This is a genomic window from Streptomyces meridianus, assembly GCF_023703325.1.
Taxonomy (GTDB): domain Bacteria; phylum Actinomycetota; class Actinomycetes; order Streptomycetales; family Streptomycetaceae; genus Streptomyces; species Streptomyces meridianus.
On the sequence record NZ_JAMQGM010000002.1, the window covers coordinates 56,556 to 169,894 of the forward strand.

The window sequence follows — 113,339 nt, forward strand, 5'->3', positions numbered from 1 at the left end:
CGTCGAGAACATCCCGTCGATCCGCGAGAAGGCGCAGTTCTGCTTCCGCTGGATGGACTCGGTGGAGCGGATCGAACGACTGGAGACCAAGGCCGACCGCCGCCGGTTCCTGCTCAACCTGATCTGCTTCGCGGCCTGCATCGAGGGCCTGTTCTTCTACGGGGCGTTCGCCTACGTGTACTGGTTCCGCTCACGGGGCCTGCTGCACGGTCTGGCGACGGGCACCAACTGGGTGTTCCGCGACGAGTCGATGCACATGGACTTCGCATTCCAGGTAGTCGACACGGTGCGCCAGGAAGAGCCCGACCTCTTCGACGAGGAGATGGGCCGGCAGGTCACGGCGATGCTGGAGGAGGCGGTCGAGGCCGAGCTGCAGTTCGCGCGCGACCTGTGCGGGGACGGCCTGCCGGGTATGAACACCGACTCGATGCGCGAGTACCTGCAGTGCGTCGCCGACCAGCGGCTCGCGCGTCTCGGGCTGCCGGCGCGCTACGGCTCGTCGAACCCGTTCTCGTTCATGGAGCTCCAGAACGTCCAGGAGCTGACGAACTTCTTCGAGCGCCGGGCGTCCGCCTACCAGGTGGCCGTCGAGGGCTCGGTGGCGTTCGACGACGATTTCTGACGAACCGCAGGCCGGCCGGGGGCGGGACGAGGCCCCCGGCCGGCCGGGCTTGCGACTCAAGGGGGAGGTGATGGCAGCCCCGCAGGGCGGCCACCGGTACGTCAGCCGCTGATCGTGACGGTGCAGACGGTCGTGGCGGCGCCACCCTCGCCACCGGTGGACGACGCTTCCCCGATCGTGTAGTCGCCGACCGCGGCGTCACCGGAGGCGCCGCCTTCGCCACCGGTGGCGGAGCACTCCTGCGTGACGACCACGGTCACCGGGTCCTGGGTGGGGGCGGCCTGGGCCGTGCCGACGCCGAGGGCGCCCATGCCGCCGAGCATGGCAACGACGACAGCAGCCTTCTGAAGCTTGCGCATCACATCTCCAACTCTGCGAGGTCTACACGATCAGTCACTGATCATGCTCGTACAGTGACGAAGTTAGTCGGATTCTCCGGCTCCGCCACTTGGAGAGTGGAATCCGCGGTGATCGGGTTACCGCCCGCATCATGCGGCCGCACCGGCATCGCTTCGGGGCCACACGGGGCCCCGGACCGGGAGGTGACAAACGATGACGAGAGCCGCCTGCGCCGCCCAGGACCGCCGAGCACCGCATCGCCCGACGGCACACCACGTCATATGGCAGCCGGACACACGAGGGCCCCTCGCCGTGAAGCGAAGGGCCATCGGAAGCCTGGAACGCAGTTCGCGGGCGGGCTCTACGAGCGGAAGCTGCGGCCGTTCTGCACGCACACACTGCCCGTGGCGACCGACCCCGTGGTCCTTCCGTTCGCGTCCTGGACCGGCGTCTCGATGCGGCTCGGCGTGCCCTGGCAGCTGAGCGTCTGCTCGCTGACGACGGTCACCGAACGGCCGTCATCGGTCGTGTAGCTGTACTGGTCGCTGTAGGAGCAGCGGGTGACGTTCCCGCTCGTCGTGCACTGCTCACCGTTGCCGTCGTCCGCCTGGGCGGCGACTGCACCGAGAGCCATCAGGACAATGCCCCCCAGGACTCCCGCGACGACGGCCGGTTTCGTTGCTCTACGCATGTCTCTGTTCCTTTGATCGGTTACGGAGCTGTTCTCGAAGCACCCACAGGACCTGCAGCGCCGGCATCGCCCGGGCAGAACGCCGGGGGACCGGACGAGCGGGCCCCGGAGAGGAACCCGCTCGTCGTTCGGCCTTCGCGGGTCAGTCGTCGAAGGACGGGCCCGTCTGCGGGCAGATGTTGCCGATGTTCTGCTTCGCCGTCGAGTCACCGAACACGGTGATGGCGACATTGACGGGCATGAACACGTTGTTGTTCTCGTAGTCGCAGTCAAGGCGCTGCGGGTTGTGCACGGGAACCGTGGGCTCCCCCGCGGCCCCGTTGGCCGTTCCGTTCTCCGCGGCGGCGCGGTCCTCCGTGGCCGTCTCGTCCTGCGCGGCCACGCTCTCCTGACTCTTCGCGCTCTCCTGCGCGGCCGGCTCCTTCTCGGCCTGCTTGGCCTTCTTCGCGTCGTGCGACTTGGCCGCGTGCGACGTCACCTTGCGGCCGTCCGTGCCCTTGCCCACATGGGCAGCGGCCGTACCCGCACCGAGCATGCCGACGCTGCCGACCATGAGCGCCACCACGGCGGCCTCGCGAAGCTTGCGCATCACATCTCCAGTTCAATGGACTTGACACGTTCAGTGATCAGTCGTGCCCCTGAGTCAGGGCAACTCTATACGCCTATGTCGGGTTTTAAAGCTCTTGCCCGGCGGGTCGCCTCATTGGCTGCCGCCCTCGTGCGCTACGCAACGTCAACTCCGCGGCGGCCACCCCGCCGGCGCGAGGTGGCGAGGAGATGCCGCAGGGCGGGTCCCGGACGAACTCCCGGAACCCGCCCTGCGATGAAGCGAAATCAGTCCTCGCCGTCCCCGAAGACCGGGCCGGTCTGCGCACAGACGTTGCCCAGGTTCATCGTCTGCGTGGAAGCGCCGCCGACGGCCGCCACAGTGGCCTGGCTCAGGAGGCTGGCCGAGTTCTCCGTGTAGCTGCAGTCCATGTACTGCGGGTTGTTGACGATGAAGTCGGGCGCCTCGAGCGCCTCTTCCTTCTTCGACTTGTGGTGACCCTTGTCACCCTTGTCCCAGCCCTTGTCGGAGTCGTGGTGACCCTTCTCCGACTCGTGGTGGCCGTAGCCCTTCTCCGAGCCGTACATGTCGTTGGCGAAGGCCGAGCCGGCGCCGAACATGCCGACGCTACCGACCATGACGACCACCACAGCGGCCTTGCGAAGCTTGCGCATCACATCTCCAGTTCCACGGGGTTGACGCAGCACACGAGGGCCACGTCCACAACAATTGGCAACTATAGGCAGCAATGGACCTTATGCAGTACTTTAGGATGGAATCGCCAGTTTTTCGACCGAGCGGAGTCTCTCGGCGGGACCATTCGGCACAATGCGCCGACAAACGCCACGCAGCCGGTGCGGGAAGCCCTGCACCATTCGGGGTCGGGCTCCGGAGCCCACGCTCCGGAGCCCGACCCCGACAGGCAGTCAGCCCCGATCAGCTCTCGAAGGCCGGGCCGGTCTGCGCACAGACGTTGCCCAGGTTCATCGTCTGGGTGGCGTCACCCAGAGCCTCACCGCCGGTGATCTGGCTCAGGACGGACGCGCTGTTGCCGCTGTACGCGCAGTTCAGGAACTGCGGGTTGTTCACGACGAAGTCGCCCGGAGCCTTGCCGCCGCCTCCGTTGGAACCGTGGGCAGAAGCCGCCCCGGCACCGAACATGCCGACGCTACCGACCATGACGGCCACCACAGCGGCCTTGCGAAGCGTGCGCATCACATCTCCATTCCCATGAGAATCGACAAGATCGGCGATCGATCATGCCTCTACAGGACACGAACTCTATGCACGAATGAGAACTTCGATCGCTCTTGACACGGTCAGCAAATGTTGCCACTCATTTGCATCGGTTCCTTCGCCCCGGAGGCGCACACCGGTGGCGAACAGTGCCGCATCGCTGGGCACTTGATGAAGCGTCATAGCATCAGGAACGACATGGCGCCGCGGCGGCCCGAGGCGGCCCACCCCTCGGGCCTGCCGGCTGCAGGCGCTCGCCGGCCGTCCCCGGCAAACACGGGAGAGCGGGCCCCGAACCGGAGTCCGGGACCCGCTCGATCCGATCGACGACAGGTCAGCCCTCGAAGACCGGGCCGGTCTGCGCGCAGACGTTGCCCAGGTTCATCGTCTGGGTGGTGTCACCGTCGACAGCGGCACCCGTGACCTGAGTGAGGCCGGTCGCGGTGTTGCCGCTGTACTCGCAGTTCATGAACTGCGGGTTGTTGACGATGAAGTCGCCGAGGCCCGTGCCGCCGTCACCGTGACCACCGGCAGCCGCAACGCCGGCGCCGAACATGCCCATGCTGCCGACCATGACGGCCACAACCGCAGCCTTGCGAAGCTTGCGCATCACATCTCCATTCCCATGAGAATCGACAAGATCGGCGATCGATCATGCCGCTACCGGACAGACACTCTATGCATCGATGGGAGTTTCACTGCATTTTGGCACGATTTGTGAATGCAATGACTCGAATGGCCCGCCTCCCACGCACGGACGGCTGCGATCCGCGCCGTACACCCGCAGCCTGACGGAGCCTTGCGACCGGAGCCCCGCACCACGCACGCAAGGGCCGGACCGCGCAGCTCCCACATCCGGCGGACAGCAGACGGACGAGTGCGGGCCCCGGACCGGAGTCCAGGGCCCGCCTCATTCGAGCAACAGCAGCGCTCAGCCGCCGAAGACGGGGCCGGTCTGCGCACAGACGTTGCCCAGGTTCATCGTCTGGGTCGCGTCACCCGTGACAGCGCCGGTGGCCTGCGTGAGGGCGGTCGCGCTGTTCTCGCTGTACGCGCAGTTCAGGAACTGCGGGTTGTTGACGAGGAAGTTGCCGCCACTGCCACCGCCGTCGTGACCACCGGCAGCCGCGACACCGGCGCCGAACATGCCCATGCTGCCGGCCATGACGGCCACAACCGCGGCCTTGCGAAGCTTGCGCATCACATCTCCATTCCCACGAGAGTCGACAAGATCGGCGATCGATCATGCCCCTACAAGACGGAAACTCTATGCATAGATGAGATTTTCGGACGGTTTTGACGCGCTTCATCTTGACAATGACTCATTCGCACCAGAACGCACCCTGCGAGGCGGATGAACGGCGGGAGGGGCCACACGAGACGGCGTCCTCATGACCGGCCGACAGCCGAGCCGCCGACACACGAGGGCGGAACCCCGGACCGGAGTCCGGGGTTCCGCCCTTACCCGATCGTCGACGACGCTCAGAAGTCGAAGCGCGGACCGACCTGCGGGCAGACGTTGCCGAGGTTCATCGTCTGGACAAGGTCGCCCGTAACGGCCGCAGGGACCTGAGTCAGACCGCTCGCGGTGTTGTTGGTGTAGGCACAGTTCAGGAACTGCGGATTCTCGACGGTGAAGTCACCACCGCCACCTCCACCGTGGCCACCGGCCGCAGCCACACCGGCACCGAGCATCCCCATGCCGCCCACCATGACGGCCACCACAGCAGCCTTACGAAGCTTGCGCATCACGTCTCCACTTCCACGAGATCCGGACACGGTACGTCGCCGTCCGTGCTGTTTCCGTAATGGAGCTTATATGCTTTTTGTCGTCTTTGTTCGTTGTGGAGTTCTTCAGGGTGACGGTGTTTCACCTGGTGGGACCAGCCGCAGGCACGAAGCCCCCGAAGGGCGTGAACCCTTCGGGGGCTTCGCGGTACGCGGTACGACGATGCATTGCGAGCGTCAGCGGATGTCCGCGACGCCGAGCTGACGGCAGGTCATGCTCTGCAGGCGCATGGGCTTGTTGCTGTCGGTGGGGTAGACGTTGACCTCGTGCAGCGTCCGCTCGTTGCACATCTCCGGACGCAGGGCGTCGAGCTCCGCGTCCAGCCGGTTGACCGTGGGAGCCGCCTGGGTGTTGACCTGCTCCGTGACCGTCTGCTGACGCGGGGCCTGCCGCCGCTCGCGGTCCTGCCGCGGAGCCTGGTTCTGCTGCTGCGTGGCCTGCTGGTTCTGCGACTGCTGCTGCGGGGCCTGCTGCTGCGGCACCTGTCGCTGAAGCTGCTGGTTCTGCTGCGGGGCCTGGTTCTGCTGCTGAGCCTGGGGCACCTGGTTCTGCGACTGCTGCTGCGGAACCTGGTTCTGCTGCGGGGCCTGGGGAGCCTGGACCTGCGACTGCTGCTGCGGAACCTGCTGGTTCTGCTGCGGGGCCTGGTTCTGCTGCGGAACCTGGTTCTGCTGCTGAGCCTGGGGCACCTGGTTCTGCGACTGCTGCTGCGGAGCCTGCTGCTGAACCTGCTGGTTCTGCTGCTGAGCCTGGGGGGCCTGCTGCTGAGCCTGCGACTGCTGCTGCGGAGCCTGCTGCTGAAGCTGCGGCTGAGCCTGAGCCTGCCGCTGGGCCTGCTGCTGCCGGACCTGCTGCGCCAGATCGGACATGCGGTAGTGCGGAGCCTGCTGAGCGTGCTGTTGCGTGGCGGGCTGCTGCACACCCAGGTCCTGTGTCCCCACGGACACCCCCTGCTGCTGCGACTGGTCCTGTCGCTGCGGAGCCTGCGCCTGCTGCTGACCCTGGTTCTGCTGCTGCGATGCCTGCTGCTGGGACTGGTCCTGCTGCTGCGGAGCCTGGTAGCGCGCCCAACCGGAGGTCTGCTCCCGCATCGCGGACTGCCGCATCTGCTGCTCGGGACTCTGCTGCCGGGCCTGCTGCTGCGGCGCCTGCTGCTGGGACTGCTGCTGCGGCGCCTGCTGCTGTGCACCCTGGTCCTGCTGCTGCGGAGCGGCCTGCTGACCGCCGGCGGGGGGCGCGTCAGCGGCGGCACTGCCCGCACCGATGGTGGCCAGGCCACCGACCGCAGCGACGACGATCGCGACCTGCTGAAGCTTGCGCATGTTTCCCTTTGCCCTTCGTACGTCTGCACCGCGCTTTGGTTACCCAGTGCAAGTGCGGGGAGACTAACAGTAGGCAAACGTGGGCATGCCTCCTCCCAGGGCCCCGTGTCAGGCGGTGCCGACGAGGGCGCCACTGCCCTCAGCAGGCCGTTTACCGGGTACTCCCGGGAGCGCTCCGGTCCGCTGCCACCCCTGCGGGGGCCGCTGGATGGCGCATCATCTCAAGCCGATCGTGCTGCCCTGGCGTCAAGGCATTGACGAGTGAGTCATGCTCGCGACAAGCCTGGTCTTCCGCGGAGAACGGGGAACGCGAGAGGCCGGCCCCGGCGGGCCGGCCTCGTCACCGGTCGTCGTTGCGGGGCGGATGCCCCGACGTCGCGCTAGTCGTTCGGAACCGTCTCGTAGCGCGGCGTGCCCTCGGCCATCTGCCGCAGGGCGTCCTTGCGGTCGCGCTTGGACAGCCGGTCGATGTACAGGTAGCCGTCGAGGTGGTCCGTCTCGTGCTGGAGGCAGCGCGCGAAGTAGCCGGTGCCCTCGACGGCGATCGGGTTGCCCTGGAGGTCCTGGCCACGGCAGATCGCATAGTCGGGCCGCGGCAGTGAGGCGTACGCGGTCGGAACCGACAGACAGCCCTCGTTGGAGTCGTCGAGCACCCGGCGCTCCGCCGGCAGTTCGTCGATCACCGGGTTGCAGATCGCCCCCACGTGCCGGACACCGTCGTCGTCCGGGCAGTCGTACACGAACACCCGGAGATCCACGCCGATCTGGTTGGCCGCCAGGCCGACGCCCTCGGCCGCCCGCTGGCTGGCGAACATGTCGTCGACCAGCCGCTCGAGCCCGTCACCGAACTCGGTCACGTCCTGACAGCGCTTGTGCAGCACCGGGTTGCCCACCACAGTGACCGGCCTAGCGGTGCCGCGCTCGCGGTGCGCCTTCTCACGGGCATCGGCGTCGACCGTGTCGTCCAGGAACTGCGGGCCGGGCCCGGTCTCCCCCTGCTGGTTCTCGTCCTCGAACACCGACTGCTGCGCCATCTCCGCCGTACGCCTTCCTCAGTTCCCCGTCACGCGATCCCGTACAGACTACGGGGGCCCTCAGCAGACCTCTTCCAGATCCCGCCACTCACGGGTGTCCGGGCTGTCCGCGACCCAGCCGTCGAGCATCCCCCGGACCAGTGCGGAGGGGGCGGCTATCCCGCACTCCCGCTCCGGTACCCACAGATCGCCTGCTGTCCGGTGGCCCAGCGGCCCGGGGTGGCCGGGTTCGCTGTGATCGTGCGGATCGAGGTGCTCGCCGTCCCCCTCGTCGCTCGGCATCCGGCTCTCGGAGCACATCCGGCACAGCAACCGCACCGACGAAGACCAGTCCTCCGCGGCGTACCCGGCGTCCGCCGCCAGTTGCTCCAGCGCGTCTCGGTCCGCCTCGGTCGCCGCCTCCAGCAGCACCACCCACGTGGGCACCGGCGACGGCGCCCACAGCTCGATCTCGTCGAAGACCGGGAACGACGGGCCGGAGGAGATGGTCCGCTCACCGTGCGGAACGCCGTCGTGCAGCACCACTTCGCCCCAGCGCCGTCCCGACGACGGCAGCGGAATGCTCAGCACCTCGATACGGGCCGGGTCCAGCCGCCGGCCCCAGACCACCTCGGCCTCGCCCTCCGGCGACAGCCGCACGGCCGCACTGCCGAGTTCCATGCCCAGTGGCTCGCCCGACGAGGTCTCCTCGCCGGGAACCTTCAGCCCGTACGCCTGCCACGCCCGGCGGGCCAGCGCCCAGTCCTGCAGCGCGGTGGCCGCGATGCCCACATTCCACCAGTCCGGGGCACCCGTCTCCCGGTCGAGCAGGGCGACGGCGCGCAGGCCCGCGGAGCGCGCCTGCTCCCAGTCGTGCCGGAACTTGTGCAGCAGCGCGAGATTGAACCAGGACTCCGCAAGCCACGGCTCGAGATCCGCCGCGCGGGTCAGCAGAGCGCCCGCGTCCTCGTAACGGCCGTCACCGATGAGCGTGAACGCGCGGTCCGTCGCCTGCCGCCACGAGGCGGAGGGCCGGTGCCGTACCTTTCCGAAGATTCTCACGATTCCCGCCTGCCGGTTGCCCCTTGTTGCCAGTGCCGCGCCGCCGGCCTCGTGTCGCCGGCTGTGCCGCCCCTCCCGCACTGCGTCCCCGCCGTCCTGTCGACTGCGGCGGCGCTCCCCGGTGCCCAACCTGCCACAGATCGGCCACCGTCTCAGCCCGGCCCCTTTCCTGTTCCGGAGGCGACGTCCACACCTGGCTCCTTGCCGCCCCGACGCCCGCCGAACCATCTGTTTCGCATCCAACCATGCCCATCCGGGGGGCCGCTCATTACTCATGGGTTCGCAGCAGGTCCCCGCCCCGGGCCACCACCTGCGCCAGCGCCTCGACCACCCGGGGTTCGTAGTCCCGGGCCGTGGACAGCCTGAGGTGCTCGAGAACACTCAGCGGTCCCTCCGGCCGTCGCTCCCGCCCGGTCAGGTCCTCGTAGGCGTTCACCGCACGGATGATGCGGGCCGCAGGCGGCTGCTCACGGTAGGGGTCCGCCTGCCGCTCCACGACGACGGCCACTTCCGCGGGGACTCCCGTTTGCCGGACGACGGCACTCCCCAGCAGCGCGATTCGGCGCTGCTCCTCCTGCGGCAGCGACTCCGTCGCACCGTCGGGAACCGGGTCGACGAGGGAGAGCTGGCCGATGTCGTGCATCAGGGCCGCGTACTCGAGCACGGTCAGCTCCGACTCGGACAGTCCGAGTTCCCGGCCCACCGCCCTGCTGAGCGCCGCGACCCGGCGGGCGTGCCCGGTCGGGGTGTAGCCCGCGATCTCCGTGGCCCTGGCGAGCGAGGCGATGGTCTGCCGGTAGGTGGCACGGATGGAGGCGTAGCGGCGGAACGAGTACTGGGTCAGCAGCAGGGGCACGCAGAACACGGGCAGCGCCCACAGACCGACGGCCGCGACGGCGAGCGCGATCACCGCTCCGGTCGCGCAGACCGCCGAACCGATGCCGAGCAGGCCCCGCAGATGGTCGCGCAGCAGCGGCCCGTACGGCCAGCCGGTACGAGCGCGGGCCAGTGTGGCGCACAGCACCGCGTCGGACACGACCGACAGGGCGAGCAGCAGCAGGACGCAGGCCGGATAGTACGGCCCGCCGTCCGCCCAGGTCCCGAACCACCCCGAGTTGTACAGCGGTTGGAAGCAGACCGCGGCGAACGCCGTGGTGATCACGCGCCGGGCCAGCCGGTCGAGGCCCGGACTGCGCCCCGCAGCGACGTGGGGGGTGATTCCGACGAGCACCGCCGCGGCAACGACGGTCACGATCTGCGCCACACCGTGCGTGGTCGGATGGCCGTCGTTGTGGCCGAGCAGGGCGTAGGCGAACGCCCCGGCCGCTCCCAAGGGGGCCACCTCCCGGTCGTCCGACCGGGAGGAGCCCATGGCCCCCGGCCCCCAACGGGTGAGTTCCCCCACGGCCACCAGCAGCCCGAACGCCAGTGCCGCGGCCTGCTCGTGCAGGCCGTGCCAGAGCGTCCAGGCGAAGGCGGCGACGGCCAGGACGCCCGCCGCGGCGTGCACCACGCGGACGGTGCGAGGAGTTCTCCGCGAGCCGGGGCGCAGTCCTGTGCGGGACCCGGCCGGCCCGGCGTCGGCTGCCGTCGCCGCCCGCTGCCCCGGCACGGCCGGTTCCGGCCCGGAGCGTCCGTCGCGGGCCGTCACGCGGAGCCGCCCTGCCGCCGCCGCACGCTGTGCAGCGGCCGCGCCGGTCGGTGTCCGGCATCGCGTTCAGATAACGGCCCCGGATCGCCCGACGACCTCGGTGGCGGTACGTTTCCGCGCAGGCCGGACGCGTCATGGGTGTCCGCGGTGACAGCCGGGTGCCAGCCGTGCCGGTCGAGGGCCCGGGCGAGAGCACCGACCATCCGGGCGTCGAACTGCGACCCGGCACAGCGCTTCAGCTCGTCGACTGCCGCCCGCACCGGGCGGGCACGCCGGTACGAGCGGGTGGACGTCATGGCGTCGAAGGCATCGGCGACGGCCACCACCCGGGCGAACTCGGGAATCTGCGAACCGGCGAGCCCGTACGGGTAGCCGCGGCCGTCCAGACGTTCGTGGTGGTGCAGGATCGCGGCGCGGGCCTCCCGCAGGAACCCGATGCCGCGCACCATCTCGTGCCCGTACTCGGGATGCAGCTCGATGACGCGGCGTTCCTCGGGCGTCAGTGGTCCCTCCTTGCGCAGCAGCCGGGTGGGCACGCCGAGCTTGCCGACGTCGTGCAGGATGCCGGCGAAGCGCAGAACCTCCAGCCGGTCGTCCGCCATCCCCAGTTCACGTGCGATGAGCACAGAGGCCCGGCCCACGCGTTCACTGTGCCCCCGGGTGTAGCGGTCCTTGATGTCCACCGCCTGGACGAGCGCGCGGATGGTTGCCTGGTGCGCCGCACGTTCCCGGTGGTACTGGGCGAAGACCCAGCACGAGATGTACATGGGCAGCAGCACCAGCAGCGACGTGACCGGCCCGTAGGGGCTGCGCCACAGCACCGCCATCATCAGCCCGACCAGGCCGTGCACCAGGTACGGGGGGAGCTCCCCGGGTTGCAGGCCGTGCCAGGCCACGCGGGCCGGACAGCGCTCGGCGGTGACGAGCACCCCGCCGTCGAGCGCCGCGAGCACCGCGCTGAAGGCGATCGCCGCGCACCCCGCGGGCACCAGGGCGAACGGGAAATCGGCGGCCGCCACGGCGTGCGGGCCGCTGAGGCCGGGCAGCTCGCGGAACACCCACCCGGCTGCGCAGGTGGAGACTGCGAACGCCGCCGCGCGCCAGACCCGGCGCAGCCCGGCCGGCGGCTGGTCGACCCGCCCGGCGAGAGCGCCGGGGATCGCCACCAGCGCCGCAGCGGCCGGCGGCAGCAGGAAGGCGGCCGCGAGGAGCACCGGGACGAAGGCCCCCATGCCCGTGGGTGCACGGTCGCCCAGGAAGGAGCAGCGGGTCAGCTGCTCGCAGACCGCGTAGAGCGCGGCGAGCAGGAGCACAGCGCTCCAGGACGTGCCCGCTCCGCTCCGGAACGCGGGGGCCGCACAGGCGCCGGCGGCGAGGACGGCGCACAGGATGTACACGCGTGCGGCCGGCGGGACAGCTCGCATGGCGCTCCCTCCCCGAGATCCCGCATGTCAGGATCGGGAGAATAAGCCCGCGCGGCAGTCCTGAGGGGCACAACGGGACATGAGACCGTGGCGGACCGGGAGCCATTAGCACTTTCGGGTGATGGCGCGTCCACAGATCGGCGTGCCCGCCCCGGGGGATGTGTCCCGGCCGTTCCGCCATTCGGCGTAGCCGGAGTGCACCGGGTCCGGAACGGGGTCACCGGGCGCGGGTTCCGGCCGCGTGCACGGGCACCGGGCCCGCATCGCATCCTCGGCTCGACGCCCCGGGCCCGGACCGTGCCGGGGCGCAGCCACGGCCGGCTGGGCGCCGGCGCCACCGGGGTTCAGGCCCCGGTGTCCTCCCGGGACTCGCCGGTGGTGCGACCGGCGGCCTCGGCCACGTCGTCGGCGACCGCCTGCTCCATGACGCTCAGCTCCGGCACGGCCTCCCCGGCCCTGACCAGTTCGATCCGGCCCATGACCTTCGACCGGAGGTCGGTCGGAACGTCGTCATGGCCGCAGCAGCGCTTGACGAGCTTCTTCACGGCCTGTTCCAGCCCGTATTTCTCCAAGCAGGGCGAGCACTCGTCGAAGTGCACCTCGAACTTGGCGAAATCGCCGTCCGGCATCTCCCGGTCGAGGAACTCGTAGAGGTGGTCCAGGACTTCGGAGCAGTCCGTCTCATGCGGCTTGCCGCAGCTCATGAGCCCGTACCCTTCCGGTCGTGCGACTCGCCCGACGCGGCGCCCGCGGGGGCCAGACCGCGCTCACGGGCGTAGTCCTCCAGCAGTTCGCGCAGTTGGCGACGGCCACGGTGCAGCCGCGACATCACCGTGCCGATGGGTGTGGCCATGATGTCGGCGATCTCCTTGTACGCAAACCCCTCGACGTCCGCGAGGTACACCGCGATGCGGAACTCCTCGGGGATCGCCTGCAGCGCTTCCTTCACGTCGGAGTCGGGCAGGCGGTCCAGCGCCTGCGACTCGGCGGACCGCAGCCCCGTCGACATGTGGGACTCCGCGCGGGCGAGCTGCCAGTCCTCGATCTCCTCGGCGGCGCTGCGCTGCGGCTCACGCTGCTTCTTGCGGTACGAGTTGATGAAGGTGTTGGTGAGGATGCGGTACAGCCAGGCCTTGAGGTTGGTGCCCTCACGGAACTGGTGGAACGAGCCGTAAGCCTTGGCGTACGTCTCCTGCACCAGGTCCTCGGCGTCCGCGGGATTGCGCGTCATCCGCAGAGCAGCGGAGTACATCTGGTCGAGGAACACCAACGCGTCCCGCTCGAAACGGGCGTTGCGTTCGGCAGTGGTCTCGGTTTCCTCCTCCGCCCGACCGTCGTCGGCCCCCGCGTCGGTCCCAGTGACCGGACCCACCTCCTCCAGTGCTGCGGCGGGGCCGGATGCGGACCCGCTCGAATCGGAGGATAGACGACGATCCGGTGCCACCGCCGCTCCGAGGCGGGCAGGCTGCGCCACCGTCACCCGGGGCCAGCCCTGCTCAGCAGCCTGGGGGCGGGGCGGGCATTGGATCGAACCCATCGGCGGACTCCTTCTCCTTGCGCCGTCACCGTGCGTCGTGTCCGTCGAGGACACCTGGCACAACACACCTCCGGGGCTGCGCATTCCCGGCCGGGTGGCGGGCAACCGGAGGCTCAGCCGGTCGTCCGGTCCAGCCACCCGGACACGGCATCGGTGATCAGGTCGAGCGTCTGCTGCGGCTCCGCGCCGGACTTCCGGGGAACGGCGAAACCGTGGTCCGCGTACGGGATCTCGACGACCTCCCGGGAGTGCGGGAACTCCTCCGGCCTGCCGAAGGGGTCGCGCCCGCCCTGGACGACGAGCACCGGGACGTCCGGCGCCAGCAGTTCGTCCGCCCGCGACTTCTCCGGCCGGCCCGGTGGGTGCAGTGGGAAGGAGAGCGCCAGGACGGCGTGGGCGCCGAGGCCGTCCGCCGTGCGGCACGCGACCCGGGCTCCGGCGCTCCGGCCGCCGGCGACCACGGGCAGCCCGGCATCCGCGAGCGCCGGCCACAGCTGCGTCCATGCGGCGTCGAGGGTCTTCGGCGCCGGTGCCACCTTCCTGCCCGCGACCCGCCAGGGCTGTTCGACCAGCGCCACCGTGACGCCCCGGCCGGGCAGAGTGCGGGCGAGCGCCTGCAGGTCCCGCGCCTCGATCCCGCCACCGGCGCCGTGGCCGAGGGCCAGCACGGTGTGCGGGCGCACCGCCCGGAACCAGCAGATGCGAGCGTCGCCCGGCGCTGTGGGAATCGTCACGGTCTCGGTCACGTCCACATCCTGCCAGGACGTGCTGCGGAGCGATCCCGGCGCGCCCGGAGGGGCCGCGCGGCGGCCGGCGAGCCGAGATCAGAAAAGGGTGCTCTCCGCCGGTGCCTCCACCTCGGTGATCAATTCGGGTCCGTTGTTCCGGACGTCGCTGACCGCGGTGGACACGGGGTAGGCGCGGACCGTGCCGGCCGGCGGCGGCGCCAGCAGCGGGCGCAGCGCGTCGGGGTCCGTGCGTGACGGGTCCAGCCAGGCGTCCCAGCGGTCCGCCGGCAGCACGAGGGGCATCCGCGGGTGGATGCCGGCGAGGCTGCCCGGCCCGCCTGCGGAGGCGTCGGGCAGCGGTGTGGTCTCGGCCTCCGTAGTGATCACCGTGCAGGTCGCCCACCAGGCCCGCGGGTGCTCGGCGGGGAGGGAGCCGTCGCGCCAGAACTCGTACAGCCCGGCCATGGCCATCACTCCGCCGTCGACCGGGGTGACGAAGTACGGCTGCTTCCGGGGACGCTTGCGGCGGCCGGCCTCCTCGAGCTTGCGCTCCTCGCTCCCCGTCAACCATTCGTAATAACCGTCGGCAGGCAGGATGCAGCGCCTCGCGAGGAAGGGCCGCCGGTAGGAGGCCTTCTCGTGGACGGTCTCCGCCCGGGCGTTGATCATCTTCACCCCGACATCCGGGGACTTGGCCCAGGACGGCACCAGCCCCCAGCGCAGTGCGCGCAGTTGACGGACGGGCTCGTCGAATTCCGACTCCTTGTCCGGCCGCTCCAGCACCGCGTGAACGTCCTTGGTCGGCGCGACGTTCCAGTCCGGGGCCAGCGCCTCGGAGGGCTCCCACTTGGTCACGCCGAAGGCCCCGACCAGGTCCTCGGAGCTCCGGCTCGCAGAATAACGACCGCACATGAGTGCAACACTGCCACGACGTCCGTACCCGGCCACAAGGGAGCCGCGCCCGATGGAACACACAGCCGTAGGCGATCTGTGGGATCGCGTCATCGGTGCCCAGCCCGATCCGCCCGTGTGGCTGGTGGTCGCGATGGCCGCCGTCGCCCTCGGCGCCGTCCTGCCGCACGGAGCCTGGCGGTTCACGCGGAACGCGGTGACCATCGCACACGAGGGCGGGCACGGGCTCGTCGCCCTGCTCAGCGGACGGCGCCTCGAGGGCATCCGGCTGCACTCCGACACCTCGGGCCTCACGGTCTCCCGCGGCAAGCCGACCGGCCTCGGCATGATCCTCACCGCGGCGGCCGGCTACACGGCTCCCTCGCTGATAGGCCTGGCCGGCGCCGCGTTGCTGGCGGCCGGCCACATCACCGCACTGCTGTGGGGCGCCGTGCTCCTGCTGGTGTCCGTGCTGATCATGGTGCGCAACGCCTACGGAGTCCTCACGGTGGTGCTGACCGGGGGCCTGTTCCTCCTGGTCTCCTGGCTGGCCGAACCGGAGGTGCAGGCCGCGTTCGCCTACGCCGTCACCTGGTTCCTCCTCCTCGGCGGGGTCCGTCCGGTGTTCGAGCTCCAGGGCAAGCGGCGGCGGGGAGGAGCCCCGGACTCCGACGCCGACCAGCTGGCGCGGCTGACGCACACGCCCCCCGCGGTGTGGCTGCTGCTCTTCCACGTCGTCGCGCTGGCGTCGCTGGTGGGCGGTGGGCAGCGGCTGCTCGGCCTCTGACCGGCCCGGCGAGCACGGCGGTGCCGCGGCGCCGTACGTCGGCCGGAACGGGTTCCGGCCGGGATCCCGCGTTTCGTGAACGACTAAAGTGAAGGCCATGACCGACACAGACCCCGCCCCGGCTGCGCAGGCCGATCCATGGCCCGCCCCGCTCGCGTCCGGCCCCGTGGACGCGAGTGTCACCGTGCCGGGATCGAAGTCGGTCACCAACCGAGCGCTCGTCCTGGCCGCCCTGGCATCCGAGCCGGGCCGGCTCCGCCGCCCCTTGCGCTCCCGCGACACCCTGCTGATGGCCGATGCGCTGCGGGCCATGGGCGTGGGCATCGACGTCGTACCCGACGGCAGCACCGGCGCCGACGCCACCGGTGAGGTGTGGCGGGTGGTTCCCGCCGGTCTGCGGGGTCCCGCGACGGTCGACGTCGGCAACGCCGGCACGGTGATGCGCTTCCTTCCCCCGGTGGCATGCCTGGCGGACGGCCCGGTGCGCTTCGACGGAGATCCGCGGTCGCACCAGCGCCCCCTGCACGGCGTCATCGACGCGTTGCGCGCCCTCGGTGCGCGGATCGACGACGCGGGGCGCGGGGCGCTGCCCCTCACCGTGAACGGCGTCGGGGCGCTCGACGGCGGCCCCGTGGAGGTCGACGCCTCCTCGTCCTCGCAGTTCGTCAGCGCCCTGCTGCTGTCCGCCCCGCGGTTCGACCAGGGCGTCGAGGTGCGGCACACCGGGGCGGTCCTCCCCTCTCTTCCGCACATCCGGATGACCGTCGAGATGCTCCGGCTGGCCGGGGCGTCGGTGGACACCCCGCAGGCGGGGGAGCCCGACGTCTGGCGGGTGGCACCGGGAGCCCTGCTCGGCCGCGATCTGACGATCGAGCCCGATCTGTCGAACGCCCAGCCCTTCCTCGCCGCTGCACTGGTGACCGGCGGCCGGGTGACCATTCCGGACTGGCCCGAGCACACCACCCAGCCCGGGGCCGCGCTGCGCGAGATCTTCACGGAGATGGGCGGCTCCTGCGAACTCACCGAGCAGGGGCTGACGTTCACGGGCAGCGGCCGGGTGCACGGCATCGACGTCGACCTGGGCGACGTCGGCGAACTGACGCCGGGCATCGCCGCCGTGGCCGCCCTGGCGGACTCGGAATCGGTCCTGCGCGGGGTCGCCCATCTGCGGCTGCACGAAACCGACCGGCTCGCCGCGCTCACCAAGGAGATCAACGGGCTGGGCGGGGACGTCACCGAGACCGAGGACGGCCTGCGCATCCGGCCGCGGCCACTGCACAGCGGCGTCTTCCACACCTACGACGACCACCGTCTGGCGACAGCCGCCGCCGTGATCGGGCTCGTCGTCGACGGTGTCCGGGTGGAGAACGTCGCGACCACCGCGAAGACGCTGCCCGGGTTCCCCGCGCTGTGGACGGATATGCTCGCGGGCGGGCGCACCGCCGCGGTCCCGGCCGTTCCCGCCTCGTCCGGCAGCGCCTGAGAGCCTGCCGAGATGCGCCGATACGGCAAGCACACCGACGAGGACGACGTGCGGGTCCGTCCCGGCCGCAAGGGCAGCCGGCCACGGACCAGCATCCGGCCCAAGCACGAGGACGCGACGGACGGTCTGGTGCTCACCGTGGACCGGGGGCGCATCACCTGTCTGGTCGACGAGCGCACGATCATCGCCATGAAGGCCCGTGAACTGGGCCGCAAGGGTGTGGTGGTCGGGGACCGGGTGGGCATCGTCGGAGACCTCTCGGGGGCCAAGGACACCCTGGCCCGGATCGTCCGCGTCGAGCCGCGCACCTCGGTGCTGCGTCGTACTGCGGACGACGACGACCCGTACGAGCGGGTGGTCGTCGCCAACGCCGACCAGCTCGCGATCGTCACGGCCCTGGCCGATCCCGAGCCGCGCCCGCGGCTCATCGACCGCTGTCTGGTGGCGGCTTTCGATGCCGGGCTGGACCCGCTGCTCGTCCTCACCAAGTCCGATCTGGCGTCGGCGGACGCCCTGCTGGAGACCTACGCGCCGCTGGGCGTCCCGTACGTCGTCACCAGCAGGGACGAACTCGCCGAGGACGACACCGCGGAACGGGTGCGGGAGCGGCTGGCCGGACGCATCACCGCCTTCGTCGGGCATTCCGGCGTCGGGAAGACCACGCTGGTGAACACGCTCGTGCCGCAGGACAGACACCGGGCCACCGGTGTCGTCAACGCGGTGACCGGACGGGGCCGGCACACCACCACCTCCGCTCTGGCCCTGCCGCTGCCGGGCCGGGAGGGATGGGTGATCGACACCCCCGGTGTGCGGTCGTTCGGACTCCACCACGTCGATCCGTCCCGGGTCATCCACGCGTTCCCGGAGCTGGTCCCGGGCACCGAGCGCTGCCCCCGGGCCTGCAGCCACGACGAGAAGGACTGCGCGCTCGACCAGTGGGTCGACGAGGGCCACGCGGATCCCGCCCGGCTGTATTCGCTCCGGCGGCTGCTCGCCACGCGGGAACGGCGCGAGGGCGACTGACCCGTGCGGTGACCCTCCAGTCACGACCGGTGAATGCATAATCGCCCTCAGGCAGGATGGATCACCGACGCGGGAGGCGCTCGCATGGCGTGGCTGCTCGTCATCGTCGCCGGGCTCCTCGAGACGGGCTTCGCCGTGTGCCTCAAGTTGTCCCACGGATTCACGCGGCTGTGGCCGACCATCGCGTTCGCGGCCTTCGCGCTGGGCAGCTTCGGGCTGCTCACGCTCGCCCTGCGCAAGCTGGACGTCGGCCCGGCGTACGCCATCTGGACCGGCATCGGGGCCGCGGGCACCGCGATCTACGGCATGGTCTTCCTCGGCGACATCGTGTCGACGCTCAAAATCGTGTCGATCAGCCTCGTCGTCGTCGGCGTCATCGGGCTGCAGCTCTCCGGCTCGGCTCAGTGACCCGCCGCCCCGCCGGGGAGCGCGCCCCGCACCTGGCGCGCCGCATCCCGGGCCCGTGACCTCCACGGCATCGGTGGGCACAGAATTGACGCGCCTCGTTCGCTGTCCGGGGCCGCCACGGGCCCGCCCGTCCGCCGGAAACGCACGGGCGGCACTGCAGGGACGGTGACGGGACCCGCCGGATAGTGTTCTTGCATGGCCGACTTCCACGATGATCTGCGTCTTGCCCACGTGCTGGCCGACGCCGCCGACGCCACGACCATGGAGCGGTTCAAGGCCCTCGATCTGAAGGTCGAGACGAAACCCGACATGACCCCGGTCAGCGAGGCGGACAAGTCGGCCGAGGAACTCATCCGGAGTTCCCTGAAGCGTGCGAGGCCGCGCGACACCGTGGTGGGCGAGGAATTCGGCACCGAAGGCGCCGGGCCGCGTCGCTGGATCATCGACCCCATCGACGGCACGAAGAACTATGTTCGCGGGGTGCCGGTCTGGGCCACGCTCATCTCGCTCATGGTCCCGGCCGAGGGCGGGTACCAGCCGGTCGTCGGCGTGGTCTCCGCCCCGGCGCTGGGGCGGCGCTGGTGGGCCGCGCAGGGCGGCGGGGCCTACACCGGCCGCAGCCTCACCTCGGCCACCCGGCTGCACGTCTCCTCGGTGGGGCGGGTCGCGGACGCGTCGTTCGCCTATTCGTCGCTCAGCGGCTGGGAGGACCAGGGCCGGCTGGACGGGTTCCTCGACCTCACCCGTGACTGCTGGCGGACCCGTGGGTACGGCGACTTCTGGCCGTACATGATGGTCGCCGAGGGGTCGGTGGACATGTGTGCGGAGCCGGAACTCTCACTGTGGGACATGGCTGCGAACGCGATCATCGTCCAGGAAGCGGGCGGTGAGTTCACCGATCTCGACGGGGTCCGCGGACCGGGCGGCAGCAACGCGGTGGCCTCCAACGGGCTGCTCCATCAGGATCTGCTGGGCTATCTGAACCAGCGCTACTGACGCACGGGACGGGCATTCACCGCAGGCCGGGCTCGGTTTCCGGCACAGTTTCCGTGCCGAGGCCCTCCTGCCGGAGGCGCGATCAACCGCGACAGGGCCGTCGGCGCCCCCTTGCCGCCTTCCGGGAGCTCATGTGAACATGAGAATTCACCCGCTTGTGAAATTGTGAATCTTTTCTCGAACCGGCCCGGTCCGCAGAAGAGATGACCAGGGAGGTGGCTCCACTCCATGCTCGTCCGTGACGCCATGAGCAAGACCGTCCTCACCATCGGTCCCACACACACGCTCCGCCAGGCAGCGACCCTGATGGCCGCCCGCCGGGTCGGCGCCGCGGTGGTCCTCGACCCCGACACCTGCGGCATCGGCATTCTCACCGAGCGCGACATCCTCAACTCCGTGGGGGCCGGCCAGGACCCCGACCTCGAGCCGTCATCCGCCCACACCACCACCGACGTGGTCTTCGCCGCCCCCGAGTGGACCCTGGCCGAGGCCGCCGCGGCCATGACCCACGGCGGCTTCCGCCACCTGATCGTCCTCGACGACCAGGAGCCGGTGGGAGTCGTCTCGGTCCGGGACATCATCGGCTGCTGGACGCAGATCCCCGCGCAGCCTGCCGCGGTGACCGGCTGACCGGGCCGGCCGGGACGCCCCGGCTGCCGACCGGCCCGGAATTTGGCTTCCGGCGCGAGCAGTCCTATGTTGGATTTGATCCAACTCGAGATGTGGGCGAAGGCCGTACCCGTTCGGGGGTCGGGACCCCGCTGTTGAGCCGGCCCTCCTGAACTGTTAGGTGAAATGGCATGAGTGACCTGCTGGAACGACTTCGAGGACGTGGCTGGCGGCTGACCGCCCAGCGGCGCGTCGTAGCAGAAGTCCTCGACGGGGAACACGTCCACCTCACAGCCGACGAGGTACACGCCCGGGCAGCCGCGAAGCTTCCCGAGATCTCCCGCGCCACCGTCTACAACACCCTCGGCGAGCTCGTCTCGCTCGGTGAAGTGATCGAGGTCAGCACGGACCGCCGTGCAATGCGGTACGACCCGAACGCCCATCGGAGCCACCAGCACCTGGTCTGCGCGCGCTGCGGGACGATCCGTGACGTCCATCCCTCCGGGGACCCCCTGCGCGACCTTCCGGACGCCGAGCGCTTCGGCTTCAGCGTCTCCGACGTGGAGATCACGTACCGTGGCGTCTGCCCGTCCTGCGCATCCGGCTGAGGCACCGGACGCCCCGCCGGCCGGCACCGCTCTGCGCGGGCCGGCGTCGGCCGCACGGCACATGACGAAAGCCCGGATCCTGGAGGATCCGGGCCTTCGTTCTCGTAGCGGGGACAGGATTTGAACCTGCGACCTCTGGGTTATGAGCCCAGCGAGCTACCGAGCTGCTCCACCCCGCGTCGGTGTGCCTTTACTCTAGCCTCGCGGCGACGACCAGCGCAAATTCCCGGGTTCCCGGCCCGGCGGCGGCCCGCCGGGCCCGGAGTGCGTGTCCGGCAGCCCCTCGGGAGCCGCCGGGCACGCGCCCCGGTCGCTACGCGGACAGCTCCTGCTGGAGCGCGTCGCGCAGCCGCGCCGCGCGCTCGGCGACCTCCGTCGGCCCCAGCCCGACAGCGCGCGTGCACCACTGCTGGGCCTCCGCGAGTTCGCCCTTGCGCGCAGCCAGCAGCGCCAGCCGCAGAGCCGCCCGCCCGTGGCCGGCCTCCGCCGCACGCTTCCACCAGAGCGCAGCCTCGGGCTCACTGCCCTCGCGCGCCAGCAGCAGCCCGAGGTTGAACGCCCCGTTGCGGCTGCCGGCCTCTGCCGCCGAGCGGTACCACCGGGCCGCCTCGACCACGTCACCGCGCGCTGCCGCGAGCATGCCGCAGCGCACCTGGGCCCGCCGGTGCCCCTGCTCGGCCGCCCGGGCGTACCACTCGTCGCACTCCGCCGTCACCCCGGCCTCCTCGGCGACCGCCCGGGTCTCCGGGCGGTCGAGCAGCGTGGCGAGCCGGAACGCCGCTTCCGGGCTGCCTCCGCCGGCCGCACAGCGCAGATGCCGCTCGGCCGTCCGCTCGTCGCCGTCCCGCAGCAGGGCGATACCGACCTGCAGTGCGGCCTCGGTGTGCCCTGCCGCCGCCGCCTGCCCGTACCACTGCAGGGCGGCGGGGTCCTCGCCCCGCCCGGCATGGAGGATCCCGAGGTTGAAGGCGGCGTCCACGCTGCCCGCCTCGGCGGCCTTGGAGAACCAGGGCTCGGCCCCGGCCGCGTCCTCGCGCTGCAGCAGCAGGACTGCGAGCGCGTTCGCCGCCTCGCGGTGCCCCGTGTAGGCGGCTCGGCGGTACCACTGCTCCGCGTGTTCGGTGCGGTCCTGGGCAGCGCACAACAGCCCCAGGTTGTACGCCCCGTTGATGTCTCCCGCGTCCAGTGCGGCGCGGTACCAGCGCTCGGCGGTCTGGTGCTCGCCCCGTTCCGCGTGGAGCGCGCCGAGCGCGTTGGCCGCGTTCCCGTCGCGGGCCTGCGCGGCCCGACGCCACCAGATCGCGGCGCTGTCGGTGTCACCGGCGTCGCGCAGCAGGAATCCGAGGGCGCACGCGGCGCGCGCGTCCCCTCCCTTGGCGGCACTGAAGTACCAGCGGCCGGCTTCCTTGACCTCGCCGCGCTCCTCCAGCAGCGCGCCGAGGTGCAGGGCCGCGCGACGGTGTCCGCGCGCGGCTGCCTGGCGGTACCACTGCTCCGTCTCGGGTCCCCGAGCGTGTCCGGCCGTTGCCTCCGCGCCCTCCGACCAGCGCCGGTCGAGGAGACGGGCCAGCCGGTACGCGGCCTCGCGGTGTCCCTGCTCGGCGGCAGCGCGGAACCAGCGTTCCGCACCGGGGTCGCCACGGTGCTCCAGAAGATCGGCCAGCGCGAAGGCGCCGAGGGCATGACCCCACTCGGCGGACTGACGGAGCCAGTACTCGGCAGCGGGCTCGTCCCCGCGCTCGCGGTGATGACGGCCGAGGGCGTGCGCAGCGGCTGCCGAACCCGCGACTGCGGCGATCCGCCACCAGCCCGCAGCCTCGTCGGCATACCCCCGCTGGTGCAGCAGCACACCCAGGTTGTTGGCAGCGGCCCGGTCCCCCTGGCCGGTCGCCGCACGCAGATGGGGCTCGGCACCGTCGAGGTCACCGCGTCGCAGCAGCATGGCACCGAGCGCACTCATCGACGCAACGTCACCGGCTTCCGCCGCCAGGCGGTGCCGGGCCTCGTCCTCCGCCTCCGCGGCGGCGACGCGCGGGCCGGGCACGGGCGCAGCGGAATCGGCCGTTCCAGAAGTGCGGGCAGCAGTCTCGGCCGGCCCGCTCGTATCCCGCTCCGCTTTCCCGTCGCCCACCACCATGCCGTTCACGGTGGAGCTCAGAAGTTCCGTCCTGTCCCCCATGAGAGCCATCGTCGCACCACCCGTAACCCGGGTACACCTCGTATACCGCAGTCAGTGAAGTCACTTCGGCGTTTTGTCGACTTCCCGACATCAACTTCCCGAGCCAACGCCCCCTCAAACGCGGCACTTCGGATGTCCCCCGAACAAGCGAAGGACCCGGAGTCGATTGACTCCGGGTCCTTCTTCAGTAGCGGGGACAGGATTTGAACCTGCGACCTCTGGGTTATGAGCCCAGCGAGCTACCGAGCTGCTCCACCCCGCGCCGTTGTGTGACAAACAGTATCACGACGCGGGACGGGCGTTCTCACCTCTTCTGCTTACCGCCCTTGTCAGAGGCCTTCGCCTCGGCATCGGCGGCCCGCTGCAGGGCGTCCTTCAGGTCCTTCTGTGCCTTGCCGTAGGCGCCGAAGTCCTTCTCCTCCAAGGCCTTTTCGCCTGCCTCGAACGCCTTCTGGGCATCCTGCAGCGCCGCACGGACCGTCGGATTCTCCGACGGCTGCTCGCCGGTGGACGGCGGCGGTGTGGTCTCGCCGCCGCCCTGGGAGCCGAACACCTTGTCCAGCGCTTCCCCGAGAGTGTTCTCGAAGGCGGTCTGGTCGCCGTAGGAGACCAGGACCTTCTTCAGAAGCGGGTAGTTGGTGCCCGCACCACGTACGTACACCGGCTCCACGTACAGCAGTCCGCCGTCGAGCGGCACCGTCAGCAGGTTCCCGTACTCGATCTCGGAGTCGCCGCGCTTCAGAATGTTGATCTTGTCGGCGATCTCGGTGTCCGAATTGAACTTGCTCTGCACCTGCTGCGGGCCCGAAACGGTCGTGTTCGAGGGCAGTTTGAGGATTCTGATCTTCCCGTAGTCCGTACTGCCCGCATCGGCGTCGACCGCCATGAAGGCCCCGAGGTTCTCACGGCTCTTCGGGGTGAAGGTCGTCGTGAGCGAGAACTTCTGCGCATTCTGATCGGGCATCTTCATGCTGAGGTAGTACGGCGGCACCGCGTTGCCCGACTTGTTGGTCGGGTCGTCGGGCACCTCCCACGCCTCGCTGCCGCTGTAGAACTGCGCCGGGTTGGTCACGTGGTAGCGCGCGAGCAGTTCACGCTGGACCTTGAACAGGTCCTGCGGGTACCGCAGATGCTCCATCAACGCCGGGCTGATGGACTTCTTCGCCTCCACCGTCCCCGGGAACGCCTTCATCCAGGTCTTGAGGACCGGGTCCTTGGAGTCCCACTCGTACAACTTCACCGAGCCGTCGTACGCGTCGACGGTCGCCTTAACCGAGTTGCGGATGTAGTTGACCTGGTTCTGCTGGGCGACGACGGCACGCTGGCCGTCGGTCAGCGAGTCCGCGGTGGTGTCCCCGAGCGTCGTGCGCGAGGCGTACGGATAGCCGTTGGACGTGGTGTAGGCGTCGACGATCCACTTGATCCGGTTGCCCACGACGGCCGGGTAGGCGTCACCGTCGATGGTCAGCCACGGAGCGACGGCCTCCACCCGGTCCTTCGGGGTGCGGTTGTACAGGATCCGCGAACCGTCGCCGATGGCCCCCGAGTAGAGGATCTGGGGCTCGTTGAACGCGGCGGCGTACGCGGCACGGTTGATCGGGCCGGCCAGGTTCACACCGCTCTTGCCCTGGTAGCTGTACAGCTTCTCACCACTGCCGTCGGAGTAGTCGAGCTCCTTCTGCGGCCCGCCGACGATCGAGTACTGCGTGGTCTTCTCGCCGTAGTAGATCCGCGGCTGGTACTCACCCAGGTCGCCCTTGGGCGGCAGGTCGTACTCCGTGAAGTCCGGGGCGCCGGTCTTCTGGGTGGTGGTGCCCTTGGCCGCGACCATGCCGTAGCCGTGGGTGTACTTGAAGTGGTCGTTGATCCAGTTGCGTTCGGGGATGCCCTCGATGTCCAGCTCGCGCAGACCGACGACGGTGTCCTGTTCCTTGCCGCCGTCCGTCTTGTAGCGGTCGACGTCGAGCGTGGCGGGGAAGCCGTAGTAGCCACGCACCTGCTGGAGCTGCTGGTACGTCGGCGAGACCACGTTCGGGTCGAGCAGCCGGAGACTCGCGGTGGTGTTCGCGGTGGACCGCAGCTGCTCGTTTGAGGCCTCGCTGCGGCCCTTGTAGTTCGTGACCTGCGAGCCCTCGATGCCGTACGCCTTGCGCGTGGCATCGATGTTCTTCTGGATGAACGGCGCTTCCTTGGCCTGCTCGTTCGGGTCGACCTGGAACTTCTGGACGATCGCCGGGTAGAGGCCGCCGATGAGCACCGCCGACAGCACCATCAGACCGAAGCCCACGACCGGCAGCTGCCAGGTGCGGCGCCACAGCGTGGCGAAGAACAGCACGGCGCAGATCACGGCGATGCAGAACAGGATCGTCTTCGCCGGCAGATACGCGTGCGCGTCCACATACCGCAGACCGGTCCAGCCGCCCGTCGACTTGAAGTCGCTCGACTTCACCGCGAGGCCGTAGCGGTCGAGCCAGTAGGCGACCGCCTTGAGGGAGACGAAGATGCCGAGCAGCACCGAGAGGTGACCCGTCGCGGCCGAGGTCGCCCGCGGTCCGGGGTTCGTGATGCGCAGGCCGCCGTAGAGGTAGTGCACCAGGGCGGCGGCGATGATCGAGAGCACCACGGCCGCGAAGCCGAAACTCAACAGGAACCGGTACCAGGGCAGGTCGAACGAGTAGAAGGAGACATCCTTGCCGAACTGCGGGTCCTTGCGGCCGAAGGCGACACCGTTCACCCACAGCAGCCAGGTACGCCACTGCGCCGCGGCCGAGGCGCCGGCGATCAGGCCGAGCACCGCCGAGATCCCGAGCAGCACCCACTTCTTGAAGGGCGCGAGGCTCATCCGGTAGCGGTCGAGATTCTGCTGCTCCAGCGACATCGCGCTGAGCGGCGGGCGCAGCCGGTGCGCCAGCCAGAGGTTGACCCCGACGGCCAGCGCCATCAGCAGACCGAAGACCACGAAGAGGCCGACCTTGGTCCAGAGGGTCGTGGTGAAGACCGATGTGTAATCGACCGAGCGGTACCAGAGCCAGTCCGTCCAGAACCCGGCGAACATCACGAACGCCATGCCCAGCGCGGCCAGCACACCCGCTGTCGCCAGCAGGGGCCGGGAACGCCGGGACGGCCGGCCGACTCTCATCCGCGGGCCCGTCGGGCCTCCGCCGCGGTCCGGCATCTGGAAAGCCAAGGTGCGCACCTCGAAAAATCGCTGGGAATGAACGGGTCCCGTGATGGTAGGACCCACCCGGTGCAACTTACTCAGGCTTTACCCAGTTCCCGGTTCCGGTTACGAACAGGGCAAGATATTGAGCATGTCCAACATGCCCAGCGGCAACGTGCCCATGGCCGCCAACCCGCTCACCCGCGCCGTACTCGAGATCGACGAGTACGCCTCCGGCCTCGGCTGGGACCAGCCGGCCAGGTTGTTCGCCCTGGTCGACAGCGCTCAACTGCGCCGCCAGGAGCCGGGGCTGGCCGATCAGCTCGGGATCGTCGACGACGGTGAGGGCGCCGCCCTGACACCGGTCGAGCAGGACGAACTGCCCGCGGGCACCCCCCTCGACGAGTTCCTGGGAACCATCGCCTGGCCCGACGCCGTGGCGGGATGTGCCATGACCGTGGAACGGCTGATGCTGCCGCCCTCTGCCGAGGGCTCCGTGCCCGAGGGGCTCGACGGCGCGGAGCTCACGGAGTGGGTGGCCCGCCACCCCGACCGGCAGGAAGTCCGGATGACGGTGGCCGTGCTGCGCGACGGCTCGCGGGAGTCCGCGCTGCGGCTGCGGGAGAAGGACACACCGACCGAGGTGCTCACCGGCGCCGATCTGGTGCCGGGGCTCGCCGAAGCGCTCGGCGCGACCTTCTCCGACTAGGGCCCGTGCGAAGGCCCCGTCCGGCCGGGGGAGCCTGACACCCGGGCCGCCGGCCTTCGGCCGGGTACGAGGCCGGGGCACGAGAGCCCCGGCGATCGGAGGCTCAGGTTCCGGCGCACCGCGGAAGGCCCGCGGTGTCCCCGGAGCGGATCTTCGCCAGCGCTCCGAGGGCGTCCTTGATCGTGCCGACCTTCACCAGTGTCAGCCCGTCGGGCACGTTGCGGGCGGCCGTTGAGCAGTTCGCCTTCGGCGTGAGGAAGAACTCGGCGCCCTTGTCCCTGGCGCCGACCGTCTTCATGCCGATCCCGCCGATCGGCCCGACCTTGCCGTTGTCCTCGATCGTTCCGGTGCCGGCCACGAAACGGCCCCCGGTCAGGTCCTGCGGCGTCAGCTTGTCGACGATCCCCAGCGCGAACATCAGCCCGGCGCTCGGTCCCCCGACGTCCGCCAGCTTGATGTCGATCTCGAACGGGTACGTGTGGTCCGTCCCCGCCTGGATGCCGACGATCGCCCGGCTGTCCTCCGGGGCCTTCGTCGTGGTGAGGACGACCTGCTTGCCACCGCGCGGCTCCCGGCCCGCCTTCTCGGCAGCCGCCGCTGCCTTCACCGGAACGATCTCGAAGACCACACGGTCCCCGGGATCGTGCCGGGTGACGAACGCGGCGACGTCGGCCGGCTTGCGCACCCGGTGGCCGTCCACAGACCTGATCACGTCCCCGGCGTGCAGCCGTCCCTGCGAGGGACTGTCCTTGACGACGGATGCGACGACCACGCGGGACGTCACCGGAATCCCCAGTTCCCGGAGCGCGGCGGTCTTGGCGCTCTCCTGGGAGTTGCTGAACTCCTCCGCGTTCTCCTGATCCGCCTGCTCGGCGGTCTGTCCCGCCGGGTAGAGGGTGTCGTGCGGGACGACCGCGTCGTCACCGGAGAGCCAGCCGTTCACCGCCTCGACCAGGTTCATGCGGTAGTCGGCGCCGGTGACCCGGACCGTTGTCATGTTCAGATTGCCGCTCGTGGGATAGGTCTTCCGCCCGGACACGTTCAGCACGGGCTCGCCGCTGTGCTCGCCGAGGGTGTTGACCGTGGGCCCCGGGGACATCTCGGAGTACGGCACGGGAATGAGCACTCCGGCACACAGCAGTGCGATCAACATCAGTGTCGAGGCGAGCATCGTCGCTGTGCGGCGTGGCATGGAACGACAGTACGGGACGTCACCGGAGGAGGGCTTGCGGGGCCGGGTCACCAAGGGCCGGCGGGGAGTTCGCGTGGCGTACTCGCGTCAGGCGGCGTCGGAGCGGGAGTGCGCACGCTCCATCGCCTCGCGGAACCGGGCGTAGCCTGCCAGTTCGGCGACGTCACCCACCTTGCGGGCCCGGGCCGCATAACGAGCCCAGACAGTAGTGACCACCGCCGCGATGAGCGGAATCAGCAACCACATGAGCGCCGCCATACCGGCCTCCATACCCCGTAACGCAACGAAACTGACTGATCAGCAGATTAACCACCTGCCGACTCAACGTTCGTCACGGGTAGCAGGTTACGCAAGCCAGGACAGCCGGACGGGTGAGAGCAGGGGCAGCGCGAACTGTGCTGTCCGTCTACCCCGGGCGGCGGCAGTTACGCCCGGCCACCAACCCCCGAAGGTAGCCCGTCCACCACCCCCGGAAGGACGGCGCTACGCGCCGACCCTCCCACCCGTCACCCGTCCACCACCCCTGGAAGGACGGCGCTACGCGCCGACCCATTCCTCGGTGCCGTCGGTGAAGGACTGGTGCTTCCAGATGGGGACCTCGCGCTTGAGATCGTCGATCAAGCGCCGGCAGGCGGCGAACGCCTCGGCCCGGTGAGGGCACGAGACCGCCACCGCCACGGCCAGGTCGCCGATCACCAAGTCGCCCACCCGGTGAACGGCCGCCAGGGCGCGCACCGGGAAGTCCGCGGCGACCTTCTCGGCGACGCGGCGCAACTCCGCTTCGGCGCTGGGATGACAGCTGTAGCCCAGCGCGGCCACATCCTGCCCGCCGTCGTGATCGCGCACCGTTCCGACGAAGAGCGCAGTGCCGCCCGCGGAGGGATCGCCGACTGCCTGGAACACCTCCTCCACGGACAGCGGGGTGTCACGGACTGCGAGCAGCCGAATGGGGTCCGCCGCCGCGGTGTCCCCGGGATGATCGTGCGTGGGTGCCATGCCGCCCATCGTGCCGCACCCACTGCGGTCAGGAAACCGAACCGGTCTGCCGCAGAGCCACGGCCGGCCGGCGGCCGGTCCGGCGCAGGTGCGCCGGACCGGGCTCACATCCGGCGCCGCGCCTTGCGGGCGCGCCGCACCAGGGCCGCGGTGCCGACCAGCGCGACGGTGGCGCCTGCCGCGCCCAGCGTCGTGGCGTCCTTGCGACCGAGCCGCCGGCCCGCCACCGTGTGGCGCCCGGCGGCCTCCTCCAGCAGGGCGGCCAGCACTTCCTCGTTGGTCCACTCCGGCCGCCAGCCCGCTTCGTGCAACCGGCTGCCGCTGACCACCCACGGATACATCGTGTAAGCAAGGTCCCCGGCCGGCGACGGGGTCAGGCCCAGACGGTGCAGACGGGACGCAGCGCCCAGCGCGACGGCCGACGGAAGTTCCATCCGCCGGATGCCGGAGAGTTCTTCGACGTCCTCCTGCTCCAGCCAGCCGTCGCAGCCGACCGCGATCTCTCCCTCCACGCGTTCCAGCGCCGCGTACTCCAGTGCCGAGGCCAGATCCTCCACGTGGCAGAACTGCCAGGCGGGACGGGAACCGGCGACCACGAGCAGCCGCGGTGACTCGAAATAGCGGGTCAGCGCGGTGTCCGTGCCGCCCACCAGTACGGTCGGCCGCACCACCGTGACGTTCAGACCGGGGTGCGCGCGGGGAGCGCGGCGGGCGAGGTGCTCGATCTCCAGCAGATCGCCCACCCCCGTGGCCTCGGCAGTGGCCCTCAGTTCGGCGTCCTCGGCGAGCGGGACGTCGTTGTCGGGCAGTGCTCCGTAGACCATGGCCGACGTGCAGAGCACGACCCGGCGGACCCCGACGGCAGCCGCCGCCGTGAGCACTGTCTGGGTGCCGCGCACGTTGTAGGCGGTCCGGGCCCCCGGATCGGTCTCCAAGTCGAGGTCGACGGCGAGGTGCACCACGACGTCGGCGCCGCGGAGCTTCTCCGCGATGGCCGGATCGCGGACGTCGAGGATGTGCCAATGTGCCTCGGCCGCGTCGCCGCGCCGCTCGTCGACGGCCACGACCTGCTTGACCTCCTCGGAGGCCGTGAGCCGTCGCGTCAACAGGGCGCCGACCCCCGAAGCGGCGCCCGTGACGGCGATCACGGGCCGGTGCGCGGCCGGGGGCGGGTCGGTTCGCGGTGCGCGAACTTCTGGGTCTGGGGAACTCACCGGGCGTCTCCAGCGGTTGTCTGCAGTACGTACGAGCACTTGCGCATACGCATCAGGTGTGGTCCATCCTGCCGCAGGTACCGGGACAGCGAAGCACCAAGCCCGCAGCCGGGCCGGAGTGTCTACGCTGGATGTGTTGTCGGGCAGTCGCCGTCGGCCCCGGGCCGGCGGCCCGAGGAGCCGAGGAAACCCGTGAGTGACAACCCATTCGGATTCGGCCTTCCCCCTGAGGAGCCGGAAGACGGCGACGAGGGGCGCAGGAAGGGCGGTCAGGGCGGTGACAAGGGCCCCGCGAATCCGTTCGGGTTCGGCGGGGGCAGTGGCGGAGCGGACAATCCGCTCGCCGCGATGTTCGGATCGCTGAACCCCAACGACCTGGGGTCGGCGTTCCAGCAGCTCGGCCAGATGCTCTCCTACGAGGGCGGCCCGGTGAACTGGGACATGGCCAAGGACATCGCCCGGCAGACCGTCGCGCAGGGAACGGCGGACGGCACCAAGGACGCCAGCGTCAGCCCCGGCGAGAAGTCCGCGGTCGAGGAAGCCGTCCGGCTGGCCGACCTGTGGCTGGACGGCGTCACGTCGTTGCCGTCCGGGTCGGGCACGGCCGTGGCCTGGAGCCGCGCCGAGTGGGTCGAGGCGACGCTGCCCGTCTGGAAGGACCTCGTCGACCCGGTGGCCGAGCGCGTGGGGACGGCGATGGGCGACGTGCTCCCCGAGGAGATGCAGGCCATGGCGGGCCCGCTGCTCGGCATGATGCGTTCCATGGGCGGCGCAATGTTCGGCACCCAGATCGGGCAGGCCCTCGGGGTGCTCGCCGGCGAGGTCGTCGGTTCCACGGACATCGGGCTGCCGCTGGGCCCGGCGGGCAAGGCGGCGCTGCTGCCCGTCAACATCGCGTCGTTCGGCAGCGGCCTCGGCGTGCCGCAGGACGAGGTGCGCCTCTACCTTGCCTTGCGCGAGGCCGCCCACCAGCGGCTGTTCGCGCACGTCCCGTGGCTTCGTTCGCATCTGTTCGGAGCCGTGGAGGGCTACGCCCGGGGCATCAAGGTGGACACCTCCAAGCTGGAGGACGCCGTCGGCCAGATCGACCCGACCCACCCCGAACAACTGCAGGATGCTCTGCAGCAGGGCATGTTCCAGCCCGAGGACACCCCGGAGCAGAAAGCGGCGCTGGCCCGGCTGGAGACCGCTTTGGCGCTCGTCGAGGGATGGGTCGACGCGGTCGTGCACGCGGCAGCGGCCCCGCACCTTCCGTCCGCCGGTGCGCTGCGCGAGACCCTGCGCCGCCGCCGGGCCAGCGGCGGGCCCGCCGAGCAGACGTTCGCGACACTGATCGGCCTGGAACTCCGTCCGCGGCGGCTACGGGACGCCGCACGCCTGTGGGCCTCGCTGGCGGACGCCCGCGGGCCCGAGGGCCGGGACGGTCTGTGGGAGCACCCGGACATGCTGCCCACCGCTCACGACCTGGACGACCCCGACGGTTTCGTGCACAGGGAGCAGCCCGACTTCTCCGAGCTGGACAGGATCCTCGGCGAAGCGGCGGGCGGCGGAGCGAAGCGCGGACCGGACCGAAGCGGAAGCACGGGCCCGGCCGAGGGCGCCGGTGCCACGGGAGACGACCGTGACCGGCCCGGCGACGCCGCCGGTGGCGAGCAGGAGCGCGAGGACCGGCACGACGACGGCGGCGAGGGCCGCGCATGAGCCTGCACGCGGATGCGGCGGGCGTGCTGGATGCATGGCGCGCGCCTGATGCCGGCCAGGAGGGGCTGCGCGTTCTCTACCGCGACCATTTGACGTCCTATCCGGACGGGATGTGGAAATCCTGCCGGGACGGGCACATCACGGCGAGCAGCATCGTCGTCGACCCGTCGGGCGGGCGCGTGCTGCTCACGCTGCACCGCAAGCTGCAGATGTGGTTGCAGACCGGCGGTCACTGCGAACCGCAGGACCGGACACTCGCCGAGGCTGCCCTGCGCGAGGCGAGGGAGGAGTCCGGCATCGCGGACCTTGAACTCGTCCCCGGCGGGCCCGCCCGACTGGACCGGCACGCCACGCCCTGCGCCTGGCATCTGGACGTGCAGTACGCCGCGCTGGCCCCCTCCGACGCGGTGGCCGCGATCAGCGAGGAGTCGCTCGACCTGCGCTGGTTCGCCTGGGACGAGGTGCCGCAGGTGGCCGACGTGTCGGTGCAGCGGCTCGTGGACCGGAGCAGGGACCTGCTGCGGACGGCGTGACGGCGGCTTTCCGGCTGCGGGGGCGGGGTGTTCTCGAGCGTTCCTCAGCCCCCGGCCGCGGGTGCGTCGCCGGCGGTGTCGGAGTCCTCGGCGCCGCCGTCGGCTCCCCCCGGCTGCGGCAGACGCGCGGCGGCGACCACGCCTTCCAGGTACCCCCGCGCCCGTTCGGTGCGCGGGTACGCCCTGAGCAGTTCCCAGAAACCGGGCCCGTGTCCGGGCACGAGCAGATGCGCCAGCTCGTGGAGCAGTACGTAGTCGACGACGTACTCGGGCATCCCCTGGAGCCGGTGCGACAACCGGATGCTGCCCTCGGCGGGGGTGCAGGAGCCCCATCGGGTGTTCTGGTTGGTGACCCAGCGGACGACGGACGGACGGGCCTCACCGCCGAGGTACTGCTCGGACAGCCGCTCGGCGCGAGCCGCCAACTCGCCGTCGCCCATACGGCGACGGCGCTCCTGGGCGGCGAGCTTCTCGAGCATGACGGAGACCCAGCGCCGCTCCTCCGCTTCGGACATCCGGGCCGGGATGAGCACCACGGTGCGGTCGCCCTCACGGTACGCGGACACGGTCCTGCGCCGCCGGGCGCTGCGGCGCACCTCGACGTCGGCGGCGGCAGGGCCGGCCGGCTGCGCCGAGGAGGCGCGGCGCTGCGGTTTCGCGGTGCGGTGAAGCGGATCGGCGGGCACGCCACGACGTTACCCGCCGGGGCCGACGGAAGTCCCGACGTCGATTGCGGACCGTCCTCCCGCGCCGCAGCCGAGGCGTGAGCACCGGGGCCGAAGCGCATTAGTACGACGTTATCCACTGCCTGTGGACAACTTTCGGCGCCGTTCCCCCGGAAGTCTCATGCTGGGTCGGGATTCGAAGACCGGGACAGGGGGCGGAAACGTGCATCCGATGCTCAAGCCTGCGCTGCGGCGTTGCTGGCGCGACCGGAACACCATGCAGTTCGGGGTTTCGCCCGCCCATGCGGTGGTGCTCGGACCGGTCGACCCCGCGACCGGAAGTTTCCTGGGCCTCCTGGACGGAACCCGGGGGCTGCCGCTGCTGCGGCGGGAGGCCGCCGCCCTGGGTCTCCCGGACTCCGCCGTGGAGGCGCTCGTCGAACGGCTGGCGGCCGCCGGGCTGCTCGACGATCCGACGGCGATCCCCGGCCCCACCGTCCCGCCGGGCCCGGAGTGGGAACGGCTTCGGCCGGATCTCGCCGCGTTGTCCCTGCGGCATCCTGCCCCGGGGGACGCATGGCGCCGGATGGCGGCCCGCCGGGAGACCCGCGTGCAGGTGCGCGGCGCGGGCCGGGTCGGCGCCGCCGTCGCCGCGGGCCTGTCGGCCGCGGGGATTGGCCGGGTGCACGTGGTGGACGGCGGGTGCGTCGAGCCCTGGGACGTGTCGCCCTCCGGGATGCGGGTCGAGTCGGTGGGGCAGCGGCGGGACGCTGCCGGACGGCGGCTGGTGCGTGCGTCCTCCCCCTCCCGGACGGGGGAACGGGAGGACCCGGGAGACTGCGCGGCCCGGACCGCGCTGGTGGTGCACGCTCCCCGCGACGGGCTTTCCGCCCTGGCGCCCGACCCGGTCCCGTCGGAGGATCTACTGGCCTCGGGGACACCTCACCTGTACACGGGGGTGATCGAGAACACCGGAATCGTGGGTCCCCTCGTCCTGCCCGGGGAGGCTCCCTGTTCGGGCTGCCTGGCTCTGGAGCGGGAGGCTCACGAGCCGGGCTGGTCCCGGATGGTCGCGCAGTGGCGGTCGGGCCGCGCCACCGCAGTGCATGCCTGTGACTCCGCACTGGCGTCCGTCGTGGCGGGCGTCGCCGTGGTCCACGCCCTGGCGTTCCTGGACGGCACGCTGCCGTCGAGTGTGGGGGCACGTCTGGAACTGGTCCCACCGGATCTGGCCGGAGACCCGCAGAGGATCAGCGCGCACCCCTCGTGCCCGTGCGGTGCCTGGCGCACCGAGCCGGCTTCCGGTCAACGGGCGGGCGATCGGCGAGCCCAGGGGAGCACGGTGCCGATCGCACCACGGGTGCCGGAGGCAGCGGTCTGAACCGCGGTGCGAGGGCCGGGGCGGCCGGCGCTCAAGCCGGTCGCGAAATCCCGGCGGAAAGCGGTGGGCATGTCACCACCAGGAGGTGTCGAGACGCCCCTCGATGGCCCGGATGTTGGCGCGAGCGCAGTCCTGGCAGCAGTACGTACGCACGCCGTTCTCGAGGGAGCAGATCCAGGAGAGGGGCGGTGGCGAAGCCGGCGACGCGACACGGCACAGCGCGCAGACGATGGTCTGCTCCCGGCCGGCCGGGCCGGCAGGAGGCGGGGTCTTCTCGCTCACGAGCCGAAGATATCCCCGGGTCGGCGCGGACGCACGGAACTCACCGAAGGGGCCGGTCCCCGACCGGCCCCTTCCGCCCCCCGTTCCCCCGTTCTCCCTCCCCGGTTCCCCCGTGACGGCTCCGGTCGGGCCGTCAGTTCATGACGGCCATGGCCAGCGCGCGGCGAGCCCGCATCGAGGCCCGCTCAGCACGGCGCTGCAAGCGCCGGGCACTGAGGATGCCGTGGGCCCTGCGTTGGGATTCGGCCTCGTTGACCCTGTCGTGCATATGGGCACGGGCCAGGGCTTCTGGGATGAGTTGCATGTCACGGTTCCTGTTCTGGCGGCTTCCCGGCGCGTTCTGCGCGGTGCGGGAGAAGGGAGTGCTGACGGACGATTCGTTGGCGGACGGCTTCATCGTCGGGACCTGCTTCGTGGGTTCGTGCGTGCGCGGGCGGTCGATCGTTCCGGTGGTGTTCATGCCGCGACCGGGTTCTTCCGCGGACGGCCACGCGGCCGCTTCCGGGGCACGACCACGCCCTGGACGAACAGTTCGCCGCCCCAGACACCCCAGGGCTCACGCCGGGCCTTGGCACCCGCCAGGCAGGCGTCCTTGAGGGGGCAGGACTGGCAGAGGGTCTTGGCGTACTCGACGTCCTCAGGGGACTCCGCGAAGAAGACCTCGGGGTCGTACGAACGGCAGGGAACGAGTTCACCCAACCGCTCGATCTCATCGTCGAGCGCGGTGAGCAGGGTCGATTGGGTCAAGGGAACCTCCGAAGGGCCGGGCGGGGGGAACGCGGGTTGGTGCGCTACGGACGGGGCGTGTGCGGGGCTGGGCACTGGTGGTGTCTTCCTCGTCTGTTCGGTCCGATGGCCTTGTGGGCCGTTTGCTTCGGTCGTACCGGGTGCTTCCTCTTCAGCCGACGAGGAGCGGCGTCCCGCTCCAGGCAACGAAAAGGACCGCGGATCCCGGTTCGGGTTCCGCGGCCCTGGAAGGTGCCGACCTGATCTGGTGATCAGGCTGGATCTCTCCAGGGTTCGAGCCCGCGGAAGGCCCGCATCGTGTGGTGCTCGGCCGCAGACGCCGCGCCGAGGGCGAATCCGCCACCGGTCCACGTCTGCTGAAGGTCGGCACCCTTGGCCGCGACGGCATAGGCCGAGACCTCTGCCGCTGCTACTGCCGCCGGTGCCTTGGTCGGTCGGTCATTGACCGCAATGACGCCACGCTCGATGAGACGTGCCTCGAGGGAACCGGCGATGCCGGTACCACGGAGCACAGAGGCGCCGGGCAGGCAGGAGACGACGACCTGACGACCGCGCAGTTTGGTGAAGCTGGTCATGGGAATCGCCTCCTCTCGGCGTCTCGGGGACCGGTGACACCGGTCCGTCTCAGTTCAGTACAGCATGAATTCTGTGGCCCAAGAAGGCCCTGCGTCCTCCGTGTCGGAGGACATCGACCCTCCCCCGGAGGGGTTTTCACCAGGCCTCAACGGCCCGGACAAAGAGCGGATCCTGCCCGTGGAAGAGAACCTATGGGGAATCCCACGGCCCGCGCAAACCATTTTCTCGACAAGTTCGTATCAGTGCTCGTCCGGTTCCGCGGCCTCCTCCACCGCGAGTTCCTGACCTGCACACATGGCCAGAACGGCGGCCCCGAAACGGTCGAGCTTCCGCTTGCCGACGCCGGAGATCGCCCCCAGTTCCGCCTCGGTTCCCGGTACCGCCTCGGCGATGGCCATCAGCGTCTTGTCGGTGAAGACGCAGTAGGCGGGCTGGCCCAGCTCCTTGGCCTCCTGCATGCGCCAGTCGCGCAGCCGCTCGTACAGGGCCTCGTCCAGGTCGGACGGACAGCCCTCGCACCGCATCAGCTTCATCTCACCGGCATCCGTGAGGGTGCGCCCGCAGACCCGGCAGAGGACGGGGCCGCGCTTGCGGCGCCGGGACCCTCCGCCCCGTTCCACACCGCCCTGACCGCCGGGGCCACCGCGGTGGGAGGCGCCCGACCCCGGGCGCAGACCGTCCAGGAACCGGCTGGGCCGGCGCCCGGCCCGCCCGCCGGGGGCACGCGACAGTGCCCACGAAAGGGTGAGGTGCTTCCGGGCGCGGGTGACTCCGACATAGAGGAGCCGGCGCTCCTCCTCGATCTGCTCGTCCGTCTTGGCGTGGGTGAGGGGCATCATGCCCTCGGTCAGGCCGACGAGGAACACGGCGTCCCACTCGAGGCCCTTGGCCGAGTGGAGGGAGGCGAGCGTGACGCCGTCGACCGCGGGCGCGTGCTGGACATTGGCGCGCTCCCCGAGCTCCGTCACGAGATCGGCCAGGGTCGCCTCCGGCCTGCCCCGGGCGAAGTCCTCGGCGAGCCGCACCAGCGCAGCCAGGGACTCCCACCGCTCCCGGACGGCCCCCGATCCGGCGGGCGGCTCGGCGGTCCAGCCGGTGGTGCCGAGCACCGCCCGCACCTGGGAGGGAAGGTCTTCGACGTCATCCAGCAGCGGGTCGTTGCCGCCCGCCCGGGCCGCACCCTTCAGCGCAACGCCCGCCTCCCGGACCTCCGGGCGGTCGAAGAATCGCTCCGCGCCGCGCAGCTGGTACGGCACCCCTTGGTCGGCGAGTGCCTGCTCGTAGACCTCCGACTGGGCGTTGATGCGGTAGAGGATTGCGATCTCCCCGGGACTGACCCCGGCGTCGATCAGCTCGCGGATCCTGCGGGCTGTGCCCTCCGCCTCGGCCGGTTCGTCCGGGAACTCGGTGAAGTGCGGCTCGGGCCCCGGATCCCGCTGTGAGACGAGTTCCAGCCGGTGTTCCGCCGCCCGGCCCCGGGCCTGGGCCAGCAGACCGTTGGCGAGATTCACCACCTGCGGCGTCGACCGGTAGTCGCGGACGAGCTTGACGACGGTGGCGTTCGGGTGTGCGGTCCGGAAGCCGAGCAGGTGGTCCGGGCTGGCACCGGTGAAGGAGTAGATGGTCTGGCTCGCGTCGCCGACCACGCACAGGCTGTCCCGGTCGCCCAGCCACAGTTCGAGCAGCCGCTGCTGAAGGGGGCTGACGTCCTGGTACTCGTCCACCACGAAGTGCTGGTACTGCCCGCGGATCCGCTCCGCGATATCGGGGCGGTCCTGGAGGATTCCCACGGTGAGCAGCAGGACGTCCTCGAAGTCGATCACTCCGCGGTCACGCTTGAGCTGTTCGTAGGCGGCGTAGATCCGGCTGATCTCCGCCGGATCGCGCGGGGCGTCCCGGCCGGCCTTGGCGACGCACGCCGGATAGTCCTCCGGAACGGTCTGGGTGACCTTGGCCCACTCGATCTCGCCGGTCACGTCGCGCAGTTCGGTGCGGTCCAGCCGGATCCGGCACCGGGCACCGGCCTCGGCGACCAGTTGCACCTTGCGCTCCACCAGCCGCGGCAGCTCCCCGCCGACCGCCCGGGGCCAGAAGTACTGGAGCTGGCGCAGCGCCGCGGAGTGGAAGGTGCGGGCCTGGACGCCGTCCGCCCCGAGCTGCCGCAGCCGCCCGCGCATCTCGCCCGCGGCCCGGCTGGTGAAAGTGACGGCCAGCACACTGGCCGGTTGCAGGATCCCGGCGCGCACTCCGTAGGCGATCCGGTGGGTGATGGCACGCGTCTTGCCGGTTCCCGCACCCGCCAGCACGCAGACGGGCCCGTGCAGCGCCGTCGCCACCTCCCGCTGCTCGGGGTCGAGCCCGTCCAGCACCGCGTCAGCGGAGGACGGGGACGAGCGGAAGAGCGCGGAGAGGGCCGGGTCGGTCGCTGGTGTCGGTGTCACACGGCCATGCTGCCAGTTCCCCGGGAGGGCTCGGAACAGTTGTCCACAGCGGGGGTCCGGTGGTCATACGATCCGGGCGGTACGGGGCGCAGCCACCGCACTCCGAGGCCTTCCGGCAGGCCCGGGAATGGGCGGGCGGGCTCGGGCGTTCCCTCCTCGGGATTCCCGAGCACAACCCACGAGACGGACGAGAGCGAGGACCGATGCAGGGGACCGTGACGATGTACAGCACCACCTGGTGCGGCTACTGCCGTCGGCTGAAGAGCCAGATGGAGCGAGAGGGCATCGCCTACACCGAGATCAACATCGAGCAGGACCCCGAGTCGGCAGCGTTCGTCGAGAAGGTGAACGGCGGCAACCAGCTGGTGCCGACGGTGCTCTTCCCGGACGGCTCCGCCCTCCCCAACCCGTCGCTGGCCCAGGTCAAGGCTGCCCTGGCCGGCTGAGAGCCGGCATGCTGCGCGAAGGGCCGGCCCCCATTTGCACCCGGGGACCGGCCCCTTCGTCGTGCTCCCGGTCATGGGCGTCCCCGGGCTGCTCCCCGTGACGACGGGCGGAGCTGCGCAGAGCAGGCCTGATGCGGAGGCCCCCTGCGAGGGCGAAAATGGACACCGGATCGAACGACGTCAAGTCCATCCTCAGGCAGAGTGAGAGGCCTCCGCTATGGATGAGCGCGATCAGCAATGGGGGCCACGACCACCGGAACCTCCCGCATCCCGTGGCCAGCCACGCGAACGCCGTTGGTACAAGTCGTGGTTCCTGTGGTTCTTCCTCGCCGTTCAGTTGGTCTTCATCATCTGGCTGGCCGTGGGATTGGGCGACGCGACCGGCACTCTCCAGGACTGCTCCGGCCTCAGCAAAGAAATTCCCCCGGGCGAAGTCCTGTCCCCGTACGACAAGTGTCAGACCGAAAATGCGGGGACGGAAACGGGCACCACCATCGGCGCAGGCCTCGTGATCGGCCTGTGGGTTGCCGTCGACTTCATCCTTGCTGTCAGCTACGGCATCTACCGGCTCGCCAAGAGGTAATAACCAAACCGGTCCGGAGCCACCGTCAGCGCGGAACGCCCGGGGGCAGGGGTTTGCCGTACCAGAGCTCGACCAGGCGCGCCGCGATCGAGATTCCGGACGGCGGGAGCACCTCGCCCGAGGCGAACGCGGCCTCGAGCTCGTCCCGCGAGAACCAGCGGGCCTCGTGGATCTCCTCGCCGTCCACCAGGATCTCCGACGACGTCGCCCGGGCCATGAACCCCAGCATCAGGCTCGACGGGAACGGCCACGGCTGGCTCGCGACGTACTCGACCGATCCGACGGTGACGCCCGCCTCCTCGGCCACCTCCCGGACGACGGCGTGCTCGATCGACTCCCCCGGTTCGACGAAGCCGGCCAGCGTCGAGAACCGCCCCTCCGGCCAGTGCATCTGGCGGCCGAGCAGCGCCCGGTCCTCCTGGTCCGTCACCAGCATGATCACGGCCGGATCGGTGCGCGGGTAGTGCTCGGCTCCGCAGGCCGGGCAGCGTCGGACGTGACCGGCGGCCGCGATCACGGTCCGCTCGCCGCACCGGGAACAGAACCGGTGCAGCCGCTGCCAGTTCTCCAGAGCCACCGCGTGGGCGAGCAGCGCCGCATCGCGTTCCGACAGCAGCGCACCGACCTCGCGCAGACCGGCGGGCCGCGCCGCCTGGTCCATCCGCCCCGGGAGCGTGTCCTGCTGCAGCGCGAAGTAGCGGACGCCCTCCTCGTCGGTGCCCAGGAAGTACCGGTGCGTCTCGCTGATCGGCGCCTCGAACGCGGGCAGCAGGACGAGTTCGGTGCGCCCGTCGGGGAGGTCCTCGACCAGCGCCTGGCCGCCGGACACCACCAGGACGCGCGTCTTCGGATGGCTCCAGGCCGCGGCGAGCCACGCCTCGTCCAGGCGGTGGTGGGCCGCCCGGTCGATGCCGCTGCGACCGGTGAGCGTGATCGGCCGGATGGAGGTCTGTTCGGTCCTGGTGGTCACGTCTGCTTCCAACTCCCCCTCGGGCGGGTGATCTGCGTGATCGGGGTCGTGCGCCGGCCGTCCGGCGCCGGTTACGTCACCCCGGTGGCGCCCCCTGGACGGCCCGGCCGTGCTCCGCCAGGTCGCTCCAGAGATAGGCGGCCGTTTCGGCGCCCTTCATGAGCAGGTCCAGGCCGACCTTCTCGTTCGGCGCGTGCCATCCGTCGGAGGGGACGGAGATGCCGAGGAACAGCACGGGCGCCCCGAGCACGTCCTGCAGATCGGCCGCGGGACCCGAACCTCCCTCCCGGGTGAAGCGGATCTTCCGGCCGAAGGCCCGGCCCATCGCCCGGACGAGTGACTGCAGCGCCGGATGGTCGAGCGGTGTGAGGCAGGGGCGGGTGGCGCCCCAGAACGTGATCGCGTGCCGGACTCCCGCGGGCAGCTGATCCGCCACCCAGGCGCGTACGGCCTGCTGCACCTTCTCGGCGTCCATGCCGGCCACCAGCCGGAAGGACAGTTTCAGCTGGGCCCGGGACGGAACGATCGTCTTGCCACCGGGGCCCTGGTAGCCGCCGCTGATGCCGTTGACCTCGGCCGTCGGCCGGGCCCAGATCCGTTCGAGGGTGGTGTGACCGCTCTCGCCGAGCGTGGCGTGCGAGTGCGCCGTGCGCAGCCATGCCGTCTCGTCGAAGGGCAGTTCGGCCAGGAGCGCCCGCTCCTCGGCGGTCAGTTCCACCACGCCGTCGTAGAAGCCGGGAACCGCCACCCGGCGGTCGTCGTCGTGCAGAGCTGCGGCCAGCCGCGCGGCCTCCGTGGCCGGATTGGGGACGGCGCCGCCGAACGAACCCGAGTGAATGTCCTGGTCCGGCCCGTACAGGTCGATCTGGCAGTCGGTGAGGCCGCGCATGCCGGTACAGACGGTGGGAGTGTCCTCGGACCACATGCCGGTGTCCGAAACGATCACGCTGTCGCAGGCCAGCCGGCCGGCACGGGAGCGGACGAGTTCCGGGAAATGGGGGGATCCGGACTCCTCCTCGCCCTCGATCAGCAGCTTGAGGTTGACGGCCGGGGCCGTCCGTCCGGTCGCGGCGAGGTGGGCGCGCACGCCGAGGACGTGGAGGAGGACCTGGCCCTTGTCGTCAGCCGCGCCGCGGGCGTACATCTTCCCGTCGCGGACGGCCGGCTCGAACGGTTCGGTGTGCCAGCCGTCCTCCCGGGCCGCCGGCTGAACGTCGTGGTGACCGTAGACGAGCACCGTGGGGGCGCCCGGGTCGCCGGAGGGCCACTCGGCGAAGACCGCCGGGGCGCCCGGCGTCTCCCAGACCTCGACCACGGGGAACCCGGTCTCGCGCAGCCCGGCGGCGAGCCACTCGGCACTTCGGTGTACGTCGACCGCCCTGCCGGGGTCGGCCGATACGGAAGGGATCCGCAGCCAGTCGGCGAGGTCGTCGAGGAAACGGCTGCGATGCTCGGCGATGTACGCGCGGACGGCGCTGTCCGGGGTGCTGCTCATGACTGCGAGCCTATCCGGCCGGGTGGGTGCTCCTGATCCGGCGGGGGCCGGGGGCCGAACGCAGCCCCGCGGGCCGGCCGCATCAGCCGGGCGCGTCAGTCATCGGATTCGCCGAAACCGCCGGAACCGCCGGAGCCGGAGCCGGGCCCGGGAGTGCCCGGATCGCCGGGGTTGTCTCCCGGAGCGCCGGTGCCGCCGAGCAGGATCCGTTCGAGGCCGGTGCGGTCGGGCAGGCCGTCGGGCCGCACCACCTCGCCGCTGCGCACGTACAGGAACGAGGCCGTCACGTCGGACAGCGGAAGGCCGTGCGCCTCGGCCCAGGCCAGGCGGTAGACGGCCAGTTGCAGCGGGTCCGCGTCGTGGGCACGGTTCGTCTTCCAGTCGACGATCTCCCAGCCCGCCGGGCCCCCGGGCCCGTGGTCCGCCGCGGCATCATCGGCGTCACGGCCACGGTAGACGGCATCGACCCGGCCGCGGATCACCCGGCCCGCGAGGGTGAGCGAGAACGGCCACTCCACGCGGTGCGGGTTCCGGCGGGCGTACGGAGTGCGCTCGAACGCCCGTTTGAGCTCTTCGAGGTCCCGCTCGTCCGTGATCTGCGCCCCGGGCTCGTCGGGGAAGAGGTCCGGCAGTTCTTCGGGCCCGAGCAGCGGCACCTCCTCGAACCGCGACTCCACCCAGGCGTGGAACCGCGTGCCCCGGCGGGCGGCGGGCTGGGGCGGGCGGGGCATGGGACGGGCCAGCTCGCGGGCGAAGCCCTCCGGGTCCGACGCCAGCCGCATCAGCTGGGAAGCGCTGAGTGCGGCCGGCACCGGCACGTCCCGGACGGTGGCACGGGCGCGCCGGAGTTCCCCGGCGAGGGCGTCCAGGTCCCGGTCCCAGGACGCCACCGCACGGGCCTCCTCGGGCGTCAGGGTGGTGTCCTCCCCCGGTGGCCGCCCCGGACCGCGCGGGGCGGGCAGCCGGGGGGCACGGGAAGGAGCTGCCCCGGCGGGCGGTGCGTCCGATGGGTGCGGAACGGCGAAGCCGGGTGCGAGGTCCCGGTTCGACGCGCCGCTGCCCGCCCGGCCCGGGTCGCTGCCGCCTACCGCGTCGCCGCTGCCGGTGGGGTGAGGGCCGTGTGTCCCGTGCGCGATGTCGGCGTCCCGCGGCCCTGCAGGGGCCCGGTCCAGACGGTCCAGCACCGCCCGCGCCGCCCGGCGCCGCAGGCTCAAGGCCTCCGGATCCAGCGGCAGCGGCCAGATCCCCTCTTCGGTGCTCTTGGCGAAGGCCGGGTTCTCCTCGCCCGGCGGCGGCGCGTCCGCCCACGCCTCGACCTCGCCGTGCCCGGCCTCGCAGTGCTCGCGGAGCGCGTCGAGGAACACGGAGGGGCCGCGCGGTTTCTTCTGTTCCGGGCCCCACCAGTGACCGGATCCGAGCAGCAGCGACCGCGGGCGGGTGAACGTCACGTATCCCAGGCGCAGTTCCTCGGTCCCCTGATGCTCCTTCATCGCGGTCTTGAACGCGGACATCCCCCTGCTCGTCCAGTCCTCGGTATCCGGCAGAGTGGCGGCGTCCCCGCGCAGCGCGTGCGGGAGGACCTTGGCGTTGGCCGTCCACGACTCGCGCGCCCGCTCGCTCGGGAACTGTCCGGCCACCAGCCCGGGGACGGCGACCACGTCCCACTCCAGTCCCTTCGACTTGTGCGCGGTGAGGACCTTGACGGTGTCGCCGGTGCCGGGCAGCGCATGGTCGAGGCCCTTCTCGTACTGCGCGGCGGTGCGGAGGAAGCCGAGAAAGGCCAGCAGGGTGGCCTCGCCGTCCAGGGAGGCGAACGATGCGGCGATGTCGAGGAAGCCTCCCAGGGTCTCGCGCCGCCGAGCGGCAAGCGCGTGCGGGGACGCCGAGAGTTCGACCTCGAGCCCGGTGACGGCCAGCACCCGGTGGAGGACGTCCATCAACGGGTCGCCGAGCGAGCGCCGCAGGTCCCGCAGTTCGGCGGCGAGGCGGGCGAAGCGGACCCGGGCCGCGGCGGAGAACGGCAGCGCGTCGGCCTCCTCGTCCCCGTCGGGTGCGAGGAACGTGTCGAGGGCGTCCGCGAGCGAGACGACCTCGGCCGGGTCGACACCCTCGACGGCCTCGGCGAGCCGCCGGTCCACGTCGTCGTCGGGCTGCGGACCCGCAGTGCGCGGCGCCACGAGTGCGCGGGCCCGGCGGCCGAGCAGGGCAAGGTCGCGCGGCCCGATGCGCCACCGGGGACCGCTCAGCAACCGGACCAGGGACGCGTTGGCGGTCGGGTCCTGAAGCACCTCGCACACGGCGACCAGGTCGGCGATCTCGGGCAGGTGAAGCAGGCCGGACAGCCCGACGACCTCGACCGGAACGTCCCGTTCGACCAGGGCTCCCTGGATCCTGGCGAAGTCCCCGGCGGTGCGGCACAGCACGGCGATCTCCCCCGGCGGGGTGCCGGTGCGGACCAAGTGGGCGACCGAGTCGGCGAGCCAGGCCAGTTCCTCGGCATGGGTGGTCAGCAAGGCGCAGCGGACGATGCCGTCCCGCTCCGCGCCGGGGGCAGGGCGCAGCGCCTCGACACCGGCGTGCCGGGCCCGCAGCGGTGCGGCCAGGCGGTTGGCGAGGTCGAGGAGCCGGCCGCCGCTGCGGCGGTTCTCACTGAGGGCGAAGCGCCGGGCGGGGCTGCCGTCGGCGAAGGGGAAGTGCTCGGGAAAGTCGTCGAGGTTGGCCACGGACGCACCGCGCCAGCCGTAGATCGCCTGGCAGGGATCGCCGACCGCGGTGACGGCGTGCCCCGTGCCGTCACCGAACAGGGATGCCAGGAGCAGACGTTGGGCCACGGAGGTGTCCTGGTACTCGTCGAGCAGGACGACGGCGAATTCCTCGCGCAGCTGGCGGCCGACCTCGGGGTGCGCGCGGGCGAGTGCGGCCGAGAGGGCGATCTGGTCGCCGAAGTCGATCAGGTCGTGGCGGCGCTTCTGCTCGCGGTAGGCGGCGGTGAGGCCGAGCAGTTCGAGACGGGCGCGGGCGGCCTCGGGGACCTTGCGCAGGTCGGCGTTGCCGAGCTTGACGGTTTCCAGCGCGCGCAGCAGTGCGGTGTCGTGGGCGCGCAGCCGCTCCGGGGGGACGAGGTGTTCGGCGAGTTCGCCGTCGAGGGCGAGCAGGTCCTCGACCAGTCCGGGGAGGGATTTCGTGAGGGCGGGATACGGTCCGGTGGCTTCTCGGAGCACCTTCGCCGCCAGCTGGAAGCGGGTCGCGTCGGCGAGCAGCCGGGTGGTGGGTTCCAGGCCGATGCGCAGGCCGTGGTCCTTGAGCAGCCGGCCGGCGAAGGCGTGGTAGGTGGAGATCTCGGGTTCGCCGGGGATGTCGTCGGAGTTGCCGGGGGACGCCGGATCGGGGTCCGTGACCCCTGCCGCGACGAGTGCGCGGCGGACGCGTTCGGCCAGCTCGCCGGCAGCCTTGTTGGTGAAGGTCAGACCCAGGACCTGTTCGGGGGCGACCTGCCCGGTGCCGACGAGCCAGACGACGCGCGCGGCCATCACCGTGGTCTTGCCGGAACCGGCTCCGGCGACGATCACCTGCGGGGCGGGCGGAGCGGTGATGCAGGCCGTCTGTTCCGGGGTGAACGGGATCCCGAGGAGCTCCTTGAGCTGCTCGGGATCGGTGAGGTGCGCGGTCACCCCCCGAGGCTAGCGGCGGCCACCGACAGCCTCGGCCGGGGGCGGGGCGCCTGCGGACCCGGACGGGTGCGGGGGCGGGGGCGGGGGGCCTGCGGCGCTGCGGGTCACTCGACGACGTGCCGGCCCTCGGGCAGGGCGGAGCACGAGCTGCGGAAGGAGCAGGTGCGGCACTGCGGACCGGTGCTGGGGGCGAACCGTTCGTCGAGGACCCGTCCGGCGGCGGTGGCCAGCAGCTCGCCGACCCAGGTGTCGCCCCGGTGCCGGTCGGCGTCCCCGCCGCCGTCGACGGCATCGGCCACACCGGCCGACGGCGGCTGGGTCTGGACGGCGGGCAGCGCGTCGCCGCCCTCCTTCTTCGGGGCCCCCAGCCGCAGATGCACCAGTTCGGCGCCGCCGGGGCCGGGGGTGCGGCCGCCGAAGACCGGGTCGACGGCTCCCTCGCGCACCGCCAACTGGTAGACGGCGAGCTGCGGATGGCGCTCGACCTCCGGGCCGGACGGCTTCTGCCGGCCGGTCTTGAAGTCGACGACGTAGGCGCGGCCGGCGGCGTCCGTCTCGACCCGGTCCATGCTGCCGCGGATCCGGACCGCGTGGTCCCCGGCCTCCAGGGTGACGTCGAAAGCGTGCTCGGTGGCGACGGGTGTGCGTCCGGCCCGGTCCATCACGTGCCAGCGCAGGAAGCGTTCGACGGCCGCCCGCGCGTTCTCCTTCTCCTGCTGCGACTTCCAGGGCGCGTCGAAGGCCAGCCCGTCCCAGACCGAGTCCAGCCGTTCCATGAGGACGGACAGATCGGCGGGCGTGCGGCCCGAGGCCACCTCGTCGGCCAGCACGTGGACGACGTTGCCGAACCCCTGGGCGGCCGTGGCAGGTGCGTCCGCCTTCACCTCCCGCCCCAGGAACCACTGCAGCGAGCAGCCGTTCGCCAGCTGGTCCAGGGCGCTGCCCGACAGGGCGACGGGACTGTCCCGGTCGCGCAGCGGCACCTCGTTGCTGGTGGCGTCCAGCAGGCCCCACCAGCGGTACGGGTGGGCCGCGGGGACCAGCGGCCGGCCGTCCCCGGCCCCGTCGTCGTCCGTCAGCGCGGCCAGCCGGGCGAGCCGCGACACCGCGGCCTCGCGCAGGGCCGGAGAGGCCCCCGGGTCCACCGTGGTGGCACGCAACTCGGCGACCAGGGCCGCCACAAAGAGCGGGCGGCGCGGGCGCTGCGCGACGTCGGTCGGCTCCGCCCCCAGCTCGCGCAGGAAACGGGAGGGCTGGTCGCCGTCCTCCGCCGGGGCCTTCACCGCCGTGACGACGAGCCGCTCGCGGGCACGGGTGGCCGCGACGTAGAACAGCCGCCGCTCCTCGGCGAGCAGCGCGCCCGGCGGGAGGGGCTCGGCGAGGCCGTCGGGGCCGATGCGGTCCGCCTCCAGCAGGGAGCCGCGGCGGCGCAGGTCGGGCCAGAGCCCTTCCTGGACACCGGCTACGACGACGAGCCGCCACTCCAGGCCCTTGGACCGGTGCGCCGTCATCAGCCGGACCGCGTCGGGGCGGACGGTGCGGCGGGCCAGGGTGTCGGCGGCAATGTCCTGGGCGTCCAGTTCCTCGAGGAAGTTGAGGGCACCCCGGCCCCCGGTCCGCTCCTCGGCCCGGGCGGCGGTCTCGAACAGCGCGCAGACGGCGTCGAGATCGCGGTCCGCGTTCCGCCCGGCCGCGCCGCCCCACCGGGCCGCCCGCTCGAGCCGCTGGGGCCATGTGGTCCCGTCCCACAGCGTCCACAGCGCCTCCTCCGCCGTGCCTCCGGCGGCGAGCAGGTCACGGGTGCGGCGCAGCAGCAGACCGAGCCGCTGGGCGCCGCGGGCATGCGCGGGGTCGTGGGCGACCAGCCGTTCCGGTTCGGCGAGGGCCTCGGCGATGAGCGCGTCGGAGGGCCTGGGGAGGGGACGGCCCGCCGCGCGCTCCTCGTCCCGCAGCGCACGGCCGAGCCGCCGCAGGTCGGAACTGTCCATGGCCCCCAGCGGGGAGGTGAGCAGGGTCGTCGCGGTCTCGACGTCGATCACCGGGGTGTCGGCCGCCTCACCGGAATCCGGCGGGACAGACCGCTTCGGGCCGCCGGGCAGTGCGGCGTCGGCGGCCACCCGCAGCGCGGTGAGCAGCGGGGCGACGGCCGGCTCATGGCGCAGCGGCAGGTCGTCGCCGTCCGTCTCCACGGGTACGCCGGCGGAGGCGAGGACCCGGCGCACGGACGGAATGGACCGCCCGCCGGCCCGGACCAGTACGGCCATCTCGTTCCACGGGACGCCGTCCTCGAGATGGGCCCGCCGCAGGATGTCGGCGACGTTGTCGAGTTCGGCTCCGGCGGTCGGGTACGTGAACACCTCGACCCGCCCCGGAGCGCCCTCCGCCTCCGCGTCGTCGGTGCTCGCGGGCACCAGGTCGCGGTGGGCGCGTACGGCTTCCGCCGGCAGCCTGGGCAGCGGCATGCGGCGGGTGAGGAGGCGGCTGGCGGCCAGCAGCGCCGGACGGGAGCGGCGGGAGGTGCCGAGCACCTCGACCGGCGCGGGGGTCCCGTCGGGCTGCGGGAAGGCCCGGGGGAAGTCGAGGATGCCGTTGATGTCCGCGCCCCGGAAGGCGTAGATCGACTGGTCGGGGTCGCCGAACGCGACGAGGGTCCGGCGGTGGCCGGTGCCGGGCGTGTGCTCCCCCGCGTGCGCCGGCGCCGCGCCGCGGGGTGCACCGGGCCGCCGGACGACACCCGGGTCGCCCGCGAGCGCGCGGAGCAGCCGCACCTGTGAAGCGTCGGTGTCCTGGTACTCGTCGACGAACACGGCGTCGTAGCGGGCGGCGAGTCGTGGACCGACGTCAGGCTGCTCGGCGAGCAGGACCGCGCGGTGCACGAGCTCCGCATAGTCGAGCACTCCCTGCGCGTCCAGGACATCGAGGTACTCGGCAAGGAAGGACGCCGCCGCGTCCCAGTCGGGACGCCCGGTCCGGCGGGCGAACGCGGCCAGCGCGTCCGGGCCGAGGCCCAGTTCCCGGCTGCGCGCCAGCACCGCGCGCACCTCGTCGGCGAACCCACGGGTGGTGAGACAGGCCCGCAGCTCAGCGGGCCACTGGACGCCGCCGCGGCCGTCCCGCTCCAGTTCCGGCTGCCCGGCGAGCAACTCGCGTACCACGACGTCCTGCTCCGGTCCGGACAGCAGCCGCAGGGGATCGGCGAACAGTTCGGCGTCCTGGTGGGCGCGCACCAGCGCGTAGCAGTAGGAGTGGAAGGTGGTGGCGAGGGGACCGGTCCGGCCGCTCAGCCGGGCCGCCATCCTGTCCCGGAGTTCGACGGCCGCCTTGCGGCCGAAGGTGAGGACGAGGATGCGCTCCGGATCGCAGCCGCTGCGCACGCGCCGGGTGACCGCCTCGACGAGGGTCGTGGTCTTGCCGGTGCCGGGGCCGGCGAGCACGAGCAGCGGTCCGCCGGTGTGCTCGACGACCGCGCGCTGCCGCGGGTCGAGGACCGGAGGGGCCGGAGGCTCGGGCGGGGTGCGCACCAGACGGTATGCGCCGGGGTCCGGCCGCCGGGCCTGCCCCGGGAGCGGCCGGAGGGACGGGGTGGAGGTGCTCACATGGATCGCCGGTCCTGGGTTCGTGCCGGGGAGTCGTGCCGGTCGTGCTGGTTGCCGTGCTGTCGCCGGGCCCTGCGGCGGGCGTGTAAGGGGCCCGGCGAGACTACGCCGGACGGAAGCGCGGTCGCCGCATCGGGCCCGGGATGGCGGGAAGCTGTCAGATGTGAGCACCCTCCGTCCGGCCGCCGTCCGCCGAACCGTCCCACCGGGCCAGAGCCATGTCGATCCGCGGTATGTGTCCGGCCGCCGCCGCAGACGCGCCGCGCAGTGGCGTGCCCTCCCGCCGGTAGTGGGCGAGGGCGCGCTGCTCGTGTCCCGGGAGCAGGACGCCGTCGGCCCGCACGACGCGCCACCAGGGGGCGGATCCGCCGTACAGCGCCATGACCCGGCCGACCTGGCGCGGCCCGCCCTCGCCGAGCCATTCGGCGACGTCCCCGTAGGTCATCACCCGGCCGGGCGGGATCGTGTCGGTGACATCGAGCACGCGTTCCGCGTAAGCGGGCAGTTCCGGGTCGTTCATCCGCCCCATCCTGCCGCATGCCACCGACAGCGGGAGCTGTCCTTCACGGACGGCGACCCGTTCCGTCGGCATGGGCACTCCGTGCACGGCCCGTCGCGGAAATACACCCTCATGCCCACCTGCGGGGTCCTCTCGTGCCACCATCATCCGGGCGGTGACTGGTGATACGAGAACGAAGAGAATCGACCGGACAGAGCGGGCAGCCGTGCGAGGCGGGCGGCCCCGGCACTCCGGCATGCCCGGACCCTGCCGGTTCGGACCGTCCCGGCGGTTGCGCGACACCGCCCGGGCGGGGGGCTGACGTCCCCCGGGGCGGCGGGACGCAGCGCCCGGGCTCCGGTGCGGCCCCGTCGTGCCGGGACACCGGGAACGGCACCGGGGGCGCGGGCGACGACACCGGGGCCGGCGGGAAGCACGACGATGTACGGCCCCCCGACGCCGGCGCGGAGGACGACGCCGGCGGGCCGCGCTGCGATCCGGCCGAATGCGACGGGACGGCTCACATCGACCGGGTCCCCGGCGACGAGCCGCTGCTGCCGGCCCGGGTGCACCGACCCTCGGACCTGGTGCGGCTGCTCGTCGGCATCCTGAGCATCGCCGTGGTACTGGGAATCGCCGCCGTGGCCCACGGCACGACGGCCGGCCTGGAGAAGGACATCGGCAAGGGTGCGGGCCAGACCCCGGCCCTGCTCATCGGCTTTGCGGGCTTCGCCTCCAGCGTCGCCGTCCTGATCGTGCCGGTCGCCTTCGCCGTCGAACGGTTGATCAAGCGCGACGGTCTGCGGATCGCCGACGGCGTGCTCGCGGCCGTCCTCGCCCACGGCGTGTCCCTCACCACGGACCTCTGGGTCGCCGAGGCGGCGCCGGACTCCATCCGGGACGCGCTCACCCAGCAGGCGCCCAGCGGCGACGTCACCGACCCCGTGCACGGCTACCTCGCGCCCGTCATCGCCTACATGACGGCGGTCGGCATGGCGCGGCGGCCGCGCTGGCGGGTGGTGTTGTGGGCCGTGCTGATCCTGGACGCGTTCGCTGTCCTCGTCGGCGGCTACACCACGCCGTTCTCGATCATCGTCACCGTACTGATCGGATGGACGGTCGCCTACGGGACGCTCTACACGGTCGGCTCGCCCAACGTCCGCCCCACCGGCCAGACCCTGCTCGCCGGGCTGCGCAGGGTCGGCTTCCGTCCGGTGAGCGCCCTGCGTGCCGAGGAACCGCCGGATGCCGAGCGCATGGACCGCGGCCGCCGCTACATCGTCACGCTGGAGGAGGGGCCGCCGCTCGACGTCACCGTCGTCGACCGCGAACAGCAGGCCCAGGGCTTCTTCTACCGCGTGTGGCGGCAGCTCGCGCTGCGCGGTATCACCCAGCGCCGGAGCCTGCAGTCCCTGCGTCAGGCGCTGGAGCAGGAGGCGCTGCTCGCCTATGCGGCGATCGCGGCCGGGGCCAACGCACCCAAGCTGATCGCGACGTCCGAACTCGGACCGGACGCCGTGATGCTCGTGTACGAGCACACCGGCGGGCAGACCCTGGACTCGCTTCCGGACGGGGCGATCACCGACGATCTGCTGCACAGCGCCTGGCGCCAGGTGCAGGCCCTGCAGTCTCGGCGCATCGCCCACCGGCGGCTCGTCGGCGACTCGGTGCTGGTGGACCGTGACGGAAACGTCGTGCTGACCGACCTGCGCGGCGGGGAGATCGCCGCCGGCGACCTGGTGCTGCGGATGGACGTGGCGCAGCTGCTCACGACGCTCGGCCTGCGGGTCGGGGCGGAGCGGTCGGTGGCGGCGGCGGTCGAGGTGCTCGGACCGGACGCGGTCGCCGACAGCCTTCCCCTGCTCCAGCCCATCGCCATGAGCCGGGGCACCCGCTCGACCCTGCGTCGACAGGCCAAGGAACGGGCCCAGCGGGAGCGCGAGGCCGTGCTGGAGGCTTCGCGCGAGGCGCGGGAGCAGCAGGAGGGCGAGGAGCCCGCGGTACCGGCCGACCGCAGGATCCTGCTGGCCGGTAAGAGCTCCGAGAAGAAGGCCGAGCGCAAGGCCGAGAAGAAGGCCATCGACGAGGCCCTGGAGGAGGCGCGTGAGGAGGATCTGCTCGCCCGGATCCGACGGCAGGTGCTGACGATCCGTCCCCAGGCTCCGGTCGAGCCGGCCCGGCTGGAGCGGATCCGCCCGCGGACCCTCGTCACCTGGGTCGCGGGCGCCTTCGCCGCCTACTTCCTGTTGTCGCAGATCACCCACGTCCGGCTGGGCGCGGTGATCAGCGAGGCCAATTGGGCGTGGGTTGCGGCCGCGTTCGTGTTCTCGGCGCTGAGTTATGTGGCCGCGGCGATGAGCCTGCTCGGTTTCGTTCCGGAGAAGGTGTCGTTTTTCCGCACGGTCCTGGCGCAGGTGGCCGGCTCGTTCGTGAAGCTGGTCGCTCCGGCTGCCGTCGGCGGCGTGGCACTCAACGCCCGGTTCCTGCAGCGGGCCGGAGTGCGTCCCGGCCTGGCGGTGGCCAGCGTCGGCGCGTCCCAGCTGTTCGGGCTGGGCAGCCACATCCTGCTGCTCCTGACGTTCGGCTACGTGACCGGGACGGAACACGCCTCGTCGTCGCTGTCACCGTCCCGCACCGTGATCGCGGGTCTGCTCACGGCCGCTGTCCTGGCTCTCGTGGTGACCGCGATTCCGGTGCTGCGCAAGTTCGTCGTCACCCGGGTACGGGCGCTGTTCGCCGGTGTCGTACCGCGCATGCTGGACGTTCTGCAGCGGCCGCAGAAGCTCCTCACCGGAATCGGCGGGATGCTGCTGCTGACAGCGATGTTCGTGATGTGCCTGGACGCGTCGATCCGGGCGTTCGGCGGGGAGCTGAGCTACGCCACGATCGCGGTGGTGTTCCTCACCGGAAACGCTCTGGGGTCGGCGGCGCCGACGCCCGGCGGCGTGGGCGCGGTGGAGGCGGCGCTGATCGCGGCGCTCACCCTGGCCGGGCTGCCCTACGAGATCGCGGCGCCCGCGGTGCTGCTGTTCCGGTTGATGACGTTCTGGCTGCCGGTGCTCCCGGGCTGGCTCTCGTTCAGCCATCTGACCCGGAAGGGCGAGATCTGAACGACGCCCTGCGGGGCTCGGGGCCCGGGCCCGGCACGCCGGGGCCCTCTCCACGGCCTGCTGCGCGCACCCGGCTCGGCGCGCAGGGGCCTGCGCGACCGCCGCTCCCGCCACCGGTGAGGAACTCACCCTTCCGTCCGCGAAACGGGCAGGCGCCGGGCGGCGCGCCGGACCGCCCGGATCTACAGTTCGACGGACAGGAGAGAGCAAACCGGGAGAATGCGTCATGCCCCCAGGCTCCAGGCCCGCCCGGGCCGTGGCACTGACGGCGGCGACTGCGCTGGCCGCCGCCGTCATCGGTGGCTGCACCGGGGGCGGCGACGAGCCGACGGGGTCCGCGAGCCGGCCGGAGGCGTCCGCGGCGACCGGACCGGTCCCGGCCCTGCCCGGCTCGCTCACCGGCCAGCGTCTCCGCTGGAAGCCGTGCGGCCCGCCCACCGTCCTCCAGGGGGACACCGGAACCGGCGCGCCGCAGCCCCTGCAGGGCACACGCTGGGAGTGCACGTCGATGAGGGCGCCGCTCGACTACGCCCGTCCCGACGGCAGGACGATCGACCTGGCGCTCATCCGGGTGAAGGCCGATCCGAAGGACGGGGAGAAGCGGATCGGCTCGCTCATCTTCAACTTCGGCGGCCCGGGCAGTTCCGGGGTGGCCACCCTCCCGGCGTTCGCCGAGGAGGACTACCGGCAGCTGCACACCCGCTACGACCTGGTGAGCTTCGACCCCCGCGGCATCGGGGCGAGCGCGCCGGTCCGATGCCTCGACGACAAGCAGCTCGACGCCTGGAACGCGTCCGACGGCACCCCGGACGACAGGGCCGAGGAGAAGGCGTACGTGCGCGACGTCGCACGAGCAGCGGCGGCCTGCGCGAAGAACTCGGGCACGCATCTCCCGTACCTGGGCACGGTCAACGCCGCGCGCGATCTCGATCTGATGCGCCAGGTCCTCGGCGACGACGAACTCCACTACTTCGGCATCTCGTACGGCACCGAACTCGGCGGCGTCTACGCCCACTTGTATCCGAAACGGGTCGGCCGTGCAGTCCTGGACGCCGTGGTCGACCCCACACAGGCCCCCGAGGAGGGTTCGCTCGCCCAGGCGAAAGGGTTCCAGCAGGCGCTGGACGCCTTCCTCGAGGACTGCGCCGGGCAGGGCTCCTCGTGCCCGGTCGGGAAGGACCCCGAGGAGGGAGAGCAGAAGATCACGCAGCTTCTGGACCGGCTGGACGAGGAACCGCTGCCCACCAATTCCGGGCGCGACCTGACCCAGACCCTGGCGATGAACGGCATTCTCCAGGCGCTGTACTCGAAGGACCTCTGGCCGGTTCTGCGGCAGGCCCTGCAGGAGGCGAGGCAGTACGACTCGGGAAGTCTGTTGCTCGTCCTCTCCGATGCGCTGACCGGCCGTGACGAGGAGGGCCGCTACAACAACTCCCAGGCCGCGCACTCCGCCGTGGTGTGCGCGGACACCGAACGGCGCTACACCGCCAAGGACGTGGAGGACGCGCTTCCGGAGTTCCGCAAGGCCTCCCCCGTCTTCGGCGAGCTCCTTGCCTGGGGACTGCTCCAGTGCACGGACTGGCCGGTGGCCGGGCAGCAGGGCTCGACCGAGGTCGGGGCGGAGGGCTCGGCTCCGATTCTCGTCGTCGGCAACACCGGGGATCCGGCCACCCCCTTCGGCGGCACCGGGAAGATGCTCGAGGAACTGGGGCCCGGCGTGGGTGTCGAGCTCATCTGGAAGGGCCAGGGGCACGGCGCCTACGGCAGCAGCCGCTGCGTCGAGGACAAGGTCAACGGCTACCTGCTCGACGGCCGGGTGCCCGCGAACGGCACGGTCTGCCCGTGAACGCCACGCGGCCCGTGGCACGCAGCGGACCGGGTCCGTCCGCCTCGGCGGACGGACCCGGTCCGGCACCGGGCACCTGGCAGGTCCCCGGAACAGGCGTCAGTAGACGGGCTTCGAGGGCTCGATCTGGTTGACCCAGCCGATCACACCGCCGCCCACGTGGACCGCGTCCGAGAAACCGGCACTCTTCAGTGCGGCAAGGACTTCCGCAGACCGGACACCCGTCTTGCAGTGCAGGACGATCCGGCGGTCCTGCGGGAGGTCCTGGAGCGCGGCACCCATCAGGAAGTCGTTCTTCGGGATCAGCCGCGCGCCCGGGATCGAGACGATCTCGTACTCGTTGGGCTCGCGCACATCGATGATGTCGATGTTCTCGCCGCTGTCGATCCACTCCTTGAGCTGCTTCGGCGTGATGGTCGAGTCCATCGCCGCCGCCTGCGCCTCGTCGGAGACGACGCCGCAGAACGCCTCGTAGTCGATGAGTTCGGTGACCGTGGGGTTCTCGCCGCAGACCGCGCAGTCGGGGTCCTTGCGCACCTTCACCTGGCGGTAGGTCATCTCGAGGGCGTCGTAGATCATCAGCCGGCCCACCAGCGGGTCGCCGATGCCGGCCAGCAGCTTGATGGCCTCGTTGACCTGGATCGACCCGATCGACGCGCACAGCACGCCGAGCACGCCGCCCTCGGCGCAGGACGGAACCATCCCCGGCGGCGGGGGCTCGGGGTACAGGCACCGGTAGCACGGACCGTGCTCGGCCCAGAAGACGGATGCCTGGCCGTCGAAGCGGTAGATCGAGCCCCAGACGTAGGGCTTGCCCAGCAGCACGCACGCGTCGTTGACCAGGTAACGGGTCGCGAAGTTGTCCGTGCCGTCGACGATGAGGTCGTAGTCGGCGAAGATCTCCTTGACGTTCTCCGCCTCGAGCCGCTCCTCGTGGAGCACGACGTTCACGTGGGGGTTGATGCCGAGCACCGAGTCCCGGGCGGACTCGGCCTTGGAACGGCCGATGTCCGACTGGCTGTGGATGATCTGACGCTGCAGGTTCGACTCGTCGACCTCGTCGAATTCCACGATGCCGAGGGTGCCGACACCCGCCGCCGCGAGATACATCAGGGTGGGCGATCCCAGACCGCCGGCGCCGACGCACAGCACCTTGGCGTTCTTGAGCCGCTTCTGCCCCTCCATCCCGACATCGGGAATGATCAGGTGGCGGGAGTACCTGCGGACCTCATCGACGGTGAGCTCGGCAGCCGGCTCGACCAGGGGTGGCAGCGACACGGGGGCTCCGTTGGTGGGTGGGAAGTACGGTTTGCTCTTCCCGTAACACTGCCACGGGCCTCCTCATTCCGAGACACCCGGTCCGATCCGCGAGACGATCTCGTCCCAGTAACCGGGCAGCGTCTCCCAGGCCTCCGCGTGCCCCTGGTGGTCCGACCGGTCCGTGAAGAAGACGGTCCCCGCGCCCTGCCACCGGGCCACGCGCATCGCCTCTTCGAGATGGGCCCGGGGGACGCCGTGCACGAGGTGGCAGAAGCGCTCCGGAGGGTGGGCGGCCGTCCACTCCGTGACCTGCGACCAGCGGTACCGGGCCCACGGGCCCGCGAACGTCACCAGCTGGTCGGCGAGCTGCAGGTACTCCTGGCAGGGATGGACGCCGTGTCCGGCGACGACGAACGCACCCTCCAGGACGGCCCGCAGCGTCGCGGTGAGCCGGCCGACCTCGGACAGACCGGACCGGTCACCCGGACAGCGCGCCAGGTAGAAGCCGTCGACCTTGTACCACTCGAGGAAGCGGTGGGCGTCGGAGACGAGTTCCCCGAACGGCCGTGTCCCGAACCGGAGATCCAGGTGACCGAGGACACGGCCGGACGCCACCGGTCCCGCCTGGCCGCCGAAGTTCTCCCGTGCGACCGCGGCCCGGTTGGTCAGCCGGCCGGCCGCCTCCAGGCAGTGCCCGTCGGGCCGGACGCCCGGGCCCCGGTCGATGTTGAGCACGGCCCAGTCCAGGGAGCCGTCGAGGCGGGTCAGCTCGGCCCACTCGGTGGGCGCGACGAGGGGATGCGCGTATCCCGGGACACCGAGCGAGAGCCCGTTGCGGACGCCGGTCGCCCCGCGCCGCCGCCCGGCGGAGATCAGATGCGACACGCCGCCTCCATCCAGATGTCCGCCAGAGACTCCTCGAGCCCGATGCGCGGTCGCCAGCCCAGGCGGTCGCGTGCCGTCCGCACGTCGGCCTGCTGCCAGCCACCGCATCCGTCCGGGTAGGGCTGGAGAGCGGCTCCGCCCAGGTGTTCCAGCGAGGACGCCGGAGAGGGGAGCCCCGGCCCGCGGTGCCCGAGGTTATCGAGTTCGTGGATCGAGCCGGTGAAGCCCGCCACGCGGCCCAGCACGGTCGCCGCCTCCCGCAGCCGGACGGCGCGCCCCGACGCGATGTTGATCACGCCTTGGGCCGCGGAGAGGGAGGCGGCATGCACGGCGCGTGCCACGTCCCTTACATCGACGAAGTCCCGCTGCACGCCGAGTCCGGTCAGCTTGAGCTCGTTGTCGCCGGACTGCATCGCACGTCGCAGCGCCTCCGCGAGGCGACCGAGCGGCGACCCCGCCGGGGTACCCGGACCGGCGGGCGAGAACACCCGGAGCACCACGGCGTCCAGGTCGGAACCGAGCACGAGCTCGGTGGCGGCGAGCTTGCTCACCCCGTACGGGCCGCCCGGGCGGGGCTGCGCGTCCTCCGCCGTGGACGAACCGGTCTGCGACGGCCCGTACTCGGAGGCGCAGCCGAGCTGCACCAGCCGGGCCCCGCAGCGGCTGCGGCGCAGCGACTCGCAGACGGTTGCGACGGCGACCGTGTTGTGGCGGGTCAGCTCGCGGGCTCCGCCCCGGGTCGCCCCGGCGCAGTTGACGACGACGCCCGGGTGAACGGCGTCCAGGAAGCGGGTGAGCGCTCCCGGGCTGCCGGAGGCGAGGTCGAAGCGCACATCGGCATCGTCGCCGCGGCCGAGGGCGGTGAGCTGGACCGCGGGGTCGGCCAGCAGCCGGTCGGCGACGTGCCGTCCGAGGTACCCGTTGGCGCCGAGCAGGAGGACTCTCATCGCGCGTCCTCCTCGCACCGCTCGCCGGGGCGCGCACGGCGCACGGCTGCGCACCCGGCTCCGGGGGTCTGCGGAGCCGTTGCTCCGAGGTCGTGTGCGGTCATCTCTCTTCGTCTCCTAGGAGGTGGTGCGTCATCGGGGAGTCTCGTGAGGGTTCGGCCCGGGCGGCGGGCCGGGACGTGCTCTGCCCCCAGGCCGCCGGACGGCCGGAGTGGGCGGAGGCGCGGGCCAGCAGGACGGTGGCCAGGACCAGCAGCAGGAGTGCGGCCGGGGCGCAGGCGCCCAGCGGCACCACCGCGGGGCCGTACGCCGCCACGGCTGCCCGGACCGGTGCGGCGAGGGCCTCGCAGCCGGGCAGCCGCGAGACGAGCGCGACGGCCAGGGCCGAGGCCTCGACGGCGACGGCGGCGCCGACGCCGACGAGCACGGCGCGCGGGCGGCCGTGGACTGCGAGCAGCCTGGCGACGAAGAGCAGGATCCCCAGCGCTGCGACCGCCGCAGGGGCGACGGCGTGCCGTCCGTACTCCCCGGGGTCGTCGGGCAGGGCGAGGACCCGCAGCGTCTCGGCGGACAGGAGCAGGATTCCCAGTGCCAGCGCGAACAGGGTGACGGCCGCCGGTACGAGCGGACGGCTGCCGGACGCGAACTCGTCCAGATGCCGGCTGGCGGCCAGGCCCCGGTGGGCGCGGACCGCGAACCAGCGGGCGCACCAGGCGGCGGGAGCGACGGCGAAGACGAGGGCCGCGGTGAGCACGGCGGACGATGCGCTCACCGATGCCTCCGCGGTTCCGAGTCCTCGGGCCAGCAGGCCGTCCCCGAGCAGGGCGTAACCCAGCAGCCAGCAGACGGCGGGGGCGGCGGACCGTGCTCCCCGGCGTACCCGGAGGGGGCCTCGCCGCAGGCAGGGGCGCAGGGCCAGGGCGACCAGGACGAGTCCGGCAGCGGCCGCCGCGAAGCGGACCGCCGGGTCGGCCTCGTCCAGCAGGAGAAGAGCGGCGGCGGGCGTCGTCGCGAGCACACCCGGCAGCAGGTACACAGCGGCGCGGAGCAGGCCGCGGGCGCCGGGGCGGTCACGCTCCGCGCGGGCCGCTGCCGGTACGGATGGCGCCACCGGGGCCTGGGCGGCGCGCGGGACGCGCGCGTAGAGCTCTTCCGCGAGGGAGAACACGTCACGGTGGCGGAAGCGGGCGGCTGTCCGGTCGGTGACGCCGTGCGCCTCCAGTCCGGCGGCGATCTCCAGTGGGTCGACGGCACGTTCGCACAGTGCCCGGTGACGCTGCATCAGGGCGCGCACCGGGTCGACGGAGCCACGCCGCACCGGGCCGGAGCGGGCCGGGGTCGCGCCTCCCTCGGCGCATTCGCCGGGGGGTGTCGGATGGGTGCTCATGCCCGGCCCTCCCCGCCCCGAAGGACCCGGGCGGCCTTCGGACCGACGGGGTCCGGGGCTGTTCCGGCCCGGTGCGGGACCCCGCCGCGGACCGGGGAGGCCGCGATGGGAACCGTCCGGGTGCGTGCCGCGGGTACGGCGACAGGCGCTGCCGCGGCCGCCCAGCTGCCCGGCACCGAACTCTCCGCGGTCCGCCCGAAGAGCAGCGGCCCGCCGTCCGGTCCGGCCTCTTCGCGTTCGACCGGGCAGTGCGAGACCAGCTCGAGGTAGAGGCCGCGGTAGGAGGAGACGTTCTGTTCCACCGTGAAGAGTTCGAGGGCCCTGGCCCGCGCCGCCGCGCCCAGCCGGGCCCGGCGTCCGGAGTCGCGCAGCAGCGCCAGGCATGCGTCGGCGAGAGCTCGTGGATTGCGCGGGGGCACCACGAGGCCGGTGCCGCCGATGACTTCGCACACCGCGCCCACATCCGTCGACACCGTGGCCCGGGCGGCGAACATGGACTCGACCAGGCCGATCGGGAAGCCTTCGACGACGCTGGAGAGCACGGCGACGCCCCCAGCGGTGTACGCATCGGCGAGCCGCGGAATCTCGAGTCCGCCGACCGGCTCGAAGGCCACCGGATTGTCGCCGACCGCGAGGGCGCTGGCGGCCTCGTCCGGGAAGAGCTGGGCGGCCAAGGCGCGGCAGTGTGCCGTGTAGACGGTGGATTCGGGGTGCCCGGCGGACGCGCCGCCGCGAGGTCCGGTCTCGGCGATCAGCAGCCGCGCCCCGGGCATCTCCCGGCGCACCCGGGCGAAGGCGTGCAGCAGGGCCACAAGGTCCTTCGAGGGTTCCACGTGTCCGACCCAGACCAGGGTCCGGCCGCTGTCCGACGTGTCCGCGGCGTCGTCGGCCTCCGGTTCCGCGACGGCGGTGAGCCCGTGGTCCTCCCAGCCGGGGTAGACGGTCTGCATCCGGGCCGGATCGGCTCCGCAGCGCTGCTGCCAGCGGCGCACGTGGGTGTTGCCCGCGGTCACCACGGCGGCCCGGTCGTAGACCTCGGCGGCCGTCCGGCCCCGGAACGAGGCCAGCAGCGCCCGGGCCGGTGCGCCGAGCGGCGCCCTGGACCGGTCCAGGTAGTGCTCGCGCAGCCCCGAACCGTGCTCGGTGACGAGCAGCGGCACGCCGTGGAAGCGCTTGGCCAGCAGGCCGGGCAGGGCCGCGGCGCCACTGGACGTCGCGTGGCACAGGTCCAGGCTGCCCAGTCCCTTCTCGTCGTCGGCGTGCCAGTCCAGGGAGAGCGGCCGCAGCCGGCGCTCGAGCTCTTCAGCGACGGCGAGCAGGTCGGCCGGCTGGGCGGCGTTGACGGCCGGCAGCGCGCGCGGGGTGCGGCATGCGCGCTCGAGGATCCGTGCCGCCGCCTCCGAGCGGAGCGCTCCGGGCAGCCCTGGGTGCTCCCGGGCCAACTCGGCGAGCCCGTACAGCGCCTCGGCGAAGCCGGGATCGGCGGCCGGCCCGGGCCCGCTCGGCCCGGACCCGGCCGGTTGCCGCTGCCCGGGGGCGCAGACGGCGCTCACCAACTGCCCGAAGTGCTCGGCGAAACGGCGCCGCCACCGCCTCCCGGCGCTGCCGCCGAGCGGAGCCGCCAGGGCAGCCGGGCCCAGCAGCGGTGCGGTGCGCACCCGGCGCACCTGCCGGGGGACCGGAGGATCGCCGACCGGTGCCGGGCGGCCACGGGTCAGCGCGAAGATGTCGAAGTCGTGTTCGGGGAGCCCGCGCACGAGCCGGTCGCACCACCGCCCGGATTCACCTGTCGCGTACGGATAACCACTCTCCGTAAGAAGTCCGATGCGCACGAGTGCACCCCCGATCTTCGCGTGAAAAGAGCCCTGACGGCCGACGGGACGACGCTATGCGCCGGAGGACGGCGGGGCGGACGGTTGTCCGTCACGCCACCGGAAGGGGTGAACGACCGTGACTTTCCGGGCCCGGCGGCGTTCTGCGCCCCGGAGAGCCCGGCCCGCGGCTCACCGTGCGGCGTGCCGGACCGGGCCGAGCAGACCGTCAGTTCCCGGGATACGGCCAGGCGTTGGGCTTGCAGGTGACGCCGTTGGTCGTGAGGTATTTCGTCTGCTGCATCATCACCGGGGCGAGTGCACCCTCTCGGGGGCACGCACGGTGATTGAGCCCCAGCCGGTGCCCGACCTCGTGATTGATCAGCATCTGCCGGTAAGCGGTCATCATCGCGCCGAAGGTTCTGGCCCCCCGGGCCCACCGGTACGCGTTGATCATGACGCGCTCGGTCGACGCCGAGTCGCAGGAGACGTTGTCCACCGTGGTGTCCAGCCCCGATCTGGAACACCACTTCGCGGTGGTGCCCGGGCTGGCCAGAGTGATCACGAAGTCCGCATCGCCGGACGAGACCCGCTCGAAGGTGCGGACGCCGCCGTGACCCCAGCTCCGGTCGTCGTTGAGGGTTTTGTGCACCGCCTCGGCGAACAGATCGCCGTCCAGCTGCATGCCGTCCTCGATGTCGACCCGGTACCGGACCACGGACCCCTTGCCCGGGGCCGGGTCGCGCCCGCCGATCGCCCGGAACGTTCCCGGCCCGTTGAAGTCGGGGTCGAACGGGTACTTCGCGTCCATCTTCTCGTCGTACGTCACGGGACCGGGCGACGCCTCACGGCCGGCCGGCCGGTCGTCCGAACGCGAGGTCGTGCGGCCGTTCTTGCCCATGACCTCGCTCGCCGACGGCAGATCGCGGTTGGCGCTGCGCGGGTCGGCGACCTGGCCCGCCACCACCACCGCGAGCACCGTGGTCACGGCGGCAGCGGCGACCCCGGTGAAGCCGCGGCCGATCCCCGCCCGGCGCCGGTCACCCGACTCGGGCTCTCCGTCCCCGGTTCCGTCCTCGTCCGCGCCCGCCGCATCCGGGCCGGGGTCGTACGCGTCGCGGTCGTACGCATCGGCGTTCCCGTCGGGCCGTCCGACCTCCGCGGCCTCGCGGACGGCGATGGGCATCGTCCCGTAGACGTCGTCGTCGAAGGCGTCGACGAACTCCTGACGCGGTTCCGATATGCGCCGGCGCCCTCCCGGCGCCCGCGGCGCCGGTGGCGGGACACCGGGGCCGGGTGCCCCCCAGCCCCCGCCGGGCTCGAGCTGCTCCGGGTGGCCGCCGCGGACGGACGAGGACGGCTCGACGCCGCCGGGGCCGCGGTGCATCCCCGCACGGGGTTCGGCGCCGCCCTCGGCACGCCGGGGCGCCGGCTCCGCCGGCGCCTGCCCTGCGTACTCCTCCATGCCGCCGGGCCCGGCCGGCAGGCCGCCCGTTTCCTCGGGTCGGCTTCGACGGCTATGACGTCCCACGCCTCGAGTCAGCTCCCGCCCGCATCGGTACTCGTCTCGTCCAACAGCTCGCGGAAGGCCCGCGCCACCATCTCCGGGTATTCCATCATCGCCACGTGCCCTGCCCGGGGCAGGGTCAGCAGGCGCGAGTCCCCGAAGGCGGCGGCCGCCCGCCGGGCCATCCGGAAGGACACCAGCCGGTCCCGGCCTCCGTAGACCAGGAGGGTCGGGGCCTTGACCCGCGACGCCTGCCGCCACAGGGAATGACGGCCCCCCAAGGTATAGGCATCCACCACGCCGCGCGTCGAGCGCGTCATCACGTCCCAGAAATACGGCAGGGTCAGCCGCCGCTCGTACTCCTCCACCGCGGCCGCGAAGCCGTCGGGATTCACCCGTGCGGGGTCGCCGTAACAGAGCGCGAGTACCTCGCGCGTGCGACGCTCCGCCGTCCATTCGCGGGTGAGCCGGGCGAACGTCGCGGCAGCTCCGGGCACGGCGAGCAGCGCGGTGGGCAACGCGCTCAGCTGCGGCGGGATCTCCGGGAGGGCGGGCGAGACGAGCGTGAGGGTGCGTACGAGGTCCGGCCGCACGGCCGCGACCCGGGTGGCCACCGCGCCGCCCAGCGAGTTGCCGAGCAGGTGCACCGGGCCGCGCCCGGAGGAGTCGAGGTAGCGGACGACCGCCCGCGCGTGCCCGGACAGCGAGTAGTCGGAGTCGTCGGGCGGCGACGAGTGGCCGAACCCCGGAAGATCGAGCGCGTGCCCTTCCACACGGTCCGTCAACTCACGCATCAGCGCGGACCAGTTGAGCGAGGAGCCACCGAGCCCGTGCACGTAGAGCGCCGGCGGAAGGCCCGGGGACGCCTCGGTGCGGGAGCGCACGGCAAGCGTCAGCCCGGGAAGGGACACCGTGTGGAGGCCCTCGCCGACGGGCAGACCGACCCCCTCGACCGGTTGGGCCCCTGCGACGGAACGGGTTTCCGGCGGCTCGGTCGAAGACATGCCGCAATGTTACGAGAGGATCACACCCGTCCCGGCTGTGTGCACGGTCACATCGACCGGGTGTCCTTTCCCGCGGCGCGTCCGTGACTGCCGCCGCTCGTACGGGCAGGTGGGGACGTCCGCGGGCTCCGGGCGACGCCGGCACCCGGGGGAGATCTGCCGGAGACGTCCGGATTCCGGTCACGGACGGCGCCGTCAGCCGTGCGGCGACCCGGCGGGACGTGGCGGACAGGGCCTACGCTCGGGTGCAGGGCGCCCGCCCCGGAAAGGGGAGTCACATGCCTGTCGATCCCACGGACCCGGCCACTTTCGCGGACGACGTTCCGCAGGAGGTCGGCGTCGACCTGGAAGCACCCGAAGCCGACGCGGCCGAACAGATGACCGACCTGCTGCCGCAGGAGGACCAGCCGCTGTCGGACCGGGACCTCGAGGATGCGAACCCGGCGGATGCCATCGAGCAGGCCCGGGTGGTCGGCGAGGACGAGGACGATTACCGGTGATCCGGGCCGTTTGTCGCACCCGAACAGTGTTCGGTCGGTGATTTTCTCCGTCCACACCGCGCACACCACGGTTACCGAAAAGTACGATGGCGGAGCGGCGCCGGGCCCCGCCCGGCCTCCGATCGCACACCGAACAACCAGGGAGGCGGCGTGACAGCCATCGAGCAGACCGAGGCTCGCCCGCGGGGCACGCGCCTGCCGCGTCATGCCCGACGGAACCAACTGCTGGGCGCCGCCCAGGAGGTCTTCGTCGCGCAGGGTTACCACGCAGCGGCGATGGACGACATCGCGGAGCGTGCCGGAGTCAGCAAACCGGTGCTCTACCAGCACTTCCCCGGCAAGCTCGAGCTCTATCTGGCCCTGCTCGACCAGCACTGCGAGTCCCTGCTCCAGGCGGTGCGCTCGGCACTGGCCTCGACGACGGACAACAAGCTGCGCGTGGCGGCGACGATGGAGGCGTACTTCACCTACGTCGAGGACGAGGGCGGCGCGTTCCGTCTGGTCTTCGAGTCCGACCTCACCAACGAGCCCGCCGTCCGCGAGCGGGTCGACCGGGTCGGGCTGGACTGCGCGAAGGCGGTCAGCGAGGTGATCGCCGAGGACGCCGACCTGCCCGCCGACGAGGCCATGCTGCTCGCAGTCGGCCTCTGCGGCATGGCCCAGATCACCGCCCGCTACTGGCTGGGCTCCGGCCAGAAACTGCCGCGGGAGTCGGCGGCGAAGCTGGTCTCGTCGCTGTCGTGGCGGGGCATCGCCGGCTTCCCCATGCACCCGTCGGCCGGCAAGGGCTGAGGGTCGCTGTTCGCTGCGGGCATGCGTCCGCAGCCGCCTGCGGATCCCGCGCCGGGCTAGTGTGTCCTGTCGTACTGCGCGGGGACCGCGCATCTCCCCGGGGCTTCGCCGCGGGGACCCGAACATGGAAAGGGACGAAGTCGTGGAGGTCAAGATCGGCGTGCAGCACACGCCCCGCGAGATCACCCTGGAGAGCGGGCAGTCCGCGGACGAGGTCGAGCGCGCGGTGACCGCCGCACTCGACGGCAAGGCCCGGATCCTCAGCCTGGAGGACGAGCACGGCCGCAAGGTCATCGTCCCGGCCGACCGGCTGGCCTACGTCGAGATCGGCGAACCGACCGCCCGCAAGGTGGGCTTCGGCGCATAGGGGCACACGGCACGCACGCGGGCAGCGGCGGCCCGGAAGTCACGGCTTCCGGGCCGCCGCTGCCGTTCTCCGCTTCCCCGGCCGAGGGCGCCGCGGTCCGCTCCGGCAGGACGTGACCGGTGGCGGGACGTGCCGGATCCGCAGAGGATTGTGCCGGGCGCCACAGGGGTAGTACCGGACGGACCGATGTGCACCGACCTGTCGCCTTCGGCCGCGGGCAACACGAGAGGGAGCAGCGTGGTGATCTGGCAAACGCTCGGCTCGGCACTGATCGGGATCGCCCTCTCGTACGCCGGGCTCCGGTGGGCGCCCGAGCGGCTGCCGTCGCGGCTCCTCGTGCTCGGCACCGGTCTCGTCGCCGCCCTGTCCGGGGGCTTGCTCACCCACGGGATGATGGGCCCGGGGCACGGTCCGGCCGCTCTCGCCGGGTCACTTGCCCTGGGCGTCGCCCTGCTGTCCCTGCTGATCCGCCCGGCCGCGCGCACCCGCTCCGCCACGATCTGACTCCGGTCCGGGCGGACCGCACTCCCCGCCACGGCAAAGGGCGCGACCCGGAGCGACCGGGACACCGTTCCTCCCGACCTCCGGTCCGCAATCGTGCCCGCCGGCGCCCGTGCCGCAGACGGGCGCCACGCATCGGCGCCGCCGGCCGGCGCCCTGCTCAGGCGGCGAGCCCGAGCGCCGCCATCCGCTTGGTGTGGGCCTCGGTGATCCGCGAGAACATCCGGCCGACCTCGGCCAGGTCGAAGCCGTCGGCCACGCCGCCGACGAGCATCGTGGAGAGGGCATCGCGCTCGGCGACCACCCGCTGCGCCTGGCTGAGCGCCTCCCCCATCAGGCGGCGTGCCCACAGCGCCAGCCGGCCGCCCACCCGCGGGTCGGCCTCGATGGCCGCACGGACCTTCTCGACCGCGAACTCGGCGTGGCCGGTGTCGTCCAGCACCCGCAGCACCAGGCTCCGGGTGTCCGAGTCGAGCCGGACCGCCACCTCCCGGTAGAAGTCGCTGGCGATCGAGTCGCCGACGTACGCCTTGACCAGGCCCTCCAGCCAGTCCGACGGGGCGGTCTGGCGGTGGAACTCGTCGAGCGCGGACGCGAACGGTTCCATCGCCTCGGTCGGCGGGACGTCGATGGCGGAAAGCCGGTCGCGCAGCTGCTCGAAGTGGTGGAACTCGGCGGAAGCCATCTTCGCCAGCTCGGCCTTGTCCTCGAGCGCGGGCGCCAGCTTTGCGTCCTCGGCCAGCCGCTCGAAGGCCGCGAGCTCGCCGTAGGCGAGCGCCCCGATCAGATCCACGACGGCAGCCCGGTAGTCCGGGTCGGCGGACGCCGTGTGCCAGTCCTGGGCGGCGAATCCGGTGTGCTCTTCGGCGGCGGCGGGGGTCTCGTCAGGCTTCTCCATGCAGCGCACAATAGCCCGCCCCGGGCAGGCGGTTCCGCTCCCCCGTGCTCGGGGATCCGTGCCGCTCGGCCGGCCGCCCGGCCCGGACCGGGAAGATCACCTCGACACATATGCGCAATTCCGGGGTACAGTGATATGGCTGCCCGCTGGACAACGGCGGGTGATCGCATGCTGGTCCCGGACTCCTCGGCGTCGATGCGGACGCCACTGCACGTCCGTGGCACCAGCGGATGCCCGGTCGGTGGCCCGATCGGCTCCAACCCGACCGCCCTCCGCGCGGAGCGTACGAAATGTACGGAACGCCACAGGAGGGGACGCTCGCGGCGCGAGCGGACGAGCGAGAGCTAGTGGTCCTGCGCCTCCCGGCCGAACATGGCCGGTCGCAAGCCGGCGCGGTACGACCCTCACTCGCTCGGTCGCCTTCGAGAGGAGGGGTTCAGGCCCTCACGCGCCGCGTCTCACAGAAGAGGCAAGCATCCTGACTACGTTCAGAGATCTCGGGATCCTCCCCGAGACAGCCGAGGCTCTCGAGGCCGTCGGCATCACGTCCCCGTTCCCCATCCAGGAGATGACGCTCCCGGTCGCACTGTCCGGCAGTGACGTCATCGGCCAGGCCAAGACCGGCACCGGCAAGACCCTCGGATTCGGTCTGCCGCTCCTCGAGCGTGTCGTCGTCCCCGCGGACGTCGAGGCAGGCCGGGCCCGTCCCGAGCAGCTGACCGACGCCCCCCAGGCACTGGTCGTGGTCCCTACCCGCGAGCTGTGCCAGCAGGTCACCAACGACCTGCTGACCGCCGGCAAGGTGCGCAACGTCCGGGTGACCGCGATCTACGGCGGCCGCGCGTACGAGCCCCAGGTCGAGGCGCTGAAGAAGGGCGTCGACGTCATCGTCGGCACCCCGGGCCGGCTGCTCGACCTGGCGGGTCAGAAGAAGCTGAGCCTGTCCTCGGTCAGGGCCCTGGTCCTGGACGAGGCCGACGAGATGCTCGACCTCGGCTTCCTGCCCGACGTCGAGAAGATCATCCAGCTGCTGCCGGCCAAGCGTCAGACCATGCTCTTCTCGGCGACCATGCCCGGCGCGGTCATCTCGCTCGCGCGGCGCTACATGTCGCAGCCCACGCACATCCGCGCCACCGCGCCGGACGACGAGGGCCAGACCGTCGCCAACACCACCCAGCACGTCTTCCGCGCGCACTCCATGGACAAGCCGGAGCTCGTCTCCCGCATCCTCCAGGCCAAGGGCCGCGGGCTCGCGATGATCTTCTGCCGTACCAAGCGGACCGCCGCGGACATCGCCGATCAGCTCGCGCGTCGTGGCTTCGCCTCCGGCGCGGTGCACGGCGACCTCGGCCAGGGCGCCCGCGAGCAGGCGCTGCGCGCCTTCCGCAACGGCAAGGTGGACGTCCTCGTGTGCACAGACGTCGCCGCTCGCGGCATCGACGTCGACGGCGTGACCCACGTGGTCAACTACCAGTCCCCCGAGGACGAGAAGACCTACCTGCACCGCATCGGCCGCACCGGCCGCGCGGGCCGGTCGGGCACGGCCGTCACGCTGGTCGACTGGGACGACATCCCGCGCTGGAAGCTCATCAACAAGGCGCTGGACCTGCCGTTCGACGAGCCGGAGGAGACGTACTCCACGTCGGCGCACCTGTACGCGCTGCTCGAGATCCCCGAGGGCACGAAGGGCATACTGCCGCGCGCCGAACGGACCCGTGCCGGTCTCGGCGCGGAGGAGATCGAGGACCTCGGCGAGACCGGGGGCCGGGGACGCCGCACCGGCCGCAGTGCAGCCGCTACGGCAGAGGCCCCCGCCCGGACACGCACGCCGCGCCAGCGGCGCCGCACCCGCCGGGGAGCCCCGGTGGAGGGCGAAGCCCAGCAGCAGGAGCCGGCGCACACCGATACCCCGGCCGGGAATGACGAGAGCGCTGCCCGTACGCCGCGCCGGCGCCGCCGCACCCGCGGCGGAGTCAAGCCCGCGGCGGAGCAGGGCGGCAATGCGCCGGTCCAGCCGGCAACCGCGGCCGAGGCGACCGAGCAGAAGCCGGCCCGCCGGCGCCGCCGCACCCGCAGTTCGGCGACGGCGGAGACCGGCTCCGCCGAGAGCTGAGGCGTTTTCCGTCCGCGGCAAGGGTCCCGGACACCGGCGGTCGCCGGCGTCCGGGACCCTTGCCGCGCCACGACACAGACGGAGGCGGCCGCGGCGGACGGGAAACGGGGCGCTAGCCTCGCCTCATGAGCAGGCCGCCGATCCTCACCCTCCCGGGCTGTGCCCGGGCGTACCGCCTCGAGACCACCCGCGGCACCTTCGCCGTGCACGAGTCGGTTCCGTCCGCCGGGTCGCCCCGGCGTGGAACGGCCCTGCTCGTGCCGGGCTTCACCGGCAGCAAGGAGGACTTCATCGCACTCCTGCAGCCGTTGACCGGTGCCGGGTACCGGGTGGTCGCGGTGGACGGCCGGGGGCAGCACGAGACGCCGGGGCCGTGGGACGAGTCCGCGTACGCGCAGTCCGAACTGGCGCTGGACGTCCATGCGCAGGTTGCGGCGCTCGACGACGGGCCGGTCCACCTGCTGGGCCACTCGCTCGGCGGACTGATCTCACGGGCAGCCGTCCTGCTCGACGCGGCGCCCTTCCGGTCGTTCACCGTCATGAGTTCGGGCCCTGCGGCCATCAGCGAGTCGGAGCAGGGCCGCCTCGCGCTGCTGATCGAGGCCCTGTCCGGCATCCCCGCGAGCGAGGGCCGGGAGTCGGGCATGGAGGCCGTCTGGCAGGCAATGCAGGCGATCGACCCGCCGGAGGACCTCGCCGAGGAGCGCGATGCGCAGGCAGCCGAGGAGACCCGCGTGGTGACGGAGTTCCTGCACCGCCGGTGGCTGGGCAACGTCCCGGAACAGCTGATCGCGACCGGGCGGCAACTGATGAGCGAGCCGGACCGGGTGGCGGAGCTGGCCGGTACGGGGATGCCGGTGCACGTGATCTCGGGCGAGCGGGACTACGCCTGGCCGGTACCGCTGCTGGACGCCATGGCCGCCGGGCTGGGGGCGCGGCGGACCCGGATCAAGCGGGCGGAGCACTCACCCAACGCCGAGCAGCCGGAGGCCACGGCCCGGGCCCTCCTGGAGTTCTGGAACACGGTCTGACCGGACACGGCCCGCGCTCGGGCCGCCCCCACGGAACGAACTGACGGCACCACGCACCCACCCAATGCTTAGCTAATGAAAAAATTTCGTTAGCGTAGGGAATGTTTGCGGTGGGCCCTGCGTTGGACAGAAGTAACCGTGTTGCGGCAGCAAGTCCCGCAATCCACTCTTAACGGACGGGCAACCGTCGTGAACCACCGCGGGACGAGTATCGAAACCCCCGCATCAGAAGTTCTCCTCAGGAGGATCACCGACGAAGGGAGAAGCCGTGCGCTTCGAGATCATGCGCCTGGACGACATCGACGGCACCGCCGTGGACAGCACCGTCGTGGACGCCGCCTCCGTCAACCGGATCGTGCAGCAGGCCGCCGCGATCGGCCAGCGCATCTACATCCGCCCGGCAGAAACCGCAGCCCGCTGACCGACGCACGCGAAGGGCGCCCCCGCTGTTGCGGGGGCGCCCTTCGCGTTTCCCGGAGTCCCGGCCCGCGATCACGCCCCCTGGATGAACCGCGTGACACCGTTGGCGATCTGCTGCACGGCGATGGCGGAGAGCATCATCCCGGCGAGCCGGGTCACGAGCACCACCCCGCCGTCCTTGATCACACGGATGATCAGCAGCGAGTAGCGCATGGCCAGCCACAGCACCGCATGCAGAGCGACGATAGCCGCCCACACCGAGAGCTGACCGCCCCAGCCGTCGGCGCCCTGGACCGCAAGAATCACCGACACGATCGCACCCGGCCCCGCGAGCAGCGGCATGCCCAGCGGCACCAGGGCGACGTTGACGTCCTTGGTCTGGGTCGGCTCGTCGCTCTTGCCCGTGAGCAGGTCGAGCGCGATGAGAAGCAGCAGAAGCCCGCCCGCGACCATCAGGGCCGGGACGGAGACGTGCAGGTAGTCCAGGATCTGCTGCCCGCAGAGACCGAAGACCGCGATGACCGCGAACGCGACGGCGGTCGCCTGCCAGGCCATCCGGCGCTGGGTCTTGACCGGACGGCCCGAGGTCAGTGCCAGGAAGATGGGAGTGATCCCGGGCGGGTCCATGATCACGAAAAGAGTGACAAAGACGGATCCGAACAGAGCGAAGTCGAACACGATGATGGCCTTGCGCGAGGTGTGGGAGGAAAAGGGGACAGGAAAGGGGCGGCACGGGACTGCAGCCCGGCGACGACGCCAGGGCCTTGCGGGGGTTCCGAGCGCTGTCCGGATCAGCCGCCGGTACCGGGGACGGGGAACGCCCCGGTGGCCCGCCGGACGATCTCGCCGTAGACCTCGGGGTCGGTCGTCGAGTCACCGAGCCGGCAGGACTTCCGGCTGCCGTGGTAGTCGCTGGAGCCGGTGGTGAGCAGCCCCAGTTCCGTGGCCATCCCACGCAGCCGCGCCCGGGTCGCCCGGTCGTGGTCCATGTGATCGACCTCGACGCCGTCGAGCCCGGCGTCGGCCAGATCGCCGATGGCGCCGTCCGGGATGCACGCACCGCGCACGGCGGCCAGCGGATGGGCGAGGACGCTGACCCCACCCGCCGCCTTGACCAGACAGACCGCCGCGAAGGGATCGAGTTCGTGCTTGGGGACGTCGGCACGGCCGCCGGTGCCGATCCACTCGCCGGTGAAGGCATCGGACACGGTGGCGACGACGCCGACCTCGACGAGGGCGGCGGCAATGTGCGGTCGCCCGACCGAGCGGCCGCCTCCGGTGGAGCCCGCCGCCTCACCGGCGGCCGGCTCCGGGGCCAGACCGGCGATCCGGGCCACCTGCTCCCAGGTGACCGGCGCCCCGAGGTCCTGCAGCTTTGCCACCATGGCCTGGGCACGGGGGATGCGGCCGTCGCGCAGGAGTTCGCGCTCGTACGCGAGCGCGGGCTCATCGGGGTCGAAGAGGTAGGCCAGCATGTGCAGACTGACACCGCCGAGGCGGCACGAGAGCTCGGCGCCCGGGACGAGGGTGAGCCCCGCCGGGAGCGCCGCCCGCGCCTCGTCGAGCCCGGCCACGGTGTCGTGGTCCGTCAGCGCGACCACGTCCAGACCGGCGGCCGCGGCGCCGGCCACCAGCTCGGCCGGGGTGTCGGTGCCGTCCGAGGCCGTGGAGTGGGTGTGCAGGTCGATGCGCACGACACGACTCCAAGGGCGGACAGCAGACGGGGGACGGCTCAGTCTATCGGGGAGCCGTCACGCGCAGTGCGGCGGGTGACGGCCCCGCCCGTGCCGCCGTCGCGCCTCAGTCGTCGGGACCGGACAGAATGCGCGGCGACAGCGCTCCGCAGGGCAGGAGGTCGAGCTCGGCTCCGGCCTCACGCAGATCTGTCAGGACCAGCTCGTCGTACAGCAGCATCCCCGACTGTTCGGGCCAGACGACGGCCCACAACCACAGGCCGCGGGCCTCTCCGGCGAAAACGGCCCGATCGGACGGGGTGCCCTCGACGAGCCACAGCGGCGTGGGACGGCCGGCGGCGAGCACCTTGGTGTGCGGTGGCTTGCCGACGTTCATCCGGGACCCCGGGTCGGGCCCCGGGATTCCCGCGTACCGGGCTCCCAGGCCCACGCCGAGCTCCTCGGCGACGAGGACCAACTCGCCCATCCCGCCGAGCGGGCCGGGACCGGAACAGGCGACGGCGGTGGCACGTCCGCCGTTGCGGTCGTCCCCCGCGGAGGCGATCCCGGTGAACAGCCAGCCGACCGGAAGTGGCCAGGGCATCCAGACCGGCACCTTGGCGCGCTTGGCGACGACCCCGACGGCTTCCACACTCGGCGGTACGACCGGCTGGAGAGGGTGCACGGGTCCGTGTACCGAGCACTGCCAGAAATCGGAGAAGAGGCCGGGCGCCCTGACGCGGCCACCGCACTTCGGGCAACTGGGTTCGCCCCTCATAGGCCCCAACGGTCCTCCCCGCCGGTCGCCGCGTCAAGGACGATCACCCGTCCGGGTCCCCTTCGCGCCCTTACCCATCGGTCAGCAGCGGCTTCCGGCCACGAGTTGCCGTTGCCCGTACGACTCATGGCGTGCCGCGCGGCATATCCGTCCGGTGCGCCCCCCCCACGGGCTCTCCTGCGCACTGCGGCCGGTCCGGCCCGGATCAGTCCTGGAGTTCCACGGATCCCCGCAGCGGATCGCGCAAGTCCGTCCCGTGCCTCAGCCAGCGCGACTCGAGCTCGGCCGCGCCGTGCACTCGCTTCCAGGCCGCCTCGTTCGCCGTCATCGGCAGGAGCGGCAGGAACCGCACGGGGTCCATCGGCTCATCCAGTTCGAGATCCTCGACGAGGCCGCCGGCCTGCCCCACCAGCACGGACGAGAACGCCGCCCCCGGCCACAGCGGCTCACCGACGTCCAGCGAGGCCCCGGGAGCCACGACGACTCCCTCCACCTGCGGGGACGCGGCCAGCACGGCGAGCGGACGGAGGACCTTGTCGGTCTCCGCGACACCGGCCCGGACGGACAGCACCAGTTCGCTGCGCGGGCCGCTCACCGGATCGGCCAGCGCGGCGGTCGGATCGGTCATCGGCTGGGCGGACATGCCGAGCGTGACATAGCGCACCGTGCCGCCGTCGTGGAAGCGCAGCACCTCGATGCGGTCCGTGCCCAGGAAGGTCACGGCGGCGCGCGCGTCGGGCGTGCCGAGCGCGGTGAGCAGCCGGGTTTCCACCAGCTGGAGAACGTCTGACATGTCGTGAGCATAGAACGCGCACGCATTGGGTATGACGTTCGGTCGGCCTCCGCCGGCTGCTAGTCTTGGGCGCTGGCCCTTCGGTGTTCTGCACCGGCAACGGGCCGATCGGTCTCGCGGTGGACACCGCGACCGCGTACTCCCCCAACGGGGACCGGCCGGAGGAGGTGGGGCTGCGATGGATCCCAGTCGACCGTGCAGTACTGACAGCTCTTCCGCGCCGGACCCGTCCTTCGCCCTCGCGTCGTCCGCGATCTGAAGCCCGTACGTCCACCGCTCCGGTGGAACCACGGAGACGACCGGCTGCCCGGACATCCGGGAACGCGCCGCCGCCGATACGGCCCCGCGGCACTGTGCGGAAGAGCGACCTCGACTTCGTTCCGTTCCGTGTTCAGCGATCGCCGTCACCTCGGCCCCGCCGCATCGCGCGCTGTGCGGACGTGCCCGCCGCACGTCCCCATTCCAGGCGGTGCGGCGACCGGACCCCCGTACCTCCGGGGCTCCGCGCCACCGACGGCCCACCCGCGAAGGAGCCCGTCATGTCGATGATCCGCGATCTGCGTGCCGCCGTACGTCCCGTCCGCCGCCGCGGCGCCGGCTACCCCACCGGCCCCGTCACCCAGCCCAGCACCTCGAGCGCCGTGGTGGACTGCGCCGTCTACCGCGGCGGCCGCCGCGTGCGCGACCGGCTCGCCCCGCGCGAAGCCATGGCCCGGGTACGGGAGGAGGGCGGCTTCGCCTGGATCGGCCTGCACGAGCCGAGCGAGGCCGAATTCGCCGGTATCGCCCAGGAATTCGGGCTGCACCCACTGGCCGTCGAGGACGCCGTCCACGCCCACCAGCGGCCGAAGCTCGAGCGCTACGACGAAACGCTCTTCACCGTCTTCAAGACCATTCACTACGTGGAGCACGCCGCGCTGACCGCGACCAGCGAAGTGGTGGAGACCGGCGAGGTGATGTGCTTCACCGGCCGGGACTTCGTCATCACGGTCCGGCACGGCGGGCACGGATCGCTGCGGGCACTGCGGCACCGGCTGGAGGGCGACCCCGAACTGCTCGAGAAGGGGCCGTCCGCCGTCCTGCACGCCATCGCCGACCAGGTCGTCGACGGCTACATCGCGGTCGCCGACGCCGTGCAGGACGACATCGACGACGTCGAGATCGAGGTCTTCTCCCCCACCGGCGGCGGGAGTTCGCGCGGCGGCGACGCGAGCCGCATCTACCAGCTCAAGCGCGAGGTGATGGAGTTCAAGCGGGCCGTCTCACCGCTGCTGCGACCGATGCAGCTGCTCAGCGAGCGGCCGATGCGGGTCGTCGACCCGGACATCCAGAAGTACTTCCGGGACGTCGCCGACCACCTCGTGCGCGTCAACGAGCAGGTCCTGTCCTTCGACGAACTCCTCAACTCCATCCTCCAGGCGAACCTCGCGCAGGCCGCCGTCGCCCAGAACGAGGACATGCGCAAGATCACCGCGTGGGCCGCGATCATCGCGGTACCGACGATGGTCTGCGGTGTCTACGGCATGAACTTCACGTACATGCCGGAGCTGCACTGGCGGTTCGGCTACCCGACGGTGATGGCCGTCATGGTCGGCATCTGCTTCAACATGTACCGCGGGTTCAAGCGGCACGGGTGGCTCTGAGCGCCCTGCCCCTCAACCCGTCCGGCGCCGGTCGCCGGTGATGACCAGGGCCAGGCCGGCCAGAATGACGGCCAGGGCGGGGTAGGCGGCGGCCGGCGGCGTCTGCCCCAGCCAGAGGGCGGCGATCAGCGCCGCCCCCGGCGTCTCCAACAGGATCGCCGTCGAGGTGACCGACGGCCCCAGATTGCGCACGACCCGGTTGATCAGCGAGTGGCCGAGGAGCTGCGCGGCTCCCGTGAGCAGGAGCAGCTTCAGCCACGTCCCGCCGCTGTACCCGGCCAGCGCCGAGCCCGAGAGCAGGCAGACGAGCAGCAGGAGCAGCGAGGTGGTGGCGTAGCAGACGTACGTGTAGGCCGTGGTGCTGACGGTCCGTCGCACTTCCGCGCCGATGAGGACGTACCCGGCCGCCGCCACGCCGCCCCCGAGGGCGAGCGCGTCGCCGAACAGCGCCCGGGGCGACAGCGACAGGTCGACACCGGTCAGCAGGACGACACCGAGGAACGCCACGACGACGCCGGCCTTGACCAGAGCGGGCGGGCGGTGCCCGCGCAGCCGCAGCAGGATCGCCGTCCAGATCGGGGTGGTCGTGACGAGCGCGGTCGACGAGGCCACGGATGTCATGTGCAGGCTGGGCAGCCAGAGGGCGAAGTGCAGGGCCAGCAACGTCCCGGCCGCCGCGGAGAGCAGTATTCTCCGCAGCCCCAGGCCGGCGAGTTCGGCGCGGTGGCGCAGGAGGGCGAACGGCGTCAGCGCCCCGACGGCCATCGCGTTGCGCCAGAAGGCGATGGCCAGAGCGGGTGCGGCGGTCGCGGCGATGAGCGGAGCAGAGAGCGAGATGCCCGACACCGCGACCGCCAGGAGGAACAGGTCCAGGGGCTGGTGCGGCGCCCTGACGGTCTGCTGCGGGACGCCGGTCGGGGCGCGGAGGTCGCCGGCGGAGCCGGGACGGGCACTGGACGGCACGGATGTCCTCGAAGCGGTATGGACGGGGCTGACGGCGCAGCGGGCAGCCACCAGGGTACGGCGCGGGACGGCATGACTGCGCACGAGGAGGCGTCCGTGCCCGGGGAGGATCCCGGGCACGGTGCCGCCACCGGCGGCGGGCCGCCCGGCGTTCCGGCTCCGCCGAGGAGGCATAGGGTGAACGGCATGACGCAGACGCAGGCGCTGGTGGACCGCGCACTCATCGAGGAGGCCACGAAGAAGTCGGGGCTGATCTGGGTGCAGGGCGGCACGGGCGGGTCCCGGGCGCTGTGGCACGTGTGGCACGACGGTGCGGCATGCCTGGTCGGCGACGGCACGGGCGAGCAGCCGTTCGAAGGGCTGGGGCTGGCCGACGGCGGGCCTGCGATCGTCACCGTGCGCAGCAAGGACAAGGGCGGCCGGCTCGTCTCCTGGACGGCGCGCGTCGAGGAGGCCGCGCCGCGGAGCGAGGTCTGGGAGTCCGCCGTGGGCGAGTTGAAGGGCAAGCGGTTGAACGCGCCCGACGCGGGCACCGTGACCGAGCGGTGGGCCCGCGAGTGCCGGGTGCTGCGGCTGGTGCCGTCGGGCGGGACCGAGCCGCTCCCGGACGGCGACCTGGCCGCGGCTCCGCCGCCCTGTCCCGCCGTCACGCGCCGGCCGGTCCCTGCGGGGCTCCCGCGGCTGCTGTTCCGGAGGGGGCGGGGCCGCCGCCGGTGAGGGATGTCAGCCGGCGGTGATCTGACGGCCGTAGTCGACGACCTGGTCCTCGTCCGGGGCCTGCAGATCGAACGTCTTGTTCCACGCGGTGAGCCGGAGGGTTCCGGCGCCACCCGCCCGCTGCAGGCGCAGGGGGTAGGGCGTGCCCTCCAGGGAGACGTCGAGTGAGCCGCCGGCTCCGTCGTCCCCGGTGATCCGGACGGTCCGGGTGCCTCCCACCTGACCGCGATCGCCCTTGGCGAGCTTGCCGTGCAGCCCGAGCAGTCCGTCCATCAGCACCTTCATGTCGGTGAAGCCGCTGAGCTGCTTGTAGGCGGGGTCCCCCTCGGGCACCTTGACGTACTTGTCGTCGAGTTTCCGGGCCACCGAGGTGCCCTCGGCCTGCTGTCCCTTCTGGCCCGCCCAGAAGTCGGCGTCCGCCTTGAGGTAGAGGTCCTCGTCGATCCGCAGGAGCCGGAAAGTGCTGCCCTTGGTGACGAGATGGCCGAAGCCGCCGTCCTCGCGGAGCCGCATGTTGAGCTTGTACGTACGCCCCTTGCTGACCACGACGGTCCCGGACAGACGTACGGCCACCGCCTTCCCGGCGGCGTCGCGGGCCTTGCGCTCGATCTTCGAGGCGGACAGCTTCGCCACGCCGTTCGTGCCGGCGTCGGGATGCTCCTCGCTCCCGCATCCGGCGAGCGCCAGGGCGAGTCCCGCGCACACCGCTCCCACGACCACCGCGTTCCGCGCAGTCACCTCTGCCTGCCTCCTCCATGCGGACCACCCCGACAGCAGTCGGCAGCGTACCGGCCGGGGTGACGGCTGCTCCACGGCAGCCTTCCGGACCGTGCACCGGGGCGGGCGTGAGCGGGGCACGCTAGCCTGAACCCGTTATCAGATCATTTGTCCGACCATGAGGAGGCGAATGCGATGGCAAGCGGCAGCCCTCGCGTATTCGTCTCGCACCTCGCGGGCGTAGCGGTGTTCGATCCCAACGGCGACCAGGTGGGCCGGGTCCGCGACCTGGTGGCCATGCTGCGCATCGGCGGCAAGCCGCCCCGTGTACTGGGCATGGTGGTCGAGGTGATCAGCAGGCACCGGATCTTCCTGCCGATGACCCGCGTGACGGGCGTCGAATCAGGCCAGGTCATCACCACGGGCGTGGTGAACATGCGCCGGTTCGAGCAGCGGGCCACCGAGACCCTGGTGCTCGGCGAACTCCTCGATCGCCGGGTGCGTCTGGTGGAGACCGGCGAGGAGGTCACGGTGCTGGACGTGTCCATCACCCAGCTGCCCGCCCGCCGGGACTGGGAGATCGACAAGGTCTTCGTGCAGCGCGGCCGCAAGGGAGGCCCGTTGCGTCGCGGTGGCGAGGCGCTGACCGTCGAGTGGTCGGCCGTCACCGGTTTCTCGCTCGAGGAGAAGGGACAGGGCGCCGCCAACCTGCTCGCCACCTTCGAGCAGCTGCGCCCGGCCGACCTGGCCAACGTGCTGCACCACCTCTCGGCCAAGCGCCGCCTCGAGGTCGCCGCCGCACTGGACGACGACCGGCTGGCCGACGTCCTGGAGGAGCTGCCGGAGGACGACCAGATGGAGATCTTCGGCAAGCTCAAGGAGGAGCGGGCCGCGGACATCCTGGAGGCGATGGACCCCGACGACGCCGCCGACCTCCTCTCCGAGCTGCCCGAGGCCGACAAGGAACGGCTGCTGACCCTGATGCAGCCTCAGGACGCGGCGCCACTGCGGCGGTTGCTGGAGTACGAGGAGAGCACCGCGGGCGGCATGATGACCACCGAGCCCATCGTGCTCCGCCCGGACGCCACGGTCGCCGACGCCCTGGCCCGCGTCCGCATCCACGACATCTCCCCCGCCCTGGCCGCCCAGGTGTACGTCTGCCGGCCCCCCGACGAGACCCCCACCGGCCAGTACCTCGGGGTCGTCCACTTCCAGCGACTGCTGCGCGACCCGCCGTTCACCCTGGTCGGGGCGATCGTCGACAGCGACCTGCGGCCGCTGCCGCCCGACACCCCGCTGTACGAGACGACCAGCTACCTGGCTACGTACAACATGGTCTCCGCACCCGTCGTCGATGAGGGAGGCCATCTGCTCGGCGCGGTGACCGTGGACGACGTGCTCGACCATCTGCTGCCCGACGACTGGCGCGAGGCCGCGGCGCACGGCGTGGACGAGGCGTGGGGGGTGACGGATGCGCGCTGACCGCGGCGACCGCACCGGCGACGACCGGGCCGAGCGCCGGGAACGGGCCCGCGCGGAGCGCCGGGAGCGCGCCCGCGCCCGGATCGACGTGCCGCAGGTACGCCGCCGCAGCCTGTTCCCGGAGTACGACCCGGACGCCTTCGGCCGGCTGTCGGAGCGGATCGCGCGCTTCCTCGGCACCGGGCGGTTCATCGTCTGGATGACGTTCGTGGTGGCCGTGTGGGTGCTCTGGAACATCGCGGCGCCGGCGGGACTGCGCTTCGACGAGTACCCGTTCATCTTCCTGACGCTGGCCCTGTCCCTCCAGGCGTCGTACGCCGCGCCGCTCATCCTGCTCGCCCAGAACCGGCAGGCCGACCGCGACCGGGTCAACCTCGAACAGGACCGCAAGCAGAACGAGCGCAGCATCGCCGACACGGAGTTCCTGACCCGCGAGATCGCGGCCCTGCGGATGGGCCTGGGCGAGGTCGCCACCCGCGACTGGATCCGGTCGGAACTCCAGGACTTGATCCGTGAGCTCGAACCTCCCGTGGCCGCGGAGGGTGACGAACGCGACCGCTGAGCTGCCTCTCGGGCGGCGGGCGGCGCGCCGTACCATCGGGGCATGGCTACTGACACGTCCACCGCCGGCAACGCGGCCCCCGCAGAAGACGCGGTGCGCGCCGCCCTCGCGACGGTCAACGACCCGGAGATCCACCGGCCCATCACCGACCTCGGCATGGTCAAGTCCGTCGAGATCGCTGCGGACGGTGCGGTCGCGGTCGGCATCTACCTCACCGTCTCCGGATGTCCGCTCCGCGAGACCATCACGCGTGAGGTGACCGAGGCGGTCGCGGCGGTCGACGGCGTCACCGGGGTGAGCGTCGAACTGGACGTGATGAGCGACGAGCAGCGCAAGGAGCTCGCGAACGCGCTGCGCGGCGGCCAGACCGAGCGGGAGGTCCCGTTCGCCAAGCCGGGCTCCCTGACCCGCGTCTACGCGGTGGCCTCCGGCAAGGGCGGCGTGGGCAAGTCCTCGGTGACGGTGAACCTGGCCGCGGCGATGGCGGCCGACGGGATGAAGGTCGGCGTCGTCGACGCGGACATCTACGGTCACTCGGTGCCGCGCATGCTCGGTGCCGAAGGCCGGCCCACCCAGGTCGAGAACATGATCATGCCGCCGTCGGCGAACGGCGTGAAGGTGATCTCCATCGGCATGTTCACCCCGGGCAACGCCCCGGTGGTGTGGCGCGGTCCGATGCTGCACCGGGCCCTCCAGCAGTTCCTCGCGGACGTCTTCTGGGGCGACCTGGACGTGCTCCTGCTCGACCTGCCGCCCGGCACCGGTGACATCGCGATCTCGGTCGCCCAGCTGGTGCCGAACGCCGAGATCCTCGTGGTGACCACGCCGCAGCAGGCCGCGGCGGAGGTCGCGGAGCGGGCCGGGTCGATCGCGGTGCAGACCCACCAGAAGATCGTCGGCGTCGTCGAGAACATGTCCGGGCTGCCCTGCCCGCACTGCGACGAGATGGTCGACGTCTTCGGCACCGGCGGTGGACAGAAGGTTGCGGACGGCCTCACCCGCACCACCGGTGCGACGGTTCCGGTGCTCGGTTCCATCCCCATCGACGTGCGACTGCGGGAGGGCGGCGACGACGGCAGGCCGGTCGTGCTCACCGACCCCGAGTCGCCGGCGGGAAGCGCGTTGCGGGCCGTCGCCGGCAAGCTGGGCGGGCGGCAGCGCGGGCTGTCCGGCATGTCACTGGGGATCACGCCGCGGAACAAGTTCTGAGCCGTTCGCCGGGCGCTGCGAGGGCCCGGCCCGAGAGGTCCCGTGGTCCGGGAGCCCCCTGGGGCCCGACCGCGGGGCCTCTCGGCGCACAGGGACGTACCGGCCGGGTTCCGTCACCGTGCGGTCGCGCCGGGGGACGCGGTCAGGCGTCGTACTCGGTGATGTCCTTGATCACCGAGAAGCCCACGCCGTAGGCGCTCATGCCGCGCCCGTACGCGCCGATGTGGACGCTCTCCCGGGCCGAGCCGGCGAGCACCCAGCCGTACTCGGTCCGGCGGTGGCGGAACGGTGTCGGGACCCCGTCCACGGGGAGGGTCAGCATCGACCAGCTCGGGCCCTCCAGGTCGTCCGCGAGCTCCCAGGCGGCCGCCGTCTGCTGCTCGAGCCAGTCGTCGCGCAGCGCACGTTCCATCCGGGCGGGCCAGGTGCTGGTGAGGAGCCCGGACCCGGCCAGCCAGGCCGCCGAGGACACCGAGGTCGCCTCGAGGACACCCGCGCCGTCGGGGCTGGCCCGCAGCGGCCGGTTGGGCACCGTGACGACGACGGCGAAGCGCTGCTTGTCGTGGTCCGCTCCCACCTTGAGGGTGGGCGGTTCGCCGTGACCGGTGGATCCGTGCTCGACCGTGCCGTCCGAGCCGGTGCCGACCTCCATGAGCCAGCGGGGCCCGCTGAAGGCCTCGTCGAGGCCGTACCACGGGAAGGAGGCCATCAGGTAGCCGTCGACCTCCACCCGTCTGGTGCCGAAACCGTCCCTGGCCCCGGTGGCCTCCCCGGCACCGGCGGCGCCGGGATCGTCAGGGCCCTTCTCCTCCACCCGACTCGTCGTGTCCATTGTCGTGGTGCCTCCTCGTTGCCCCGTTGTCTCGGGGCGATCAGCCCCTCGGGCGGCCTCACCCGGACAAAAGGAGGATAGCCATCCCGGCCGGCCGGGTCGGGCACAAATGACAGTCAGGTGGCGTCGGCGTCGAACGGCGGACGCTCGTCCGCGGCCGGCCGCTCCCGCTTCCGCAGCAGGTCGGGGCCGTCCGCGGAGCCGTTTGCGGACTTCGTCAGGTTCGGTTCGGGCGATGCGCCGTTGGGAGCGTCCGCGAAGTCGTGGGTACCGCGGTCGTCCTGCCGGCCGTGCACGGAGTCGTTGACTTCGGCCAGTTCCTTCCGGAAGTCGAACCCGTTCCGGATCTCCTCGAGATCCTCGTTGGCCGCGAGCTGCTTGCGGACGAACGTGCGCGGGTTGAGATCCTCGAACTCGAAGTCCTTGAACTCGGGGCCGAGCTCCGAGCGGATGTCCGCCTTGGCGTTCTCCGAGAAGTCACGGATCCTGCGGATGAAGCGCGAGAAGTCGTGAATGAGCTTCGGCAGCTTGTCAGGGCCGAAGATGAGCACGGCGAGGATAACGAGCGCGACGAGCTCGAGTGCGCCTATGTCGTTGAACACCTTGCAGCTCCTTGAATGTCCGGCCGGACCCTTGCACACGGTACCCGGCGGCTCCGGGTGCGGGACACCTGACCGGGCGCAGTGCGGCCCGCGCCCGGGTGGCCCTCACCCCCCGCGGGCGCTGCCGAGCATCACAGCGGTGGTCCGTCCGCGCTCGCCGCGCCGGAACGTCAGCGTGAGGCGCTCGCCGGGGCGATGGCTGCGGATCCTGACGATCAGTTCCTCCCCGGTGCGGACGCGCACCCCGTCGACGCGGGTGATCACATCGCGGGGCCGGATCCCGGCGCGGTCGGCCGGGCCCCCCGGGGTGACGGCGGGCGGTCCACCGGGACGCGGCGTGGCGATCCGAGCGCCGTCGCCCGCATGGTCCAGGTCCAGGGTCACGCCCAGGACGGGGTGGGTCGCCTCTCCGGTGGCGATCAGCTCCTCGGCCACTCGCTTGCCCTGGTTCACCGGGACGGCGAAGCCGAGCCCGACGCTGCCGCCCTGCCCGGCATTCGCGCCGGTGGCGCTGCCGGCCGCCCGCATGGCGCTGTTGATGCCGATCACCCGGGCCCGGGCGTCCATCAGCGGACCGCCGGAGTTCCCCGGGTTGACCGGGGCGTCGGTCCGGATCGCGTCGACGTAGCCGACGTCCGAGCCGTCGTCGGGGCCGCCGCCCGCCACCACCGGGCGTTCCCGGGCGCTGACGATGCCCGAGGTGACGGTGTTCGCGAGGTCGAACGGCGCCCCGATGGCGACCACCGGGTCGCCCACCCGCACCGCGTCGGAGTCGCCGAGGGCCAGTGGCTCCAGGCCGGAGACCCCCGAGACTTCGATCACTGCGAGGTCGTAGCCGCTGTCCCGGCCGACGATGCCGGCGGGGACCACCTCGCCCCCGCTGAACGTCACGGAGATGCCGCCGTCCTCGGCGCGGGCGGGAGCGAGCACATGACTGCTGGTAAGGATGTGGCCCCGTTCGTCGAGCACGAACCCGGTTCCGGTGGTCTGCCTCCGGCCGCCACTGACGTGCAGGGTGACGACCCCGGGCAGGGCCCTCTCCGCGACGTCCCCGACGCTCCCCGGGGCGGTGACGGCGACCCCGGCGTCAACGGGCGCCCGGTGCAGCCGGACGCGGTGGAGTCCGTGGCGCTCCGCGTAGGCAGCGGCCCCACCGCCGAGGGCTCCGGAGGCCAGCGCGATTATCAGTGCGCCGGCGAGCAGCCGCCCGTGCCGGGGCCCGGCCCGCCGACCCGCCGTGGCGGTCGCCGGTTCGGGCGGCGCCTGGGGAGCGAGCGACGGTGAGCCGCCGTTCTTGGGCGCCGGCTCGGGCCGCGGGCCCAGGGGTGCGGGGACCCGTGGACCGGGCTCGGCGTACGGCGGGATGCCATGCGTGTCGGGCGCGTACAACGACTTGACCGCCGTCGGCTCCTGCGCCATGTCGCCGGTCTCCCCCATTTCGCCTCACCTCGGTCCCGCGAGGCCGCCACGGCTCTCCGGCACTCCGGACGGCGCCCTGTGCTCCCGTCCGACCGGGAGATTCAACCAGAGCGGACGGCCGCGGTGCTCCTGGTCAGCGCCCGGTGAACGGCGCGGGGGACGACGAGGCACGGGTGCCGGCGAACGGAGCAGGACTGCTGTCGCCCCCGGCCCCGCCGTCGGTGGACATCGCGACGTGCTCGCCGGGCGCTTCGAGCCCCTGGCCCCTCTTCCCGGGCGGCACCGAGCCGGCGAACGGGAACGGCGGTCGGACGCTTCCGGTGCTCGCTGGGGGCACCGGCGAGGGACCGGGCAGGCCCGCGCCGGGCACGGCCGGGGCACCGGTCCAGGACGTGGCTTCGATCTCGCTGCTCACGAATCCGGGGGCGGCCGCCGAAGCGGGACCGCGGGGCCGGACCGCACCGGCCGAGGGCGAGGTGACCGCTCCCGCGCCGGTCCGGCCCTGAGCGGGGGCGGTACGCGGCGGGGACGATGCGGCGCCGGCTCCGCCCGGGCCGGGCCCGCCGACCGCCACGTCCAGCGGGGCGCCGCTGAGCGCGAACGCGGCCGCGGACACCGCCCCGGCCGCGGCGAAGGCGAAGCGCCGGCGGCCTCGCGAGGCCGGGCGGTCCACCTCGTGGATGCGGAACCCGCCCCGGCCCGGCCCGGCGGCGGGGTGCGCGGTGGCGGGCAGGTAGCCGAAGCTGCCGCCGCCCATGCCGAAGACCCCGTTGCCGAACGCACCGGAGCCGCTGCCGGACGGGCCGCCCGGCCCGTCCTCACCCCCCGGGAGCATCTGCAGCCGGGCCAGGAAGTTCTCCGAGGGAGGTGGGGGCGCGGTCTCGGCGAAGACGCTCTTCAACCTGCGCTGCTCGTCCGCCTCCGCCTTGCACCGGGCGCACGTGGCCAGGTGGGCGAGCACCCGCTCCCGGCTGTCGTGTCCGAGCTCGCCGTCCACCAGCGCCGCCAGGCGGTCGCCCAGGTGTTGCTCGGCGGGGCTGACGCTCCCGGACCCGCTCACGCCGTCCCGACCTCTCCGGCGAAGCCGGGCGTCATCACGGCGAGGGCACGCTGCTGCTCGGCCCGGGCGGCGGGCGACCGGTGCTCCAGGGCCTTGCGCAGGTGGGAGCGCCCCCGGTGGATCCTGCTGCGGACCGTGCCGAGCTTGACGTCGAGGGTCGCGGCGATCTCCTCGTAGGACAGGCCCTCGATGTCACAGAGGACCACGGCCGCGCGGAACTCGGGCGCCAGGGTGTCGAGCGCCTGCTGCACGTCGGCGTCGAAGTGGCTGTCGTGGAAGTGCTGCTGCGGGGACGGCTCGCGGCTCGGCAGCCGCTCGGCCGCGTCGTCCCCGAGTGCGTCGAACCGGATCCGCTGCCGGCGGCGCACCATGTCGAGGAAGAGGTTCGTGGTGATGCGGTGCAGCCAGCCCTCGAAGGTGCCCGGGGTGTAGGTGGACAGCGAGCGGAACACGCGGACGAAGACCTCTTGCGTGAGGTCCTCGGCGTCGTGCTGGTTGCCGGTCAGCCGGTAGGCGAGACGGTAGACCCGTGCGCTGTGCGTGCTGACGATCTCCTCCCAGGTGGGCGGAGTCCACGCCGGGGAGTCGCCCTCGCCACCGAATGACGCGGTACCGGTGAAGGCCGCGGTGGACGGAGGCTCGGCAGGGCGGGTGCTGTCAGCTGTGTCGGTCACGGATTTCGGCCGGCCGAGCGACCTGCGAAAGCGCCTGAGCACTCTCCGGTCACCGGCAGTGGCCGCACCTCCCCTGTCGGATGTGGTGGTAGCAGTGGCGTCACTGATCGCCGATGGTCCCCCTACCATATCCACCTCGCCCGTTAGCTCCGGATAAGGATCCTTGACCGTCTCTTTGTCCACGGTCCCCCCGTTCCCGCCGTCTCCCGGTCGCGTTCCGCTCTCGTTCCCCGTCGGCCTCGCACTCCTCATAACGCCCGGTCCCATCTGCTGGTTCCCGGGGGCAGCGGATACAGTCACCGTTGCGACGTACACGGGGACAGGAGAGGGCCATTACCGTCAACCGGCAGACGAGCTTGGCGTTCGCCGATGCGTTCGTCGCCGAGGACGAGTCGATCGCATGGGCCCGGGACCGGTCCCACGAGGCCGGCCTGCCGGCGGTGTCGCCCGGCACCGGCGCCGCCCTGCGCCTGCTCGCCGCCTCCGTGGACGCCAAGGCCGTCGCCGAGATCGGAACCGGTACCGGGGTCTCGGGCATCCACCTGCTGTACGGCATGCGCCCCGACGGGGTCCTGACGACCGTCGACACCGAACCCGAACGGCAGCAGTTCGCCCGGCACGCCTTCCGCGAGGCCGGTTTCGCCGGGAACCGCGCCCGGTTCATCCCCGGCCGCGCGCTGGACGTCCTGCCCCGCCTGGCCGACGGCGGTTACGACCTGGTGTTCTGCGACGGGGACCGAACCGAGTATCCGGACTACCTCGGCGAATCGTTGCGCCTGCTGCGCCCCGGCGGACTCGTCTGCTTCGAAGGCGTCTTCGCCGACGGGCGGACCGTCGACTCGGCGGCTCAGCCGGCCGAGGTGCTGCGGCTGCGGGAACTGCTGCGCGAGGTCCGGGAGAGCACGCTGCTGCAGCCCACGCTGCTGCCGGTGGGCGACGGCCTGCTGTGCGCCGTCAAGCGCCGCTGACCGCACGGACTCACGGAGCGGCCCCCGTCGACCGTCCCGGCTCTTGGCGCTTTCCGGCCGGAGGAACAGCTGCCCCGGCAACCGATGCGTACGGATACGCGGTTGCCGGGGCAGTCCGGTGCGTGTGAGGCCCGAGGCTCAGGCGACGACCTTCTTCAAGGCGTCGCCGAGCGCGTCGGCCTCATCAGGAGTCAGCTCGACGACGAGCCGACCGCCGCCTTCGAGCGGAACGCGCATGACGATGCCCCGCCCCTCCTTGGTCACCTCGAGCGGGCCGTCGCCCGTCCGCGGCTTCATGGCCGCCATGCTCGTTCCCCTTCCTGAAACCAGCTCATCGCAGCCGGCGGCCCCGTGGCAGGCGCTGTGTCACCGGCATCGAACACATTGCTTCCCGGCCATTATCCCGCATGGCAGGACCCGATGACCAACATCGGTTCGCAACCCTTGTGCAACGCGCTCGCGCAAAACCGCTCATTTCGGAGTTCCTGCTGCGATACTTCGCCCGCGTCGCGGCCGCCGGCGCCTCCGGGACCCGGTTTCCGGCCCTGCCTGCGCCGGTTTCCGCGCCCAGCCGCCCTGCCCGCGCCGGTTCTCCGTCATGCTGTCCGTCGGACTGCCCGAGCACTGCCCCGCCCGCGGCGGGGCGATCACCGGAGGGGAACCATCCATGGCCGACACCGTGCTGCACGAGGTGACCGACGGACTCGCGACGATCACCCTGAATCGTCCGGACGCCATGAACGCACTCGACGTCGAGACCAAGGAGGCGTTGCGGGACGCCCTCCTGCAGGCGGCCGCCGACCCCGCCGTGCGCGCGGTGCTGCTCACCGGGAACGGCAAGGCGTTCTGCGTCGGCCAGGACCTCAAGGAGCACATCGGCCTGCTCGAAGCCGACCGTGAGGCGGGTACCGGCGGCACCATGAACACGGTCCGGGAGCACTACAACCCGATCACGACCGCGATCGCCACCATGCCCAAGCCCGTGGTCGCCGCGGTGAACGGGGTGGCGGCGGGTGCGGGGGCCGGGTTCGCGTTCGCCGCCGACTACCGCATCGTGGCCGACACCGCTTCCTTCAACACGGCGTTCGCGGGGGTCGCGCTCACCGCCGACTCGGGGGTGTCGTGGACCCTTGCACGGCTGATCGGCCACGGCCGGGCCGCGGATCTGCTGCTCTTTCCGCGCAGCGTCCGGGCCGAGGAGGCGCTGGACCTGGGCATCGCGGGACGGGTCGTACCCGCGGCCGAACTGGTGGACGAAGCCGAGGCCCTGGCGCGGCGGCTCGCCGAGGGGCCTACCGCCGCATACGCCGCGATCAAGGAGTCGCTGGCCTACGGTGCCGGGCATTCGCTGGTGGAAACCCTGGACAAAGAGGACGAGCTCCAAGTCCGGGCCGGCGCCTCGGAGGACCACTGGATCGCCGTCCAGGCGTTCGTGAAGAAGGAGAAGCCCCGCTTCCAGGGGCGATGACCGGGGCGCGGTCCGAGCAGGTGGCCACTGTCTGAGTGAGATCATCACGAAATCTCTCAAGAACACTGCCTGAGGCGTCGATGCAGCGAGGGTGCCGGAGATCCGTCCGGCACCTCGAGGCACTTCGTCAAGGAGCAAGATGGCTCACGAGACCAATGCCAAACCATCCTCGTCCCCGCTGAGGCGCGTCTGGGCGGTCGGCAGCGTGGTCGTCCCGCTGTCGTTCTCGCTGATGGGGCTGACAGGGCCCGCGTACGCGGCGGGCTTCGGCGCCACGGGTGCGACCGACCTCAGCATCCCTGCCGTGCCGACTGTCCCGTCCGCCGTGCAGAGCGTCATCGCTGCGGACGAGCAGGCCGAGGACTCCGGTTCGGGCGAGCACGGCAAGTACGCCGACCAGGAGCAGGGCAAGGAGAAGCACGGCAAGTACGCCGAGCGGGAGCACGGCAAGAAGGAACACGGCAAGGAGGGACACGGCAAGCACGAGAAGCAGGGCCCGGCCGGGCCGCCCGGGCCCCCTGGACCTCCCGGGCCGCCCGGGCCCCGTGGAGAGAAGGGCAAGGACGGCAGGCCCGGCCCGCAGGGACCCCAGGGCGAGACCGGCGCGTCGGGGCCCATGGGAGCCCAGGGCCCGCAGGGCGAAAAGGGCGACACCGGAGCCCAGGGCGAGACGGGACCCCAGGGCGAAAAGGGCGACACCGGAACCCAGGGCCCGCAGGGCGAGACGGGACCCCAGGGACCGCAGGGCCCCCAGGGACCGCAGGGGCCTCCCGGAAAGTCCGGGCACAAGTCCGGGCACAAGGGTGATCACGACGGTCACAAGTCCGGGGAGCACCAGGAGCACGGCGACTGGTGACGGTCCGGAGGCGGTTCGCCCGTGCCTGGCGGCCGTGTCGGCACATCGGGGATCAGTGCTGCGGGCCGTCAGGTGCACGGCCGCCTCCACGTCGCCGTGTCACCTCGGAGGCGGACGCCCAGCCCGGCTTCACCGCCGGGTGCGGCGTCCGCCCCGCGCCGACGGGCTCTCCCCGGGCGGGGAGCCGGCCGGGCACCCGCGCCGGACGCAGTCGGCCAGGTGGTCGTCGACCAGTCCGCAGGCCTGCATCAGGGCGTAGGCCGTGGTGGGTCCCACGAACCGGAGCCCGCGCTTTTTGAGGTCCTTGGCGAGCGCGGCCGATTCGGGCGTGACGGCCGGGACGTCCGCGACCGTCCGCGGGACCGGCCGACCCGCCGGGTCCGGTGCGTACGACCAGATCAGCGCGTCCAGTCCGCCCTCGGGCCACTCGGCCAGAACCCGGGCGTTGGCGATCGTGGCCTCGATCTTGGCGCGGTTGCGGATGATCGACTCGTCCTGCAGCAGCCGTTCCACGTCCGCGTCGGTGAAGGCCGCGACCGCAGGGATCCGGAACCCGTCGAAGGCGGCCCGGAAACCGTCACGGCGGCGCAGGATCGTCAGCCAGGACAGGCCGGACTGGAATGCCTCCAGGCACAGCCGTTCGTAGAGGGCTTCGTCGCCCCGGACCGGTCGGCCCCACTCGGTGTCGTGATACTCGACGTACACGTCGGCGGACAGGCCCCAGGGGCAGCGCAGGAGTCCGTCGGGGCCGGCAAGCGGCCCTCCGGGCGCGGGCTCCCGGCCCGCTCCGTCGCTCACCGCCCGGTCCCGCGGCCCCACGGGCCCGGCCAGTCGCTGCCGTCGCCGCCGGAGCCCGGACGCGGGCGTCCGCCCCGTGCGCCGGCCAGTCGGGCCTCCAGTTCGCCGATCCGCTCGTCGCGCTCGGCGAGTTCGGCGCCGAGCCGGTCGAGCACGTCGTCGACGTCGGCCATGCGGTAGCCGCGCAGCGAGATGGGCAGCCGCAACTCCTCGAGGTCCGCCCGCTCGACCGCACGGTCGTCGGGCAGCGGGTCGTGGAGCCGGTCCCGCGGCGCCTCGGGCAGGGCCGCCCCATCGTCGCCGCCGATCACCATCAGCGTCACGGCCGCGACGACGACCACCAGCGCGATGAGCAAGAACCAGAACATGACCGTCTCCCCGAGGTCCGTTCCCAATGTGACTGACCCGATCGTGCCATGCCATCACCGGGCGGTTCCCCCGACCGTCGTCCCGCGCCCCGCCGGACGCGGCCGGCGCCGGGCGCGGCAGGCTAGGGTCGACGGCCGGAACGGCCCGGAGGCCGCCGGTACGTGCCACGCGCGAGGAGGATGGCTTCAGCATGCTGCGACTGGGAACGCGGGAGTTCGCCGATCACGAGCCGGTGATCATGGCGATCGTGAACCGGACCCCGGACTCCTTCTACGACCAGGGCGCGACGTTCCGCGACGAACCGGCGCTGGCCCGGGTGGACCAGGCCGTGGCGGACGGTGCCGCGATCATCGACATCGGCGGGGTGAAGGCCGGCCCCGGCGCGGAGGTCACCGCCGAGGAGGAGGCCCGGCGCACGGTCGGTTTCGTCGCCGAGGTCCGCAAGCGCCATCCCGACGTGGTGATCAGCGTCGACACCTGGCGTCACGAGGTGGGTGAGGCGGTCTGCGAAGCGGGCGCCGATCTCCTCAACGACGCCTGGGGCGGCGTGGATCCGCGGCTCGCCGAGGTGGCCGCCCGGCACGGGGCCGGGCTGGTGTGCACGCACGCGGGAGGCGTCGAACCGCGCACCCGTCCGCACCGGACCGGCTACGACGACGTGATGGCGGACATCCTGGAGGTGACCGTCGGCCTGGCCGAGCGCGCCGCGTCCCTCGGCGTACCCCGCGAGTCGATCATGATCGACCCCGGTCACGACTTCGGGAAGAACACCCGGCACTCCCTCGAGGCCACCCGCCGGCTCGGGGAGATGACGGCGACCGGCTGGCCGGTGCTGGTGTCACTGTCGAACAAGGACTTCGTCGGGGAGACCCTGGACCGGCCGGTCAAGGATCGCCTCATCGGAACGCTGGCCACCACGGCGGTCTCCGCGTGGCTCGGCGCGCAGGTCTACCGGGTGCACGAGGTCGCCGAGACCCGTCAGGTCCTCGACATGGTCGCCTCCGTCGCGGGCCACCGGCCCCCGGCGGTCGCCCGCCGGGGACTGGCCTGAGCTCCGGGCCCCGCCGTCCCCGCGATGCGGGGGCGGCGGTGCTCAGTCCCCGATCCCCTGGACCCCGGCCTCCTTCGTGACGAGGTCGACGGCCTCGTCGATGTCGTCGGTGACGTGGAAGAGCTCCAGGTCTTGGGGAGCTGCCTTGCCCTGCGCGATCAGGGTGTCGCGCAGCCAGTCGGCCAGCCCCTGCCAGTAGGCGGTTCCGAAGAGCACGATCGGGAAGCGGGTGACCTTCCGGGTCTGGACGAGCGTCATCGCCTCGAAGAGTTCGTCCAGCGTGCCCAGCCCGCCGGGCAGGACCACGAAGCCGCGCGCGTACTTCACGAACATCGTCTTGCGGACGAAGAAATAGCGGAAGTTGACCCCGATGTCGACGTAGGCGTTGAGCCCCTGCTCGAAAGGCAGCTCGATGCCCAGGCCGACCGAGGCCCCGCCGGCTTCGCTGGCCCCTCTGTTGGCGGCCTCCATGGCACCGGGCCCGCCACCGGTGATCACCGCGAAGCCGGCCTCCACCAGGGCCCGGCCGAGCCTGATCGCGGTCTCGTACTCGGACGATCCGGGAGGCGTGCGGGCCGAGCCGAACACGCTGACGGCCGGGCCGAGTTCGGCCAGGGCGCCGAAGCCCTCGACGAATTCCGACTGAATCCGCATGACCCGCCACGGGTCGCGGTGCAGCCAGTCGCTCGCCCCCTGGGGACTGTCCAGCAGTCGCTGGTCCGCGGTGCCGTGCTGCATCTGCTGGCGACGGCGCACCACGGGCCCCTGGTGCTGCTCCGACGGGACGCGCTCTGCATCGGCGTTGCCCACGGTGTGCTCCCTCCGCATGGCCCCGCCGGGCGGCGGGGACAGATCCGTGCAGTTCAGCGTAGGCCCACCGAGGTGACGGACACGGGAACTCAGGCGGACAGCCAGGCGTGCAGTTTCTCCTCGGCCTCCAGCACGGCCGCCACGGCGACGTGCTCCTCCCGGGTGTGTGCCAGCTTCGGGTCGCCGGGGCCGTAGTTGACCGCGGGCACCCCGAGAGCGGAGAAGCGGGCGACGTCCGTCCACGCGTCCTTGGGCGCGGGCTCGGTGCCGATCGCACGGACGAACGCAGCTGCAGCGGGGTGGGACAGACCGGGCAGTGCTCCCGGCGCGGAGTCGGTGAGCACCACCGTGAAGCCGTCGAACACTTCGTGCATGTGCGCGAGCGCCTCCTCCTCGTTCCGGTCGGGCGCGAAGCGGAAGTTGACGATCACCGAACAGGCGTCCGGGATCACGTTGCCGGCGTGCCCGCCCTCGATCATCACGGCGTTGAGGCCCTCGCGGTAGGTCAGGCCGTCGATGTCCACCGCGCGCGGCTCGTAACCGGCGAGCCGCTCGAGAACCGGGGCGGCCTTGTGGATGGCGTTCTCACCCAGCCAGCTGCGCGCCGAGTGCGCCCGGCGTCCCGTCGTCTCGACCCGGATCCGCAGGGTTCCCTGGCAGCCGCCCTCCACCTTGGCGTCCGTGGGCTCGAGCAGCACGGCGAAGTCACCCGCGAGCCACTGCGGGTGGTTCTCGGCCAGCCGCTTGAGCCCGTTGAGCTCCGCGGCGACTTCCTCGTGGTCGTAGAAGACGAAGGTCAGGTCGCGGTTGGGCGCGGGAAGTGTTGCGGCGATGCGCAGTTGCACGGCGACGCCGGACTTCATGTCCGACGTGCCGCAGCCCCAGAGCACCCCGTCGGAGTCGAGCGTGGAGGGGACGTTGTCGGCGATCGGCACCGTGTCGATGTGCCCGGCCAGGACCACCCGCTCCGCCCGGCCGAGGTCGGTGCGGGCCACGACCGCGTCACCGTCCCGTTCCACCGTCAGGTGCGGCAGCGTGCGCAACGCTGCTTCGACGGCGTCGGCGAGGGGCTTCTCGTGCCCGCTCGGGGAGGCGAAATCGACCAGCTGTGCCGTGAGAGCGGCAGCGTCCAGGGACAGGTCAAGCGAGTTTTCGGCCATGCCCAGACCCTAGCCGTTCCAGTACGGTGGGCGGCGTGTTCGAGTCCTCTCCCTCCTCCCGCCGCAGCGGCCTCCTGCGCCTCGCCGCAGGCTGTACGGCGCTGCTGGCGCTGGTCGGCTATCTGGTGCTGCACCTGGTCACCAGCGGTTCGACGCCGCCGCGTTGCACCGTGCGGGGCCCCGGGCAGAACGGAACCCCGTTCACCCTCCAGCCGGAGCAGGCGGTGAACGCGGCCACCATCGAGGCGGTGGGGTCCTCGCGGGGGCTGCCGGAGCGTGCGATCACGATTGCGCTGGCCGCCGCCATGCAGGAGTCGGGACTGCGGAACATCGACTACGGCGACCGGGATTCACTCGGCCTCTTCCAGCAGCGCCCGTCGCAGGGGTGGGGCACCGGAGCGCAGATCCGGGACCCGGTGTACGCGGCTGGGAAGTTCTACGACCACCTCGTCACCGTTCCCGGGTACTCGCGGCTGCCGCTCACCGTGGCCGCCCAGCGGGTACAGAAGAGCGGGTTCCCGCAGGCGTACGCCAAGCACGAGCCGCACGCCTCGCTGCTGGCAGCCGCGCTGACGGGACGTTCCTCGGCCGCCTTCAGCTGCACGTCGCACGTCGGGAGCAGCACGGCGGGCGACGTGACTCGGGTGCAGAAGAAGCTGATGCGCGAGTTCGGCAGGGACGTGCTGCCGGTGCCCCGGGCCGCGGTGCGCGAATCCGGCAGCAGTGGTTCGCCGCGCGCGGCGGCGGGATCGGGCGCGGCCGGTGGGGCAACGCTGGAGGTACCGGTCCGCGCGGTGCGCACCGACGGCGGGGACGCCCGGCGCGGCTGGGAGTTGGCGCACTGGGCGGTCGCCCACGCGACGGAGCTGCACATCGCCCAGGTCTCGTACGGGGGCCGGGTGTGGAGCTCGTCGAACTCGGACGGCGCCTGGCGGCCGTCGGGAGCGGAGAGCGGCGCCGGCGTGCGGGGCGAGGTTCGCATCACGATCGTTCAGTAGTGCCCGGGGACCCCCGGAAGGGGGACGCGGCGTCATCTGCCGGGCGTGGTGCACCGAGCAAGCGGACCGTTCGGGATTTTCCCTGTTTTCCCTTGTCGGGCAAGGGATGTGGCGCTTCGTCACACCACAGTCGATTGAGCGGTATGCCCCGCTTTGTCCGAGGCCCGATTATGCGACGCATTGCCAAGTCTTTACCCGGGGTCGCCGCAACCTTACGGGCGCTCGAGCGGTAGTCACTGCGTCCGCCTGGCGGACACGTCAGTTGTCCCAGAGTTTCCGACTCCCTCCGCCAAAGGAGCACAATGTCCCTCCCCTTCACGCGTCGGATCGTCGCTCGAGCCGCGCTGCTGGTCGCAGCGGGCGCCGCTCCCCTCGTCGGCGCGGCCGGCACCGCCGGCGCCGTGGAAATGCCGACGACCTCCGGCCTGGACAGGGTGAACACCGCGGTCGACCAGGACACCGTCCAGAAGGCCGTCGGCACCGCATCGGGAGCCGCCACGAAGCAGACGGGTGCTGTCGGCGGCAAGGTCCTGAAGTCCGCCATGCCCCCGGCCGGGAAGACCCTCAAGAACCTCGGGGCAACCGCTTCCCCGACCACCGCCTCGAAGAAGGCGTCCCCGGCCGCCGCGAAGAAGAAGGCCGGGAAGACCACGCAGATGTCCGGCACGTTGGTCGGTACGACCGCCAAGTCCCTGACGGGCGGCGTCCAGGCGCCCACCGGGTTCACCAAGGGGCTCCCGTCCTCCGGCAAGCTGCCCGGAGGCAAGCTCGGCAAGGGCTTCCCCCTGGCCTGAGCCGATCCGGCCCGCACGCCGACGGGCCCGGGAACACGCAACGCGTTCCCGGGCCCGTCGGCGTCCTCCCGTCCTCGCGCGTCAGCGCAGCCGCTCGACGGCCGTCCGCACCCGTTCGTCGGTCGCGGTGACGGCGACCCGCACGAAGCGTCCGCCGGCCGGACCGTAGAACTCTCCCGGCGCCACGAGGAGGCCACGCTGCGCGAGGTCGCCCACCGTGTCCCAGCAGGATTCGTCCCGGGTCGCCCACAGGTACAGGCCGGCCTCGCTGTGCTCGATGCGGAAGCCCGCCGCCTCCAGGGCCTCCCGCAGCGCTGAACGGCGCGCAGAGTACCGGGCCCGCTGTTCCGCGACGTGCGCGTCGTCCCTGAGCGCCGCGGCCGTCGCCGCCTGTACCGGGGCCGGGACCATCAGGCCGCCGTGCTTGCGGATCAGGAGCAGTTCGCGGAGCACCGCGGCGTCACCGGCGAGGAAGGCGGCGCGGTACCCGGCCAGGTTGGAACGCTTGGAGAGCGAGTGCACGGCGACGATTCCGCCGGTGCTGCCGCTGCAGACCTCGGGGTTCAGGACGGAGACCGGCTCGGCCTCCCACCCGAGTTCCAGGTAGCACTCGTCGCTGAAGACCAGGATGCCGTGCCGGCGCGCCCAGGCGACCGCGCGGCGCAGCTCGTCGGCCGCGAGCACCCGACCGGTGGGGTTGGACGGCGAGTTGAGCCACAGCAGTCGCACTCCGGCCGGGTCGAGCGCCTCGAGTTCGTCGACGCCGTCGTAGGTGACGGGTTCGGCTCCGGCGAGCCGCGCCCCCACCTCGTAGGTCGGGTAGGCCAGCCGGGGATGGGCGACCCGGTCACCAGGCCCCAGGCCCAGCTGGACCGGCAGCCAGGCGACCAGCTCCTTGGAGCCCACGACGGGCAGCACGTTCTCGTGCGTCAGGCCCGCCGCGCCGAGCCGGCCGGCGGCCCAGCCGGTGATCGCGTCGCGCAGCTCGGCCGTACCCCACACAGTGGGGTAACCGGGGCTGTCGGAGGCCCCCGAGAGGGCCTTGCGCACCAGTTCGGGGACCGGGTCCACCGGGGTCCCCACGGAGAGGTCGACGAGACCGTCCGGGTGGGCCGCGGCAGTCGCCTTGGCGGGCTCGAGCCGGTCCCACGGGAACACGGGCAGACGGGCAGAGACTGCGGTCACGGTGCTCACTTTCTCGAATCTCCTCGGGCCGGCCGGCGGCGGCCGGCAACCGGACCGGCCCGGGCCGAAAACGCCGCGGTCCCGCACGGCCGTGCCGACCGTACGGGACCTGGCAGGCGTACAGAGCCGGCCGTGGGCACTTGCCGGCTGCGACCGGGTGGGGGCACCACCCGGTCGCAGCCGGGGAACTACTGGTTCTGCGGCGGCAGACCGGCGATGAAGGGATGGTCACGCTCGATCAGGCCGAGCTTGGAGGCACCACCGGGCGAGCCGAGCTCGTCGAAGAACTCGACGTTCGCCTTGTAGTAGTCCTTCCATTCCTCCGGGGTGTCGTCCTCGTAGAAGATCGCCTCGACCGGGCACACCGGCTCGCAGGCACCACAGTCGACGCACTCGTCCGGGTGGATGTACAAGGACCGGGAGCCCTCGTAGATGCAGTCGACGGGGCACTCCTCGATGCACGCCTTGTCCTTGACGTCGACACAAGGCTGCGCGATGACGTAGGTCACGCTGTCGTTCCTCCTCGATAGGGCCGGCGGACCGGTGTGCGGCTCCGCCGCGGGCGCGCGGGAGCGCGGCGTCGTCGATGCCCACACCTAGTATCTCCGTTCGCGGGCACGAGTCGAACAGGAGGGGCGGGCAGAGCTGTGGAATTCACCGTCGGCGGACAACTCGCGGTCCGAATCACCGCCGCCGATGTGGGCAAAAGGGTATCCGTACGCCGTTCGACCGGGAAAATGGGGCCCGGCGAAAGGTTCACGGACACCGTGGGTGTGCTCACATCGTGGAACGAAGGTGTGCTGCTCGTCACACGCCGGTCGGGCGAAGTCGTCCGTATCGCGGAATCCGACCTGGTCGCGGGCAAGGTCATCCCTTCGGCGCCGGGGGGCGGCGCCGCCCGGCGGGGCGTCCCCGTGGCGAGCGAGGCGGAGCTGACCCGGGTCGCCGCCCGGGCCTGGCCCGCGACGGAGAACGAGCCCCTCGCACCGGACGCACCGGACGGCTGGCTGCTGCGCGCCGCGGCCGGCCGCGCCGGTGATCGGACGGGCGGGCCGTCGGGCTTCACCCGACGGGCCAACTCCGTCCTCGCGCTCGGCGCACCGGGGCTGCCGCTCGATGATGCACTGGGGCGTGTCGTCGCCTGGTACACCGAACGCGGTCTGCCGCCCTACGTCCAGACCGGCACCGGACCCGGGGGCGCATCCGGTCTGCCCGGGGAGCTGGAGCGGCGCGGCTGGCGGCGGGAGGTCTCGGCGCACGTCCTCGTGGGGGCGCTCGCACCGCTCGCCGACCGTCTGCCGGACCGGGCCGGGGTGCGGTTGTCGCGGAACGTCGACGAGGCGTGGATGACCCGCTACGGGCGCTCCGGCGGCCCGGACCCCGAGGCCCGGGCCGTGCTGCGGGGCGGGCCGTCGGTGTGGTTCGCGACCTGCCCGGCGCCCGGGGATGCGACGGAGAACCGCATGAGAGGGGAGCCGGGGGCGGAGGAGCCGGGCATTCCGGCGGCGATCGGACGGCTGGTCGTCGACGGCCGCTGGGCCGGATTCACCGCCGTGGAGGTCGCGCCGGAGTTCCGCCGCCGGGGCCTGGCGTCCGCCGTGATGGGCGCCCTCGCCCGGCAGGCGCTGGAGGAGGGCGCGTCGGCGGCGTATCTCCAGGTGGAGACCGGCAACACGGCCGCGCTGGCGCTCTACGCGGGCCTGGGATTCACGGTGCACCACACCTACGACCACTGGCGAGCACCCGAGGAGGTCGGGCCCTGAGCGGGTACGAGTCCGGTATGCGAGGAACGCGGGAGCGGTTCGCCGAGGAGGCGCGCGGGGAGAACCCCGACCTCGCCACGCTCTGCCTCCTCATCGGCGCCGAGGCCGACCCGGAGTTCGGCGAGGCCCGGATCGACGAGGCCCAGATCGAACTGGACCGGCTGGCCGGAGAGCTGCCGTTCGCCCCGTCGGGCGGACCGCGCGGCCGGGCCGCCGCGGTGGGCGAACTGCTGGGCGGCCGCTACGGCTTCCACGGCACCCGGGACGACTACCGGCGCCTGGAGTCGTCACTGCTCCACGAGGTCCTGCGGCGCCGCCGCGGCCTGCCGATCCTGTTGTCCGTGGTCTGGATCGAGGTGGCCCGCCGGGCCGGCATTCCGGTCCACGGCGTGGGTCTTCCGGGACACTTCGTCGTCGGATTCGGCGACCCCGGCGGACCGGGCGGGGAGGTGCTGGCCGATCCGTTCGAGGGCGGGCGCCTGCTCAGCGCGGAGGACGCCGGGGTCCTGGTCTCCGGGACGGCCGGCACCGAACTCACCTCCGAGATGCTGGAGCCTGCGGATCCGCTGGAAACCGTGCTGCGTGTGCTGAACAACATCCGGGCCTGGGCCGCGGCCCGCCCGGAACGGACCGATGTCCAGCTGTGGGCGGTCGACTTGTCCCTGCTGCTTCCCAGCCACCCGGCGCGGCTGCGCTACGAACGGGCTGTCCTGCTCACCCAGCGCGGCGACTTCACCCGCGGTGCGCGGGAGCTGGAGGAGTACGCCGAAGTGATCGCGGCAGCGGACCCGCAGACGGCCGAGGCCGCGCGCAACCGGGCGCGCGCAGCCCGGGCGATGCTCAACTGACGTTCACGATCGGCACGTCCGCCGCCTCCCGGGAAACCTGAGCAGTGCCTGCCCCTCCGGGAGCGGACACGCCGTCGCCTCCCCGCCCCTCGAGGGGCGGGGAGGCGACGGGTGGCGCGACCAGTCGGCCTCCGGCGGGCTTCAGCCGCCGTCCAGCGGGATGACGCCGATCCGCTGGGCCGGGTCGGTCTTCAGCAGCGCCGGCGCCATGGCGTTGACCACGTCCTGCGGGGTGACCGGCGTCTTGCTGCCGTTGCCGCGACGGATGAGCACGCCGTCGAAGGTGCTGCCGTAGAGCTGCTTGATCGCCTTCAGGTTGTAGTGCTCGACGAGCTTTCCGTCGACCACCCGCATGGAGAGGATCTTCGGCAGCGACTTGTCCGGCCCGAACTGGATGACGCCGGTCCCGGCCTTGATCGTGACCAGGCCGGACATGGCCGGCTGGGCGAAGGTGCGCATCTTCCGCTGGATCTCGGCGTTGCTGACCGCCGGCTTCCGCACGCTGCTGGGCAGCTCGACGGCCCCGGCCCTGCCGGTCGCGGCCTGCTTCCGGAACGCGTCCGAGACGGCGGGCACCGCCTTCGCCACGTCCAGCGCCTCGTGCGGCTTGCCGGGCACCGGGACCGCACGGCCGGGCACGAACCGGATGGTGCCGTCCAGAGCACCCGACGCCTCGCCCGAGGCCAGCTTGAGGGCCGCGGCCAGCTTCTCCTCGTCCACCCGGAAGACGGGGTCGGCCTCGTGGGAGGCGCCGAAGAGCGAGCCGATGACGGTGACCGGGTTGTAGTCGCGGCCCGCTGCCCGGCGGACCGTCGCCTCGGGGCTGAGCCCGAGCCCGGACTTCTCCGGCTGGAGCTGTACCTGTTCACCGTTGACGCTGAGGGTCAGCGGGGCGCTGGTCCGCTCACCCACGGCGTTGGCGAGCTTCTGGGCCGCCGCCGCCTCGGACATGCCGCCGATGTCGGTCCCCAGCACCGTCGTGCCGTTGGGGACGTCCGCGTGGTCGAGCAGCAGACCGGTGCCGTAGGCGATGCCGAGCACGCCGACGATGACACCGCCGGCGAGCACCGCCTTGGAACGTCCCTTCGGCCCGGTGCCGGAACGGCCGGAGCCGGAGCGGCGCGACTGACCCGACGCCCCGGAACGGCGCCCGTCCTGGGGCACCACCGGAACACCGCTGACCAGCGTGTCGCCCGAAACGTGGGGGCCCGGTGCCTCGAGCCCCTCGTCGGCGTCCGCGCTCGGACCGGTCAGGTCACCGATTCCGGGCGCGCCGACCTGAACTCCCGTGCCGTACGCGGGCGCGCGGCGGTCGGCCGGCGGTCCGGGGCGACGCTCGCCCGGGCCCTGGGGACGGCCGGCACGCGGGGGCGCGGGGCTCTCCGCGGCCTCCGCCGCCGCAGGCCGCGGGCCAGGGGGCTGCGGCTCCTTCGGCAGCTCCTGACGAGGCTCCTCGGCCGCCGGGCCACGGGAGTTGAAGCCACGCTGGAAGGCGGGCGGCAAGAGTGACTCACCGGGCATCATGCCGGGAGTGTCGCCGGAGGCCGGGCCGGTGGTCGGACCCGACGGCTCGTCGTCCTCCGCCCCGAACCCGGCCGCGCTCCGGTCGTCCGGCCGGCCGGCGGTACGGTCGCCGGACGGTGACGGTCCGCCGGCTGCGCCGCTGAAGTAGGGGAGGCCGGAACGTCCGCCGGTGGCCGGACCGGGCGGGCCGGCGGGCACCTCGGGAGCAGGCGCCGATTCCGACGGAGGCGGCGGGGGCGCCTTGCGCGGGGCGAACCAGGAGCTCGTGCGGCCGGGCCCCTCGGTGGGCCCCTGCGGCGCCGCGGCGGACTCCGGGCGCTGCGGCGGCACGGCGGGGGCCGGGCGCTCGGCCGTGGTGCTGTCGTCCCGGCGGGGCGCGTCCGCGTCCTCCTCCACCGGCTTGCGCACGACGACCGGCGGGATCGGCCGCGACCCGGGGATGTTGATGCGGATTCTGGTGGTCAGCTGGGTCTCGGTACGCGGGTTACCGGACTCCGGCGCCGAGGCGTCCGAAGTGCCGGACGCGTCGTACGAGGCTGCGTCCTGCGTCGGGTACTGGGGGGGTCCGTACGGCGGGGTCCCCGAGGGGTAAGCACCTCCGCCACGCCCTTCGGGCCCGGAGGACGAACTGTCGGTTTCACGACTCAAGGCAGGTTCTCCCGGTTGACTCCGCCGCCTGTCAGCCGCCGACCGGCCGTCCTGACCGGATCAGCGAGCGGCGCGCCCGGCACGCAGTCGATTTCGGCCATGGGGTGGCAACCCCGCGCGGGCTCAGCGGCGCGCACCACCATACTGGCCGTGTCCCGTATGCATCCCTCACCCGCCGGAACCCTCTTCTCCACCGGACGTCCAGGGGGTCCCTTTTGTCACGTCACCTGACGGGACGGGGCTTCCCGGCGCCCTCGGAAGCAGGCCGCGGGAGTGTGGTGCACATCACAGCCAGCATCATCCCGACGAGCAGGAACACATACGATCCGATTCCTGCTCCGAAGACGAAGTCCCCCTCGGGACGGGCGGATGTCAGCCAAAGCACGGCGGCCAGCCAGCCGCCGGCCGCACAACCGCCGCCCGCCCGGCCGCCCGTCGCCTTCACCCCGCCGTAGCAGAGGGCGCCGACGGCGGCGAGGGCGAGCAACAGCCCGCCGGGGAACCAGGCGGCCTGGACGAGCGCGCCCGCCGCCCCGGTCAGCAGACCGAGGACGGCGAGCACGACGCACCGGGCGAGGCGTGCGGCGTTCACGACGCCGCGTCCTGACGGGTCCCGCCCTCGGCCGCGGCGATCCCGGCGAACAGGTCGTTCTCCGGGACGTCTTCACGCGGCTCCCCGTGAACGAGCCGGTAGAACTCGTGGGCGACGATCGGCATGCTCATACCGTTCGACAGCGCGAAGAAAGGTCCGTCGACGGTGATCTGGGTGGCATGGGCCCGCATGGCCGCCGCCTTGGCGTCCCGGAACGCAGAGCCGTCGATCGCCGCCGTGACGTCCTTGTCGTCGACCAGTCCCGGCAGGTCGTCGAGGGACGGCACGGAGGCCGTGCCGGCCTCCCGGAGCTGCTCGAGGCCCTCGGCGACCACGCCGCGCGGCAGGCAGTTCCAGTAGATCTTGTCGATGGCGTGCGGGTCGCCGAGGTCGCGCCGGTAGACCGGCTCCGCCGCGAGTTCGGCGGCCCGCATCGCGACCCGGTGTGCCTGGATGTGGTCCGGGTGCCCGTAGCCGCCGTTCGGGTCGTACGTCACCATGACCTGCGGCCGGACCTCGCGGACGATCTCGACGAGGAGCGCCGCGGCCTCGTCCACCTCGGCCTGCCAGAAGCACTCGGGGCGGGTGTTCTGTTCGACGCCCATCATCCCCGAGTCCCGGTAACGGCCCGCGCCGCCGAGGAAGCGGTGGTCGTCCACTCCCAGTTCCCTCATGGCCGCGGCGAGTTCACCGATCCGGTACTCGCCGAGGCCGCCCTCCCGGTCCGCAGCGAGACGAGCGAGAGCCGGCGGAATGACCTCGCCCTCCTCGCCGAGCGTGCACGTCACCAGGGTCACGTGGGCGCCTTCGGCCGCGTACTTGGCCATCGTCGCGCCGTTGTTGATCGTTTCGTCGTCCGGGTGGGCATGCACCAGAAGCAGGCGTCGCCGGGAGGGCTGATCAGTCATGCGGACAGGGTACGAGGAGCCCGGTGGCGCCGGGCCGCGTCAGAACTTGAGACCGCCGATCATTCCCGCGACGTTCGTCGTGAACTCCTTGATCGTCGGCGCGATGGACGAGCTCGCCAGGTAGAACCCCAACAGCATGCAGACCACCGCATGTCCGGCCTTCAGCCCGGATTTCCGGACCAGCAGGAAGACGACGATCGCCAGCAGCACCACCGCCGAAATCGAGAGTGCCACGGCGGTTCACCTCCAAGAACACGCGGTCCACGACGGACGGTTCACAACGGCAGCAGAACGGTGGCGGACCCGTCCGCCACCATCTGCAACTGATCATAACTATCCGTGCGCGCGCATGGATCCGGTGCACGGGTGCAGAGAAGGGGCGCACAGATGTCCGCTGCCGCCCACCTCGGAGAACTCCAACCGGCCCCGCACGAAAGCCCCGCAGCCCCTCTCGCAGCCATAAGGTCTGCCGCATGGACCGACAGCATTCCTTCCCCCGCCGGCACGCCCGCACCCAGCGGTTCACCCTCGGCGCCCCGCGTGCCTTCGCGGTGTCACCCGACGGCGAGCGCGTGACGTTCCTGCGATCCCGTTCGGGCACGGACCGCTCGCATCTGCTCTGGGTGCTCGACCTCACCACCGGCCGGGAACGCGTGGCCGCCGACCCGGCGGATCTCCTCGGCGGAGCGGCCGAGGAACTGTCGCCCGAGGAGCGTGCCCGGCGCGAACGCAGCCGCGAGGGCTCCGGCGGCATCGTCGGGTACGCGGTGGACGACGCGGTGGAACTCGCGGCGTTCGCGCTCTCCGGACGGCTCTTCCTCGCCGAGCTGCGCGCCGGCACCGCCCGCGAGATCCCGGTCCCCGGCCCCGTCGTGGACCCGCGCCCCTCGCCCGACGGCCGCCACGTCGCCTACGTCTCGGGCGGCGCCCTGCACGTCGTGGCCGTGGCCGGTACCGCCGGGGATGCGGCCGGGGAAAACGCCCTGGCGTCCCCCGAGAGCCCCGATGTCACCTACGGCCTGGCGGAGTTCGCCGCCGCCGAGGAGATGGACCGCTCCCGCGGCTTCTGGTGGTCGCCGGCCGGAGACGGGCTGCTCGCCGCACGGGTGGACGAGTCGCCGGTGCAGCGCTGGTGGATCGCCGACCCGGCCAACCCCGGACAGGAGCCGCAGGAGGTGGCCTATCCCGCCGCGGGAACGCCCAACGCGGACGTCACGCTGCTCCACCTCGGCCTGGACGGCACCCGGACCGTGGTGACGTGGGACCGCGAACGTCACCCGTACCTGGCCCGCGTCCACTGGTCGCCGGCCGGCCCGCCGCTGCTTCTCGTCCAGTCCCGCGACCAGCGCAGTGCGCAGTACCTCACCGTCGACACCGGCACCGGCTCCACCACGGTGCTCCGCACCGACGAGGACCCGGTCTGGCTCGAGCTCCAGCCCGGCGTGCCCGCCTGGACGCCCGACGGCCGGCTCGTGCGGATCTCGGACGAGAGCGGGGCACGCCGGCTGCACGTCGGCGAACGTGCGCCGACCGGGCCGGAGCTGCACGTCCGCGGGGTGCTCGACATCTCGGACGACGGGATCCTGGTGGCCGCCTCGGCCGGCGAGACCGCGGCCGGTACGGAGATCGGCGAGGGGCACGTCCACCGGGTGACGGACGAGGCCGTCGAGCGGGTCTCGGAGGGGCCCGGCGTGCACACGGCGGTGCGCTCCGGCGCGGTCACCGTTCTGGTCTCCGCGTCGCTGGGCCGCGCGGGCACGACCGCACGGGTGCTCAGGGGCGGCGAACAGGTCGCCACCGTGGCGTCGTTCGCCGAGGACCCGCAGCTGACTGCCCGGGTGCGGTTCGCCGAGGCGGGCGAACGGCGGATTCCCTGTGCCGTCCTGCTGCCCACGGGGTACCGGGAGGAGGACGGCCCGCTGCCGGTGCTGATGGACCCCTACGGGGGCCCGCACGGCAAGCGCGTCGTCGCCGCGCACAACGCCCACCTCACCTCGCAGTGGTTCGCCGACCAGGGGTTCGCGGTCGTGGTCGCGGACGGCCGCGGCACCCCGGGGCGCTCCCCCGCGTGGGAGAAGGCGATCGCCGGCGACCTGGCGGCCACGCTCGACGACCAGGTGGAGGCGCTGCACGCGCTGGCTGCGGACCACCCGCTCGATCTGGGCCGGGTCGCCATCCGCGGCTGGTCCTTCGGCGGCTACCTGGCAGGGCTGGCCGCCCTGCGCCGGCCGGACGTGTTCCACGCGGCGGTGGTGGGCGCCCCGGTGACCGACTGGCACTTGTACGACACCCACTACACGGAGCGGTATCTCGGCCTGCCGCAGGACCGGCCGGCGGCGTACGCGGACAGCTCGCTGGTGACGGACGAGGGCCTGTCCCACGCGGCGGAAGGGTCCTGCCCGATGATGATCATCCATGGCCTGGCGGACGACAACGTGACCGCGGCGCACACCCTGCGGCTGTCGTCGGCGCTGCTCGCGGCGGGCCGGCCGCACGAGGTGCTGCCGCTGTCCGGGGTCACCCACATGACACCGCAGGAGCAGGTCGCGGAGAACCTGTTGCTGCTCCAGGTCGACTTCCTCCGGCGGTCGCTCGCCCGGGCCTGACGGGCATCCGTCCGGGGGCCGGGAGGCTCCCGGACGGTCCGCGCCGGCCTCGGTGTGCGCGAGGTCGTCGGGACGTCGTCCGAGGGCCGTACGCAGTTCAGAGGCGCGACTCCGGATATCGGAACGGACTCGGTTCAGCCGCATATGCGTAACCTGCTTTTGGGGTGTTTCACCCCCCTATGCCGCACCAGCTCTACGCGTGTCAAGCACGCAATGACCACGGTCTGCACACCGTTAGCTCAAGAAGCCGCGAGATGGCCGCAGGCGGGGCTTTTACCTCTTGACGCACGTTCAATCGCTCGTCAGAGTTCCGCTCATCCAGCAGCGACGATCCGCTGCAGAGAGTGTCAAGTACTTTTCGCCTCGGGGGCAAGGAAACCCATGACGAGTCCAACCCAAGCTGCGGGCATATCTGCTGACTCAGCGGCGATTCCCGAGCCTCCCGCGGGGGGAGCCGTCAAGAAGGACGGGTCAGCCGAGGGACGCTCCCCCGGCCAGCTGATGTGGATCCGCTTCAAGCGCGACCGCACCGGCGTGATCAGCGCGTGCGTCGTCTTCTTCTTCTTCGCCGTCGGTCTGCTCGCACCGGTCATCTCGTGGCTCTACGGCAAGAACCCGTACACCACGTACGGACTGGAGACCCCCGGCCTGCTGGACGACTTCAACTTCCCGACCGGCGCCAACGGCGGCATCTCCGCCGACCACTGGTTCGGCATCGAGCCGCTCCTGGGCCGGGACGTCATGATGCAGCTGGTCTACGGCATCCGGACCTCGCTGCTGATCGGCCTGGCCGTGACGGCGGCGACCGTGCTCACCGCGATCGTCGTCGGTGTCACGGCCGGCTACATGGGCGGCAAGACCGACTACTGGCTCGGCCGCGTGATGGACTTCCTGCTGGCCTTCCCGAGCCAGCTGTTCTTCGTCGCCTTCATGCCGGTCGTGGTCGCGCTGTTCGTGAACCCCGAGGAGGAGACGCCCACCTACATCCGGGTCGTCGCCCTGTTCCTGGTGCTGTGGTTCCTCGGCTGGATGGGCCTCGGCCGCCTGCTGCGCGGCCAGACGCTCTCGCTCCGCGAGCGGGAGTTCGTCGAGGCCGCGAAGGTCTCGGGTGCCCCGCCGTGGCGGATCGTCCGCAAGGAGCTGCTGCCCAACCTGGTCACGCCGATCCTCGTGCAGGCGACCTACATGCTGCCGGCGGCGGTGACGTCCCAGGCCGGCCTGTCCTTCCTCGGCGTGGGCCTGCTGGAGCCGACCCCGGACTGGGGCCGGATGTTCGCCACGGCCGGAAGGGTCTACGAGATGGACCCGACGTACATGTTCTTCCCGGGCGTGGCCATGGTGCTCTTCGTCGTCTGCTTCAACCTGTTCGGAGACTCGCTCCGCGACGCCTTCGACCCGAAATCCGGACGTTGATCGTCCCTTCAGGGGGGTGGCTGCCACCCCGTACCCGGAGATCCCCCGGGCACATCCGGCAGCGAAGTTGGCAACCAACGAACAGGCAGGTGCTATCAACGTCATGAACATCGCCAAGAAGCGCAGAGCACGCGCGATAGTCGTCGCCCTGGCCGCGGGCTCGCTGGCCCTCACCGGGTGCAGCAGCGGCAGCAAGAACACCTCGGAAGGCTCCAACACCGACGCCGACGCCGCGAAGCAGCAGGCCGTCATCCCCCTCGGTGACGCCGCGGCCTCCCAGGGCCCGGCCGTCGAGGTCCCGGGCGCCAAGCCCGGCGGCACGATCCGCGTCTACCAGCGTGACAACTTCGACCACCTGGACCCGGCGCAGATCTACGTGAGCGACGAGGGTCTGCTGGCCACCCTCTACACGCGTCAGCTGACCACCTACAAGACCGACAAGAACGGCAAGAAGGTTCTCGTCGGCGACCTCGCCACGGACTCCGGCACCGTCTCCGACGGCGGCAAGACCTGGAAGTTCACGCTCAAGGACGGCATCAAATTCGAGGACGGCAAGCCGATCACCTCGGCCGACATCCGCCACTCCATCGAGCGCATGTACGCCAAGTTCATCACCGACGGTCCGACCTACGTGCAGCAGTGGCTGTCGGGCGGCGGCACCGAGTACCGCAAGGCTCTGCCGGACGGCCCCTACAAGGGCAAGCACCTGCCGGACTCCACCCTGGAGACCCCGGACGACAAGACGGTGGTCTTCCACTTCAAGGACCCGCAGCCCGACGCGCCGTTCGCGCTCGCCATGGCCGCCTACGGTGTCGTGCAGAAGTCGAAGGACACCAAGGAGAAGTACGACGCCGCGCCGCAGGCGACCGGCCCGTACAAGATCGAGTCCTTCAAGCCCGGCAAGTCCATGAAGCTCGTCAAGAACGAGAACTGGGACGCGAAGACCGACCCGTTCCGTCACCAGTACGTCGACGGCTTCGACATCACGTTCAACCACCAGGCCTCGGACTCCACCAAGCGCCTGATGGCCGACCACGGTGAGGCGAAGACCGCCCTCAGCTTCACCAACGCGGTCGACCCGCTCCAGACGCGGGAGGTCCTCCAGGACGCGGACGCGAGCAAGCGGGTCGTGAAGGGCTACCAGCCCTACGTGTGGCAGATGAACATGAACATGGACCGCATCAAGGACAAGAAGATCCGCGACGCGATCACCTACGCGATGCCCAACAAGCAGATCCTGGGCCTCAACGGCGGTTCCTACGGCGGCGAGGTCGCCGGCGGTCTCATGGCCCCGACCCTTGCGGGCTACGAGAAGGGCTACGACCCGTACGGCAAGCTCAAGAAGCCGAACGGTGACCCGGAGAAGGCCAAGAAGCTTCTCAAGGAAGCCGGCAAGACGAACATGAAGATCGTCTACGCCTACGCCAACACCGAGGCCAACCAGAAGGTCAGCGTCGTCGTCGAGGACGCCCTGACCAAGGCCGGCTTCGACGTGCAGAAGAAGGAGGTCGACTCCGCCTCCTGGTACGCCCAGATGGGCAAGGTCAAGAACGGCTTCGACCTCTACATGACCGGCTGGGGCCAGGACTGGCCGTCCGCCTCCACCGTCATCCCGCCGTCCTACGACGGCACCCAGATCGCCGATGGTGCGTCGAACTACTCGCACATCAACGACGAGCACGTGAACTCCGAGATCAAGCGCATCAGCAGGATCACGGACATCAAGGAGTCGACGAAGGAGTGGCAGAAGCTCCACCACTACATCGTCGAGAAGGTCAACCCGGCTGCCCCGGTCTACTACACGAAGCAGCTGCAGATCTACGGCTCGAAGATCGGTGGCGCTGAGTACAGCGACACGATCAACTACATCGACCCGACCCGTCTGTACGTCAAGAAGTAACCGCTCCAGGTGAGTCCCCAGGGGTGCGTGCCCGGCGGAGCACGCACCCCCAAGGGGCGTCCAGCTTCCCTCTGACCACAGCCGCCGCCGTCCTGAGAGCAGCGAACTGCCATGCTTCAATTCTTTCTTCGCCGGACGCTCGGCGCCGCAGTGATCCTGATTCTGATCAGTGCGTTCACCTTCTTCCTGTTCTTCTCCATACCGCAGGACCCGGCCCTGCTCGCCTGCGGAAAGAACTGCACGCCCGACTCCTTGAAGATCATTCACGAGAACCTGGGCCTGGACAAACCGGTACCGGTCCAGTACCTGGAGTTCATGCGCGGCATCGTGATGGGTCGCGACTTCGCCGTCGGCCCCTGCCCCGCACCGTGCTTCGGCTACTCGTTCGCGAACAACCAGCCGATCTTCGACACCATCCTGGACCGCTTCCCCACCACGGTCTCCCTGACCGTCGGCGGCGCGGCCGTGTTCCTGACGCTCGGCCTCGGCGCCGGCATGCTCGCCGCCTGGAAGCGCGGCTCGCTGATCGACAAGAGCTTCAGCTCCGCGTCGCTGGTCCTCAGCTCGATGCAGATCTACTTCCTCGGCCCGGTCGTCCTCGGCGCCCTGGTCTACAGCACCAACCTCATGGACTCGCCGAAGTACACGGCCTTCACCGAGAACCCGGCCGCCTGGTTCGTGGGCCTGCTCATCCCGTGGATGGTCATGGCCACCATCTTCACCGCGAACTACACCCGTATGTCGCGCTCCACGCTGATCGAGCAGCTCCAGGAGGAGCACGTCCGGACCGCCAAGGCCAAGGGCATGTCGGGCAAGACGGTGTTCTTCCGCTACGCCTGGCGCGGTTCGCTGATCCCGATCGTCACCATCTTCGGCATGGACCTGGGATCGCTGTTCGGCGGGGCCATGATCACCGAGCAGACCTTCAGCCTCGCCGGCATCGGCCGCCTGGCGGTCGACTCGGTCATCAAGACCGACCTGCCCATGATCATGGGCGTCATGCTCTTCACCGCCACCATGATCCTTTTCTTCAACGTCATCGTGGATGCCGCGTACGCCTTCATCGACCCGCGCGTGCGCCTGTCCTAGGAGTTCGACCAGTGACCACACTCACCCAGACCGAGGGCACTCCGGCCCCCACCGGGGCCGATCCGTTCCTCTCGGTCCGAGACCTGTACGTGCGGTTCTCCACGGAGGACGGCATCGTCAAGGCGGTCGACGGACTCTCCTTCGACCTCGAGCGCGGCAAGACCCTCGGCATCGTGGGCGAATCCGGCTCCGGCAAGTCGGTGACCAACCTCTCCGTCCTCGGCCTGCACAACCCCCAGTCCACCGAGATCCGGGGCGAGATCGTCCTGGACGGCCAGGAACTGACCGGGGCGCCCGAGAAGACGCTCGAGGGCCTGCGCGGCAACAAGATGGCGATGATCTTCCAGGATCCGCTGACCGCGCTGTCGCCGTACTACACCGTGGGCCGGCAGATCGCCGAACCGTTCATCAAGCACACCGGTGTCTCCCGGCGGGAGGGCCGCCTGCGCGCCATCGAGATGCTGACCAAGGTCGGCATCCCGCAGCCCAAGCTGCGCGTCGACGACTACCCGCACCAGTTCTCCGGTGGCATGCGCCAGCGCGCGATGATCGCGATGGCGCTGATCTGCAACCCGTCGCTGCTGATCGCGGACGAACCGACGACCGCGCTCGACGTGACGGTCCAGGCCCAGATCCTCGACCTGCTCAAGGATCTCCAGCAGGAGTTCGGCTCGGCGATCATCTTCATCACCCACGACCTCGGCGTGATCGCCAACATGGCCGACGACATCCTGGTGATGTACGGGGGACGGGCGATCGAGCGCGGCTCCGTCAAGGAGATCCTCACGACGCCCCAGCACCCGTACACCTGGGGCCTGCTCAGCTCCATGCCGCGGCTCTCGTCCGACATCGACGTGCCGCTGCACCCGATCCCCGGCACTCCGCCGAGCCTGCTCAACCCGCCGTCCGGCTGCCCCTTCCACCCCCGGTGCGCGTTCACCGACAAGGTGGACGGGAACCGGTGCAGCGGCGAGCGCCCGGCGCTGCCGGCCGGGCGGTCGGCGGCCTGCCACCTCACGGCCGAGCAGAAGCAGTCCATCTTCATCGAGAGCATTCAGCCCCGGCTGGGCTGACCAGGCATCAGGGGCCACACCATGAGCGACGAAACCACCACACTGGAGAAGTCGGTGCCGCAGCCGCGCGACAGCGCGCCGGGCGAGCCGCTTCTCGAAGTCAAGGGCCTGACCAAGCACTTCCCGATCTTCGGCGGGTTCCCGATCAAGCGGAAGGTCGGCGCGGTCAAGGCGGTGGACGGTCTGGACCTGGCCGTCCACGCGGGCGAGAGCTTCGGCCTCGTCGGCGAGTCCGGCTGTGGCAAGTCCACCACCGGCCGGCTGATCACGCGGCTCCAGGAGCCGACCGACGGCCGGATCCTGTACCGCGGCAAGGACATCACGCACGCCAACCGCAAGCAGCTGATGCCGGTCCGCTCCGAGATCCAGATGATCTTCCAGGACCCGTACTCCTCGCTCAACCCGAGGCAGACGGTGGGCACGATCATCGGCGGCCCGATGGAGATCAACGGGATCAACCCGCCCGGAGGCCGGGAGAAGCGCATCCGCGAACTCCTGGAGACCGTCGGCCTCAACCCGGAGCACTACAACCGCTTCCCGCACGAGTTCTCCGGCGGCCAGCGGCAGCGCATCGGCGTCGCCCGGGCGCTGGCGCTGGAGCCGAAGCTGATCGTCGCCGACGAGCCGGTCTCGGCGCTGGACGTCTCTATCCAGGCGCAGGTCGTCAACCTGCTCCAGAAGGTCAAGCGGGAGATGGGGATCGCGTTCCTCTTCATCGCGCACGACCTCGCCGTGGTACGGCACTTCTCGGAGCGGGTCGCCGTGATGTACCTGGGCAAGATCGTCGAGGTCGGCGACCGGGACTCGATCTACAACCGCCCCCGGCACCCGTACACGCACGCCCTGCTGTCGGCCGTGCCCGAGGCGTCGGTGGAGGAGATCGAGGGCGAGGGCCGCGAGCGCATCCGCCTCGCCGGTGACGTCCCGTCCCCGGTCAACCCGCCGTCCGGCTGCCGTTTCCGCACGCGGTGCTGGAAGGCACAGGACAAGTGCGCCACCGAGGAGCCGCCGCTGGTGCAGATCGGCGGCAACCGGGACGGTCACCTGACCGCGTGCCACTTCCCCGAGGATCCGACGACGGTCCGCGACGAGGCCGTCATCCTGGACCCGGCCCTCGCCTCCCTAGAGACATCGCACACGGACGACTGATCCGGACACCGGCCGGTGCGCCGGGATCCGCGGCGCGCGATCGCCCCGAGCATCGCGCGCCGCGGGTCCCGGCGCACTGCTGTCCGAGCCCGGGGCCCTCCGGGCCGGAGGGCCCCGGGTCAGGCACCGGTCACGGCACCGGGCCGGACGCCACCGGCACGACGTCCGGCCGCACCTCGGCGAAGTGACAGGCCGACGGGTGCGCGGCCGGCCCCTTCGCGGTCGCGAGCCCGGCCGGTACGGCCAGCAGCGGCACCTCCTGCGCACAGCGGTCCTGCGCCTTCCAGCAGCGGGTGCGGAAACGGCAGCCGGACGGCGGATCGGCCGGCGACGGGACGTCGCCCGCCAGCAGGATCCGCTCCCGGCCGTCCCGCGCTCCGGGATCGGGCACCGGGACCGCCGACAGCAGCGCCTGGGTGTACGGGTGGGTCGGGTGGTCGTAGATCTCCGTGTCCGTCCCGATCTCGGCGAAGCGGCCCAGGTACATCACGGCCACCCGGTCCGAGATGTGCCGCACCACGGACAGGTCGTGCGCGATGAAGACGTAGGAGAGCCCGAATTCGTCCTGCAGTTTCTCCAGCAGGTTGACCACCTGGGCCTGGACCGAGACGTCCAGCGCGGAGACCGGCTCGTCGCAGACGATGATCTCCGGGTTGAGGGCCAGTCCCCGGGCGATGCCGATGCGCTGCCGCTGGCCGCCGGAGAACTGGTGCGGATAGCGGTTGAGGTACTCCGGATTGAGCCCGACGACGTCCAGCAGCTCCTGCACCTTCCGGCGACGGCTGCCCTTCGGCGCCGCCTCGGGATGGATCTCGAACGGCTCCCCGATGATGTCGCCGACCGTCATCCGCGGATTCAGCGAGGTGTAGGGGTCCTGGAACACCATCTGGATGTTGCGGCGCACCGCCTTCAGGGCACGCCCCGACAACCGTGTGATGTCCTCGCCCTTGAACCGGATCCGACCCGCCGTGGGCCGCTCCAGGCTCACCAGCACCCGGGCCAGCGTCGACTTGCCGCAGCCGGACTCGCCGACGATGCCGAGGGTCTCGCCGCGATGCAGGTCGAAGGAAACGGTGTCGACGGCCCGGACCGCCCCGATCTGCTTCCGGAACAGCACGCCCCGGGTCAGCGGGTACAGCCGGGCCAGGTCGCGCACCTCGAGCACCGGCTCGGCCGGCGACAGCGCTCCGCCCGGCAGCGGTTCGGGCGCGGGGAGGGTGCCGTCCCGCTCAGGCATGGAGTTCGTCCTTCCGGAAGTGGCAGGCGCTGGTGCGGCCGGGCAGCTCCCGGCCGTCCGCGCCGGTCAGCGGGGCCGGTTCCGGCCGGTCGGCGAGGCAGATGTCCCGCACCCGCGGACAGCGCGGGTGGAAGGGGCAGCCGGGCGGGATCGCCATGAGGTTGGGCGGCAGGCCCTTGACCGCGTAGAGCTCGTGTCCCTTGCGGTCCAGTCGCGGGATGGAGTCCAGCAGGCCCCGGGTGTAGGGGTGGGCGGGGTTCTTGTACAGGTCGTGCACCGGTGCCGTCTCCATGATCCGGCCGGCGTACATCACGGCGATCCGGTCGGCGACGTCCGCCACCACGCCCAGGTCGTGGGTGATGAGGACCAGGCCCATCCGGTACTCGCGCTGCAACTCCGCCAGCAGATCCATCACCTGGGCCTGGACCGTGACGTCCAGCGCCGTCGTGGGCTCGTCCGCGATGATCAGATCGGGCTCCAGGGCCAGGGCCATCGCGATCATGATGCGTTGCCGCATGCCGCCGGAGAACTGGTGCGGGTAGTCGTTCACCCGGGTCCGGGCCGCCGGGATACGGACGCGTTCCATCAGCTCGACGGCCTTGGCGCGGGACTCCTTGCGGGAGCGCCCCTCGTGCACGCGGAACATCTCGGCCAGCTGGGCGCCGACGGTGAGCACCGGGTTCAGTGCGGAGAGGGCGTCCTGGAAGATCATCGCCATCCGGGCGCCGCGGACCCGGCGCCGTTCCTCGGCTCCCGCCGTCAGCAGGTCGGCGCCGCGGAAGAGGACCTGCCCGCCGGTGACGAAGCCGGGCGGCGAGTCCAGGATG

The 113,339-nt window shown here is 71.8% G+C and carries 108 protein-coding genes and 2 tRNA genes (2 of these 110 cut by a window edge); 42 read left to right on the forward strand and 68 right to left on the reverse strand.

Translation table 11 applies throughout. The features are described from left to right. Window positions 1–622, forward strand: partial view of a ribonucleotide-diphosphate reductase subunit beta gene (locus M1E25_RS01905; protein ID WP_251408417.1) — the 3' portion only. The gene continues 446 nt to the left of window position 1, outside the view; only the last 622 of its 1,068 coding nucleotides appear in the window; its start codon lies off the left edge, out of view; its stop codon occupies window positions 620–622. 101 nt (window positions 623–723) lie between these two features. Here M1E25_RS01905 and M1E25_RS01910 read toward each other — a convergent pair whose 3' ends face one another. The 17 genes from M1E25_RS01910 to M1E25_RS01990 form a co-directional block, all read right to left on the reverse strand. Beyond that, window positions 724–981, reverse strand: a complete 258-nt coding sequence (locus M1E25_RS01910) for a hypothetical protein (protein WP_251408420.1) — start codon at window positions 979–981, stop codon at window positions 724–726. A 341-nt stretch (window positions 982–1,322) separates the two neighbouring features. Further along, a complete protein-coding gene (locus M1E25_RS01915; RefSeq protein WP_251408423.1) occupies window positions 1,323–1,652 on the reverse strand; it encodes a hypothetical protein in 330 nt (109 codons plus the stop codon). 142 nt (window positions 1,653–1,794) lie between these two features. Beyond that, the gene (locus tag M1E25_RS01920; RefSeq protein ID WP_251408426.1) at window positions 1,795–2,241 is read right to left on the reverse strand and encodes a hypothetical protein; all 447 of its coding nucleotides are present in this window, start codon (window positions 2,239–2,241) and stop codon (window positions 1,795–1,797) included. Between the two features lie 245 nt (window positions 2,242–2,486). Then, a complete protein-coding gene (locus M1E25_RS01925; protein WP_251408429.1) occupies window positions 2,487–2,873 on the reverse strand; it encodes a hypothetical protein in 387 nt (128 codons plus the stop codon). A gap of 262 nt (window positions 2,874–3,135) precedes the next feature. After that, window positions 3,136–3,414 carry a hypothetical protein gene (locus tag M1E25_RS01930; protein ID WP_251408432.1) on the reverse strand — a complete coding sequence of 93 codons (279 nt, stop codon included), beginning with the start codon at window positions 3,412–3,414 and terminating at the stop codon, window positions 3,136–3,138. Between the two features lie 355 nt (window positions 3,415–3,769). Then, window positions 3,770–4,045, reverse strand: a complete 276-nt coding sequence (locus tag M1E25_RS01935; RefSeq protein ID WP_251408435.1) for a hypothetical protein — start codon at window positions 4,043–4,045, stop codon at window positions 3,770–3,772. A gap of 321 nt (window positions 4,046–4,366) precedes the next feature. Beyond that, window positions 4,367–4,636 carry a hypothetical protein gene (locus M1E25_RS01940; protein WP_251408438.1) on the reverse strand — a complete coding sequence of 90 codons (270 nt, stop codon included), beginning with the start codon at window positions 4,634–4,636 and terminating at the stop codon, window positions 4,367–4,369. A 281-nt stretch (window positions 4,637–4,917) separates the two neighbouring features. Then, entirely contained in the window at window positions 4,918–5,184 is a 267-nt protein-coding gene (locus M1E25_RS01945; RefSeq protein WP_251408442.1) for a hypothetical protein, read from the reverse strand. A gap of 216 nt (window positions 5,185–5,400) precedes the next feature. Further along, window positions 5,401–6,546, reverse strand: coding sequence for a hypothetical protein (locus M1E25_RS01950; RefSeq protein ID WP_251408443.1), 1,146 nt, complete (start codon window positions 6,544–6,546; stop codon window positions 5,401–5,403). A 380-nt stretch (window positions 6,547–6,926) separates the two neighbouring features. Beyond that, window positions 6,927–7,580, reverse strand: coding sequence for a peptide deformylase (gene def / locus M1E25_RS01955; RefSeq protein ID WP_251408446.1), 654 nt, complete (start codon window positions 7,578–7,580; stop codon window positions 6,927–6,929). A 60-nt stretch (window positions 7,581–7,640) separates the two neighbouring features. Next, window positions 7,641–8,621 carry a tetratricopeptide repeat protein gene (locus M1E25_RS01960; RefSeq protein WP_251408449.1) on the reverse strand — a complete coding sequence of 327 codons (981 nt, stop codon included), beginning with the start codon at window positions 8,619–8,621 and terminating at the stop codon, window positions 7,641–7,643. A gap of 268 nt (window positions 8,622–8,889) precedes the next feature. After that, a complete protein-coding gene (locus M1E25_RS01965; protein WP_251408452.1) occupies window positions 8,890–10,134 on the reverse strand; it encodes an HD-GYP domain-containing protein in 1,245 nt (414 codons plus the stop codon). A gap of 134 nt (window positions 10,135–10,268) precedes the next feature. Further along, window positions 10,269–11,696 carry an HD-GYP domain-containing protein gene (locus tag M1E25_RS01970; RefSeq protein WP_251408454.1) on the reverse strand — a complete coding sequence of 476 codons (1,428 nt, stop codon included), beginning with the start codon at window positions 11,694–11,696 and terminating at the stop codon, window positions 10,269–10,271. 344 nt (window positions 11,697–12,040) lie between these two features. Next, window positions 12,041–12,400 carry a mycothiol system anti-sigma-R factor gene (gene rsrA, locus M1E25_RS01975; protein WP_251408457.1) on the reverse strand — a complete coding sequence of 120 codons (360 nt, stop codon included), beginning with the start codon at window positions 12,398–12,400 and terminating at the stop codon, window positions 12,041–12,043. After that, on the reverse strand, window positions 12,397–13,068 hold the full coding sequence (locus tag M1E25_RS01980) for a sigma-70 family RNA polymerase sigma factor (RefSeq protein ID WP_251408460.1): 672 nt from the start codon (window positions 13,066–13,068) through the stop codon (window positions 12,397–12,399). Before M1E25_RS01980 ends, rsrA begins: the two co-directional genes overlap by 4 nt. A 278-nt stretch (window positions 13,069–13,346) precedes the next feature. Then, entirely contained in the window at window positions 13,347–13,979 is a 633-nt protein-coding gene (locus M1E25_RS01985) for an alpha/beta hydrolase family protein (RefSeq protein WP_251408462.1), read from the reverse strand. 78 nt (window positions 13,980–14,057) lie between these two features. Next, on the reverse strand, window positions 14,058–14,873 hold the full coding sequence (locus M1E25_RS01990) for an SOS response-associated peptidase (protein ID WP_251408465.1): 816 nt from the start codon (window positions 14,871–14,873) through the stop codon (window positions 14,058–14,060). A gap of 52 nt (window positions 14,874–14,925) precedes the next feature. Between M1E25_RS01990 and M1E25_RS01995 the strand changes: the two genes are divergently transcribed. The 7 genes from M1E25_RS01995 to M1E25_RS02025 all read left to right on the forward strand — a co-directional run bounded on the left by M1E25_RS01995 (window position 14,926) and on the right by M1E25_RS02025 (window position 20,766). Then, a complete protein-coding gene (locus tag M1E25_RS01995; protein WP_251408468.1) occupies window positions 14,926–15,639 on the forward strand; it encodes a M50 family metallopeptidase in 714 nt (237 codons plus the stop codon). 97 nt (window positions 15,640–15,736) lie between these two features. After that, on the forward strand, window positions 15,737–17,122 hold the full coding sequence (gene aroA / locus M1E25_RS02000) for a 3-phosphoshikimate 1-carboxyvinyltransferase (RefSeq protein ID WP_251408471.1): 1,386 nt from the start codon (window positions 15,737–15,739) through the stop codon (window positions 17,120–17,122). A gap of 12 nt (window positions 17,123–17,134) precedes the next feature. Further along, window positions 17,135–18,145, forward strand: a complete 1,011-nt coding sequence (gene rsgA / locus M1E25_RS02005) for a ribosome small subunit-dependent GTPase A (protein WP_251408474.1) — start codon at window positions 17,135–17,137, stop codon at window positions 18,143–18,145. 84 nt (window positions 18,146–18,229) lie between these two features. After that, the gene (locus M1E25_RS02010; protein ID WP_251408477.1) at window positions 18,230–18,553 is read left to right on the forward strand and encodes a DMT family transporter; all 324 of its coding nucleotides are present in this window, start codon (window positions 18,230–18,232) and stop codon (window positions 18,551–18,553) included. A gap of 195 nt (window positions 18,554–18,748) precedes the next feature. After that, window positions 18,749–19,549: a histidinol-phosphatase gene (hisN, locus tag M1E25_RS02015; protein WP_251408480.1), complete on the forward strand. Its 801-nt coding sequence runs from the start codon at window positions 18,749–18,751 to the stop codon at window positions 19,547–19,549. 228 nt (window positions 19,550–19,777) lie between these two features. After that, entirely contained in the window at window positions 19,778–20,179 is a 402-nt protein-coding gene (locus M1E25_RS02020) for a CBS domain-containing protein (protein WP_251408483.1), read from the forward strand. Between the two features lie 170 nt (window positions 20,180–20,349). Next, window positions 20,350–20,766, forward strand: a complete 417-nt coding sequence (locus M1E25_RS02025; RefSeq protein WP_251408486.1) for a Fur family transcriptional regulator — start codon at window positions 20,350–20,352, stop codon at window positions 20,764–20,766. A gap of 105 nt (window positions 20,767–20,871) precedes the next feature. On the opposite strand, the gene M1E25_RS02030 is transcribed toward M1E25_RS02025, so the two are convergent. The 4 genes from M1E25_RS02030 to M1E25_RS02045 all read right to left on the reverse strand — a co-directional run bounded on the left by M1E25_RS02030 (window position 20,872) and on the right by M1E25_RS02045 (window position 26,120). Further along, window positions 20,872–20,945: transfer RNA gene (locus M1E25_RS02030), tRNA-Met, on the reverse strand. Window positions 20,946–21,079: 134 nt separating this feature from the next. Continuing rightward, window positions 21,080–22,954 carry a tetratricopeptide repeat protein gene (locus M1E25_RS02035; RefSeq protein ID WP_251408489.1) on the reverse strand — a complete coding sequence of 625 codons (1,875 nt, stop codon included), beginning with the start codon at window positions 22,952–22,954 and terminating at the stop codon, window positions 21,080–21,082. Between the two features lie 179 nt (window positions 22,955–23,133). Then, a tRNA-Met gene (locus M1E25_RS02040) sits at window positions 23,134–23,207 on the reverse strand. A gap of 42 nt (window positions 23,208–23,249) precedes the next feature. Beyond that, window positions 23,250–26,120, reverse strand: a complete 2,871-nt coding sequence (locus M1E25_RS02045; protein ID WP_251409039.1) for a UPF0182 family membrane protein — start codon at window positions 26,118–26,120, stop codon at window positions 23,250–23,252. A gap of 145 nt (window positions 26,121–26,265) precedes the next feature. Between M1E25_RS02045 and M1E25_RS02050 the strand changes: the two genes are divergently transcribed. Next, entirely contained in the window at window positions 26,266–26,814 is a 549-nt protein-coding gene (locus tag M1E25_RS02050; RefSeq protein ID WP_372500509.1) for a PPA1309 family protein, read from the forward strand. A gap of 103 nt (window positions 26,815–26,917) precedes the next feature. On the opposite strand, the gene M1E25_RS02055 is transcribed toward M1E25_RS02050, so the two are convergent. The 4 genes from M1E25_RS02055 to M1E25_RS02070 form a co-directional block, all read right to left on the reverse strand. Then, window positions 26,918–28,006, reverse strand: a complete 1,089-nt coding sequence (locus M1E25_RS02055; protein ID WP_251408495.1) for a YlbL family protein — start codon at window positions 28,004–28,006, stop codon at window positions 26,918–26,920. Between the two features lie 87 nt (window positions 28,007–28,093). Further along, the gene (locus tag M1E25_RS02060) at window positions 28,094–28,264 is read right to left on the reverse strand and encodes a hypothetical protein (protein ID WP_251408497.1); all 171 of its coding nucleotides are present in this window, start codon (window positions 28,262–28,264) and stop codon (window positions 28,094–28,096) included. A 279-nt stretch (window positions 28,265–28,543) separates the two neighbouring features. Continuing rightward, the gene (locus M1E25_RS02065; protein WP_251408500.1) at window positions 28,544–29,002 is read right to left on the reverse strand and encodes a molybdenum cofactor biosynthesis protein MoaE; all 459 of its coding nucleotides are present in this window, start codon (window positions 29,000–29,002) and stop codon (window positions 28,544–28,546) included. A gap of 104 nt (window positions 29,003–29,106) precedes the next feature. Then, complete coding sequence (locus tag M1E25_RS02070; protein WP_251408503.1) at window positions 29,107–30,216, reverse strand: SDR family oxidoreductase; 1,110 nt, start codon at window positions 30,214–30,216, stop codon at window positions 29,107–29,109. Window positions 30,217–30,408: 192 nt separating this feature from the next. On the opposite strand from M1E25_RS02070, the gene M1E25_RS02075 reads away from it, so the two are divergent. Next, window positions 30,409–31,917: a zinc-dependent metalloprotease gene (locus tag M1E25_RS02075; RefSeq protein ID WP_251408506.1), complete on the forward strand. Its 1,509-nt coding sequence runs from the start codon at window positions 30,409–30,411 to the stop codon at window positions 31,915–31,917. Further along, window positions 31,914–32,450, forward strand: coding sequence for an NUDIX hydrolase (locus M1E25_RS02080; RefSeq protein ID WP_251408509.1), 537 nt, complete (start codon window positions 31,914–31,916; stop codon window positions 32,448–32,450). Before M1E25_RS02075 ends, M1E25_RS02080 begins: the two co-directional genes overlap by 4 nt. Before the next feature lie 44 nt (window positions 32,451–32,494). Here M1E25_RS02080 and M1E25_RS02085 read toward each other — a convergent pair whose 3' ends face one another. Next, entirely contained in the window at window positions 32,495–33,136 is a 642-nt protein-coding gene (locus tag M1E25_RS02085) for a M48 metallopeptidase family protein (RefSeq protein ID WP_251408512.1), read from the reverse strand. A gap of 202 nt (window positions 33,137–33,338) precedes the next feature. Here M1E25_RS02085 and M1E25_RS02090 point away from each other — a divergent pair, with 202 nt between their 5' ends. Beyond that, the gene (locus tag M1E25_RS02090; RefSeq protein WP_251408515.1) at window positions 33,339–34,496 is read left to right on the forward strand and encodes a ThiF family adenylyltransferase; all 1,158 of its coding nucleotides are present in this window, start codon (window positions 33,339–33,341) and stop codon (window positions 34,494–34,496) included. A 72-nt stretch (window positions 34,497–34,568) separates the two neighbouring features. Here M1E25_RS02090 and M1E25_RS02095 read toward each other — a convergent pair whose 3' ends face one another. From M1E25_RS02095 to M1E25_RS02115, 5 genes are all read right to left on the reverse strand, one after another. Next, the gene (locus tag M1E25_RS02095; RefSeq protein ID WP_251408518.1) at window positions 34,569–34,778 is read right to left on the reverse strand and encodes a hypothetical protein; all 210 of its coding nucleotides are present in this window, start codon (window positions 34,776–34,778) and stop codon (window positions 34,569–34,571) included. Window positions 34,779–34,911: 133 nt separating this feature from the next. Beyond that, window positions 34,912–35,238: a putative WhiB-interacting protein gene (locus M1E25_RS02100; RefSeq protein ID WP_251408521.1), complete on the reverse strand. Its 327-nt coding sequence runs from the start codon at window positions 35,236–35,238 to the stop codon at window positions 34,912–34,914. After that, on the reverse strand, window positions 35,235–35,600 hold the full coding sequence (locus tag M1E25_RS02105) for a WhiB family transcriptional regulator (RefSeq protein WP_251408524.1): 366 nt from the start codon (window positions 35,598–35,600) through the stop codon (window positions 35,235–35,237). The genes M1E25_RS02100 and M1E25_RS02105 overlap by 4 nt, the downstream gene beginning before the upstream one ends. A gap of 176 nt (window positions 35,601–35,776) precedes the next feature. Next, window positions 35,777–36,100, reverse strand: a complete 324-nt coding sequence (locus M1E25_RS02110) for a hypothetical protein (protein ID WP_251408527.1) — start codon at window positions 36,098–36,100, stop codon at window positions 35,777–35,779. A 240-nt stretch (window positions 36,101–36,340) separates the two neighbouring features. Then, window positions 36,341–38,542 (reverse strand): ATP-dependent DNA helicase UvrD2, encoded by a 2,202-nt coding sequence (locus M1E25_RS02115; RefSeq protein ID WP_251408529.1) that lies wholly within the window; start codon window positions 38,540–38,542, stop codon window positions 36,341–36,343. Window positions 38,543–38,745: 203 nt separating this feature from the next. Here M1E25_RS02115 and M1E25_RS02120 point away from each other — a divergent pair, with 203 nt between their 5' ends. Both M1E25_RS02120 and M1E25_RS02125 read left to right on the forward strand, forming a co-directional pair. Continuing rightward, window positions 38,746–38,988 carry a mycoredoxin gene (locus tag M1E25_RS02120; RefSeq protein WP_251408532.1) on the forward strand — a complete coding sequence of 81 codons (243 nt, stop codon included), beginning with the start codon at window positions 38,746–38,748 and terminating at the stop codon, window positions 38,986–38,988. Between the two features lie 217 nt (window positions 38,989–39,205). Then, entirely contained in the window at window positions 39,206–39,571 is a 366-nt protein-coding gene (locus tag M1E25_RS02125; protein WP_251408536.1) for a hypothetical protein, read from the forward strand. Between the two features lie 25 nt (window positions 39,572–39,596). Here the strand turns inward: M1E25_RS02125 and nudC are convergent, their stop codons facing one another. The 5 genes from nudC to M1E25_RS02150 form a co-directional block, all read right to left on the reverse strand. Beyond that, window positions 39,597–40,541 (reverse strand): NAD(+) diphosphatase, encoded by a 945-nt coding sequence (nudC, locus tag M1E25_RS02130; protein ID WP_251408539.1) that lies wholly within the window; start codon window positions 40,539–40,541, stop codon window positions 39,597–39,599. Between the two features lie 76 nt (window positions 40,542–40,617). Beyond that, window positions 40,618–42,036, reverse strand: coding sequence for a dipeptidase (locus M1E25_RS02135; RefSeq protein WP_251408542.1), 1,419 nt, complete (start codon window positions 42,034–42,036; stop codon window positions 40,618–40,620). A 95-nt stretch (window positions 42,037–42,131) separates the two neighbouring features. Continuing rightward, window positions 42,132–45,707: an ATP-dependent helicase gene (locus M1E25_RS02140; protein ID WP_251408545.1), complete on the reverse strand. Its 3,576-nt coding sequence runs from the start codon at window positions 45,705–45,707 to the stop codon at window positions 42,132–42,134. Window positions 45,708–45,811: 104 nt separating this feature from the next. Then, on the reverse strand, window positions 45,812–49,303 hold the full coding sequence (locus tag M1E25_RS02145; protein ID WP_251408547.1) for an ATP-dependent helicase: 3,492 nt from the start codon (window positions 49,301–49,303) through the stop codon (window positions 45,812–45,814). A gap of 157 nt (window positions 49,304–49,460) precedes the next feature. Beyond that, complete coding sequence (locus M1E25_RS02150; RefSeq protein ID WP_285830271.1) at window positions 49,461–49,832, reverse strand: MGMT family protein; 372 nt, start codon at window positions 49,830–49,832, stop codon at window positions 49,461–49,463. Window positions 49,833–50,368: 536 nt separating this feature from the next. Here M1E25_RS02150 and M1E25_RS02155 point away from each other — a divergent pair. Continuing rightward, window positions 50,369–52,912, forward strand: a complete 2,544-nt coding sequence (locus tag M1E25_RS02155; protein WP_251408555.1) for a lysylphosphatidylglycerol synthase transmembrane domain-containing protein — start codon at window positions 50,369–50,371, stop codon at window positions 52,910–52,912. Window positions 52,913–53,138: 226 nt separating this feature from the next. Continuing rightward, a complete protein-coding gene (locus M1E25_RS02160; RefSeq protein ID WP_251408558.1) occupies window positions 53,139–54,758 on the forward strand; it encodes an alpha/beta hydrolase in 1,620 nt (539 codons plus the stop codon). A gap of 99 nt (window positions 54,759–54,857) precedes the next feature. Here M1E25_RS02160 and moeZ read toward each other — a convergent pair whose 3' ends face one another. The 7 genes from moeZ to M1E25_RS02195 all read right to left on the reverse strand — a co-directional run bounded on the left by moeZ (window position 54,858) and on the right by M1E25_RS02195 (window position 63,559). Beyond that, window positions 54,858–56,036, reverse strand: coding sequence for an adenylyltransferase/sulfurtransferase MoeZ (moeZ, locus tag M1E25_RS02165; protein WP_251408561.1), 1,179 nt, complete (start codon window positions 56,034–56,036; stop codon window positions 54,858–54,860). 63 nt (window positions 56,037–56,099) lie between these two features. Further along, entirely contained in the window at window positions 56,100–56,903 is an 804-nt protein-coding gene (locus M1E25_RS02170; RefSeq protein ID WP_251408564.1) for a spherulation-specific family 4 protein, read from the reverse strand. After that, window positions 56,891–57,850 (reverse strand): NAD-dependent epimerase/dehydratase family protein, encoded by a 960-nt coding sequence (locus M1E25_RS02175; protein WP_251408567.1) that lies wholly within the window; start codon window positions 57,848–57,850, stop codon window positions 56,891–56,893. Before M1E25_RS02175 ends, M1E25_RS02170 begins: the two co-directional genes overlap by 13 nt. A gap of 100 nt (window positions 57,851–57,950) precedes the next feature. Beyond that, window positions 57,951–59,237 carry a hypothetical protein gene (locus tag M1E25_RS02180; protein ID WP_251408570.1) on the reverse strand — a complete coding sequence of 429 codons (1,287 nt, stop codon included), beginning with the start codon at window positions 59,235–59,237 and terminating at the stop codon, window positions 57,951–57,953. Further along, on the reverse strand, window positions 59,234–61,069 hold the full coding sequence (locus M1E25_RS02185) for a DUF3492 domain-containing protein (RefSeq protein ID WP_251408573.1): 1,836 nt from the start codon (window positions 61,067–61,069) through the stop codon (window positions 59,234–59,236). Before M1E25_RS02185 ends, M1E25_RS02180 begins: the two co-directional genes overlap by 4 nt. Window positions 61,070–61,277: 208 nt before the next feature. After that, entirely contained in the window at window positions 61,278–62,513 is a 1,236-nt protein-coding gene (locus M1E25_RS02190) for a DUF3152 domain-containing protein (protein ID WP_251408576.1), read from the reverse strand. 74 nt (window positions 62,514–62,587) lie between these two features. Continuing rightward, entirely contained in the window at window positions 62,588–63,559 is a 972-nt protein-coding gene (locus M1E25_RS02195; protein ID WP_251408579.1) for an alpha/beta fold hydrolase, read from the reverse strand. Between the two features lie 278 nt (window positions 63,560–63,837). On the opposite strand from M1E25_RS02195, the gene M1E25_RS02200 reads away from it, so the two are divergent. From M1E25_RS02200 to M1E25_RS02215, 4 genes are all read left to right on the forward strand, one after another. After that, on the forward strand, window positions 63,838–64,059 hold the full coding sequence (locus M1E25_RS02200) for an Rv3202a family protein (RefSeq protein WP_251408581.1): 222 nt from the start codon (window positions 63,838–63,840) through the stop codon (window positions 64,057–64,059). Window positions 64,060–64,209: 150 nt separating this feature from the next. Next, a complete protein-coding gene (locus M1E25_RS02205; RefSeq protein WP_251408584.1) occupies window positions 64,210–64,851 on the forward strand; it encodes a TetR/AcrR family transcriptional regulator in 642 nt (213 codons plus the stop codon). 142 nt (window positions 64,852–64,993) lie between these two features. Continuing rightward, on the forward strand, window positions 64,994–65,218 hold the full coding sequence (locus M1E25_RS02210) for a DUF3107 domain-containing protein (RefSeq protein ID WP_251409041.1): 225 nt from the start codon (window positions 64,994–64,996) through the stop codon (window positions 65,216–65,218). A gap of 237 nt (window positions 65,219–65,455) precedes the next feature. Further along, complete coding sequence (locus M1E25_RS02215) at window positions 65,456–65,722, forward strand: hypothetical protein (protein WP_308290376.1); 267 nt, start codon at window positions 65,456–65,458, stop codon at window positions 65,720–65,722. 157 nt (window positions 65,723–65,879) lie between these two features. Here M1E25_RS02215 and M1E25_RS02220 read toward each other — a convergent pair whose 3' ends face one another. Further along, a complete protein-coding gene (locus M1E25_RS02220; protein ID WP_251408587.1) occupies window positions 65,880–66,617 on the reverse strand; it encodes a ferritin-like fold-containing protein in 738 nt (245 codons plus the stop codon). Window positions 66,618–67,185: 568 nt separating this feature from the next. Between M1E25_RS02220 and M1E25_RS02225 the strand changes: the two genes are divergently transcribed. The 3 genes from M1E25_RS02225 (at window position 67,186) to M1E25_RS02235 (ending at window position 70,182) form a co-directional block, all read left to right on the forward strand. Continuing rightward, window positions 67,186–68,730 carry a DEAD/DEAH box helicase gene (locus tag M1E25_RS02225; protein WP_251408589.1) on the forward strand — a complete coding sequence of 515 codons (1,545 nt, stop codon included), beginning with the start codon at window positions 67,186–67,188 and terminating at the stop codon, window positions 68,728–68,730. A 125-nt stretch (window positions 68,731–68,855) separates the two neighbouring features. Beyond that, entirely contained in the window at window positions 68,856–69,761 is a 906-nt protein-coding gene (locus M1E25_RS02230; RefSeq protein WP_251408592.1) for an alpha/beta fold hydrolase, read from the forward strand. A gap of 268 nt (window positions 69,762–70,029) precedes the next feature. Then, complete coding sequence (locus tag M1E25_RS02235) at window positions 70,030–70,182, forward strand: DUF8834 family protein (RefSeq protein ID WP_251408595.1); 153 nt, start codon at window positions 70,030–70,032, stop codon at window positions 70,180–70,182. A gap of 71 nt (window positions 70,183–70,253) precedes the next feature. On the opposite strand, the gene M1E25_RS02240 is transcribed toward M1E25_RS02235, so the two are convergent. From M1E25_RS02240 to M1E25_RS02255, 4 genes are all read right to left on the reverse strand, one after another. After that, complete coding sequence (locus tag M1E25_RS02240; RefSeq protein ID WP_251408598.1) at window positions 70,254–70,859, reverse strand: MarC family protein; 606 nt, start codon at window positions 70,857–70,859, stop codon at window positions 70,254–70,256. 113 nt (window positions 70,860–70,972) lie between these two features. Then, complete coding sequence (locus tag M1E25_RS02245; protein ID WP_251408601.1) at window positions 70,973–71,875, reverse strand: PHP domain-containing protein; 903 nt, start codon at window positions 71,873–71,875, stop codon at window positions 70,973–70,975. Between the two features lie 106 nt (window positions 71,876–71,981). Further along, window positions 71,982–72,632, reverse strand: coding sequence for a DUF6758 family protein (locus M1E25_RS02250; RefSeq protein WP_251408604.1), 651 nt, complete (start codon window positions 72,630–72,632; stop codon window positions 71,982–71,984). 205 nt (window positions 72,633–72,837) lie between these two features. Then, on the reverse strand, window positions 72,838–73,425 hold the full coding sequence (locus M1E25_RS02255; protein ID WP_251408607.1) for a suppressor of fused domain protein: 588 nt from the start codon (window positions 73,423–73,425) through the stop codon (window positions 72,838–72,840). Between the two features lie 539 nt (window positions 73,426–73,964). On the opposite strand from M1E25_RS02255, the gene M1E25_RS02260 reads away from it, so the two are divergent. After that, complete coding sequence (locus M1E25_RS02260; protein WP_251408609.1) at window positions 73,965–75,068, forward strand: magnesium and cobalt transport protein CorA; 1,104 nt, start codon at window positions 73,965–73,967, stop codon at window positions 75,066–75,068. A 12-nt stretch (window positions 75,069–75,080) separates the two neighbouring features. On the opposite strand, the gene M1E25_RS02265 is transcribed toward M1E25_RS02260, so the two are convergent. Then, complete coding sequence (locus M1E25_RS02265) at window positions 75,081–76,031, reverse strand: DMT family transporter (protein ID WP_372500498.1); 951 nt, start codon at window positions 76,029–76,031, stop codon at window positions 75,081–75,083. A gap of 186 nt (window positions 76,032–76,217) precedes the next feature. On the opposite strand from M1E25_RS02265, the gene M1E25_RS02270 reads away from it, so the two are divergent. Then, on the forward strand, window positions 76,218–76,748 hold the full coding sequence (locus M1E25_RS02270; protein WP_251408612.1) for a hypothetical protein: 531 nt from the start codon (window positions 76,218–76,220) through the stop codon (window positions 76,746–76,748). A gap of 6 nt (window positions 76,749–76,754) precedes the next feature. On the opposite strand, the gene M1E25_RS02275 is transcribed toward M1E25_RS02270, so the two are convergent. Further along, on the reverse strand, window positions 76,755–77,486 hold the full coding sequence (locus M1E25_RS02275) for a hypothetical protein (RefSeq protein ID WP_251408614.1): 732 nt from the start codon (window positions 77,484–77,486) through the stop codon (window positions 76,755–76,757). Window positions 77,487–77,660: 174 nt separating this feature from the next. Between M1E25_RS02275 and M1E25_RS02280 the strand changes: the two genes are divergently transcribed. The 3 genes from M1E25_RS02280 to M1E25_RS02290 are packed head-to-tail and all read left to right on the forward strand — an operon-like array spanning window position 77,661 to window position 80,718. Then, window positions 77,661–78,947 carry a magnesium transporter MgtE N-terminal domain-containing protein gene (locus M1E25_RS02280; protein WP_251408616.1) on the forward strand — a complete coding sequence of 429 codons (1,287 nt, stop codon included), beginning with the start codon at window positions 77,661–77,663 and terminating at the stop codon, window positions 78,945–78,947. Beyond that, a complete protein-coding gene (locus M1E25_RS02285; RefSeq protein ID WP_251408619.1) occupies window positions 78,937–79,509 on the forward strand; it encodes a DUF1003 domain-containing protein in 573 nt (190 codons plus the stop codon). The genes M1E25_RS02280 and M1E25_RS02285 overlap by 11 nt, the downstream gene beginning before the upstream one ends. 42 nt (window positions 79,510–79,551) lie before the next feature. Beyond that, a complete protein-coding gene (locus M1E25_RS02290) occupies window positions 79,552–80,718 on the forward strand; it encodes an Mrp/NBP35 family ATP-binding protein (protein ID WP_251408623.1) in 1,167 nt (388 codons plus the stop codon). A 142-nt stretch (window positions 80,719–80,860) separates the two neighbouring features. On the opposite strand, the gene M1E25_RS02295 is transcribed toward M1E25_RS02290, so the two are convergent. From M1E25_RS02295 to sigE, 5 genes are all read right to left on the reverse strand, one after another. Then, complete coding sequence (locus tag M1E25_RS02295) at window positions 80,861–81,550, reverse strand: hypothetical protein (protein ID WP_251408626.1); 690 nt, start codon at window positions 81,548–81,550, stop codon at window positions 80,861–80,863. A gap of 116 nt (window positions 81,551–81,666) precedes the next feature. Further along, window positions 81,667–82,152, reverse strand: a complete 486-nt coding sequence (locus M1E25_RS02300; RefSeq protein ID WP_251408630.1) for a sec-independent translocase — start codon at window positions 82,150–82,152, stop codon at window positions 81,667–81,669. Between the two features lie 105 nt (window positions 82,153–82,257). Further along, on the reverse strand, window positions 82,258–83,589 hold the full coding sequence (locus M1E25_RS02305) for a S1C family serine protease (RefSeq protein ID WP_251408632.1): 1,332 nt from the start codon (window positions 83,587–83,589) through the stop codon (window positions 82,258–82,260). A gap of 115 nt (window positions 83,590–83,704) precedes the next feature. Further along, a complete protein-coding gene (locus M1E25_RS02310) occupies window positions 83,705–84,631 on the reverse strand; it encodes an anti-sigma factor family protein (RefSeq protein ID WP_251408635.1) in 927 nt (308 codons plus the stop codon). After that, on the reverse strand, window positions 84,628–85,434 hold the full coding sequence (sigE, locus tag M1E25_RS02315) for an RNA polymerase sigma factor SigE (RefSeq protein WP_251408638.1): 807 nt from the start codon (window positions 85,432–85,434) through the stop codon (window positions 84,628–84,630). Before sigE ends, M1E25_RS02310 begins: the two co-directional genes overlap by 4 nt. 173 nt (window positions 85,435–85,607) lie before the next feature. On the opposite strand from sigE, the gene M1E25_RS02320 reads away from it, so the two are divergent. Next, window positions 85,608–86,273, forward strand: a complete 666-nt coding sequence (locus tag M1E25_RS02320) for an O-methyltransferase (RefSeq protein ID WP_251408641.1) — start codon at window positions 85,608–85,610, stop codon at window positions 86,271–86,273. A 138-nt stretch (window positions 86,274–86,411) separates the two neighbouring features. Here the strand turns inward: M1E25_RS02320 and M1E25_RS02325 are convergent, their stop codons facing one another. Next, window positions 86,412–86,579, reverse strand: coding sequence for a DUF3117 domain-containing protein (locus tag M1E25_RS02325; RefSeq protein ID WP_251408644.1), 168 nt, complete (start codon window positions 86,577–86,579; stop codon window positions 86,412–86,414). Between the two features lie 361 nt (window positions 86,580–86,940). Between M1E25_RS02325 and chcB the strand changes: the two genes are divergently transcribed. Continuing rightward, window positions 86,941–87,741 carry a 2-cyclohexenylcarbonyl CoA isomerase gene (gene chcB, locus M1E25_RS02330; protein ID WP_251408647.1) on the forward strand — a complete coding sequence of 267 codons (801 nt, stop codon included), beginning with the start codon at window positions 86,941–86,943 and terminating at the stop codon, window positions 87,739–87,741. Between the two features lie 139 nt (window positions 87,742–87,880). Next, the gene (locus M1E25_RS25550; protein WP_285830245.1) at window positions 87,881–88,597 is read left to right on the forward strand and encodes a collagen-like domain-containing protein; all 717 of its coding nucleotides are present in this window, start codon (window positions 87,881–87,883) and stop codon (window positions 88,595–88,597) included. A 129-nt stretch (window positions 88,598–88,726) separates the two neighbouring features. On the opposite strand, the gene M1E25_RS02340 is transcribed toward M1E25_RS25550, so the two are convergent. Together M1E25_RS02340 and M1E25_RS02345 are read right to left on the reverse strand one after the other, a co-directional pair. Next, the gene (locus M1E25_RS02340) at window positions 88,727–89,395 is read right to left on the reverse strand and encodes a DNA-3-methyladenine glycosylase I (protein WP_308290377.1); all 669 of its coding nucleotides are present in this window, start codon (window positions 89,393–89,395) and stop codon (window positions 88,727–88,729) included. After that, a complete protein-coding gene (locus M1E25_RS02345; RefSeq protein ID WP_251408649.1) occupies window positions 89,392–89,763 on the reverse strand; it encodes a DivIVA domain-containing protein in 372 nt (123 codons plus the stop codon). Before M1E25_RS02345 ends, M1E25_RS02340 begins: the two co-directional genes overlap by 4 nt. Before the next feature lie 191 nt (window positions 89,764–89,954). Between M1E25_RS02345 and folP the strand changes: the two genes are divergently transcribed. After that, window positions 89,955–90,815 (forward strand): dihydropteroate synthase, encoded by an 861-nt coding sequence (gene folP, locus M1E25_RS02350; RefSeq protein ID WP_251408651.1) that lies wholly within the window; start codon window positions 89,955–89,957, stop codon window positions 90,813–90,815. A 42-nt stretch (window positions 90,816–90,857) separates the two neighbouring features. Here the strand turns inward: folP and M1E25_RS02355 are convergent, their stop codons facing one another. Both M1E25_RS02355 and dapE read right to left on the reverse strand, forming a co-directional pair. After that, the gene (locus tag M1E25_RS02355; protein WP_251408653.1) at window positions 90,858–91,643 is read right to left on the reverse strand and encodes an LOG family protein; all 786 of its coding nucleotides are present in this window, start codon (window positions 91,641–91,643) and stop codon (window positions 90,858–90,860) included. Window positions 91,644–91,714: 71 nt separating this feature from the next. Next, window positions 91,715–92,785, reverse strand: a complete 1,071-nt coding sequence (gene dapE, locus M1E25_RS02360) for a succinyl-diaminopimelate desuccinylase (protein WP_251408655.1) — start codon at window positions 92,783–92,785, stop codon at window positions 91,715–91,717. A 26-nt stretch (window positions 92,786–92,811) separates the two neighbouring features. Here dapE and M1E25_RS02365 point away from each other — a divergent pair, with 26 nt between their 5' ends. Both M1E25_RS02365 and M1E25_RS02370 read left to right on the forward strand, forming a co-directional pair. Beyond that, window positions 92,812–93,783 carry a VldE C-terminal domain-containing protein gene (locus tag M1E25_RS02365; protein ID WP_251408658.1) on the forward strand — a complete coding sequence of 324 codons (972 nt, stop codon included), beginning with the start codon at window positions 92,812–92,814 and terminating at the stop codon, window positions 93,781–93,783. Between the two features lie 302 nt (window positions 93,784–94,085). Beyond that, window positions 94,086–94,577: an ATP-binding protein gene (locus M1E25_RS02370; RefSeq protein ID WP_251408661.1), complete on the forward strand. Its 492-nt coding sequence runs from the start codon at window positions 94,086–94,088 to the stop codon at window positions 94,575–94,577. 81 nt (window positions 94,578–94,658) lie between these two features. Here M1E25_RS02370 and dapC read toward each other — a convergent pair whose 3' ends face one another. Together dapC and fdxA are read right to left on the reverse strand one after the other, a co-directional pair. Beyond that, a complete protein-coding gene (gene dapC / locus M1E25_RS02375; protein WP_251408664.1) occupies window positions 94,659–95,762 on the reverse strand; it encodes a succinyldiaminopimelate transaminase in 1,104 nt (367 codons plus the stop codon). A 188-nt stretch (window positions 95,763–95,950) separates the two neighbouring features. After that, window positions 95,951–96,271 carry a ferredoxin gene (gene fdxA / locus M1E25_RS02380; protein WP_187811607.1) on the reverse strand — a complete coding sequence of 107 codons (321 nt, stop codon included), beginning with the start codon at window positions 96,269–96,271 and terminating at the stop codon, window positions 95,951–95,953. Window positions 96,272–96,409: 138 nt separating this feature from the next. Here fdxA and M1E25_RS02385 point away from each other — a divergent pair, with 138 nt between their 5' ends. Beyond that, on the forward strand, window positions 96,410–97,525 hold the full coding sequence (locus M1E25_RS02385) for a GNAT family N-acetyltransferase (RefSeq protein ID WP_251408667.1): 1,116 nt from the start codon (window positions 96,410–96,412) through the stop codon (window positions 97,523–97,525). A 17-nt stretch (window positions 97,526–97,542) separates the two neighbouring features. Then, entirely contained in the window at window positions 97,543–98,373 is an 831-nt protein-coding gene (locus tag M1E25_RS02390; protein ID WP_251408670.1) for a SirB1 family protein, read from the forward strand. Window positions 98,374–98,514: 141 nt separating this feature from the next. Here the strand turns inward: M1E25_RS02390 and M1E25_RS02395 are convergent, their stop codons facing one another. From M1E25_RS02395 to M1E25_RS02410, 4 genes are all read right to left on the reverse strand, one after another. Continuing rightward, window positions 98,515–100,545: a hypothetical protein gene (locus M1E25_RS02395; RefSeq protein WP_251408673.1), complete on the reverse strand. Its 2,031-nt coding sequence runs from the start codon at window positions 100,543–100,545 to the stop codon at window positions 98,515–98,517. A gap of 223 nt (window positions 100,546–100,768) precedes the next feature. Then, window positions 100,769–101,137, reverse strand: coding sequence for a DUF6113 family protein (locus M1E25_RS02400; RefSeq protein ID WP_251408677.1), 369 nt, complete (start codon window positions 101,135–101,137; stop codon window positions 100,769–100,771). After that, window positions 101,134–102,045 carry an N-acetyl-1-D-myo-inositol-2-amino-2-deoxy-alpha-D-glucopyranoside deacetylase gene (gene mshB / locus M1E25_RS02405; RefSeq protein ID WP_251408680.1) on the reverse strand — a complete coding sequence of 304 codons (912 nt, stop codon included), beginning with the start codon at window positions 102,043–102,045 and terminating at the stop codon, window positions 101,134–101,136. The genes M1E25_RS02400 and mshB overlap by 4 nt, the downstream gene beginning before the upstream one ends. Before the next feature lie 39 nt (window positions 102,046–102,084). Beyond that, window positions 102,085–102,279, reverse strand: a complete 195-nt coding sequence (locus tag M1E25_RS02410; protein WP_251408683.1) for a hypothetical protein — start codon at window positions 102,277–102,279, stop codon at window positions 102,085–102,087. A gap of 239 nt (window positions 102,280–102,518) precedes the next feature. On the opposite strand from M1E25_RS02410, the gene M1E25_RS02415 reads away from it, so the two are divergent. The 6 genes from M1E25_RS02415 (at window position 102,519) to M1E25_RS02440 (ending at window position 111,275) form a co-directional block, all read left to right on the forward strand. Beyond that, window positions 102,519–104,651 (forward strand): S9 family peptidase, encoded by a 2,133-nt coding sequence (locus M1E25_RS02415; protein ID WP_251408686.1) that lies wholly within the window; start codon window positions 102,519–102,521, stop codon window positions 104,649–104,651. Window positions 104,652–105,032: 381 nt separating this feature from the next. Continuing rightward, window positions 105,033–106,064 (forward strand): ABC transporter permease, encoded by a 1,032-nt coding sequence (locus M1E25_RS02420; protein WP_251408688.1) that lies wholly within the window; start codon window positions 105,033–105,035, stop codon window positions 106,062–106,064. A gap of 103 nt (window positions 106,065–106,167) precedes the next feature. Next, a complete protein-coding gene (locus M1E25_RS02425; protein WP_251408692.1) occupies window positions 106,168–107,964 on the forward strand; it encodes an ABC transporter substrate-binding protein in 1,797 nt (598 codons plus the stop codon). Window positions 107,965–108,075: 111 nt separating this feature from the next. After that, window positions 108,076–109,053: an ABC transporter permease gene (locus M1E25_RS02430; RefSeq protein WP_251408697.1), complete on the forward strand. Its 978-nt coding sequence runs from the start codon at window positions 108,076–108,078 to the stop codon at window positions 109,051–109,053. An 11-nt stretch (window positions 109,054–109,064) separates the two neighbouring features. Further along, window positions 109,065–110,126 carry an ABC transporter ATP-binding protein gene (locus tag M1E25_RS02435; protein ID WP_251408700.1) on the forward strand — a complete coding sequence of 354 codons (1,062 nt, stop codon included), beginning with the start codon at window positions 109,065–109,067 and terminating at the stop codon, window positions 110,124–110,126. 21 nt (window positions 110,127–110,147) lie between these two features. Beyond that, window positions 110,148–111,275, forward strand: a complete 1,128-nt coding sequence (locus M1E25_RS02440) for an ABC transporter ATP-binding protein (RefSeq protein WP_251408703.1) — start codon at window positions 110,148–110,150, stop codon at window positions 111,273–111,275. Window positions 111,276–111,405: 130 nt separating this feature from the next. Here M1E25_RS02440 and M1E25_RS02445 read toward each other — a convergent pair whose 3' ends face one another. Both M1E25_RS02445 and M1E25_RS02450 read right to left on the reverse strand, forming a co-directional pair. Next, a complete protein-coding gene (locus M1E25_RS02445; RefSeq protein ID WP_251408706.1) occupies window positions 111,406–112,512 on the reverse strand; it encodes an ABC transporter ATP-binding protein in 1,107 nt (368 codons plus the stop codon). After that, on the reverse strand, window positions 112,505–113,339 hold the 3' portion of the coding sequence (locus M1E25_RS02450) for an ABC transporter ATP-binding protein (RefSeq protein WP_251408709.1). Its footprint extends 200 nt past the window's final position; the window shows 835 of its 1,035 coding nt (coding positions 201–1,035); its start codon lies off the right edge, out of view — the gene reads right to left on this strand; it ends in the stop codon at window positions 112,505–112,507. The genes M1E25_RS02445 and M1E25_RS02450 overlap by 8 nt, the downstream gene beginning before the upstream one ends.

Coding starts and splice junctions, on each gene's coding strand:
- M1E25_RS02180 (WP_251408570.1), bottom strand. CDS start 59,237: ATGAGCACCCATCCGACACCCCCCGGCGAATGCGCCGAGGGAGGCGCG.
- folP (WP_251408651.1), top strand. CDS start 89,955: ATGCTGCGACTGGGAACGCGGGAGTTCGCCGATCACGAGCCGGTGATC.
- rsrA (WP_251408457.1), bottom strand. CDS start 12,400: ATGAGCTGCGGCAAGCCGCATGAGACGGACTGCTCCGAAGTCCTGGAC.
- M1E25_RS02195 (WP_251408579.1), bottom strand. CDS start 63,559: ATGTCTTCGACCGAGCCGCCGGAAACCCGTTCCGTCGCAGGGGCCCAA.
- M1E25_RS02100 (WP_251408521.1), bottom strand. CDS start 35,238: ATGAACACCACCGGAACGATCGACCGCCCGCGCACGCACGAACCCACG.
- M1E25_RS02135 (WP_251408542.1), bottom strand. CDS start 42,036: ATGAGCAGCACCCCGGACAGCGCCGTCCGCGCGTACATCGCCGAGCAT.
- M1E25_RS01995 (WP_251408468.1), top strand. CDS start 14,926: ATGGAACACACAGCCGTAGGCGATCTGTGGGATCGCGTCATCGGTGCC.
- sigE (WP_251408638.1), bottom strand. CDS start 85,434: ATGGTAGGGGGACCATCGGCGATCAGTGACGCCACTGCTACCACCACA.
- M1E25_RS02020 (WP_251408483.1), top strand. CDS start 19,778: ATGCTCGTCCGTGACGCCATGAGCAAGACCGTCCTCACCATCGGTCCC.
- M1E25_RS02370 (WP_251408661.1), top strand. CDS start 94,086: ATGTCCCTCCCCTTCACGCGTCGGATCGTCGCTCGAGCCGCGCTGCTG.
- M1E25_RS01925 (WP_251408429.1), bottom strand. CDS start 2,873: ATGCGCAAGCTTCGCAAGGCCGCTGTGGTGGTCGTCATGGTCGGTAGC.
- M1E25_RS02045 (WP_251409039.1), bottom strand. CDS start 26,120: ATGCCGGACCGCGGCGGAGGCCCGACGGGCCCGCGGATGAGAGTCGGC.
- M1E25_RS01920 (WP_251408426.1), bottom strand. CDS start 2,241: ATGCGCAAGCTTCGCGAGGCCGCCGTGGTGGCGCTCATGGTCGGCAGC.
- M1E25_RS02425 (WP_251408692.1), top strand. CDS start 106,168: ATGAACATCGCCAAGAAGCGCAGAGCACGCGCGATAGTCGTCGCCCTG.
- aroA (WP_251408471.1), top strand. CDS start 15,737: ATGACCGACACAGACCCCGCCCCGGCTGCGCAGGCCGATCCATGGCCC.
- M1E25_RS02355 (WP_251408653.1), bottom strand. CDS start 91,643: ATGCGGAGGGAGCACACCGTGGGCAACGCCGATGCAGAGCGCGTCCCG.
- M1E25_RS01915 (WP_251408423.1), bottom strand. CDS start 1,652: ATGCGTAGAGCAACGAAACCGGCCGTCGTCGCGGGAGTCCTGGGGGGC.
- M1E25_RS02285 (WP_251408619.1), top strand. CDS start 78,937: ATGCGCGCTGACCGCGGCGACCGCACCGGCGACGACCGGGCCGAGCGC.
- M1E25_RS02050 (WP_372500509.1), top strand. CDS start 26,266: ATGCCCAGCGGCAACGTGCCCATGGCCGCCAACCCGCTCACCCGCGCC.
- dapE (WP_251408655.1), bottom strand. CDS start 92,785: ATGGCCGAAAACTCGCTTGACCTGTCCCTGGACGCTGCCGCTCTCACG.
- M1E25_RS01970 (WP_251408454.1), bottom strand. CDS start 11,696: ATGCGAGCTGTCCCGCCGGCCGCACGCGTGTACATCCTGTGCGCCGTC.
- M1E25_RS02270 (WP_251408612.1), top strand. CDS start 76,218: ATGACGCAGACGCAGGCGCTGGTGGACCGCGCACTCATCGAGGAGGCC.
- M1E25_RS02010 (WP_251408477.1), top strand. CDS start 18,230: ATGGCGTGGCTGCTCGTCATCGTCGCCGGGCTCCTCGAGACGGGCTTC.
- M1E25_RS02440 (WP_251408703.1), top strand. CDS start 110,148: ATGAGCGACGAAACCACCACACTGGAGAAGTCGGTGCCGCAGCCGCGC.
- def (WP_251408446.1), bottom strand. CDS start 7,580: ATGGCGCAGCAGTCGGTGTTCGAGGACGAGAACCAGCAGGGGGAGACC.
- M1E25_RS02125 (WP_251408536.1), top strand. CDS start 39,206: ATGGATGAGCGCGATCAGCAATGGGGGCCACGACCACCGGAACCTCCC.
- M1E25_RS02035 (WP_251408489.1), bottom strand. CDS start 22,954: ATGGCTCTCATGGGGGACAGGACGGAACTTCTGAGCTCCACCGTGAAC.
- M1E25_RS02055 (WP_251408495.1), bottom strand. CDS start 28,006: ATGCCACGCCGCACAGCGACGATGCTCGCCTCGACACTGATGTTGATC.
- M1E25_RS02415 (WP_251408686.1), top strand. CDS start 102,519: ATGGACCGACAGCATTCCTTCCCCCGCCGGCACGCCCGCACCCAGCGG.
- M1E25_RS25550 (WP_285830245.1), top strand. CDS start 87,881: ATGGCTCACGAGACCAATGCCAAACCATCCTCGTCCCCGCTGAGGCGC.
- M1E25_RS02160 (WP_251408558.1), top strand. CDS start 53,139: ATGCCCCCAGGCTCCAGGCCCGCCCGGGCCGTGGCACTGACGGCGGCG.
- M1E25_RS02260 (WP_251408609.1), top strand. CDS start 73,965: ATGTCGATGATCCGCGATCTGCGTGCCGCCGTACGTCCCGTCCGCCGC.
- M1E25_RS02290 (WP_251408623.1), top strand. CDS start 79,552: ATGGCTACTGACACGTCCACCGCCGGCAACGCGGCCCCCGCAGAAGAC.
- M1E25_RS02060 (WP_251408497.1), bottom strand. CDS start 28,264: ATGGCGGCGCTCATGTGGTTGCTGATTCCGCTCATCGCGGCGGTGGTC.
- M1E25_RS02280 (WP_251408616.1), top strand. CDS start 77,661: ATGGCAAGCGGCAGCCCTCGCGTATTCGTCTCGCACCTCGCGGGCGTA.
- M1E25_RS01910 (WP_251408420.1), bottom strand. CDS start 981: ATGCGCAAGCTTCAGAAGGCTGCTGTCGTCGTTGCCATGCTCGGCGGC.
- mshB (WP_251408680.1), bottom strand. CDS start 102,045: ATGACTGATCAGCCCTCCCGGCGACGCCTGCTTCTGGTGCATGCCCAC.
- chcB (WP_251408647.1), top strand. CDS start 86,941: ATGGCCGACACCGTGCTGCACGAGGTGACCGACGGACTCGCGACGATC.
- M1E25_RS02390 (WP_251408670.1), top strand. CDS start 97,543: ATGCGAGGAACGCGGGAGCGGTTCGCCGAGGAGGCGCGCGGGGAGAAC.
- M1E25_RS02220 (WP_251408587.1), bottom strand. CDS start 66,617: ATGGAGAAGCCTGACGAGACCCCCGCCGCCGCCGAAGAGCACACCGGA.
- M1E25_RS02445 (WP_251408706.1), bottom strand. CDS start 112,512: ATGCCTGAGCGGGACGGCACCCTCCCCGCGCCCGAACCGCTGCCGGGC.
- M1E25_RS02120 (WP_251408532.1), top strand. CDS start 38,746: ATGCAGGGGACCGTGACGATGTACAGCACCACCTGGTGCGGCTACTGC.
- M1E25_RS02430 (WP_251408697.1), top strand. CDS start 108,076: ATGCTTCAATTCTTTCTTCGCCGGACGCTCGGCGCCGCAGTGATCCTG.
- M1E25_RS02175 (WP_251408567.1), bottom strand. CDS start 57,850: ATGAGAGTCCTCCTGCTCGGCGCCAACGGGTACCTCGGACGGCACGTC.
- M1E25_RS01930 (WP_251408432.1), bottom strand. CDS start 3,414: ATGCGCACGCTTCGCAAGGCCGCTGTGGTGGCCGTCATGGTCGGTAGC.
- M1E25_RS02225 (WP_251408589.1), top strand. CDS start 67,186: ATGACGCTCCCGGTCGCACTGTCCGGCAGTGACGTCATCGGCCAGGCC.
- M1E25_RS02255 (WP_251408607.1), bottom strand. CDS start 73,425: ATGTCAGACGTTCTCCAGCTGGTGGAAACCCGGCTGCTCACCGCGCTC.
- M1E25_RS02080 (WP_251408509.1), top strand. CDS start 31,914: ATGAGCCTGCACGCGGATGCGGCGGGCGTGCTGGATGCATGGCGCGCG.
- hisN (WP_251408480.1), top strand. CDS start 18,749: ATGGCCGACTTCCACGATGATCTGCGTCTTGCCCACGTGCTGGCCGAC.
- M1E25_RS02250 (WP_251408604.1), bottom strand. CDS start 72,632: ATGAGGGGCGAACCCAGTTGCCCGAAGTGCGGTGGCCGCGTCAGGGCG.
- M1E25_RS01940 (WP_251408438.1), bottom strand. CDS start 4,636: ATGCGCAAGCTTCGCAAGGCCGCGGTTGTGGCCGTCATGGCCGGCAGC.
- M1E25_RS02230 (WP_251408592.1), top strand. CDS start 68,856: ATGAGCAGGCCGCCGATCCTCACCCTCCCGGGCTGTGCCCGGGCGTAC.
- M1E25_RS02150 (WP_285830271.1), bottom strand. CDS start 49,832: ATGGGGCGGATGAACGACCCGGAACTGCCCGCTTACGCGGAACGCGTG.
- M1E25_RS01950 (WP_251408443.1), bottom strand. CDS start 6,546: ATGCGCAAGCTTCAGCAGGTCGCGATCGTCGTCGCTGCGGTCGGTGGC.
- M1E25_RS02325 (WP_251408644.1), bottom strand. CDS start 86,579: ATGGCGGCCATGAAGCCGCGGACGGGCGACGGCCCGCTCGAGGTGACC.
- M1E25_RS01935 (WP_251408435.1), bottom strand. CDS start 4,045: ATGCGCAAGCTTCGCAAGGCTGCGGTTGTGGCCGTCATGGTCGGCAGC.
- M1E25_RS02305 (WP_251408632.1), bottom strand. CDS start 83,589: ATGGGGGAGACCGGCGACATGGCGCAGGAGCCGACGGCGGTCAAGTCG.
- M1E25_RS02345 (WP_251408649.1), bottom strand. CDS start 89,763: ATGTTCTGGTTCTTGCTCATCGCGCTGGTGGTCGTCGTCGCGGCCGTG.
- M1E25_RS02295 (WP_251408626.1), bottom strand. CDS start 81,550: ATGGACACGACGAGTCGGGTGGAGGAGAAGGGCCCTGACGATCCCGGC.
- M1E25_RS02025 (WP_251408486.1), top strand. CDS start 20,350: ATGAGTGACCTGCTGGAACGACTTCGAGGACGTGGCTGGCGGCTGACC.
- M1E25_RS02420 (WP_251408688.1), top strand. CDS start 105,033: ATGACGAGTCCAACCCAAGCTGCGGGCATATCTGCTGACTCAGCGGCG.
- M1E25_RS02190 (WP_251408576.1), bottom strand. CDS start 62,513: ATGGAGGAGTACGCAGGGCAGGCGCCGGCGGAGCCGGCGCCCCGGCGT.
- M1E25_RS01990 (WP_251408465.1), bottom strand. CDS start 14,873: ATGTGCGGTCGTTATTCTGCGAGCCGGAGCTCCGAGGACCTGGTCGGG.
- rsgA (WP_251408474.1), top strand. CDS start 17,135: ATGCGCCGATACGGCAAGCACACCGACGAGGACGACGTGCGGGTCCGT.
- M1E25_RS02200 (WP_251408581.1), top strand. CDS start 63,838: ATGCCTGTCGATCCCACGGACCCGGCCACTTTCGCGGACGACGTTCCG.
- M1E25_RS02065 (WP_251408500.1), bottom strand. CDS start 29,002: ATGGCACCCACGCACGATCATCCCGGGGACACCGCGGCGGCGGACCCC.
- M1E25_RS02110 (WP_251408527.1), bottom strand. CDS start 36,100: ATGACCAGCTTCACCAAACTGCGCGGTCGTCAGGTCGTCGTCTCCTGC.
- M1E25_RS01945 (WP_251408442.1), bottom strand. CDS start 5,184: ATGCGCAAGCTTCGTAAGGCTGCTGTGGTGGCCGTCATGGTGGGCGGC.